The 115,343-nt window shown below is 35.5% G+C and carries 114 protein-coding genes and 1 tRNA gene (2 of these 115 only partly in view); 82 read left to right on the forward strand and 33 right to left on the reverse strand.

Going from position 1 to position 115,343, the window contains the following annotated elements; genetic code table 11:
• Positions 1 to 1,599: the 3' portion of a DNA primase gene (gene dnaG / locus ABEB18_RS04095; protein WP_348797807.1), read on the forward strand. The gene continues 378 nt to the left of window position 1, outside the view; only the last 1,599 of its 1,977 coding nucleotides appear in the window; its start codon lies beyond the left edge, outside the window; it ends in the stop codon at positions 1,597 to 1,599.
• Here the strand turns inward: dnaG and ABEB18_RS04100 are convergent.
• Entirely contained in the window at positions 1,596 to 2,225 is a 630-nt protein-coding gene (locus ABEB18_RS04100; RefSeq protein ID WP_348797808.1) for a LuxR C-terminal-related transcriptional regulator, read from the reverse strand. The genes dnaG and ABEB18_RS04100 overlap by 4 nt on opposite strands.
• Before the next feature lie 89 nt (positions 2,226 to 2,314).
• Positions 2,315 to 3,112, reverse strand: coding sequence for an NAD(+) synthase (gene nadE / locus ABEB18_RS04105; RefSeq protein WP_348797810.1), 798 nt, complete (start codon positions 3,110 to 3,112; stop codon positions 2,315 to 2,317).
• Between the two features lie 100 nt (positions 3,113 to 3,212).
• Between nadE and gldB the strand changes: the two genes are divergently transcribed.
• Both gldB and gldC read left to right on the forward strand, forming a co-directional pair.
• Entirely contained in the window at positions 3,213 to 4,175 is a 963-nt protein-coding gene (gene gldB / locus ABEB18_RS04110; protein ID WP_348797812.1) for a gliding motility lipoprotein GldB, read from the forward strand.
• On the forward strand, positions 4,175 to 4,510 hold the full coding sequence (gldC, locus tag ABEB18_RS04115) for a gliding motility protein GldC (protein ID WP_348797813.1): 336 nt from the start codon (positions 4,175 to 4,177) through the stop codon (positions 4,508 to 4,510). The genes gldB and gldC overlap by 1 nt, the downstream gene beginning before the upstream one ends.
• 71 nt (positions 4,511 to 4,581) lie before the next feature.
• Here the strand turns inward: gldC and yihA are convergent, their stop codons facing one another.
• Together yihA and ABEB18_RS04125 are read right to left on the reverse strand one after the other, a co-directional pair.
• A complete protein-coding gene (gene yihA, locus ABEB18_RS04120) occupies positions 4,582 to 5,202 on the reverse strand; it encodes a ribosome biogenesis GTP-binding protein YihA/YsxC (RefSeq protein WP_348797814.1) in 621 nt (206 codons plus the stop codon).
• A gap of 27 nt (positions 5,203 to 5,229) precedes the next feature.
• Positions 5,230 to 6,003 (reverse strand): alpha/beta fold hydrolase, encoded by a 774-nt coding sequence (locus ABEB18_RS04125; RefSeq protein ID WP_348797815.1) that lies wholly within the window; start codon positions 6,001 to 6,003, stop codon positions 5,230 to 5,232.
• 376 nt (positions 6,004 to 6,379) lie between these two features.
• On the opposite strand from ABEB18_RS04125, the gene mraZ reads away from it, so the two are divergent.
• From mraZ to ABEB18_RS04205, 16 genes are all read left to right on the forward strand, one after another.
• Positions 6,380 to 6,853, forward strand: coding sequence for a division/cell wall cluster transcriptional repressor MraZ (gene mraZ, locus ABEB18_RS04130; protein WP_348797817.1), 474 nt, complete (start codon positions 6,380 to 6,382; stop codon positions 6,851 to 6,853).
• Positions 6,828 to 7,736, forward strand: a complete 909-nt coding sequence (gene rsmH, locus ABEB18_RS04135) for a 16S rRNA (cytosine(1402)-N(4))-methyltransferase RsmH (protein WP_348797819.1) — start codon at positions 6,828 to 6,830, stop codon at positions 7,734 to 7,736. The genes mraZ and rsmH overlap by 26 nt, the downstream gene beginning before the upstream one ends.
• A gap of 7 nt (positions 7,737 to 7,743) precedes the next feature.
• On the forward strand, positions 7,744 to 8,091 hold the full coding sequence (locus tag ABEB18_RS04140; RefSeq protein ID WP_348797820.1) for an FtsL-like putative cell division protein: 348 nt from the start codon (positions 7,744 to 7,746) through the stop codon (positions 8,089 to 8,091).
• Positions 8,082 to 10,082, forward strand: coding sequence for a PASTA domain-containing penicillin-binding protein (locus ABEB18_RS04145; RefSeq protein ID WP_348797821.1), 2,001 nt, complete (start codon positions 8,082 to 8,084; stop codon positions 10,080 to 10,082). Before ABEB18_RS04140 ends, ABEB18_RS04145 begins: the two co-directional genes overlap by 10 nt.
• On the forward strand, positions 10,079 to 11,542 hold the full coding sequence (locus ABEB18_RS04150) for a UDP-N-acetylmuramoyl-L-alanyl-D-glutamate--2,6-diaminopimelate ligase (RefSeq protein WP_348797822.1): 1,464 nt from the start codon (positions 10,079 to 10,081) through the stop codon (positions 11,540 to 11,542). Before ABEB18_RS04145 ends, ABEB18_RS04150 begins: the two co-directional genes overlap by 4 nt.
• Before the next feature lie 6 nt (positions 11,543 to 11,548).
• Positions 11,549 to 12,778: a phospho-N-acetylmuramoyl-pentapeptide-transferase gene (mraY, locus tag ABEB18_RS04155; protein ID WP_348797823.1), complete on the forward strand. Its 1,230-nt coding sequence runs from the start codon at positions 11,549 to 11,551 to the stop codon at positions 12,776 to 12,778.
• Between the two features lie 4 nt (positions 12,779 to 12,782).
• Positions 12,783 to 14,114, forward strand: a complete 1,332-nt coding sequence (gene murD / locus ABEB18_RS04160; RefSeq protein ID WP_348797824.1) for a UDP-N-acetylmuramoyl-L-alanine--D-glutamate ligase — start codon at positions 12,783 to 12,785, stop codon at positions 14,112 to 14,114.
• Positions 14,115 to 14,185: 71 nt separating this feature from the next.
• Complete coding sequence (locus tag ABEB18_RS04165; RefSeq protein ID WP_348797825.1) at positions 14,186 to 15,505, forward strand: FtsW/RodA/SpoVE family cell cycle protein; 1,320 nt, start codon at positions 14,186 to 14,188, stop codon at positions 15,503 to 15,505.
• Between the two features lie 70 nt (positions 15,506 to 15,575).
• Positions 15,576 to 16,664 (forward strand): undecaprenyldiphospho-muramoylpentapeptide beta-N-acetylglucosaminyltransferase, encoded by a 1,089-nt coding sequence (murG, locus tag ABEB18_RS04170; RefSeq protein ID WP_348797826.1) that lies wholly within the window; start codon positions 15,576 to 15,578, stop codon positions 16,662 to 16,664.
• Between the two features lie 63 nt (positions 16,665 to 16,727).
• Complete coding sequence (murC, locus tag ABEB18_RS04175; protein WP_348797828.1) at positions 16,728 to 18,077, forward strand: UDP-N-acetylmuramate--L-alanine ligase; 1,350 nt, start codon at positions 16,728 to 16,730, stop codon at positions 18,075 to 18,077.
• Complete coding sequence (locus tag ABEB18_RS04180; RefSeq protein WP_348797829.1) at positions 18,064 to 18,786, forward strand: cell division protein FtsQ/DivIB; 723 nt, start codon at positions 18,064 to 18,066, stop codon at positions 18,784 to 18,786. The genes murC and ABEB18_RS04180 overlap by 14 nt, the downstream gene beginning before the upstream one ends.
• A gap of 6 nt (positions 18,787 to 18,792) precedes the next feature.
• A complete protein-coding gene (gene ftsA / locus ABEB18_RS04185; RefSeq protein ID WP_348797831.1) occupies positions 18,793 to 20,184 on the forward strand; it encodes a cell division protein FtsA in 1,392 nt (463 codons plus the stop codon).
• A 90-nt stretch (positions 20,185 to 20,274) separates the two neighbouring features.
• The gene (gene ftsZ / locus ABEB18_RS04190) at positions 20,275 to 22,215 is read left to right on the forward strand and encodes a cell division protein FtsZ (RefSeq protein ID WP_348797833.1); all 1,941 of its coding nucleotides are present in this window, start codon (positions 20,275 to 20,277) and stop codon (positions 22,213 to 22,215) included.
• A gap of 332 nt (positions 22,216 to 22,547) precedes the next feature.
• The gene (locus ABEB18_RS04195) at positions 22,548 to 22,997 is read left to right on the forward strand and encodes a GatB/YqeY domain-containing protein (protein ID WP_348797834.1); all 450 of its coding nucleotides are present in this window, start codon (positions 22,548 to 22,550) and stop codon (positions 22,995 to 22,997) included.
• Positions 22,998 to 23,066: 69 nt separating this feature from the next.
• Positions 23,067 to 23,140, forward strand: a tRNA-Arg gene (locus ABEB18_RS04200).
• A gap of 365 nt (positions 23,141 to 23,505) precedes the next feature.
• On the forward strand, positions 23,506 to 23,928 hold the full coding sequence (locus ABEB18_RS04205; protein ID WP_348797835.1) for a CBS domain-containing protein: 423 nt from the start codon (positions 23,506 to 23,508) through the stop codon (positions 23,926 to 23,928).
• A 69-nt stretch (positions 23,929 to 23,997) separates the two neighbouring features.
• On the opposite strand, the gene rpe is transcribed toward ABEB18_RS04205, so the two are convergent.
• Positions 23,998 to 24,663: a ribulose-phosphate 3-epimerase gene (rpe, locus tag ABEB18_RS04210; RefSeq protein ID WP_348797837.1), complete on the reverse strand. Its 666-nt coding sequence runs from the start codon at positions 24,661 to 24,663 to the stop codon at positions 23,998 to 24,000.
• A gap of 753 nt (positions 24,664 to 25,416) precedes the next feature.
• Positions 25,417 to 26,280 (reverse strand): sigma-70 family RNA polymerase sigma factor, encoded by an 864-nt coding sequence (locus ABEB18_RS04215; protein WP_007804760.1) that lies wholly within the window; start codon positions 26,278 to 26,280, stop codon positions 25,417 to 25,419.
• Between the two features lie 348 nt (positions 26,281 to 26,628).
• On the opposite strand from ABEB18_RS04215, the gene ABEB18_RS04220 reads away from it, so the two are divergent.
• The 17 genes from ABEB18_RS04220 to ABEB18_RS04300 all read left to right on the forward strand — a co-directional run bounded on the left by ABEB18_RS04220 (position 26,629) and on the right by ABEB18_RS04300 (position 40,683).
• Positions 26,629 to 27,894, forward strand: coding sequence for a site-specific integrase (locus ABEB18_RS04220; protein WP_348797838.1), 1,266 nt, complete (start codon positions 26,629 to 26,631; stop codon positions 27,892 to 27,894).
• Between the two features lie 654 nt (positions 27,895 to 28,548).
• A complete protein-coding gene (locus tag ABEB18_RS04225; RefSeq protein WP_348797840.1) occupies positions 28,549 to 28,926 on the forward strand; it encodes a single-stranded DNA-binding protein in 378 nt (125 codons plus the stop codon).
• A 44-nt stretch (positions 28,927 to 28,970) separates the two neighbouring features.
• The gene (locus tag ABEB18_RS04230) at positions 28,971 to 30,044 is read left to right on the forward strand and encodes a DUF932 domain-containing protein (RefSeq protein ID WP_348797841.1); all 1,074 of its coding nucleotides are present in this window, start codon (positions 28,971 to 28,973) and stop codon (positions 30,042 to 30,044) included.
• Positions 30,045 to 30,096: 52 nt separating this feature from the next.
• Entirely contained in the window at positions 30,097 to 30,573 is a 477-nt protein-coding gene (locus ABEB18_RS04235) for a DUF1281 family ferredoxin-like fold protein (RefSeq protein ID WP_348797843.1), read from the forward strand.
• A complete protein-coding gene (locus tag ABEB18_RS04240) occupies positions 30,570 to 30,770 on the forward strand; it encodes a hypothetical protein (protein ID WP_348797844.1) in 201 nt (66 codons plus the stop codon). Before ABEB18_RS04235 ends, ABEB18_RS04240 begins: the two co-directional genes overlap by 4 nt.
• 5 nt (positions 30,771 to 30,775) lie before the next feature.
• Complete coding sequence (locus tag ABEB18_RS04245; protein WP_348797846.1) at positions 30,776 to 31,381, forward strand: PRTRC system protein E; 606 nt, start codon at positions 30,776 to 30,778, stop codon at positions 31,379 to 31,381.
• A 17-nt stretch (positions 31,382 to 31,398) separates the two neighbouring features.
• Positions 31,399 to 31,617 carry a PRTRC system protein C gene (locus ABEB18_RS04250; protein ID WP_002978317.1) on the forward strand — a complete coding sequence of 73 codons (219 nt, stop codon included), beginning with the start codon at positions 31,399 to 31,401 and terminating at the stop codon, positions 31,615 to 31,617.
• A 17-nt stretch (positions 31,618 to 31,634) separates the two neighbouring features.
• Positions 31,635 to 32,801: a hypothetical protein gene (locus tag ABEB18_RS04255; protein WP_348797847.1), complete on the forward strand. Its 1,167-nt coding sequence runs from the start codon at positions 31,635 to 31,637 to the stop codon at positions 32,799 to 32,801.
• A complete protein-coding gene (locus tag ABEB18_RS04260; protein WP_348797848.1) occupies positions 32,798 to 33,517 on the forward strand; it encodes a PRTRC system protein B in 720 nt (239 codons plus the stop codon). Before ABEB18_RS04255 ends, ABEB18_RS04260 begins: the two co-directional genes overlap by 4 nt.
• The gene (locus ABEB18_RS04265) at positions 33,517 to 34,323 is read left to right on the forward strand and encodes a PRTRC system ThiF family protein (protein WP_348797850.1); all 807 of its coding nucleotides are present in this window, start codon (positions 33,517 to 33,519) and stop codon (positions 34,321 to 34,323) included. The genes ABEB18_RS04260 and ABEB18_RS04265 overlap by 1 nt, the downstream gene beginning before the upstream one ends.
• 366 nt (positions 34,324 to 34,689) lie before the next feature.
• Positions 34,690 to 35,019 (forward strand): ArsR/SmtB family transcription factor, encoded by a 330-nt coding sequence (locus ABEB18_RS04270; RefSeq protein WP_348797852.1) that lies wholly within the window; start codon positions 34,690 to 34,692, stop codon positions 35,017 to 35,019.
• Between the two features lie 87 nt (positions 35,020 to 35,106).
• A complete protein-coding gene (locus ABEB18_RS04275) occupies positions 35,107 to 35,580 on the forward strand; it encodes a DUF6428 family protein (RefSeq protein ID WP_348797854.1) in 474 nt (157 codons plus the stop codon).
• Between the two features lie 18 nt (positions 35,581 to 35,598).
• Positions 35,599 to 36,213: an arsenate reductase/protein-tyrosine-phosphatase family protein gene (locus ABEB18_RS04280; protein WP_348797856.1), complete on the forward strand. Its 615-nt coding sequence runs from the start codon at positions 35,599 to 35,601 to the stop codon at positions 36,211 to 36,213.
• A gap of 3 nt (positions 36,214 to 36,216) precedes the next feature.
• On the forward strand, positions 36,217 to 37,248 hold the full coding sequence (gene arsB / locus ABEB18_RS04285; protein WP_348797857.1) for an ACR3 family arsenite efflux transporter: 1,032 nt from the start codon (positions 36,217 to 36,219) through the stop codon (positions 37,246 to 37,248).
• Between the two features lie 66 nt (positions 37,249 to 37,314).
• Entirely contained in the window at positions 37,315 to 37,626 is a 312-nt protein-coding gene (locus ABEB18_RS04290; RefSeq protein WP_348797859.1) for a hypothetical protein, read from the forward strand.
• Positions 37,627 to 37,712: 86 nt separating this feature from the next.
• Complete coding sequence (locus tag ABEB18_RS04295; RefSeq protein ID WP_348797861.1) at positions 37,713 to 39,884, forward strand: TonB-dependent receptor; 2,172 nt, start codon at positions 37,713 to 37,715, stop codon at positions 39,882 to 39,884.
• A 4-nt stretch (positions 39,885 to 39,888) separates the two neighbouring features.
• Positions 39,889 to 40,683 carry a cation efflux transmembrane domain-containing protein gene (locus tag ABEB18_RS04300; RefSeq protein WP_348797863.1) on the forward strand — a complete coding sequence of 265 codons (795 nt, stop codon included), beginning with the start codon at positions 39,889 to 39,891 and terminating at the stop codon, positions 40,681 to 40,683.
• Positions 40,684 to 40,811: 128 nt separating this feature from the next.
• On the opposite strand, the gene ABEB18_RS04305 is transcribed toward ABEB18_RS04300, so the two are convergent.
• A complete protein-coding gene (locus tag ABEB18_RS04305) occupies positions 40,812 to 41,852 on the reverse strand; it encodes an IS110 family RNA-guided transposase (RefSeq protein ID WP_348797864.1) in 1,041 nt (346 codons plus the stop codon).
• 391 nt (positions 41,853 to 42,243) lie between these two features.
• Between ABEB18_RS04305 and ABEB18_RS04310 the strand changes: the two genes are divergently transcribed.
• The gene (locus ABEB18_RS04310; RefSeq protein ID WP_348797865.1) at positions 42,244 to 45,579 is read left to right on the forward strand and encodes a sacsin N-terminal ATP-binding-like domain-containing protein; all 3,336 of its coding nucleotides are present in this window, start codon (positions 42,244 to 42,246) and stop codon (positions 45,577 to 45,579) included.
• Between the two features lie 79 nt (positions 45,580 to 45,658).
• Here the strand turns inward: ABEB18_RS04310 and ABEB18_RS04315 are convergent, their stop codons facing one another.
• The 3 genes from ABEB18_RS04315 to ABEB18_RS04325 form a co-directional block, all read right to left on the reverse strand.
• Entirely contained in the window at positions 45,659 to 46,048 is a 390-nt protein-coding gene (locus ABEB18_RS04315; protein WP_348797867.1) for a DNA-binding response regulator, read from the reverse strand.
• 271 nt (positions 46,049 to 46,319) lie between these two features.
• The gene (locus tag ABEB18_RS04320; RefSeq protein ID WP_438861431.1) at positions 46,320 to 46,559 is read right to left on the reverse strand and encodes a helix-turn-helix domain-containing protein; all 240 of its coding nucleotides are present in this window, start codon (positions 46,557 to 46,559) and stop codon (positions 46,320 to 46,322) included.
• A gap of 40 nt (positions 46,560 to 46,599) precedes the next feature.
• On the reverse strand, positions 46,600 to 46,911 hold the full coding sequence (locus tag ABEB18_RS04325; protein ID WP_348797869.1) for a helix-turn-helix domain-containing protein: 312 nt from the start codon (positions 46,909 to 46,911) through the stop codon (positions 46,600 to 46,602).
• Positions 46,912 to 47,081: 170 nt separating this feature from the next.
• Here ABEB18_RS04325 and ABEB18_RS04330 point away from each other — a divergent pair, with 170 nt between their 5' ends.
• A complete protein-coding gene (locus tag ABEB18_RS04330) occupies positions 47,082 to 48,683 on the forward strand; it encodes a hypothetical protein (protein ID WP_348797870.1) in 1,602 nt (533 codons plus the stop codon).
• A complete protein-coding gene (locus ABEB18_RS04335; RefSeq protein ID WP_348797871.1) occupies positions 48,683 to 51,334 on the forward strand; it encodes a phospholipase D-like domain-containing protein in 2,652 nt (883 codons plus the stop codon). Before ABEB18_RS04330 ends, ABEB18_RS04335 begins: the two co-directional genes overlap by 1 nt.
• Positions 51,335 to 51,377: 43 nt before the next feature.
• Here ABEB18_RS04335 and ABEB18_RS04340 read toward each other — a convergent pair whose 3' ends face one another.
• The 14 genes from ABEB18_RS04340 to ABEB18_RS04405 form a co-directional block, all read right to left on the reverse strand.
• Positions 51,378 to 52,178, reverse strand: coding sequence for a TIGR02391 family protein (locus ABEB18_RS04340; RefSeq protein WP_348797873.1), 801 nt, complete (start codon positions 52,176 to 52,178; stop codon positions 51,378 to 51,380).
• A gap of 27 nt (positions 52,179 to 52,205) precedes the next feature.
• Positions 52,206 to 52,478 carry a molybdenum ABC transporter permease gene (locus ABEB18_RS04345; protein ID WP_348797874.1) on the reverse strand — a complete coding sequence of 91 codons (273 nt, stop codon included), beginning with the start codon at positions 52,476 to 52,478 and terminating at the stop codon, positions 52,206 to 52,208.
• Between the two features lie 106 nt (positions 52,479 to 52,584).
• Entirely contained in the window at positions 52,585 to 53,034 is a 450-nt protein-coding gene (locus ABEB18_RS04350; protein WP_348797876.1) for a DUF3872 domain-containing protein, read from the reverse strand.
• A gap of 12 nt (positions 53,035 to 53,046) precedes the next feature.
• Positions 53,047 to 53,607 (reverse strand): conjugal transfer protein TraO, encoded by a 561-nt coding sequence (locus tag ABEB18_RS04355; RefSeq protein ID WP_348797877.1) that lies wholly within the window; start codon positions 53,605 to 53,607, stop codon positions 53,047 to 53,049.
• 20 nt (positions 53,608 to 53,627) lie between these two features.
• Positions 53,628 to 54,527, reverse strand: coding sequence for a conjugative transposon protein TraN (gene traN / locus ABEB18_RS04360; RefSeq protein WP_348797878.1), 900 nt, complete (start codon positions 54,525 to 54,527; stop codon positions 53,628 to 53,630).
• A 24-nt stretch (positions 54,528 to 54,551) separates the two neighbouring features.
• Positions 54,552 to 55,892, reverse strand: a complete 1,341-nt coding sequence (traM, locus tag ABEB18_RS04365; RefSeq protein WP_348797879.1) for a conjugative transposon protein TraM — start codon at positions 55,890 to 55,892, stop codon at positions 54,552 to 54,554.
• Positions 55,879 to 56,166, reverse strand: coding sequence for a nitrogen regulatory IIA protein (locus ABEB18_RS04370; RefSeq protein ID WP_348797880.1), 288 nt, complete (start codon positions 56,164 to 56,166; stop codon positions 55,879 to 55,881). The genes traM and ABEB18_RS04370 overlap by 14 nt, the downstream gene beginning before the upstream one ends.
• Positions 56,167 to 56,185: 19 nt before the next feature.
• A complete protein-coding gene (locus ABEB18_RS04375) occupies positions 56,186 to 56,614 on the reverse strand; it encodes a hypothetical protein (RefSeq protein ID WP_348797881.1) in 429 nt (142 codons plus the stop codon).
• 11 nt (positions 56,615 to 56,625) lie between these two features.
• The gene (traK, locus tag ABEB18_RS04380; RefSeq protein WP_076553440.1) at positions 56,626 to 57,249 is read right to left on the reverse strand and encodes a conjugative transposon protein TraK; all 624 of its coding nucleotides are present in this window, start codon (positions 57,247 to 57,249) and stop codon (positions 56,626 to 56,628) included.
• A 20-nt stretch (positions 57,250 to 57,269) separates the two neighbouring features.
• A complete protein-coding gene (gene traJ, locus ABEB18_RS04385) occupies positions 57,270 to 58,265 on the reverse strand; it encodes a conjugative transposon protein TraJ (protein ID WP_050378374.1) in 996 nt (331 codons plus the stop codon).
• Positions 58,266 to 58,267: 2 nt separating this feature from the next.
• Complete coding sequence (locus ABEB18_RS04390; RefSeq protein ID WP_050378373.1) at positions 58,268 to 58,900, reverse strand: DUF4141 domain-containing protein; 633 nt, start codon at positions 58,898 to 58,900, stop codon at positions 58,268 to 58,270.
• 27 nt (positions 58,901 to 58,927) lie between these two features.
• Positions 58,928 to 61,432 carry a TraG family conjugative transposon ATPase gene (locus ABEB18_RS04395; protein WP_348797882.1) on the reverse strand — a complete coding sequence of 835 codons (2,505 nt, stop codon included), beginning with the start codon at positions 61,430 to 61,432 and terminating at the stop codon, positions 58,928 to 58,930.
• Positions 61,429 to 61,761, reverse strand: coding sequence for a DUF4133 domain-containing protein (locus ABEB18_RS04400; protein WP_348797883.1), 333 nt, complete (start codon positions 61,759 to 61,761; stop codon positions 61,429 to 61,431). The genes ABEB18_RS04395 and ABEB18_RS04400 overlap by 4 nt, the downstream gene beginning before the upstream one ends.
• Before the next feature lie 11 nt (positions 61,762 to 61,772).
• Entirely contained in the window at positions 61,773 to 62,078 is a 306-nt protein-coding gene (locus tag ABEB18_RS04405; protein WP_026706465.1) for a DUF4134 domain-containing protein, read from the reverse strand.
• Between the two features lie 216 nt (positions 62,079 to 62,294).
• On the opposite strand from ABEB18_RS04405, the gene ABEB18_RS04410 reads away from it, so the two are divergent.
• Positions 62,295 to 63,098, forward strand: coding sequence for a phospholipase D-like domain-containing protein (locus ABEB18_RS04410; RefSeq protein ID WP_348797884.1), 804 nt, complete (start codon positions 62,295 to 62,297; stop codon positions 63,096 to 63,098).
• Positions 63,099 to 63,198: 100 nt separating this feature from the next.
• Here the strand turns inward: ABEB18_RS04410 and ABEB18_RS04415 are convergent, their stop codons facing one another.
• The 8 genes from ABEB18_RS04415 to ABEB18_RS04450 form a co-directional block, all read right to left on the reverse strand.
• A complete protein-coding gene (locus ABEB18_RS04415; protein ID WP_348797885.1) occupies positions 63,199 to 64,233 on the reverse strand; it encodes a hypothetical protein in 1,035 nt (344 codons plus the stop codon).
• Positions 64,226 to 65,914: a restriction system-associated AAA family ATPase gene (locus tag ABEB18_RS04420; protein ID WP_348797886.1), complete on the reverse strand. Its 1,689-nt coding sequence runs from the start codon at positions 65,912 to 65,914 to the stop codon at positions 64,226 to 64,228. Before ABEB18_RS04420 ends, ABEB18_RS04415 begins: the two co-directional genes overlap by 8 nt.
• Positions 65,895 to 67,334, reverse strand: a complete 1,440-nt coding sequence (locus tag ABEB18_RS04425; RefSeq protein ID WP_348797888.1) for a restriction endonuclease subunit S — start codon at positions 67,332 to 67,334, stop codon at positions 65,895 to 65,897. Before ABEB18_RS04425 ends, ABEB18_RS04420 begins: the two co-directional genes overlap by 20 nt.
• Positions 67,324 to 68,958 carry a class I SAM-dependent DNA methyltransferase gene (locus ABEB18_RS04430; RefSeq protein ID WP_348797889.1) on the reverse strand — a complete coding sequence of 545 codons (1,635 nt, stop codon included), beginning with the start codon at positions 68,956 to 68,958 and terminating at the stop codon, positions 67,324 to 67,326. Before ABEB18_RS04430 ends, ABEB18_RS04425 begins: the two co-directional genes overlap by 11 nt.
• A 6-nt stretch (positions 68,959 to 68,964) precedes the next feature.
• On the reverse strand, positions 68,965 to 69,162 hold the full coding sequence (locus ABEB18_RS04435) for a helix-turn-helix transcriptional regulator (protein ID WP_348797890.1): 198 nt from the start codon (positions 69,160 to 69,162) through the stop codon (positions 68,965 to 68,967).
• Positions 69,163 to 69,302: 140 nt separating this feature from the next.
• A complete protein-coding gene (locus tag ABEB18_RS04440) occupies positions 69,303 to 69,938 on the reverse strand; it encodes a conjugal transfer protein TraD (protein ID WP_348797891.1) in 636 nt (211 codons plus the stop codon).
• A gap of 11 nt (positions 69,939 to 69,949) precedes the next feature.
• Positions 69,950 to 70,387: a DUF3408 domain-containing protein gene (locus ABEB18_RS04445; RefSeq protein ID WP_348797892.1), complete on the reverse strand. Its 438-nt coding sequence runs from the start codon at positions 70,385 to 70,387 to the stop codon at positions 69,950 to 69,952.
• Positions 70,388 to 70,391: 4 nt separating this feature from the next.
• Positions 70,392 to 71,159: a ParA family protein gene (locus ABEB18_RS04450; protein ID WP_348797893.1), complete on the reverse strand. Its 768-nt coding sequence runs from the start codon at positions 71,157 to 71,159 to the stop codon at positions 70,392 to 70,394.
• A 731-nt stretch (positions 71,160 to 71,890) separates the two neighbouring features.
• Here ABEB18_RS04450 and mobA point away from each other — a divergent pair.
• The 42 genes from mobA to ABEB18_RS04660 all read left to right on the forward strand — a co-directional run bounded on the left by mobA (position 71,891) and on the right by ABEB18_RS04660 (position 111,092).
• The gene (gene mobA, locus ABEB18_RS04455; protein ID WP_348797894.1) at positions 71,891 to 72,334 is read left to right on the forward strand and encodes a conjugal transfer protein MobA; all 444 of its coding nucleotides are present in this window, start codon (positions 71,891 to 71,893) and stop codon (positions 72,332 to 72,334) included.
• Positions 72,331 to 73,617 (forward strand): conjugal transfer protein MobB, encoded by a 1,287-nt coding sequence (gene mobB, locus ABEB18_RS04460; RefSeq protein WP_348797895.1) that lies wholly within the window; start codon positions 72,331 to 72,333, stop codon positions 73,615 to 73,617. Before mobA ends, mobB begins: the two co-directional genes overlap by 4 nt.
• A gap of 102 nt (positions 73,618 to 73,719) precedes the next feature.
• Positions 73,720 to 75,717, forward strand: coding sequence for a conjugal transfer protein MobC (gene mobC, locus ABEB18_RS04465; protein ID WP_348797896.1), 1,998 nt, complete (start codon positions 73,720 to 73,722; stop codon positions 75,715 to 75,717).
• Positions 75,718 to 75,853: 136 nt separating this feature from the next.
• Complete coding sequence (locus tag ABEB18_RS04470; protein WP_348797897.1) at positions 75,854 to 76,483, forward strand: Crp/Fnr family transcriptional regulator; 630 nt, start codon at positions 75,854 to 75,856, stop codon at positions 76,481 to 76,483.
• 60 nt (positions 76,484 to 76,543) lie between these two features.
• A complete protein-coding gene (locus ABEB18_RS04475; protein ID WP_348797898.1) occupies positions 76,544 to 77,341 on the forward strand; it encodes a sulfite exporter TauE/SafE family protein in 798 nt (265 codons plus the stop codon).
• A 12-nt stretch (positions 77,342 to 77,353) separates the two neighbouring features.
• Positions 77,354 to 78,628 carry an NAD(P)/FAD-dependent oxidoreductase gene (locus ABEB18_RS04480; protein ID WP_348797899.1) on the forward strand — a complete coding sequence of 425 codons (1,275 nt, stop codon included), beginning with the start codon at positions 77,354 to 77,356 and terminating at the stop codon, positions 78,626 to 78,628.
• Between the two features lie 148 nt (positions 78,629 to 78,776).
• Entirely contained in the window at positions 78,777 to 79,361 is a 585-nt protein-coding gene (locus tag ABEB18_RS04485; protein WP_348797900.1) for a TetR/AcrR family transcriptional regulator, read from the forward strand.
• Positions 79,358 to 80,668 carry a TolC family protein gene (locus tag ABEB18_RS04490; protein WP_348797901.1) on the forward strand — a complete coding sequence of 437 codons (1,311 nt, stop codon included), beginning with the start codon at positions 79,358 to 79,360 and terminating at the stop codon, positions 80,666 to 80,668. The genes ABEB18_RS04485 and ABEB18_RS04490 overlap by 4 nt, the downstream gene beginning before the upstream one ends.
• Positions 80,668 to 81,753 (forward strand): efflux RND transporter periplasmic adaptor subunit, encoded by a 1,086-nt coding sequence (locus ABEB18_RS04495; RefSeq protein ID WP_348797903.1) that lies wholly within the window; start codon positions 80,668 to 80,670, stop codon positions 81,751 to 81,753. Before ABEB18_RS04490 ends, ABEB18_RS04495 begins: the two co-directional genes overlap by 1 nt.
• Positions 81,754 to 82,995, forward strand: coding sequence for an ABC transporter permease (locus tag ABEB18_RS04500; RefSeq protein WP_348797904.1), 1,242 nt, complete (start codon positions 81,754 to 81,756; stop codon positions 82,993 to 82,995).
• Positions 82,992 to 83,672 carry an ABC transporter ATP-binding protein gene (locus tag ABEB18_RS04505; protein WP_348797905.1) on the forward strand — a complete coding sequence of 227 codons (681 nt, stop codon included), beginning with the start codon at positions 82,992 to 82,994 and terminating at the stop codon, positions 83,670 to 83,672. Before ABEB18_RS04500 ends, ABEB18_RS04505 begins: the two co-directional genes overlap by 4 nt.
• A 120-nt stretch (positions 83,673 to 83,792) precedes the next feature.
• Complete coding sequence (locus ABEB18_RS04510; protein WP_348797906.1) at positions 83,793 to 85,961, forward strand: cbb3-type cytochrome c oxidase subunit I; 2,169 nt, start codon at positions 83,793 to 83,795, stop codon at positions 85,959 to 85,961.
• Between the two features lie 6 nt (positions 85,962 to 85,967).
• Positions 85,968 to 86,981, forward strand: a complete 1,014-nt coding sequence (locus ABEB18_RS04515; protein ID WP_348797907.1) for a cytochrome c — start codon at positions 85,968 to 85,970, stop codon at positions 86,979 to 86,981.
• 5 nt (positions 86,982 to 86,986) lie between these two features.
• On the forward strand, positions 86,987 to 87,247 hold the full coding sequence (locus ABEB18_RS04520; protein ID WP_348797908.1) for a hypothetical protein: 261 nt from the start codon (positions 86,987 to 86,989) through the stop codon (positions 87,245 to 87,247).
• A gap of 1 nt (position 87,248) precedes the next feature.
• Positions 87,249 to 87,647: a cytochrome C gene (locus ABEB18_RS04525; RefSeq protein WP_348797909.1), complete on the forward strand. Its 399-nt coding sequence runs from the start codon at positions 87,249 to 87,251 to the stop codon at positions 87,645 to 87,647.
• 135 nt (positions 87,648 to 87,782) lie between these two features.
• The gene (locus tag ABEB18_RS04530; RefSeq protein ID WP_348797910.1) at positions 87,783 to 88,538 is read left to right on the forward strand and encodes a helix-turn-helix domain-containing protein; all 756 of its coding nucleotides are present in this window, start codon (positions 87,783 to 87,785) and stop codon (positions 88,536 to 88,538) included.
• A 77-nt stretch (positions 88,539 to 88,615) separates the two neighbouring features.
• The gene (locus ABEB18_RS04535; RefSeq protein ID WP_348797911.1) at positions 88,616 to 89,002 is read left to right on the forward strand and encodes a DUF983 domain-containing protein; all 387 of its coding nucleotides are present in this window, start codon (positions 88,616 to 88,618) and stop codon (positions 89,000 to 89,002) included.
• Between the two features lie 16 nt (positions 89,003 to 89,018).
• Positions 89,019 to 90,371 (forward strand): cytochrome ubiquinol oxidase subunit I, encoded by a 1,353-nt coding sequence (locus ABEB18_RS04540; protein ID WP_348797912.1) that lies wholly within the window; start codon positions 89,019 to 89,021, stop codon positions 90,369 to 90,371.
• 19 nt (positions 90,372 to 90,390) lie between these two features.
• Positions 90,391 to 91,428 (forward strand): cytochrome d ubiquinol oxidase subunit II, encoded by a 1,038-nt coding sequence (gene cydB / locus ABEB18_RS04545; RefSeq protein ID WP_348797913.1) that lies wholly within the window; start codon positions 90,391 to 90,393, stop codon positions 91,426 to 91,428.
• Between the two features lie 489 nt (positions 91,429 to 91,917).
• Entirely contained in the window at positions 91,918 to 92,568 is a 651-nt protein-coding gene (locus tag ABEB18_RS04550) for a peroxiredoxin (RefSeq protein ID WP_348797914.1), read from the forward strand.
• Positions 92,569 to 92,601: 33 nt separating this feature from the next.
• Positions 92,602 to 94,020 (forward strand): MBL fold metallo-hydrolase, encoded by a 1,419-nt coding sequence (locus ABEB18_RS04555; RefSeq protein WP_348797915.1) that lies wholly within the window; start codon positions 92,602 to 92,604, stop codon positions 94,018 to 94,020.
• A gap of 11 nt (positions 94,021 to 94,031) precedes the next feature.
• Complete coding sequence (locus ABEB18_RS04560) at positions 94,032 to 94,346, forward strand: rhodanese-like domain-containing protein (protein ID WP_348797916.1); 315 nt, start codon at positions 94,032 to 94,034, stop codon at positions 94,344 to 94,346.
• On the forward strand, positions 94,339 to 94,968 hold the full coding sequence (locus ABEB18_RS04565) for a methyltransferase (RefSeq protein ID WP_348797917.1): 630 nt from the start codon (positions 94,339 to 94,341) through the stop codon (positions 94,966 to 94,968). Before ABEB18_RS04560 ends, ABEB18_RS04565 begins: the two co-directional genes overlap by 8 nt.
• A 4-nt stretch (positions 94,969 to 94,972) precedes the next feature.
• On the forward strand, positions 94,973 to 95,182 hold the full coding sequence (locus tag ABEB18_RS04570; RefSeq protein ID WP_348797918.1) for a YgaP family membrane protein: 210 nt from the start codon (positions 94,973 to 94,975) through the stop codon (positions 95,180 to 95,182).
• Entirely contained in the window at positions 95,179 to 95,436 is a 258-nt protein-coding gene (locus tag ABEB18_RS04575; RefSeq protein WP_348797919.1) for a heavy-metal-associated domain-containing protein, read from the forward strand. Before ABEB18_RS04570 ends, ABEB18_RS04575 begins: the two co-directional genes overlap by 4 nt.
• Before the next feature lie 2 nt (positions 95,437 to 95,438).
• Positions 95,439 to 95,672 (forward strand): hypothetical protein, encoded by a 234-nt coding sequence (locus ABEB18_RS04580; protein ID WP_348797920.1) that lies wholly within the window; start codon positions 95,439 to 95,441, stop codon positions 95,670 to 95,672.
• Between the two features lie 7 nt (positions 95,673 to 95,679).
• Positions 95,680 to 96,246 (forward strand): Tll0287-like domain-containing protein, encoded by a 567-nt coding sequence (locus tag ABEB18_RS04585; RefSeq protein WP_348797921.1) that lies wholly within the window; start codon positions 95,680 to 95,682, stop codon positions 96,244 to 96,246.
• Positions 96,247 to 96,424: 178 nt separating this feature from the next.
• The gene (gene trxA / locus ABEB18_RS04590; RefSeq protein WP_348797922.1) at positions 96,425 to 96,709 is read left to right on the forward strand and encodes a thioredoxin; all 285 of its coding nucleotides are present in this window, start codon (positions 96,425 to 96,427) and stop codon (positions 96,707 to 96,709) included.
• Positions 96,710 to 96,723: 14 nt separating this feature from the next.
• Positions 96,724 to 97,287: a YeeE/YedE family protein gene (locus tag ABEB18_RS04595; RefSeq protein WP_348797924.1), complete on the forward strand. Its 564-nt coding sequence runs from the start codon at positions 96,724 to 96,726 to the stop codon at positions 97,285 to 97,287.
• A gap of 12 nt (positions 97,288 to 97,299) precedes the next feature.
• Entirely contained in the window at positions 97,300 to 97,797 is a 498-nt protein-coding gene (locus ABEB18_RS04600; protein ID WP_073411660.1) for a DUF6691 family protein, read from the forward strand.
• A 27-nt stretch (positions 97,798 to 97,824) separates the two neighbouring features.
• Positions 97,825 to 98,538 carry a DUF2490 domain-containing protein gene (locus ABEB18_RS04605; protein ID WP_348797925.1) on the forward strand — a complete coding sequence of 238 codons (714 nt, stop codon included), beginning with the start codon at positions 97,825 to 97,827 and terminating at the stop codon, positions 98,536 to 98,538.
• A 95-nt stretch (positions 98,539 to 98,633) separates the two neighbouring features.
• A complete protein-coding gene (locus ABEB18_RS04610; RefSeq protein WP_348797926.1) occupies positions 98,634 to 100,109 on the forward strand; it encodes a rhodanese-like domain-containing protein in 1,476 nt (491 codons plus the stop codon).
• 108 nt (positions 100,110 to 100,217) lie between these two features.
• A complete protein-coding gene (locus ABEB18_RS04615) occupies positions 100,218 to 100,637 on the forward strand; it encodes a hypothetical protein (protein WP_348797927.1) in 420 nt (139 codons plus the stop codon).
• Positions 100,638 to 100,749: 112 nt separating this feature from the next.
• The gene (locus ABEB18_RS04620) at positions 100,750 to 102,132 is read left to right on the forward strand and encodes a TolC family protein (protein ID WP_348797928.1); all 1,383 of its coding nucleotides are present in this window, start codon (positions 100,750 to 100,752) and stop codon (positions 102,130 to 102,132) included.
• Between the two features lie 10 nt (positions 102,133 to 102,142).
• On the forward strand, positions 102,143 to 105,319 hold the full coding sequence (locus ABEB18_RS04625; RefSeq protein WP_348797929.1) for an efflux RND transporter permease subunit: 3,177 nt from the start codon (positions 102,143 to 102,145) through the stop codon (positions 105,317 to 105,319).
• 22 nt (positions 105,320 to 105,341) lie between these two features.
• Positions 105,342 to 106,451: an efflux RND transporter periplasmic adaptor subunit gene (locus ABEB18_RS04630; protein WP_348797931.1), complete on the forward strand. Its 1,110-nt coding sequence runs from the start codon at positions 105,342 to 105,344 to the stop codon at positions 106,449 to 106,451.
• 4 nt (positions 106,452 to 106,455) lie between these two features.
• Positions 106,456 to 107,019, forward strand: a complete 564-nt coding sequence (locus ABEB18_RS04635; protein ID WP_348797932.1) for a TlpA family protein disulfide reductase — start codon at positions 106,456 to 106,458, stop codon at positions 107,017 to 107,019.
• 56 nt (positions 107,020 to 107,075) lie between these two features.
• Positions 107,076 to 107,633 (forward strand): TlpA family protein disulfide reductase, encoded by a 558-nt coding sequence (locus tag ABEB18_RS04640; RefSeq protein ID WP_348797933.1) that lies wholly within the window; start codon positions 107,076 to 107,078, stop codon positions 107,631 to 107,633.
• An 18-nt stretch (positions 107,634 to 107,651) separates the two neighbouring features.
• A complete protein-coding gene (locus tag ABEB18_RS04645) occupies positions 107,652 to 108,275 on the forward strand; it encodes a TlpA family protein disulfide reductase (RefSeq protein ID WP_348797934.1) in 624 nt (207 codons plus the stop codon).
• A gap of 12 nt (positions 108,276 to 108,287) precedes the next feature.
• Positions 108,288 to 108,743 (forward strand): DsrE family protein, encoded by a 456-nt coding sequence (locus ABEB18_RS04650; RefSeq protein ID WP_348797935.1) that lies wholly within the window; start codon positions 108,288 to 108,290, stop codon positions 108,741 to 108,743.
• A gap of 34 nt (positions 108,744 to 108,777) precedes the next feature.
• Positions 108,778 to 110,166: a bifunctional metallophosphatase/5'-nucleotidase gene (locus ABEB18_RS04655; protein ID WP_348797936.1), complete on the forward strand. Its 1,389-nt coding sequence runs from the start codon at positions 108,778 to 108,780 to the stop codon at positions 110,164 to 110,166.
• A gap of 89 nt (positions 110,167 to 110,255) precedes the next feature.
• A complete protein-coding gene (locus ABEB18_RS04660; protein ID WP_112652837.1) occupies positions 110,256 to 111,092 on the forward strand; it encodes an RteC domain-containing protein in 837 nt (278 codons plus the stop codon).
• On the opposite strand, the gene ABEB18_RS04665 is transcribed toward ABEB18_RS04660, so the two are convergent.
• Positions 111,089 to 115,343, reverse strand: the 3' portion of a protein-coding gene (locus tag ABEB18_RS04665; protein WP_348797937.1) for a helicase-like domain-containing protein. It continues 1,157 nt past the right edge of the window; only the last 4,255 of its 5,412 coding nucleotides appear in the window; its start codon lies off the right edge, out of view; it ends in the stop codon at positions 111,089 to 111,091. The genes ABEB18_RS04660 and ABEB18_RS04665 overlap by 4 nt on opposite strands.

The raw sequence follows: 115,343 nt of genomic DNA on the forward strand, positions 1-115,343 counted from the left end.
GTTTTATTAAATTCGGAAGAAGGAAAAGCCATAGGACTTTCTTATTTTAAGGAGAGAGGTTTTACCAACGAAACTATTAAGAAATTTTCTTTAGGTTATTCCCCAGAAATCTGGGATGCTTTTACCAAAGAAGCTTTAGGAAAAGGATATAAAATGGAGTTTCTCGAAAGCACCGGGTTAACAATTGCTAGGGAAGACCGCCCTTTTGATAGATTTAAAGGAAGGGTAATGTTTCCTATTCAAAGTATGTCGGGTAGAGTGCTTGGTTTTGGAGGACGAATTTTGACCAATGATAAAAAAGCGGCCAAATACTTAAATTCACCTGAGAGCGATATTTACCATAAAAGTAAAGTACTTTATGGTATTTTTCAAGCGAAACAATCCATCGCTAAACTCAATAACTGTTTCTTGGTTGAAGGATATACAGATGTGATTCAATTTAACCAAGCAGGTGTCGAAAATGTCGTGGCTTCTTCAGGTACGGCTCTTACTCCAGATCAAATTCGATTGATTAATCGTTTGACAAGAAATATCACAGTGCTCTTTGATGGTGATGCTGCTGGACTTCGCGCTTCAGTTCGAGGTATTGATTTGATTCTTGAAGAGGGAATGAATGTAAAAGTATGCACATTTCCTGATGGAGAAGATCCAGATAGTTTTGCTAGAAAAAATTCCTATGATGATTTGATAGCTTATTTAGAGCATAATGCTAAAGATTTCATTCAGTTCAAAGCTTCACTTTTGATGGATGAAGCTAAAAATGATCCTGTAAAAAAAGCGGATTTGATTCGAGATATGGTTGGTAGTATTTCTAAAATTCCAGACCGAATTCAGCGTGAAATTTACATACAAGAATGTTCAAGAATTATGGATATTTCTGAACAAGTTTTGACTAGTACTTTGGCACAATTGGTCAAAAAAGATATTGAAGAAGTCGGGAAAAAAGTAAAGCAAGAACAAAAGGCATTTGAAATTGTAAAAAATGAGAATCCAGAACAAGCGGCAAAAGTTGATGTTTTGTATCGTTTGGAACGCAAAATTATCGAGATGCTTTTATTGTATGGTAATAAGAGTGAGGAGTTCGAGGATGTTTATTTGAGAACTAATGAAGCAGGTGAAATTGAAAATGTTACCGAGCGCAAAGAATATAAAGTGTATCAAAGGATTTATTTGAGTTTGCAAGAAGATGAGGTAGAACTCGCAAATCCATTATTTCGAGGTATCTTTAATGATTTGATTCAGTATTTTCTTCAAAATGAAAATGTAGAAATCGAAAAATATTTGATGCGTTTAGATCCCGAGTTTGCTCAGGAAGTTACCGATATTTTGATGGAAGATGAAAGATTGATACTTCATAACTGGGTAGGTCAAAATATTTTTCCTAAAACTAAGAATGAAACTATCGGTCAATATGTTTCAGAAACTATTTTAACCATGCGTTGGTATCTGGTTGATAAGATTATTGATGAAATAAAAAACTCTGTATCAAATGAACCAGGTTCAGATAATACAGAGTCTATGTCATTGGCGATGGATTACTATAAGCTAATTAATTCTTTTTCAAAAAAATTAGGAAGAGTAATGTCGCGATACAGTTAAACGATTTCTAAAGTTTTAGCTTTATTTACTAAATCTACTAAATTGGTTACGTTTAATTTAGTAAGTAATCGTAATTTGTACGTGCTGATTGTTTTTTCATTAAGTGATAATATTTCAGCAATTTCATGGTTTTTCTTACCATCCCTCAAATAACGTAATACTTCAACTTCGCGATTCGAAAGTTTTCGGTATAAACGTTCACTTTTACTTTGTTTTGCAATCAAAGCAATGTTTTTCATGACTGCTTCATTCATGATTATTTTTCCTTGGTTTACTTTGACAATCGATTGCCCTAAGGTTTCCAATTTTTCGGTTTTGTGAACGAAACCAGAAACTCCTGCTTTAATTGCATTTGGAGCATAGATTTGTTCAGAAAGCCCACTGTAAAAAATAATTTTTGTTTTAGGAAAATTTTTCAAAACCGATTTGATTTCGAAAATACTTGAAAGACCTTCAAGTTCCAAATCTAAGACAAGGACATCAATTTCTTTTGAAAGTAAGATGTCTTTTACCATCGCAAAATTACCAACGTTCGCAACGATTGATATTTCAGAATGGTCTTTGAAGTACGATTTTATTCCAAAATGTACTACAGGATAGTTATCAGCTAAACAAACTTTAATCATGGTATTTAGTTTTAGGATTGTTTTTGAATAAACAAATTTAAAAAAAATATATGGTTATAAGTATAATTTTTCGGACAAATTTTTCTTTTTTAACAATTTATTGTACAAACAGGTATAGGATTCATCTTATGTTGATTGTTTTTGTTAAGTTTTTTATAAATTTCGTAAACTTCCTTTTGACGGACAGTAAATGTTTTTGCATCTATTTCTGATTCAGTTAGTTCCATTGCCCATTCTAATTCGTCATAACTAGCACCTAATTGGTCTTCGTCTGAACGATCATCTCCAAATAATCCATCGGTAGGTGCTGCAGTTAATATAGAATTGGGAACATTTAAATAGGTTGCCAGTTGATAGACTTCGGATTTCATTAAATCCGCTATCGGACTCAAATCTACCCCTCCGTCTCCATATTTGGTGTAAAAACCAACACCAAAATCTTCTACCTTATTGCCTGTTCCAGCTACTAATAATCCATGAATTCCAGCAAAATAATACAAAGTAGTCATACGTAAACGTGAACGTGTGTTGGCTAAGGATAAATTTACAGTAGCTTCGTTATTTGTAGTGGGAACTTCTTTTTTGAAAGTGTCAAAAACAGAAGTTAAATCAGCAACTACATTAGTGACGTTTGGGAATCTTTTCTTCAATTGTTCAATATGTTCTTTTCCTCTAGATACCTGACTCGGAGCTTGGTGTATAGGCATTTCTACACATAAAACGTTTAGTCCTGTTTGGGCACAAAGTGTTGAGGTTACTGCGGAATCCACACCTCCCGATATGCCGATAACAAATCCGTTAACTTTAGCGTTTTGGGCATAGCTTTTTAGCCATTCGACAATTTGAGTATTTACTTTTTCGATTTGTAAAGTTCTTTTTTTAGCCATAATAATTTAAGTTTTAAAAAGCAGGGATGTATATTTGCAAAAAAATAAGTAGAATTTTTTTTTAGGTTCCTTTGGAACAAATTTAATTAAATAATTGCAAATGAAATTATATCTCCTGCCTTTAGTTTTTTGTTTTCTTTTTTGGTCTTGTGATCAAAAAAGCAAAGTTGAAAAGGCTATAGAAGAAATTCCAGTAGAGGAAATAAAAGTAGAACGTTTTGATAAACAGTTTTTTGAAACAGCACCAGATGAGTTGTATAAATTAAAAAAGCAGTATCCTTATTTTTTCTCTCCAAATATAAATGATACTGTTTGGTTGAATAAAATGAAAGAGCCAATTTGGAGAGAGGTATATTCTGAGGTGCAAAAAAAATATTCTAACTCTGATGGTATTCAAAAAGAAGTTGAAGATTTGGTGCAGCACATCAAGTATTATTTTCCAAAGGCCAAAACGCCAAAAGTGATTACTTTGATTTCGGATATGGATTATTCAAATAAGGCTATATATGCTGATTCTTTAGTGATTATTTCTTTAGAATTGTACTTAGGAAAGGATCATAAATTTTACCAGTTTCCAAAATATATCAGACAAAATTTTGAAGAAAAACAAATGATGCCAGATGTGGTTACGAGTTTAGCACAACGAAAAATTGCTCCTCCAATGGAAAAGGACTTGATTTCGCAAATGATTTATTTTGGGAAAGAACTTTATTTGAAAGATATTTTGTTGCCTAATTATACTGATGCCGAAAAGATAGGTTATACACCAGAACAACTGTTATGGTGTCAGGAAAATGAATCTTATATTTGGAGGTATTACATAGAGCGTGAAATGCTTTTTAGTGACGAACAAAAGTTGGTGTCGCGCTTTATAGATCCTGCCCCTTTTTCTAAGTTCTTTTTAGAAATTGATAATGATTCTCCAGGTCGAGTAGGACAGTGGATAGGTTGGCAAATAGTACGTTCGTACATGGAAAATAATTCTAATGTAAAAATGGAGCAGTTGTTAAAAACCGATGCAAAAGTAATTTTTGAACAATCAAAATATAAACCAAAGAAATAATGTCAAAAGAGAATACCTCAGAAATAAAATTTTTAGTCGAATTAGACGAAAATAGAGTGCCAGAAAAACTTTTTTGGACCGCAAGAGACGGTGGAGTTGAACTTTCGGAATCGAAAGCTTTCATGCTAAATATTTGGGATCATAAAGCTAAAGAAAGTATGCGAATCGATTTATGGACCAAAGATATGCCTGTTGATGAAATGAAAATTTTCTTTCATCAAACATTAGTGTCTATGGCCGAAACTTTTAAGAGAGCTACAAATGATGAAAAGATGTCAGATACTATGTTGGATTTCTGCGATTATTTTGCAGAAAAATTAGATTTGAAGCAGTAAGAAATGTTTAAATGGTTTAAAGTTTAAAGTTGTTTAAGAGCAACCTTCAAACTTTAAACCATTTTAATTTTTTAAAACTCCGAATTATTCTTAAACACTTCTTGGTTGACTTCGTTTATATAATTCAATAATTCTTCCTTTCCAATCTCTTCAGTAGAAGAGGTAACAAAATAATGCGGCATCTCTGACCAATTATTGGCGAACATTTGTTTTTTGTATGCTGCAAGGTGTGAATCGATTTTTACTTTACTGATTTTGTCAGCTTTTGTAAAAATAATGCAGAAAGGAATTTCGCTTTCTCCCATATATGACATAAATTCAATGTCAATTTTTTGAGCTTCATGACGAATGTCAATTAGTACAAAGGCACAAACCAATTGTTCTCTTTTTTCAAAATATTCCGTTATGAATTGCTGAAAAATAGATTTGGTTTTCTTGGATACTTTGGCATAACCGTAACCTGGTAAATCAACAAGAAACCAATTGTTGTTGATTAGGAAGTGATTGATAAGTTGTGTTTTTCCAGGTCTTGCAGATGTCTTGGCTAGTTTTTTGTGGTTGGTCAACATGTTGATTAATGAAGACTTTCCAACGTTGGATCTTCCAATGAAAGCGTATTCCGGCAAAAAATCCTTAGGGCATTTGCTGACATCTGAGTTGCTTATAATGAATTCTGCAGTGTTAATTTTCATTTTCTTGAGTGTGAAATTCCCAATCGATTAGTGTTCTGCTAGATGTGTGTGTGTAAGCCAGTTTTCAAGATGATTGTTAAATTCATCAGGAACCTCCATCATTGCTGCATGACCACATTTGTCTATCCAATATAAAGTAGAATTGGGTAATAATTTGTGAAATTCTTCGGCTACATCTGGAGGGGTTACTTTGTCGTTTTTCCCCCAAATAATACAAGTTTGAACATGCATTTTTGGAAGATCTTTTGCCATGTTGTGTCGAATTGCACTTTTAGCAATTGTTAGGGTCTTTATTAATTTTAAACGATCGTTAACAGTTGCATATACTTCGTCTATAAGTTCTGGGGTAGCAATTTTTGGGTCATAAAATACGTCTTCAGCTTTTTTCTTGATGTATTCGTAATCTCCTCTTTTTGGATAACTGTCTCCCATTGCGCTTTCATATAATCCTGAACTTCCAGTAATGACCAATCCTGATACTTTTTCAGGGAATAATTTGGTATGGTATAATGCAATATGTCCTCCAAGTGAGTTTCCTAATAAGATAACTCGATCTAATTTTTTAAAGTTAATGAAGTTTTTTACATAGATGGCAAAACTTTTTACGTTCGTTTTTAGTATGTTTTGTGTGTAAATTGGTAAATCGGGAATGATAATTCGGTATCCTTTATTTGAAAAGTAACTCGCAACCGCATCAAAATTACTTAGTCCTCCCATTAAACCATGTAAGATGACAATCGGAATTCCTTCACCTGCTTCGTAATAACCGTATTTGCCTTCTTTTTTGTAATATTTTTCCATGTTTGTGTTATGGTTTTCAATTTTCCACAAATATAAGGTTAAAAAAATTAAAAAGAATTTTAGGGGCATTTTTTTAACCTTTTATTCGAGAACGTACCAAGGATAGTTATAAGGAATGTTTTTCTTGATTTTTTAACTATAAATAAATGGTTTGTTTAGGGTTTTAAGAATGTGATTCAAAATCTAAAAAAGAGTAGCTTTTTAACAAAACAAAAGCTTTCTTACAAAATATCTGAAGAATAGCTAATGTTCTGATAGTCTATAAACTAAGCGTTTTTGGGCTTGAGTGGCTAAACTTATTAACAAAGTGGTATATTGTGGTAAAATGTGGTAAAATTTTATTTAATTTTGCTTTATACAATAAATATAGTCTAGCTTGGATGCAATTATAGGAACATATGAGTGCAAAGTTGATGCTAAAGGGCGAGTGCTAATACCCGCTCCTTTAAAAAAGCAATTGGCTCCCTCGCTTCAAAACGGTTTTGTTTTGAAGCGTTCCGTATTTCAGTCTTGTCTTGAATTGTATCCGATGGAAGAGTGGGATTTGATGATGAAAAAAATCAACAAACTTAACCGTTTTGTCAAAAAAAACAATGACTTTATCCGTCGTTTTACAGCAGGTGTAAAGGTGGTAGAGATAGATGCTTTGGGCAGGTTATTGGTTCCTAAGGATTTAGTTGTTTTTGCTAGTATTGATAAAGATGTAGTTTTTTCTTCTGCGGTTAATATTGTCGAAATCTGGGATAAGGATCTGTATGAAAAATCTATCAATGGAGATGATGTTGATTTTGCAGATTTGGCTGAGGAAGTAATGGGAAATATAAATGACGACGACGATGGAATATCATAATCCAGTATTGCTACGCGAATCTGTGGATGGTTTGAATATAAATCCTGGTGGGGTTTATGTAGATGTTACTTTTGGTGGCGGAGGTCACTCTAAAGAGATTTTGAGAAGATTGGGGACAAACGGTAAGTTGTTTGCATTTGATCAAGATGAAGATGCGTTAGCAAATGCTTTGCCAGATGAAAGATTTACTTTGATAAATGAAAATTTCAGATTCATTAAAAGGTTCATGCGTTTTCATGGTGTAAAATCGGTTGACGGTATCTTGGGAGATTTGGGAGTTTCATCACACCAGTTTGATGTAGCCGAAAGAGGTTTTTCTACTCGATTTGATGCTGAGTTGGATATGAGAATGAGTCAAAAAAACGACTTGAATGCTTACCGAGTTGTCAATGAATATGATGATGCTAATTTGAGAAGAGTTTTTTTAGATTATGGAGAGTTGAAAAATGCTCCAGCACTATCTCGAACTATAATCGAAGCTAGAACCAAGAATCCCATCAAAACAACTGAAGAACTAAAAGAAGTTTTGATGAAATATTTGCCAGAAAGAGTTCGAAATAAGGTTTTGGCACAAATATATCAAGCTATTCGTATCGAAGTAAATCAAGAAATGGACGTTTTGAAAGAATTTTTAGAACAATCACTTGAAATTCTGAAACCCGGAGGAAGACTTAGTATTATTTCATATCATTCATTAGAAGATCGTTTGGTGAAAAGATTTATGAAAAACGGAATGTTTGAAGGAGAGCCAGAACGTGATTTTTATGGAAATTTTTCGGTTCCATTTAATTCAGTCGGAAAATTGATTGTCCCCAATGATGATGAAATAAAAATAAACAATAGAGCTAGAAGTGCTAAACTGAGAATAGCAGAGAAAAAATAAAGATATAATGAAGGGTGGAATTTATAACATATTAAAAGCACAATTTCTTATTGACGATAATGCGGTTAAAAATTGGCGTTTTATCGTTTTTGTGATTTTACTTGCTATAATAATGATTGCAAATACACAGCGATACGAACAAAAGGTTTTTAAAATTGTCGAATTGACAAATAGAGTAAAAGAATTAAGATCAGAATTTGTAGATAGACGTTCAGAGTTGATGAAACTTAAAATGGAATCTACAGTTTCAAAAAAAATGGAAGAAAGACAAATTTTTCCATCAACAGTTCCACCAGTGAAAATTGAGGTTAAAGAAGATAAAGAGAAGAGTTTCATTGAAAGAATATGGCAGTAGAAGATAAATATATATCCTATAGAACCTATTTGGTTGCCTTTTTCATCTTTTTGATGGCAATTGCGATTGCGATAAAATTAACAAATATTCAATGGGTTGATGGGGATTATTATAGAGAATTAGCAAAAGAGCGAACTGTCAAAAATTTTGTTATACCTGCCAATAAAGGTAATATTTATTCTGCTGATGGAAGTCTTTTGGCAACTTCTATTCCTAACTATACCATCCGTTTCGATGCTATTGCACCAAAATCCGAAGCCTTTGAAGAGAATGTAAAAATGCTATCAGACTCATTAGGTTTGATGTTGAATAAATCAAGTTATATTATTCAAAATGAATTGCGAAAAGCTAGAAAACACAAAAACAGGTATTTTTTGGTTGCAAAAAATTTAAGTTATACTCAATACATGAAAATTAAAGGGTTTCCATTGTTTAATTTGGGAGCTTACAAAGGAGGTATTATAGTCGAACAAAAAACAGTTCGCGAACATCCAATCGGAGAAATAGCAGAACGAACCATTGGTTATGAAAGAAAATTGACAGGATATTATGATGGTAAAGGGATCGAATGGGCATATCGCGAATATTTAAATGGTAAGGATGGGAAAATATTAAAGCAAAAAATCGCTAAAGGACAATGGAAACCCATTCGTGATGTAAACGAAGTAGAGCCGAGAGATGGATACGATGTGATTTCTACGATTGATGTGTATATTCAAGATATAGCGCACCATGCATTGCTAAAACAATTAGAAGAGTATGAAGCGGATCATGGTTGTGTTGTGGTTATGGAAACTACTACTGGTCAGATCAAAGCGATTTCAAATTTAGGAAGAGCCAATGATGGGACTTACTACGAGACTACTAATTATGCTTATGCCGAATCTCATGAGCCTGGATCTACTTTTAAATTAGTCGATTTGATGGCAATTTTAGAGGATAAAGTTGCAGATACAAGTACGGTTTATGATAGTCACGGAGGAATAGTAATGTATTCAGGCAGAAAAGTTAGAGATTCACATGAAGGCGGATATGGTAAAATATCATTAGCGAGAGGTTTTGAGCTTTCGTCAAATACCGTTATGGTACAAGCTGTTTATGACAATTATAAAAGTAATCCAACAAAATTTGTAAATCATATTAATTCCTTTGGATTAAGTAAAAAATTAGGTTTGGCTTTTAGAGGAGAAGGAAAACCCTATATACCGCAACCAAGTGACAAAGCATGGTCAAACATTTCATTGCCTTGGATGGCTTTTGGGTATGGAGTTTCGGTTACACCATTGCAGACACTTGCTTTTTACAATGCTGTTGCTAACAACGGGGTAATGGTAAAGCCAATGTTGGTGACTGAGATCAAAGCATGGGACAAAACCATCAAAAAATTCGACACAGAGGTGATGAATCCAAAGATTTGTTCACCCGAAACTCTAAGTAAAGTACAAGCCGTTTTGGCAAACGTTGTTAAGAAAGGAACGGGATCCAAATTATATTCTAAAGATTTTCCAATGGCTGGCAAAACCGGTACTGCTCAGGTAAATTATGGGGTAAATGGAGGTTCCGATAAGCATTATGCGTCTTCATTTGTGGGGTATTTTCCAGCGAATAACCCTAAGTATTCTTGCATAGTTGTTGTTCATAAACCAAATACGGCCAATAACAATTATTACGGTGCCGATGTTGCTGGACCTGTATTTAAAAGAATAGCCCAAAAAATATTTACTGACACACCTTCTACTAATGTCATAAAAAAATTAGATCGCCCTAATCCGGTACAAGAAAGTAACTATAATAGTTATTATGCAAAAGTGGAGAAAAAACAAAATTCTGTTCCGAATGTAAAAGGAATGGCTGGAATGGATGCAGTTGCATTATTAGAAAATTTAGGATTTAAAGTAAAAGCCATCGGTGTTGGGAAAGTAAAAAAACAGTCTATTCAAGCGGGTCAGGCAATTGTAAAAAATTCATCAATTCTATTAGAATTATCATGAAAGTATTAAGAGAGATATTATATAAAGTGGCTATAGAATCGGTTACGGGTTCTACAGAAATAGCAGTAAATCAATTGCATTTTGATTCTAGAAAAATTGAAACAAATGACGTTTTTATTGCAATTCGGGGTACAATATCAGATGGACATGATTTTATTGCAAAAGCTATCGAATTGGGTGCTGCTGCTGTTATTTGTGATACACTTCCCGAGGTTTTAGCGAATGGAGTTACCTATATACAAGTAAAAGATACGAATACAGCTTTGGCCTATATGGCTGCAAATTTTTACGGAAATCCTTCTCATAACTTGAAGTTAGTTGGTATTACTGGAACAAATGGTAAAACAACTATTGCTTCATTATTGTATCAGTTATTTAAAAATGCAGGTTTCAAGGTTGGACTGTTGTCAACTGTAAAAGTTATGGTTGATGATATTGAACACAAAGCAACTCATACCACTCCAGATTCTATTACAATTAATCATTTTTTAAGCGAAATGATTACTTCGGGGGTAGAATATTGTTTTATGGAAGTGAGTTCGCATGGAATTCATCAAAAACGTACAGAAGCTTTACATTTTACAGGTGGAATATTTACAAATCTTTCTCACGATCATTTAGATTATCATCCAACATTTGCTGAGTATAGAGATGTTAAGAAATCTTTTTTCGACCATTTGCCTAAAACAGCTTTTGCATTGACTAATTCTGATGATAAGAATGGTTTAGTAATGCTTCAAAATACAACTGCTCGTAAATTGACTTATGCTTTAAAAACGTATGCTGATTATAAAGCTGTAATACTCGAAAATCAATTGTCAGGTTTGTTGTTAAAAATAAACGACAACGAAGTTTGGGTTAAGTTGATAGGAACATTTAATGCCTATAATCTTTTAGCGATTTATGGAGCTGCGGTTGAATTAGGTTTAGAAAGTTTTGAAGCACTACGATTGATGTCAGAGTTGGAGAGTGTTTCTGGACGATTTCAATACATCATTTCAAATACTAACATAACCGCTATTGTTGATTATGCCCATACACCAGATGCTCTCGATAATGTTTTGAATACGATAAATGATGTGCGTACCAATAGCGAACAATTGATTACAGTTGTGGGTTGTGGCGGGAATAGAGATACAGCAAAGCGTCCAGTAATGGCCAACATTGCAACTGAACTTAGTGATAAAGTGATTTTTACCTCTGATAACCCTAGAAACGAAGATCCAGAGACTATAATTCAGGAAATGGAAAAAGGAGTTCAAGCTCAAAATTTTAAGAAATACTTATCCATTACTGATAGATTTCAGGCCATTAAAACGGCTTGTCAATTGGCACAGCCAAACGATATTATATTGATAGCTGGTAAAGGGCATGAAACTTACCAAGAAGTCAAAGGGGTGCGTCATGATTTTGACGATATGAAAAATGTAAAAGAAATTTTAGAACAACTTTTAAAATAAAAATATATGCTATACTATTTGTTTCAATATTTAGACAAAGTAATGGATGTTCCAGGAACGGGAGTGTTTCAATACATCACTTTTAGATCATCCTTAGCATTGTTGTTGTCGTTGTTGTTATCAACTATTTACGGTAAAAGAATAATTGGTTTTTTAAGTAGGCAACAGGTTGGTGAAACAGTACGTGAGCTAGGTTTAGCGGGGCAAAATGAAAAAGCAGGGACTCCTACTATGGGTGGAATCATAATTATATTCGCCACTTTGGTTCCTGTAATCCTTTTTGCAAAGCTGCATAATATTTATGTTATTTTGTTAGTTGTTACAACGCTCTGGATGGGAGTTATTGGTTTTATCGATGATTACATAAAAATATTCAAAAAGGATAAACAAGGACTGAAAGGAATTTTTAAAGTAGTTGGTCAGGTAGGCTTAGGGCTAATAGTGGGTTCAGTACTTTATTTTAGTCCAGTGGTAACCGTGAGAACCGATACAGGTAAAACGGATGTGTTTAAAAATACTTCTGAAACAGTTGTACAACAAGTTCCATTGGAAGAAAAATCTACTGCAACTACAATTCCGTTTTTTAAAAATAATGAGTTTGATTACGCCGAAATCCTTGCTTGGACTGGTGATGGATACCAAAAATATGCTTGGTTAGTATTTATTCCGATCGTAATTTTTATTATAACCGCTGTTTCAAATGGAGCCAATTTAACCGATGGGATTGATGGTTTGGCAGCTGGTACTTCTGCTGTTTCTGTTTTTGCCCTAGCTGTCTTTACGTTTGTTTCTGGGAATATTTTCTTTTCCAATTATTTAAATATAATGTACATACCCAACTCAGGCGAAATGACGGTGTTTATCGCTTCTTTCTTGGGTGCTTTAATCGGATTTCTTTGGTATAACTCTTACCCCGCTTCTGTGTTTATGGGGGATACAGGTAGTTTAACTATTGGTGGAATCATTGCGGTATTAGCTATTGCTGTTCGTAAAGAAATGCTGATTCCGTTGTTGTGCGGAATATTCCTTGTCGAAAATTTTTCTGTAGTGTTGCAGGTTAGTTATTTTAAATATACCAAAAAACGTTTTGGCGAAGGGCGAAGGATTTTTCTAATGTCTCCACTTCATCATCATTATCAGAAGAAAGGATATCATGAGAGTAAGATTGTTACTAGGTTTTGGATTGTTTCTATCATGCTGGCAATTTTGTCTATTGTAACACTGAAATTGAGATAAGAAAATGAGATTAGTGATATTAGGAGGAGGAGAAAGTGGTGTAGGAACTGCTATCCTTGGTAAGAAAAAAGGTTATGATGTTTTTGTTTCAGATTACGGAAAGATAAAAGATAGTTATAAAGAAGTTCTTATTATAAACAAAATTCCTTGGGAAGAAGAAAAGCATACTGAGGAGTTGGTTATGAATGCTGATCTTGTCATGAAGAGTCCAGGCATTCCTGATAAATCGAATATCGTAAAAAAATTGAAAAATAACGGGATTCCTGTTATCTCAGAAATTGAATTTGCTTCAAATTTTACAGATGCAGTTTTTATCGGTATAACAGGGAGTAATGGTAAAACGACTACTACCATGTTAACCTATCATGTTTTGAAAAGCGCTGGACTTAATGTTGGTTTGGCAGGAAACGTAGGAAAGAGTTTTGCCTGGCAAGTTGCCGATAATAACTACGATTACTACGTGTTAGAATTGAGTAGTTTTCAGTTGGATGGAATTATAAGTTTTAAACCACATATTGCAATCATCACGAATATAAGCCCTGATCATTTGGATCGTTACGATTATAAATTTCAGAATTATATAGATTCTAAGTTTAGAATCACAATGAATCAAACAGAGGATGATTATCTAATTTATGATTCAGGAGATGAAGTGATTTCGGAGTGGTTGAGTGAGAATAAAGTTAAAGCAAAATTAATCCCTTTTTCATTGACAAATGAGTTTCAAGAAGGGGCCTATATAAAAGACAAAGCGATGGAAGTTAAAATAAATCAAGAAGAATTTACTATGGATACTGAGTTTATCTCTTTAGAAGGAAAACATAATCTAAAAAATGCAATGGCAGCTAGTTCAGTAGCAAATATTTTAAAAATAAGAAAGAGTACTATTCGAGAGAGTATGTCCAATTTTCAAGGCGTAGAGCATCGTTTGGAAAAAGTTCTTAAAATTCAAAATGTTCAATACGTAAATGATTCAAAAGCGACCAATGTAAACTCTGTTTTCTTTGCTTTAGAGAGTATGAATACACCAACAGTTTGGATTGTAGGTGGTGTTGACAAAGGGAACGATTACCACGAATTGATGTCGCTTGTTCGTGAAAAAGTTAAAGCCATTATTTGTTTGGGAGTTGATAACAAAAAGATTATTGATGTATTTGGTAATGTAGTTGATATTATGGTTGAAGTTACCAGTATGACCGAAGCAGTGAAAATGGCACAAAGATTATCTGAAAAAGGTGATACGGTTTTATTGTCTCCAGCATGCGCTAGTTTTGATTTGTTCGAAAATTACGAAGATAGAGGGAGACAATTCAAACAAGCTGTCAAAAATTTATAAATGCAATGGTAAGGGGTTTTAGTTTTTAGTCTTAAACTAAAACACAAATAATAAACTATAATAAGCTTAAAATGAAACAACTAATTAATAACTTAAAAGGAGATAAAGGCATTTGGTCATTCGTGATCTTATTAGCCCTGTTTTCTTTTATGCCTGTTTTTAGTGCTAGTAGTAATTTGGCTTATTTAGGTCATGGTACCGGAAATACATTAGGATATTTGATTAAGCATTTGATACATGTATTCTTTGGCTTATGTATTATTTATTGGGTGCATAATATTCCGTACCATTATTTTAGAGCTATTTCCAAAGCGGGACTTCCAGTTGTTTGGCTTTTATTGGCATATACAGTAATAAAAGGAACTGTAATTGCTGGAGCCAATGCCAGTAGATGGATTCAAATTCCTTTTGTTGGACTGTCTTTTCAAACATCAACTTTGGCTTCTATTATTTTGTTCATATTTGTGGCTCGTTATTTATCAAAAACCCGCGAAGAGCCTATAACATTTAAATCCTCTTTTTGGGAACTTTGGATCCCGGTTGCAATAACGTTGATGTTTATTCTGCCAGGAAATTTTTCGACTACAGCTTTGATCTTTTCGATGGTAGTAATGCTTGTTTTTATAGGAAGGTATCCCATAAAGTACATTATGTATATCATTGGTTTGGCAGTGGTGTTTTTAACCTTCTTTGTGTTGATAGGGAAGGCTTTTCCTGAGTCTAAGTTCTTTAGTAGGGTAGGAACTTGGACTAGCAGAATTGAAAATTTTACGACGGATAAAGCAGATGAAGACGATTATCAAATTGAAAAAGCCAAAATTGCTATAGCATCAGGTCAACTGTATGGCTTAGGGCCAGGGAAAAGTGTTCAGAAAAATTTCTTGCCTCAATCTTCTTCCGATTTTATTTATGCAATTATTGTCGAAGAATACGGATTAGTTGGAGGGTTAGGAGTTTTGTTTTTGTATTTATTATTGTTGTTTAGATTCGTTGTTGCTTCTCATAAAGCCAATACCCTTTTTGGGAAATTGGTGGTTATCGGGTTAGGGTTTCCTATGATTTTTCAGGCAATGATAAATATGGCTGTAGCAGTAGAATTATTGCCAGTAACAGGGCAAACTTTGCCTTTAATCAGTAGTGGAGGTAGTTCTATTTGGATGACTTGTTTTGGTCTTGGAATAATTTTAAGTGTTACCAAAAAAGATGACGAAATAGCGCAAGAGAAATTAGAAAAGGAAAAAAGAGAAGAAGTGCTTCAAAAACTTATTGATCGCGAAATGGAGGCTGATCTTCAAGAAGAGGTTGGTGTGAGTGGGAATGATAATTTTGATTCGAATGATTATTCTATCACGGATAATTCTAAGAATCCCATGAATGCAGTATTGAAATAGTTTTTTATAATAAATAAAAATATGGTTCATAACAAAGTTGAACTATAATAGGTAATTAAGATTTTTAAATATGGCAAAGCATAAATTTATTTTAAGTGGAGGTGGTACAGGTGGTCATATTTACCCAGCAATTGCAATTGCAAATGAGTTAAAAAAACGTTTTCCTGATGCTGAGATTTTGTTTGTTGGTGCCAAAGATAAAATGGAAATGCAAAAAGTACCCCAAGCAGGATACAATATAAAAGGTCTCTGGATTGCTGGTTTGCAAAGAAAATTGACTTTTCAGAATGCAATGTTTCCTATCAAACTTATAGATAGTTTGTGGAAATCTAGAAATATTATTAAAGCCTTCAAACCTGATGTGGTGATTGGTACTGGAGGTTTTGCCAGTGGGCCATTATTAAATATGGCTAATAATATGAACGTTCCAACCGTTATTCAGGAACAAAATTCTTTTCCAGGAATTACCAATAAATTATTAAGTAAGAAAGCCAATAGTATTTGTGTTGCCTACGATAATTTGGAAAGTTTTTTTCCTAAAGAAAAAATAGTTCTAACAGGCAATCCAGTTCGTCAGGATTTGTTGGATATTGATTCTAAAAGAGAAGAAGCAATTGAGTACTTTAAGTTAGACGCGACCAAAAAAACTTTATTGGTTTTAGGAGGAAGTTTAGGAGCAAGAAGAATCAATCAGTTAATAGAGAAAGAATTGGATAAATTTCTTTCACTAAATGTTCAGGTTATCTGGCAATGTGGAAAATTTTATCTAGATGATTATAAAAAATACAATAAAAGTAACGTTCAAGTTGTTGCATTTATAGAGCGTATGGATTTGGTTTATGCTGCCGCCGATGTGGTAATTTCCAGAGCAGGTGCTTCTTCGGTTTCGGAGTTATGCATCGTTGGTAAACCCGTTATTTTCATTCCTTCGCCTAATGTTGCCGAAGATCATCAAACCAAAAACGCTCAAGCGATAATGAATAAAAAAGGAGCAATTTTAATTAAAGAGTCTGAACTGGATGATGATTTTAGTTTGGTTTTTGAGTCTTTGATAAAAGATCAAGGAAAACAAACGCAATTAAGTCAAAATATTAAATCATTGGCTAGGCCTAATGCAACGGTTCAAATTGTTGACGAAATTGTTAAGCTGATTAAATAAAATTAATATAGTGGTATTGTCAATTTTTCAGATTGAAATTACCATTGAAATTGAAATTGAAAAATGAATTTAAATCAAATTGAAAACGTCTATTTTATAGGAATTGGAGGTATCGGAATGAGTGCTTTGGCTCGCTATTTTAAAGCCATCGGCAAGCAAGTTTCTGGTTATGATAAAACGCCTTCAATGCTTACATCTGAATTGATTGATAGCGGAATTGATATTCATTTTGACGATGATATTAATGCAATTCCTAGAGAGTATAATTCCGAAAATACGTTGGTAATTATAACGCCAGCAATACCAGCTAAACATTCGGAGTGGAATTATTTTATGCATCAAGGCTATTCTATAAAAAAAAGAGCCGAAGTATTGGGGATAATTACTAAAGATACTTTTTGTTTTGCGGTTGCAGGAACCCACGGAAAAACAACGACTTCTAGTATTTTGGGACATATTTTGTATGAAAGTGGTGCCGATGTAACAGCTTTTATTGGTGGAATTGTAGAGAATTACGACTCTAATTTAATAGGAAACGGTAAAACCGTTACAGTAGTCGAAGCTGATGAGTTTGATCGTTCATTCTTGCACTTGCATCCAGATATTGCTTGTGTGACTTCTATGGATGCCGATCATTTGGATATTTATGGGACAAGCGATGCGATCGAAGCGTCTTTTACTGAATTTGCAGATAAAATTGAGGATAAAAGCAAACTTTTCATCACCAATTTATTGCCTTTACAAGGAGTGGTTTGTGCTGTGAATGAAGAGGCTAATTTTGAAGCTTTTAATGTTAGAATAGAAAATAGTTCTTATGTTTTTGATGTAAAAACGCCAAATGAAGTTATCAGAGATTTGCGTTTCGGATTGCCAGGAAAACATAATTTAATGAATGCTTTGATGGCTTTGGCAATGGCAGTCACATACGGAACTCCTACTGCCGCTATTGCTAAGGCTTTGGAAACTTTTAAGGGTATTCGAAGACGTTTTTCATACCAAATAAAAGAAGAAAACCTTGTCTATATCGATGACTATGCGCATCATCCTACTGAAATTGATGCAGTTCACCAAGCTGTGCGTGAACTCTATCCAGGAAAAAAAGTATTAGCCATTTTTCAGCCACACTTGTTTAGTAGAACGAGAGATTTTGCCGATAATTTTGCCAAAAGTTTGTCTGCCTTTGATGGAGTTTTTTTGATGGAAATTTATCCTGCTCGTGAGTTACCTATAGAAGGAATTACTTCGCAATGGCTCATGGATAAAATGACCAATACGAATAAAAAAATAGTAAGTAAAGAAGATTTGATTGCTGAAATTGTTGCAAATGATGCTGCGGTAATTGTGACAATTGGAGCAGGTGATCTGGGAGAGATGGTTCCTTCGATAAAAAAAGCATTATATGAAAGTCTTTAATTTAAATAACATAAGATTATTACTAATGTTTTTCTTGGTAATTTTCCTTTTTTCTTTCACGTCAAAGCGGAATGAAAATAGAAAATTGATTAAAACAGAAGTTGTTTTTGTAGGAGACAATCCTCTTTTTATTAAGAGTGAAACGGTTAATAAATTGTTGATAGAAAATAATTCAAACCCTTCAACCATTAGAAAAGATGGGCTAGATTTGAATAAATTGGAGCAAGTATTAAATGCTCAAGAAATGATCGAGAAGGCAGATGTGTTTGTAAGTATCGATGGAGTTCTTAAAGCGGTTGTAAAACAAAAGACACCTATTGCAAGGGTCTTTAATGAAGAGGGGTCTTTCTATATTGACAGTGAGGGAAATACTATGCCGTTATCGGCAAATTTTACAGCTCGAGTTCCTCTTGTTTCTGGGGAGATAAACAAGAAAAATAATAAAGATTTATTTAAATTATTTAAGATAATTTACGATGATGCATTTTTACAAAAAAACATCATTGGGATACAAATTATGCCTAATGGTAGCTTGTTGATGCAGAATAGAAATTATAATTATCAAATTGATTTTGGAGGTTTGATAAACATGGAACGAAAATTTAAAAACTATGAAGCTTTTTTTCAAAAAGTGAGTTTGGATAGTTCTTTGCATAAATATAAAAAAATTGATCTCAGATTTACGGAACAAGTAGTTTGCACAAAATAATAGAAAATGGAAAAAGAGAATATTGCAGTAGGTCTAGATATTGGGACGACGAAAATAGTTGCCATGATAGGCAAAAAGAATGAATACGGGAAACTTGAAATTTTAGGTGTAGGAAAATCTAAAAGCTTAGGAGTTGCAAGAGGTGTTGTCAATAACATCACTCAGACAATTCAATCCATTCAGCAAGCAATACTTGAAGCAGAAAATAATTCAGGTTATAAAATAAAAGATGTTGTTGTCGGAATTGCAGGCCAACATATCCGTAGTATTCAACATAGCGACTATATCAGTAGAAGTAATCCTGAGGAAGTAATTGGCGATAGTGACATTGATTTGTTAATTAGTCAAGTTCACAAATTAGCTATGTTACCCGGAGAGGAAATCATACATGTTTTGCCACAAGAATTTAAAATCGATGGACAATTCGATATAAAAGAACCAATTGGAATGTACGGAGGAAGACTCGAAAGTAGCTTTCACGTAGTAGTTGGGCAAGCATCTTCTATTCGTAATGTTGGTAGATGTATTCAAAGTTCTGGAATCGAATTATCAGGTCTAACATTAGAACCCTTAGCCTCTTCTGATGCGGTATTAAGTCAAGAAGAAAAAGAAGCAGGAGTTGCACTTATTGATATTGGAGGAGGAACGACAGATTTGGCAATTTTCAAAGATGGAATCATACGTCACACAGCAGTTATCCCTTTTGGTGGAAATGTAATAACAGATGATATCAAAGAAGGTTGTTCAATCATTGAAAAACAAGCAGAATTATTAAAGATAAAATTTGGATCGGCTTGGCCAGGTGAAAATAAAGATAATGAGATTGTTTCTATACCAGGATTAAGAGGAAGAGAGCCAAAAGAAATTTCTTTAAAAAATCTTTCAAAGATAATTAATGCAAGGGTTGTTGAAATTATTGAGCAAGTTTTTACCGAAGTGAGAGCTTATGGACATGAAGATCCTCGTAAAAAGTTAATTGCTGGAATTGTACTTACAGGTGGAGGAGCTCAATTAAAACACATCAAACAATTAGTTGAATATATAACTGGGATGGATACTCGTATAGGATACCCTAACGAACACCTAGCTGGAAATTCAGATGAAGAAATTTCAAGCCCATTATATGCTACTGCAGTTGGTTTGGTGATGAACAGTATTGAGAATAAAACGCAAAGTGCTGTCAAAATGCAAGCTGTTTCGGCTCCTGAAAAAGTTACATACTATAGAGAACCAGTAGTAGAAACTAAAATTGAAGCCAAAGAAGAAACTGATGTACAATCAGAAAAAGAACCTCAAGTAGAGCCTGCAAAAGTAGAATCTACCGAAAACAAAATAAGAAGATCTTTTTTTGATAAATATGTTGACAAAATCAAGGAGTTTCTAGATAACGCAGAATAAAATAATAATAAATAAAAATAACTATCGGAATTCCTTTTTGCCCCAAGCATAGAGTAGTTAGATAAAGTTAATAAATTAAAACCCCATAGGATGTCAAGCAACACAGAATTTGGAAGTATTTCATTTGATTTACCAAAGAATCAATCAAATGTAATTAAAGTAATTGGTGTAGGTGGAGGCGGTAGTAACGCCATAAACCATATGTTTAAACAAGGTATCAAAGGCGTTGATTTCATCGTTTGTAATACCGATTCTCAAGCACTCGAGAATAGCGCTGTTCCTAATAAAATACAATTAGGAGCTAATTTAACAGAAGGTCTAGGTGCTGGTGCAAATCCAGATGTAGGACATCAATCGGCAATAGAGAGCGTTGCAGAGATTGAGAAAATGTTAGATGTAAATACAAAAATGGTATTTATTACTGCTGGAATGGGCGGAGGAACAGGAACAGGAGCAGCACCAGTAATAGCACAATTGGCAAAAGAGAGAGAAATCTTAACTGTCGGAATCGTAACATTACCTTTTTTGTTTGAAGGGAAAGTGCGACAAGAACAAGCTTTAATTGGTATCGAAAAATTACGCAAACAAGTAGATTCGTTAATCGTTATCAATAATAATAAATTAAGAGAAGTATATGGGAATCTTGGTTTTAAAGCTGGGTTTTCAAAGGCAGATGAAGTTTTATCTACAGCTTCAAGAGGAATTGCAGAGGTAATTACGCATCATTATACTCAAAATATCGATTTGCGTGATGCTAAAACAGTATTGTATAATAGTGGTACTGCTATAATGGGATCTTCTGTTTCTTCAGGTGAAAATAGAGCAAAAGAAGGGATTATTGCTGCTTTAGATTCTCCTTTATTAAATGATAATAAAATTACCGGAGCCAAAAACGTATTGTTGCTTATCGTTTCTGGAACAAATGAGATTACAATTGACGAAATTGCCGAAATTAACGAGCATATTCAATTTGAAGCAGGATCCAATGCTAATATCATCATGGGGGTTGGTGAAGATGAAGCACTTGGTGATGCTATTGCAGTAACTATTATTGCTACTGGTTTCAACATGGAACAGCAAAATGAAATTGTAAACGTTGAACCTAAAAAAATTATTCATACTCTTGGCGATGAGCAAAAAGGAGTTTTTGATTTAACAGCTAATACCGTTGCTAGTTTCAATTTAAATACTGAAACACCAGCTCCAAATACTGAAGAAAGAATAGTGTTTGATTTAGTAGAAGACGAAGTGGTTCCTGAACCTATTGTTGCTTCAATTAATGAAAACGAGTTAATTGAAATGAATGAATTCATTAAGAATTTAGATGTGACTTTTGAAATCGTTTCTCCAATGAAAGAGATAGATTTCATGGTTACAAATCAAGTTAACGAAGTTGTTAGAGAAGTAAAAACTGAGCCAATTCGCACAGAAGTACAACAAGAACAAACGACCTTTTCTTTTGATTTGCCTTTGAGTAAACCAGAACCAGTTGCTTCTCAAGAAGAAACCAAAGACTTTATTTTTGAATTGACTAATGAAACCAAAGACATCAAAGTTGTTCAACCAGTTCAATTAGTTTCGGTAACAGAATTGACTGATAAAGGTGTCGTAAGGTATTCTTTGGAGGAATATATGGATGTAGAGAAAGATTTAATCGAATCTAAGCCTGCAGCCAAAGTAGTTGAAGAAGTTCCTGCTGAACTTAATATTACAATGAAGCAAGTAACAACTCCAATTACCGATCAACCTGAGCTTGGAAACAACTCTCCAGTTGATATGACCATAGAAGAGACATTGCGATTTAGAGCAGAGGAAAGAAGAAGAAAATTAAAAGATTTTAATTATAAATTTCACGATAACGTTTCAAGAGTTGATGAGTTAGAAAGAGAACCAGCTTACAAAAGATTTGGTATCGATCTAAATAATACTCAAACAAATAACTCAACTTCAAGAATATCAGTTGGAACCGACAGTAATAATGATCTGCAATTGCGTTCTAATAATTCATATCTGCATGACAATGTAGATTAATAATGCCATTTTTTATTTAAATAGCCCGAAAATCACATTTGGTTTTCGGGCTATTTTATGATTCCAATGCCTATTCAAGTTGTTGTTATTGCCATTAAAATTTTCTAAATTTGTCGCGCCTCATCCAGCTGTACATTCCAAGCTTTTTGTCGTAACTCCTTTTTTCTAAGAACCAGAAAGAGCTCCCTTTTGTCGCTTTTCTAGTTCAAGAAAAAAAAGAGTTTCTCCTAAAAAGGCTTTCCATTTCCATCTGGGGCGGTTGTTGAAAGCGTATGCATTAAGATTTAACCATCAAAAATCTAGAATCGAAAAATTTAAAATCAAAAATTAATATGAGTTTATCAGTACAAATCATGGACGAAATCAAAACAGCCATGAAAGCCAAAGATACAGTTGCATTAGAAGCTTTAAGAGCTGTAAAATCAGAGTTGTTATTAGCACAAACAGCATCAGGTTCAAAAGAAGAAATTTCGGCAGATGAAGAGATCAAATTGATTCAAAGATTAGTGAAAACTCGCAAGGAAAGCGCTAGAATATTTACAGAGCAAAATCGTTTAGACTTAGCCGAACCTGAATTGGCTCAAGTAGCAGTATTAGAAAAATTCTTGCCTGCACAATTAAGTGAAGAAGAAATCGAGGCTGTAGTGGCTAAGATCATTGCCGAAACAGGTGCGTCTGGAATTGCATCTATGGGAAAAGTTATGGGATTGGCTTCTGCCCAATTAGGAGGTGCAGCCGAAGGGAAAACAATTTCAGCTATTGTAAAGAAATTGTTAGTGTAAAGAAATAAGCAATTGTTGATTAACTGTTTTTGAAATTCTAAATGGTTAATCAACGATTTGAAATAAACAGACCGCGTAGTTCAACTGGATAGAATATCAGATTTCGGCTCTGAGGGTTGGGGGTTCGAACCCCTCCGCGGTCACATGACGGGACAAGGAAGATTTTTTCTTCTTTGTTCCGTTATTATTTATGGCCCATTGTTGGTTAAGCAGATAATTAGGACAGCCTTATTTATTCATGTGGTTCGAAACTGTTTTTTTATCGAATCAATAATAATTCTAAAGGGGTAAGATCGCTTCATTAGAGCATTCGTTGCGTTTTATTAAGTTTTTAAATGCAACACAAAAAAAGATTTATACTTTACAGTTTTACATTGAATTAACTACGTTTGTTGTTGAATATTGAAAGCAATAATTTATTGAAAAAGGTTTACTTGGCAACTGATAAACATCATGTTTTTAGTTAGTTTTCGTTTTTATATTTGATATAACCTAAAAACTTAAAGTTATGAGACAGAATGTTCCCGTGTCAAGTATTATGACTAAAAATATTGTGAAGATAACGATTAAAGATGACTTAACTAAGGCGGAGTCTCTTTTTAAGCATCATAAAATAAGGCACATACCTGTAGTGAGTGGTGCAACAATAATCGGAATGTTAAGTTACACAGATTTGTTGCGTATTTCTTTTGCAGATGCTGTTGACGATGATGATGAAGTAATTGATACTACAGTTTATAATATGTTTACTGTCGAGCAGGTTATGGCTAAAAAATTGACAACTATCACGCCAGAAACTACCATTAAAGAAGCTGCTAAAATTTTGGCATCAAAAGACTTTCATGCTCTGCCAGTTTGTGATGATCATTTGTTGGTTGGGATTATAACCACAACCGATTTGATAAAGTATTTAATTAATCAGTATAAGTGAGTTAATTAAATTTAGGTGTTTGTTATAAAAGTCCCAATACTTAAACAAGTATTGGGACTTTGTTTTTTGTTATACTGTAGTAGTTAGCTTTTTTAAGTCAGCAACAGTTTGAATAGGATCTTGTGCGTTAAATACAAAACTTCCGGCTACTAATACATCAGCTCCTGCTTCTACCAATTGCAAAGCATTTTTATTGGTTACCCCTCCATCAATTTCGATAAGCGTATTGGCACCTTTTCGAGTAATCAAATCTTTTAGTTTTTTTACTTTTAAATAGGTATTTTCGATAAAAGATTGCCCTCCGAAGCCTGGATTTACGCTCATGATACAAACCATATCAATATCGTTAATAATATCTTCTAATAAATCTACATTAGTATGTGGATTCAGAGCAACTCCAGCTTTCATGCCTTGGGCTTTAATGGCTTGAAGTGTACGGTGCAAATGCGTGCAAGCTTCGTAGTGTACGGTTAAAATATCAGCACCTAAATCTTTAAAAGTTTTAATGTATTGATCAGGATTTACAATCATCAAATGTACATCTACAGTTTTTTTTGTGTGTTTTGTGATGGCTTCTAAAACAGGCATTCCAAAAGAGATGTTTGGGACAAAGACACCATCCATAATGTCAATGTGAAACCAGTCTGCTTGGCTATTGTTGATCATTTCGATATCGCGTTGCAAATTAGCGAAATCAGCAGCTAAAACAGATGGAGCAATAATTGTATTTTTCATTGTTGTGTTGAGTTAGTTGTTTTTATAATACCCGTTGCAGTACAATAGATATTTGATATTTTTTGCAAATGTAGTTATAAATAATAGAATTTCGAGGTCTTGGGAGCTGAGCTCGTACAGACTGGGTTTTTATTTTAAAAAAAATATTACTGTCTGGTAAAAAAAACTGTTTAAAGTATTTTTTGGCAAAGTTTCTATTTAAACAGATTTTGTAAAATTATACTCTGATAAAGGTACCAAGGCGCAATTTTTTAGGATTTTCTTTTCGACTCTGTAATTTTGCGAGAAACATCCAAAATCAAGCTCTATTACAGGAAAACTTTGTGAGATCAACGAATTCAATACTTAGCTAAGTTTTAAAAAAGTTTTACCGGACAGCAATAAAAAAAATAAAACTTCAAAAACCAGAGAGTGGAGCCATAAGTGTTTGAAACATACAATTTAATTACCTCCAGCTTTAGCTGGAGATAGTAAAGTTCAAAAAGTAATTGGCGTTAGCCTAAAAAATCATCAATTCTATTTGGCTAAAGCCTTTTATTGTGTCAAAACTAAATCCTTCAGCTTAAGCTGAAGGCAAATCCATAATAATAAACTCAGGTTTGAACACTTATGGAGCGGAGCTCGAACAGTCCAGATTTTTATTTGAAAAAAATAAAACTCCGGTAATCAGCCGGAGTTTCAATCATCAATCAAAAAACGAACAGTTAATCAGACTGTTGTTTGCTGTAAAATCCCATTTGTAGGAATTTGGGTTTACCCAAGATATGTTTTTAAAATTTTACTTCTAGAAGTGTGTTTTAATCTGCGGATAGCTTTTTCTTTAATTTGTCGTACACGTTCACGAGTTAAGTCAAAAGTTTCCCCAATTTCTTCAAGAGTCATTGGATGTTGATCTCCTAATCCAAAATACAAACGAACTACATCTGCCTCTCTTGGAGTTAACGTTTCAAGAGAACGCTCAATTTCTGTACGTAGCGATTCGTGAATTAATTCTCTGTCAGGGTTTGGTGATTCACCAGAACGTAAAACATCGTAAAGGTTTGAGTCTTCACCTTCAACAAGAGGCGCATCCATAGATAAATGACGTCCAGAGTTTTTCATAGACTCTTTAACATCATTTACGGTCATGTCTAATTCTTTAGCGATTTCTTCTGCAGAGGGTGGGCGCTCATTAGATTGTTCTAACAAAGCGTACATTTTATTGATTTTATTGATAGAACCAATTTTGTTTAATGGCAAACGAACGATACGAGATTGTTCGGCAAGCGCTTGAAGAATCGATTGACGAATCCACCACACTGCGTATGAAATGAATTTGAATCCACGTGTTTCATCAAAACGTTGCGCTGCTTTAATTAAACCAAGGTTTCCTTCGTTGATTAAATCAGGAAGTGTTAGTCCTTGATTTTGATATTGTTTGGCTACTGAAACGACGAAACGTAAATTGGCTTTTGTTAGTTTTTCAAGTGCTCTTTGATCACCTGCTTTAATTCTTTGAGCTAATTCTACTTCTTCGTCAGCAGTAATAAGGTCAACTTTTCCAATTTCTTGTAAATATTTGTCTAATGAAGCGGTTTCACGATTGGTAACCTGCTTGGTGATTTTAAGTTGTCTCATGTTTTTGTCTCCTCAATTTTTTAAGTGTACAAGTAATTATACGTAGGGTTTAATTAAAAAGTTACAGCAAGGAGAAAATTTTTTTTATAAAAAAGATTAGTAGAAAGCAAAAATAAGCAAAACGGTTAAAACCGTTTATATACAATGCTTTATAAAACAGTAGTCTTAGTTTGGAACTCGGTGTCTGATAGGTTTTGGTCTTAAAAATACAAAGATAGGTTACTAATTCGTTACCGATTAGCAAAGGTAATTAAAGGTGTAACAGATTATATTTCAGTGTTTTGCCCTATTTTTCATATTCCCTTGTAACTCAATACAATTTAATTTTAAACATTAAACATTTGAGTTATGGAGCAGACAAAAAAATCTACGTTCAAATTACTTTTCTACCTGAAAAAGAACGAGCCGAAAAAGAACGGTAATGCCCCGATTATGGCACGTATTACTATTGATGGAACACCTAAGACTTTAGGAACAAAGTTAGAGATCAATCCAAAGAATTGGGATTTAAAGTATGGAAGAGTTGAAGGTAAGAGTGCAAAAGCACTAGGTATTAACCAAAAATTGGATAATATAAGGGCACGTATCGATACCCTTTATGAAGATATGCTGAAACACGAGGGTTTTGTAACGGCACAAAAGCTGAAACTTGCATTTCTCGGTGTTGGTATTATGGAAGATTCCTTGCTGAAAGTCTTTAAGAAGAACAATGACGATTTTGGGAAAATGGTAGTACAAGGAGAACGCTCCGAAAGTACCTACTACAAATACAAAATTGTCTATAACCACGTTACTGAATTTATCAAAAGCAGGTATCATCGTGATGACATGGCGTTCAGGGAATTGACGTGTGATTTTATCAGAGAGTTTGATTTCTTCCTTAGAATAGACAAAAAGTGCACGCACAATACTGTTTGGGTATATACTATGCCACTCTATCGTGTTGCGGAAATAGCTGTCAAAAGCGGTCTTATCAGGAAAAATCCTTTTGAAGATTATGAAATAGCGATGAAGGAAAATGACCGTAGCTATTTACTCAAGGAAAACGTTGAATCCCTGTTATTACACAATCCTTCAAAACAAAATTATGAACTTGTAAAGGATCTTTTTGTATTCAGCTGTTTTACAGGACTATCTTATATAGATATTAAACAACTTAAAAGTACTAACATACAATCCTTTTTTGATGGTCACGATTGGATTATAAGCCGAAGACAAAAATCTGATGTTGCTTCTAATGTTAGGCTTATGGAAATACCCAAACGTATTATTGAAAAATATAAAGGTACAACCCGAAATGATTTTATTTTTCCTGTTCCTACAAACAAAATTTGTAACAGCCATATAGATAAACTAATTCAAGAATTAGAGATTGTTACAGAACAAAAAGTAACTTTTCACACAGCAAGGCACACATTTGGAACAATGTTTTTAACAGAGGGTGTACCACTTGAAAGCCTCAGCAAAATGATGGGACATAAAAATATTTCTACCACTCAAATCTATGCCAAGATTACCAGTCAGAAAATCAGCAAGGATATGGATCTGGTATCGTATAAATTTGCAGGCATGGAAGCCGCATTTTCTGAAATGGAGAAAGAGATTATCATTTAGAATTTTTTACTTACAGAGCGAAGCAGGATTATGTCCTGCTTTTTTTATGTCCATACTTAATCCTTAAAGCACATTTATTTCTCCAGCGCCCATCCCATGCAATAAAAGAGCTTTGGCAGGATGAGTTAATAAACCATACTGAAAAACTCCTAAGCTATCCTCAATAAATATTTTTCAGTACCGTTTACGTGGCTTCCAAAGCCACAATACTTTAAGATACTAAACTCCAAATTTTTAATTCAGCTAAATGTAATTGCAGGTTTTGTAATCACAAGGCCATTTACTCAATGCCTTTTTCACGTGCTTCCACATGATTTTTATTCAAGAACTGATATGCTTTTTTGTTCCATTTCAAGAGCAAAGGTATTTCCGTGTTCTTAACGCAGGAACAAGGTCGTGCCTTCCTGGTTTGCAAAAAAATCTCCACCCATTCGGGTCGTATTTTTTTGACAAAACCTTGTTCCTGCTAAACACTAACCTTTTTATGCTCGTGAAACGAAACAAAGCATACTCCGGCTCTTTAGACGAATAAAAAAAATGTCAGAAATGAAAAAATACGGCATTGGAAATGGCAAAAGAGTGAAACGAAACTTCAGCACCTCCTCTCATTGCCGAATAAATCTAAAAAAAATCAATAACTAAAAATTAAAGGATATGAACATCACAGGAAGACTGACAAGGGATGCGGAAGTACGCACAACGTCACAGGACAAACAAGTAGTAAATTTTTCAGTAGCGACCAACGACAGCTACCGTAACAAGCAAGGCGAACGCATAGAGCAAACCACCTATTTCGACTGCTCCTATTGGATAACCCCGAATGTAGCCAAGCTACTCACAAAAGGCACTTTGGTAGAACTATCGGGACGAGTAAGTACAAGAGCGTGGACAGGTAATGATGGCGAGTCAAGAGCTGGACTAAATTTCCATACCTCACAAATCAAATTGCACGGAGGTAGCAAAAAAACGGAAACGGCACAAGTTACCACAAACACAAACAACAATAAAGCAGAGGACGACCTCCCATTTTAACAACGAGTATTCAATCATTTTTTTTACATCAAATTTTAAGCATTATGGCACATAATATCAATTTCAACGAGAGAACAGGACGTTATTCATTTTTTTGTGTACAACAAAAAGCGTGGCACGGTTTGGGGCAAATCGTAGAACAGTACCCGACAAGCGAGGAAGCTATCAAACACGCAGGGTTAGATTACGAAGTCGTAAAATCCCCAATATTTACAAAAGGTTCGGGCATTATCGAAACCACCAACAGCATAGAGATAGGCAGTAGCGAATTACAAGTACCTAACTATTTCGCCAACATCCGCACCGATAACAATGCCGTATTGGGCGTGGTTGGCAAGGATTACCACATTGTACAAAACCGTGAAGCCTTTAATTTCTTTGATGCTATTGTAGGCGGTGGTGAGGGCATTCTCTATGAAACCTCAGGAGCGTTAGGCAATGGAGAACGTATTTTTATCACCGCCAAATTACCCGACTATATCCGAGTTGGGAATGGCGATGACGTTACGGAAAAATACATTTTCCTAACCACTTCGCACGATGGTAGCGGAAGTATCACAGCCGCATTTACACCTATCAGAATTGTTTGCCAAAACACCTTAAATGCTTCGTTACGCAGTATGACAAATGTTGTCCGCATCAAACACACTTCGGGAGCAAAACAACGTGTTGAGAATGCCCATAAGATTATGGGACTTGCCAATACATTTAGCAACCAATTAGAGGGCATTTTTAATGAGTGGGCAAAAGTAAAGGTAACAGACCAAGAGGTTAAAAAGCTAATCCAATTGGCACTTTGCCCGAATAAGGAAACCTTTGATTTGCTGAAAAAAGGTGCTATGGATGAAATTTCCACCGTATTCAAAAATACCGTTGAGGACGCATTTGCATACGCAATGATAAGCGATACACAGCAAATGGACACGACAAAAGGCACTTTGTTCGGAGCATACAACGCTGTTACAGGCTACTATCAGAACGTGAGAAATTACAAGAATGACGAAGCCAAATTACAAAGCATTGTATTGGGTGGTACTGCCCAACTCAAATCACAGAAAGCATTTGACTTGTGTAACGAATTTGCTTTAGACGGTGCGGAAATCCTAAATCTTAATTAACTAACTACAGGCTACCGCTTTAATCGGTGGTAGCCTACTAAAAACAAAAGTTATGGCAAATTGGTGCAGTAATACGGTTGTATTCGAGGGGAAACCCGAAGCAATCACAGCAATACAAGAACTTTTCCAATCAATGAAGGAAAAGGAAGAAAAAACCGAAGAAGGGCAACTACCCGAATTTATGGAAGATACCAACGGTGGGTATTTCTTCAATATCTATTGGAACGAGGGCGATGAAGGGCAATTTCAATATGAAACAAAATGGTCGCCCAATATTGAAATTATTCAAAAGATAGCAGAATACTACCAAGTGGATTTTGTACAGGACTATGAAGAAATGGGAAACCTTGTTTACGGGAGAGCAACTTATCGGGATGGAATACTCAGCGATATATTTTTGGGCGGTGATGATTTTGAAACCTACGAGCAGGACGAAGAAACAGACCTCTATCACTTTGAGGGCGAAGAATACGAAAGCGATTACGAGATATTGGAAACTCTTTTGGAACGTAAAATTACAACACTATGAAAATAATTGATTTAAACGGTTTCCAAATCGAAGTAACAGACCTTGACGAAGCTATCCGAATAACAGCAGATTACAAAGAATACCACCATGAAGACAAACGTTTTTCGGAGTTCGACAAAAGGCAAAAAGCCTATTGGAGGGATATGTATGAGAAACTGACAGCAATCAAAGAACAAGTAACAACAATTAAAATTTGAGAACGATGAATACAAATTTTTTCAATCAGATACAGCAGTTGGACTTTACAGGAGTATTGCAACTGAACATTTCAAAAGGGATAGAAAGCAACCTAATTGTAACAGTATTGCTTAACAACGAACAATGCGGAGATAGTGCAAAAAATCTAATTCCCCCATTGACATTCAACGCCACACCCCAAGAGTTTGACGAGGGATTTTTTGAGCAGATAACCACACCTATACAAAAGGTATCGGGCTTAATGGTGGATATGGAAAAATTTCAAAAGCAACTTGATCAAGCCAAAGCACAATCGGCAATCGAGAAAGCAAAAGCCGAAAAAGACAAAAAGGAACAGGAAGCCAAAGACAAGAAGTTTAAAGATGCTATGGCAAAGGCGGACGAGTTGGAGAAAGAGGGTAAGTTCCGTGAAGCGTGGATAAAAGTACCCGATATAACAGAGTTTCCCGAAAAAGCGGACGAGATACGCAAACGCAAAACATCATTATCCGACAAATTTGCCACACCGAGCCTTTTCGGAGCAATGGAAGAAGCAACACCCGAACCGCCAGAGGAAGCAGTTACTGGCGATTATCCTATGGATGAAGCGGGCGAAGAAGAACAGTATTAATAATTAAAACGAGCAATATGTTATTAGCAACCCAATTAGAGCGAGTGTTTATACTCAAAGATAAAGGACAGGACATCAGACTGACCGACCCCGAACCACGTTGGAGCGTGGAAGCAGTAATGAATTTTTACGCCAATATGTACCCGATTTTGACAACAGCAAAAGCATCTGCACCGCAAATTAAAGATGATGCAGTAGAATACAAATTTGAGAGCGTAATGGGTACGAAAGGTTAAACCAAAATTATAAAACGATGAATTATGCAACGCAACATCATATCGGGAACTATCAGCATACCCGAACAGAAACGACAACGGCAATTGCATCGACAGTTGGGCGAGTTCACCAATTGGCTACAAAGACCAAAAGATGCAAACCAAGTGCAGAAAGACAAGCAGAAATCCGTACCAATAGCAATGCTACCAATGGTATTCTAAAGTGTACGTTTCTGCCAAAACTGAAAATAGCCCAATCCGTACAGGCTTGTCAGAAAACGGAGAGGGATTTTTACAAGTCCCTTTCCAAACTTGCCAAGCATTACAGCATTGAACCAATGCAGACCAGGGATTTTGAGTTTCCATACAATATAACATTGGCTATGTGGGATATGGAAACCAAAGTAAAACGTACCAATATCAATTGGGATAGTTTCAAATTGGTACAGGACAGTAAGAAAACCTACTTCACAAGTGAGGAACGATACAATACAGGTACAACCTTGTATTACATTCCTATTGTACCGCTTTTTAAAATGCTCAAAGACCCGAAGCGTAAAAAGACTGCACAGCTTTTAATATCAGTATGTAGTTATCTGTACCATATTGCCGATGTGCCGTATTACAGACAAGAAGACAGCTATCTGTATTGGCAATATGAAATGCACAAAGATTGGGTAGAACAGGATGAGGAAACGGACGAAACCGAAGCTTATAAAAGGGAGTTGAGAAATGCCGAATACATTGGTGATAAAATAGAACAAAAGCTATTTAACCGTATCAATCTAAAGGTATTTGAACAGCGTTTGAACCGATTTAAAAGAGTTGATATGTTCGACAGGGAATGCCATAAGGTGTCTTGCAATGCGTTTGCCCTTTTTACTGAATATCCGAAAGCAAGCGTTTTCCGAAACGCACCAATATCCGAAGAAGACCCTCATAATGATGATTACGAAAACGAAGCAATCGGAATGGAAAAGTACATTTCATTTATTGCAGATACCAAAGGTTGGTTATACGGAAGCCTTTCCGATACCATCAACAATGAATTTAACGAGTACGGAGCAATGGAAGAACCAACCATTTCCAAGCGATTTGACGTAAGTAAAATACCAACAACAAATCTTGATTTTGAGAACCGCTTGTTTGCCTTATTGGATGACCTCTGCACAATATTAGACGACTATAAAACAACAGAAAAATGAACATCGTAAACGACATCACCGAGAATTTTGGCACATTGTACCATCCGAAATCTGCTTTGGTTTTTTACGAAACCATAGGCACAAATACCGATGTGTATGTGGAGCATTTTGATATGGATAACAACGGAACGCCTATCAATGCCCACCCATTGACAGTAAAAGAAGCCAATGTATTGGCAAAGGCACTAAAGACCGATGAAGAAAATAGCAAAGCCTTTCTAAAGCCAAAGGGAATTTTGCCGACCAACATTCTGCATATTAATCCGAGCGAAAAAGGTACGGTACTATGGTATACCAAAGCACAACAAAAGCAATTGTACTTTGTAGATAGTTTAGGCATATCCAATGGAAAAGCACAAGTACCACCAATGCTTTGGTTAGCGAGCAAAAGCAATCTTACGGTATTTGCTTTGGCAAACGACAGAAGACCCACCGAAAAAACGCCATTGCATTATGCGCCTTTCTTCAATATCTACGAAAAGGGCAATGTATGTATGGGTACTGTGAGTATTGATATTAAAAATTCGACTTCGGTTGAGGAATTTATACGGGCGTGGGAACATTATTTTTTCAATTCTTATTTCAGTCATTCATTATGTGAAAACTTAACGAAAAAAAATATTGTAAACCTTTGGAAAGACCTTATCAATACGGATAAACCCTTTCCTAAAGAGGTATTGAAAAAGAATAATAAAACCCTTAAAAATCTATTGTGATGAATACGACAAAAACAGCAGTTCATTTTACGGACAACTATTTACTCAATCCTACCAATCCGATTTCGGTAAACCTTATCGGGGCAGGTGGTACAGGCTCAAAAGTATTGACCGCCTTAATGGAAATAAACGAAAGTTTGATAGCATTAGGACACGCAGGGTTGCAAGTCCGCCTTTGGGATGATGATGTTATCACGAGTGCTAATTTGGGCAGACAGCGTTTTGCAGAAAGTGAAACAGGATTATACAAATCCGTTGCTTTAATCAATCGTTGCAACCGTTGGGCAGGTACAAATTGGAAAGCCAAAACTGTAAAATTTGAAAAGGATAAGTTCGGCAGATTGCCCGAAGAAGCAAGGGCAATCATTACTATTACGTGCGTTGATAACGTACAGGCGAGGTTTGGCGTTGCTGAAATTCTTAAGGAAATAAGCTACCGCAGACACTATCAAGATGTGCCAAAATATTGGTTGGATTTTGGCAATAGCCAAGATACAGGACAAGTAATACTATCTACTATCGGGGAAATAAAGCAACCCAATTCTGAAAAGTATGAAACGGTGACAAGCCTACCATTTGTTACCGATGAATTTGGCGAATTACTGAAAAAATCCGAACAAGAGGACAACACGCCAAGTTGCTCACTTGCAGAAGCATTGGAACACCAAGATTTGTTTATCAATTCATCGTTGACCCAAATGGGATGTTCTTTATTATGGAACTTGTTCCGCAGAGGAATGACCGAATACAAAGGATTTTTTCACAATCTTAAAGATTTCCGTACCCACCCGATAAAAGTCGCCTGACACGAAAAATTGGGCGGGCAAAAATGCAATTCCTCGCTTCGGTCGGAAACGCATTTTTGCATTTAAAATTGGTGCAACCACTTTGTCAAAATGCACCTTTCCACAATTCCCTTCCTTACCATTTTACCAAACAGATTGCGAGTTTTTTTGTGTGGGATATTCGCTATCCCATTTGCTGTATTTCGTATTGACTTCTTTTCTTTCCACACAGCGACCAAAGAAAAGATTCTGTGTTATGATCCAAGTTTTTTTTATATTTTTTTGTTGATTTTTAAAGGTTTAATAGTGAGCTTTCAAAAATAATAAATAAAAATCTTTTGTATTTAATTCTAATATCGTAATATTGCGATGTAAATAAATATAGAAATGGGAGTTACAAAAACAGAAATATATAAAGACGAGCAAAATAAACTTGCCTCGCTTCTTAAAGTTTTAGGGCATCCTGCCAGAATAGCAATCCTGCAGTATATTATCAACCAAAGAGCATGTATTTGTAATGATTTGGTTGAGGAATTAGGATTAGCGCAGGCAACTATTTCACAACATTTAAAAGAATTAAAAACCATAGGGATTATTCAAGGTTCAATTGAAGGAAAATCAGTTTGTTATTGTATTGACGAAAAGGTATGGAAACAATTTCAAGAGGAATTTAATGGCTTTTTCAATCAGGATGTAAACGTAAAGCAGTGTTGTTAAAATATTTTTTACATTATAATATCGTTATATTGCTATATAACGTTTCTGTATTTAATTATCTATTTTATCATTTTAAAAGTTAGTATTATGAAGTTATCTGAAATCAAAGAAATTTTACCAGCATTAGAAAATGTTGAATTTCAATTAGAAAATGGAACATTTGTTCCTGAACACTTTCACGTTACTGAAGTGGGGCAAATAATCAAAAATTTTATTGACTGTGGTGGAGTAATCCGCAAGGAAAAAGTAGTCAATTTTCAACTCTGGAATGCCGATGATTATGAGCATAGACTGAAACCTGGAAAGCTATTAAGTATAATTAAACTTTCAGAGGATAAATTAGGAATTGAAGATGCGGAGATTGAAGTGGAATATCAAAGCGATACTATTGGTAAATACGATTTGGATTTCAATGGTAATACATTTGTACTGAAAAACAAAGCGACTGCTTGCTTGGCTCAGGATGATTGCGGAATTCCTATTGAAAAGCAAAACAAAAGTCTTTCCGAAATAACAGCAAATAAATCAAATTCATGCACTCCAAATTCAGGATGCTGCTAAACCCTAAATCGAATATCCATGTATCCAACATTATCAGAGACAATACAGCAGTTAGAATGGGAGAAAATCAATAACGATGAGCGTAAAAGTACCTTACAGCCGTTGATCGATTTTATTCAATTGAAAATAAATAGCAAGCAGCAAATAAATATAAATTTCATTTGTACCCATAATTCGCGCAGGAGCCATTTATCACAGGTTTGGGCACAAGTAGCAGCCTCTTATTTCGGTATTGAGAATGTAGTTTGCTATTCTGGAGGTACCGAAGAAACCGCATTATTTCCAAAAGTAGCAGAAACATTATCCGATCAGGGGTTTAATATTTTCAAAATAAATGATGGCACTAATCCTGTTTATGCTATAAAATATAATGATAATTCCCAACCGATAATTGGATTTTCTAAAAAGTATGACAATACTTTTAATCCAGTATCTGCTTTTGCGGCTATAATGACTTGCTCGCAAGCTGACGGTGGATGTCCGTTTATCGCTGGTGCTGAAAAAAGGATTCCCATCACATTTGAAGATCCTAAAATTTCAGATAACACTTCCGAACAGACAAAGATATATTCAGAAAGAAGCTTACAGATAGCATTGGAAATGTTTTACGTCTTTTCTAAAATTACTAAGTAGCCAATGCAACCAAAACTAAAATTTCTTGACGGTTACCTTACCTTATGGATATTCCTTGCTATGGCATTTGGTATAGGTTTGGGATATTTCTTTCCGGGAATATCAAAAATTACAAATGCTTTATCAGTAGGAACTACAAACCTTCCTTTGGCAATAGGTCTGATACTAATGATGTACCCACCATTGGCAAAAGTGGATTATTCATTACTGCCCCAAGCGTTTAAGGACAAAAAAGTAATCGGTATATCCTTATTGCTCAATTGGGTTATCGGTACAGTATTGATGTTCGGGTTAGCCATTTTGTTTTTACGGAACGAACCCGATTATATGACAGGTTTGATACTGATAGGTTTGGCAAGATGTATCGCAATGGTAATTGTTTGGAGTGATTTAGCAAAAGCAAACAGAGAATATACAGCTATGCTAGTTGCTTTAAACAGTATTTTTCAGGTACTTTCTTATAGCCTTTTAGTTTGGTTATTCATCAACGTATTACCAGCAAAATTAGGATTAGCCAACTTCAATGTAAGCGTATCAATGAAAGATGTAACCGAAAGCGTATTGATATACTTAGGTATTCCTTTCTTAGCAGGTTTTATAAGCCGTTACGCATTGGTAAAATCAAAAGGCATAGAATGGTATAATAGAAAATTTGTACCCCGAATATCGCCGATTACATTGTATGCATTACTATTTACCATAGTATTGATGTTCAGCTTGAAAGGCGATAAAATAGTAGAGTTGCCAATGGATGTCATTAAGGTCGCTATACCGTTAGTCATCTATTTTATACTAATGTTTTTCGTAAGCTTCTTTATCAATAAATCTTTGAATGTTCCCTACGACAAAAATGCAGCAATTGCATTCACCGCCACAGGAAACAATTTTGAATTGGCAATAGCTGTAGCAATAGCGGTTTTCGGTATTCATTCGCCACAGGCATTTGTGGGCGTTATCGGCCCACTTGTAGAAGTGCCTGTATTGATACTATTAGTACGTGCAAGTTTGTGGTTGAAGAGAAAATACTACAGATAAGAAATACTTTTTAACAGATGAAATAAGAATAGAGATTTGGAAACTAATTTTTAATAACTTCGCATAATGAAATTTATATCTTTAATATTAGCCGTTTATGTATTGCTGTTATCAGCAATACCGACTTTTATTGAGGATAAATGTATGCAGGAGCATACAACCGGACAAGGACAGAACGGAAAGGACAACCAAGATTGTAATAAAAGTTGTTGTTCACCTTTTTTTAGTTGCAATACCTGTACAGGATTTGTTTTAACTACTTTTCATTTCTCTATTACACACTCAGTAAAAGAACCACAAAAAAAATTAGGAACAATGCCAACTCCGCTTATTTCTGACTTTCCCTACTCCGTTTGGCATCCCCCGCAACTCGCCTAATGTGTAGTGCTTTCAGCACAAATTAATTAACAACGATGTCCTTGCATCGTCATAGCTTATTTATTCACATTAAGTATCATTTTATAATGAAAAAAATACTCATTGTGTCATTTTTTATGGCACTAAATCTTTGTGTGTACGCACAAAACACATTAAACGCCGTTGTCAAAAACAGCGAAACAAAAGAAACTTTAGTTGGTGTAACAGCATCTGTAAAAGGTACTTCAATTGGAGCAACATCTAATGAAAACGGACAAATCAAATTATCTAATATTCCCGATGGATTACAGGAAATACATTTTAGCTACTTAGGCTTCGAAGAGTTTGTTGAGATAATAAAATTCCCGTTAAAAGACAGCAGTATAATTGAAATTCTACTCAAAGAAAATTCTGAGGAATTAGAGGGTGTTGTAATTACATCTACCAGAAGTACGAGAAGTATACAAAATATTCCTACCCGTATTGAATTTATCGGAAGTGAAGAACTAGGAGAAAAAGGAAATATGAAACCTGGGGATATACGGATGCTTTTGGCAGAAAGTACCGGTATTCACGTACAAACAACTTCGCCAACAAGTGCCAATGCAAGTATACGTATTCAAGGACTTGACGGACGATATACCCAAATTTTAAAAGACGGTTTTCCTATTTATTCGGGAGCTTCAAGCGGTTTGGGATTGTTACAAATACCGCCACTTGATTTAAAACAAGTGGAAGTTATCAAAGGTTCAACTTCTACACTTTATGGAGGTGGAGCAATTGCGGGATTAGTCAACTTGATTTCCAAAACACCAACCAACGAAAGAGATTTACGCTTACATATCAACGGAACATCAGCCAGAGGTTTAGATATTAATGGTTTTTATGGGCAAAAGTTCAATAAAATAGGAACAACTATTTTCGCTTCCCACAACAGAAACGGAGCTTATGACCCTGCAAAAAACGGTTTTTCTGCCATTCCAAAATTTGAACGTTTCGTATTAAATCCTAAGCTATTTGTGTATTTCAATGATAAAACAAAGATGAATTTCGGCATTAATACCACCATTGAAAACCGTTTGGGAGGAGATATGCTTTACATCAATGGCAAAGGCGATAATACACACCAATATTTTGAAGAAAACAAAACACAACGATATTCCACGCAATTTGTTTTTGACCACTTAATTAATGAAAACAGTTATTTTCAAATTAAAAACAGTGTTAGTTATTTTAACAGAAATACAGCTATTCCTGCCTATACGTTTGAGGGAACACAAACAGCTACTTTTAGCGAAGCCAATTATACTAATAGTACAGAAAAATCGGAATGGGTAGCAGGTGTTAATATTTGGACCGATAATTTTAAAGAAAAGCAGATTACCGCTTTTCCGTTGAGAAATTACAACCAAACCACATTTGGGGCTTTCGTACAAAATTCCTTAAAGGCTACCGATTGGCTTCAATTGGAGACAGGATTAAGAGCGGATTACGTGGTAGATTACGGAGCCGTTTTTTTGCCAAGAGTATCTGCATTGTTTAAAATTGCGAATGGATTAACATCAAGAGTTGGAGGAGGATTTGGATACAAAACACCCACTATTTTTACCGAAGAAAGCGAACGTTTACAGTACCAAAACGTAATGCCAATAAATGATAAAACCAATAAGTTGGAAAGAAGTTATGGCGGAAATGCAGACATCAATTACCGTACTAATATTGGCGATGATTGGTCATTCAGCATCAACCAATTATTTTTCTATACCTATTTAGATAATCCTTTACTACTTGAAAATCCATCGGCTAATCTTTATCAATTTGTAAATTCTACAGGTTACATTCATACAAAAGGAACAGAAACCAATATCAAAATCGGTTACGATGATGTGAAGTTATTTTTGGGTTACACTTATACAGATGCCCAATTACACCAAAACGGAACAACTACCGAAAGTCCATTAACTCCTAAACACCGTATTAACTCTGTTCTGATGTATGAAATAGAAGATAAATGGAAAGTCGGTTTGGAAGCCTACTATTTCAGCCCTCAAAAGATGAACAATGGAACAACAGGAAAAGACTATTGGACTTGTGGCTTTATGGCTGAAAAAATTTGGGAAAGATTTTCGCTATATGTCAATTTTGAAAACTTCCTTGATACCCGCCAAACACGTTTTGAAAGTATTTATACAGGAACAATAAGTAATCCTGTATTTAAAGACATCTATGCCCCATTAGACGGATTTGTAATAAATGGTGGAATAAAATTTAGACTTTAAGAAGATGAATAAAACCATATTCAATATAACTAAAATGGATTGCCCAAGTGAGGAGCAATTAATCCGTATGAAATTGCAAGATTTCGGTACTATAAATTCATTGGAATTTAATATTCCCAATAGAAAATTGAATGTTTATCATTGTGGAAACCCAGAGCCGATTTTTTCGGCTTTGGAAACACTAAACCTGAATACAACATTGATTTCAACCGAAGAAAGCAATGCAGTTTTTGAAGCAGATGCAAGCAATAATCAGCGAAAACTACTTTGGACTGTATTGATCATCAATTTCGTTTTCTTTGGATTGGAAATGTTGTTTGGTATTTTTTCCAATTCAATGGGTTTGGTAGCAGACAGCTTAGATATGCTTGCGGACAGTATTGTTTACGCATTGGCTTTGTTTGCAGTTGGGAGTACAATTGCAAGAAAAAACAACATCGCCAAATTTGCAGGTTACTTTCAAATTCTGTTAGCTGTTATCGGTTTTGTTGAAGTTGTCAGACGCTTTATCGGAATAGAAGCGACACCCGATTTCAAAACAATGATTGTTGTTTCTGTTTTGGCATTGATAGCCAACGTACTTTGTCTTTACCTGTTGCAAAAAAACAAAAGCAAAGAAGCACATATGCAGGCTTCGATGATTTTCACGTCAAACGATGTTATAATCAATTCGGGAGTTATCGTTGCAGGAATTTTGGTCAATTGGTTAAACTCAAGTTATCCTGATCTTATTATCGGTATGATTGTATTCGTTATTGTGGCAAGAGGTGCATACCGCATTCTAAAATTGGCAAAATAACACTGAAGGTTACGAGAATTGTTTTTGAAAAAGCATAATGCTACTGATGAATTTACTAATGTGAATTCATCTTGTTTGCATCGCTATTTTTGGGGTAGCTAGATTGAATAGCTACCCTATTTTTTTAATTAAATGGTTATTGTCTCTAAAAGAATACTTTGATTGTGATAATTTGGGTTATAAGTCGTATTTGATTTCCATAGGATATACGTTAACTCCAGAAGCTTTCTTTGAATGGCGACAATTGCTTTCATTTTAATACCATGCCTTGAAACTATTCTTAAGAAAATATCTCTGAACCTTTCATCAGTCCTGATTGCAGCCAATGCTGGAAAGTGCATTACTTTCCTTAAATTCCGATTACCCCGTTTGGATATTCGGGGTTTGGACTTTACTGAGGTTCCTGAAGTCTTTTCCCTTACATCTAATCCAGCATAACTGACCAACTGTCTTTTGTTCTTTATTAACTCGAATCCGTTGGTTTCTGCAATAATGGTGACAGCTGTTAGATTTCCAATTCCAGGAATAGATGATACTATTTTCATCTTTTCTACTAGAGTTGGATCTCCTTTGATAAGTACAACAATTTCTTCTCTTATCTCCTTTTCCTGCAAGTCAATAAGAGCTATTCTTTTTTTAGTTCGTTTCACTGAGTTTTCACTTGATGTTGCAGAAGTACGTTCTGCATGTAGTTGATTTTTTAGCATTGTGCGCTCATGTACCAGTTGCTCTCGTTCCCGGCAAAGTTGCCTTAAATCATTGAATATTTTTAAAGGAGGTTGCCAAACTTCCAATTGCCTTTCCAAACCAAATCTCGAAATGGCTTGAGAAGCGCTCTTGTCAGTTATGGTTTTGATGTCAAGTGTTCTCGCATAATTACTGATCTTGTTGGGTAAAACGATACTGACTTGTTTTTTAATACTACATAGGTAATATGCTAAGGATTCGTGATATACCCCTGTAGCTTCCATTACGTAGCGTACTTCTGTTGTAATTGATGTCTGCTTATTTACCCACGATACAAGACTTGAAAAGCCTTTTTTAGTATTGGGAAATACTTTGTAGGCATAGACTTCTATGTTTATCTGTTCATCCATTCTACCAAGCGATACAACTAATTCATTTTGTGCAACATCAATTCCTACTGTCTGCTTTAATAATGCCTTCATCTTATCTGGTTTAGGTAAGTGATAACCTTTAGTCATCTTTTCTCCTGACTGGATATACTGGTTATAAGACTCATAATAATGAGTAAATTCCTTACATTCTGTTCAGATTCTAAAAGGTTAAAGAAGAGGAGGCAGTCTCTTTTCTTGAATATACCATAAGGCTATTTAAAGCAAAATCTGCTCTCGCCCTTCCTCACTTAGATTAATAATACAAACATAGGAGAAGCAAAAGAACGTCTCTTGTTAGTTATGGCTTTAATATCTGTTAAAGCAAGGTTTTATTTTATTAAATTTGATAACAGTCAACGATCTTAAATCCATCGAAAAGAGCCATTGATGATTGGTAAAAAACAGTTGAATTATAATAATCCAAGTTAAGAATAGACTATAAATGATTGAAAAAGAATTTGTACAACAAAGGCGTAAAGAAATTGCAGAGATTAGACATGCGGATAGTGTATATAGAGATATCCAGGCAAGGGAAGAAGAAAGAGAAGAATATGAAAAGCGCTGGTTCTGGGAACTACTCCAAAATGCAAAAGATTCTATTGAAGGAAATCAAAGTATCAGGGTTAAGATAGAGATAACTGATAAACAGATTTCTTTTTCGCATACTGGAAATCCATTCGAACTTGACGATATTCTGAGTCTAATTATACAAGGGTCATCGAAGAGTAATAAAGAAGGTAAAACTGGTAGATTTGGAACAGGTTTTATGACTACTTATCTTCTCTCAAAAAGGGTACGCATCACTGGAAAACTTATGGAAAATCAGGGTTGTTTTAGTTTTCTATTAAATCGTGATGCTACAGATAACGATCATTTTTATAGATTACAATTAGAATCAAATAAAGAGTTCGACGATTCAATCCGGGAAGAAAGCTATCTCGACACAGGCGAATTCCAGACATTATTCACTTATGAGCTAGATTCCAATGGAAAGGAAACTGCAAAAATAGGCCTCCTTTGCCTTGATGAGCTTATCCCTATTACACAGCTCTTTAATGAACAGATAGAATCTGTTACGGTAATTGAGAGCGGAACTATCAAAACTTTCTCAAAAGTTCTACTCGATACACACGAGGAAGTAGGCATTGTAGAATGGCAGATCAGTACTGTTGTGGATAGTGTTGAATGTGTCAGCTTAAAGGCGTACATTCAAAAAGATGACAAATTTGAAGCCTGCATAATTACAGAATTACAGAAAAATAAAGAGTTCATATTTCCACTAACATCCAATTACCCTCGATTATATTACACTTTCCCACTTATTGGAACTGAAGAAATAGGGATACCGCTCATTATCAATTCAACTAATTTTGACCCTCGTGTTGAAAGAGATGGTATTTACTTGAAAAAAATATCCGAAGACGGAAGTGAGTCTTCCAATAAAGAAATCATAAACAAAGCATTAACCAAAAGTATGCTATCCTTTGCCAATCTCTTCAAAAGCAAAAACATAAAAGGTTTATATGAGTTATTCAGCTTTGATCTCTCCAAAGACCTTAAGTGGATAGATCACGAATGGTTCACTGCTGTCAAGAACAAAGCTATCGAGCTTCTAGCGTCTGAAGAGTTTATACGTTATAATGATGTAGATGAAAAATACAGCAGACTGAAGGATCTGACAATATCCTTCTCCGATAAAAAAGAACATATTACAGAGTTATGGAACCTTCTTTCAGAAATCAAAGACCTTCGAATTCCATTACACGTGGAGCTTTTTGATTGGATTAGAGTAGCTGAAAAAATTGCAATCATCAAGCAGAATGTAGAGAATACTTATGATCTCGATTTTGTCTGGGGCATGAATGAACTCATTGAGACAATTGAAGAAAAAGAGTCTCTTTCTGAACTTGATGATTCGTTGAATATAAAAGGTCACATTTGGTTGAACCGATTTTATCCTTTGGTAGTTAAAATAAAGGGACAGTTTCCACTGGGTAACAATATATCACTCAACCAAAAAGATATTTTTAGAAAAGCCGAAGGTATGAGTTGGGATATATCTAAAGATGACGAACTTGTTGCTATTTCTGATTTAATTGAACTGAACTTTGGGAGACATTTATTTTCGAGACAGATCACTGAATTCAGCATCAGTAGTGTAGAGCGATTTTCGATCCAGAATGCGATATCTGAGCTGAAATCAGAATTAAATGATTTGACGGAAACAGATTTAGCACATGTAAAAAACCAAGAAGCAAGTGCGAGATTCCTGAAATGGCTTATTGTAAAAGAAAATAAAGATATTATTAAAGACCTTAAAGTACTGACAGGAGCAAATAAAAAGAATGAGGAAAGTTTTGGATATGACCATTTTCCAAAGACAGACCATCTTTTGTTGACTCCCAAAGCTTACTTTGAAGCCGAATTTCCACTGTATGCCAATCTCATCAGAGATAAAGATTGTCTTAATGAGATATACAATACTTTTTTAGAAACTGACGATTATGTTTATCTAAGTAACAATGGGTTTGTACATTTGACTCCAATAGTCATAAAAACTGAGAATGCCACGGTTAAGTTGTTAGAGCATCTTCTTATCCATGAAAATGACCTAAATTTACTGAGGGATGCGGACGGACAGCTTAAATACAAATTTGAAGTTTCCTTTTTAGATTTCGCCTATCTAACTGCATCTGATGGACATATATATAGCCGTAACACAACACAGAAGTCAAGTCTAGAACGACTTAAATTTATGCTGACAGAAGCAGTAGACAAGGACAGACTGTTTGATGAGGATAAACAGGAAATCATACTAGAAGGATTAGAGAATCCTATCTATTTGAGACAAAGTCTTTGGGTATACCGTGCCCGAAATCTAAACTGGATCAATGTAAAGACACAAAGTGAAGGAAGCGAAGCAAAATTTGTCAGTGAAACCCCTTCTTCAAAAAATCTCTCCGAACTTCTAAAGAATGATGAGGGATTGATAAAGACTATACGTGGCGCCAGACAACAGAGCTTTCTGAATAAATTGGGTGTCGGTGTATCTGATCTAATACGCAACACGCTTCCTTCAGATGAACTCCGATTAAGCTGGGATAAGGCCATAACCAATATGATTACAAGTGATGCAGATCCGGAATTGGTGCAGGAGATTTTTAGTGATCCAGGAATAAAGAAAGAATATGAAAGAAGACTGAATGAGAGAAAACTCATCGGCAGAAACCAATCTATAGGCAATTTAATCGAAATACTTTTTAAAGAGTACATAGATATTCTACGGGCAAAAGGAGCTTCCCTAAATATAGAGCGAAGACCTTTTGGTAGTGATTATATACTTACTGAGGAATCATCTGATCTTGTCAATGCAAATAGAGAGCGTGAAGGTTTCAAAATCAATAACTGGTTGATAGAACTTAAAGCTACCGGAAAAGAACATGCAGCCATGACACCTTTACAAGCACAAAAAGCAACAGAAGAAAAAGATAACTACGCGTTGGTCGTAGTTCCTCTTAACGGGACTGACCCCGATATTGAATACCTAAGACAACACGCCAAAGTAATAAGTAATATAGGTCACAGGATAAACAAAATATATCCCGACTATAACGAAGTTGAAATAAAAAAAGGTGATCTCCATAGTGGAAAAGACGGTATTTCGGTCAACATTGAAGATCAGAATATACGGTTTAATGTCAATTCTGAAATATGGATATCAGAACATACCACTATCGAAGCTTTTGTTAAACTTATTTTTAAGGGAACAACAAATTAAATACAATTTTTACAGAACCTGTAGAATTTGGATATATACACCCCCTCAGGAATTTGCTGCTCTTAAACTAAACTATTTTTCAGCCATTGACAGCCTTGTCAATGGCTTTTTTAAAATCATCCGCATCGCTACCTACGAGTAAACAACTTGAAAAACCAATATCCAGAAGTATCTTGCCAACCGTCCCATTGTCAATATCAGTATGAGCAATTAGCTTTACATTAGAATATTCGATTCTAAATTTTTGAAGTTTTGCTAATATCTGTTTGTCATAGAAATCAAGGTCAATAATACAAACTTTGGGGAGCGTTTTTAATGTTGATAATTGAAATAGTCCGTCTTCAATGCTTTCCGAACGAAACAGTACTTTAATTCCTGAAGCAATGAGATCGTCGCAAGTCAAATCTAAAATTGGGCTTTTATCATTGATAAATGAGAGGATAATTTTTTGTTCTGTACCAGTTTCCATAATATTATCATATTAGAGTTAATGGAGTTCCTGCACAAAAAGAAAGCGCAGGCAACTACACTTACCGCACATTGAGGTACTGGTATACCCGACAACGAATAAGCGAGCGCCCACGCCTATGGCATGAGCGTTCTTCCTTATTGTCCCGTTGTCTAAAAATTACCAGTTTTCAATGTGGGACTTAAAGTAAAAACACTTTAAGATTTCTATATTTTACATAGCAAATATACTAAACTCGTTGCTATTGGATGTATTAATGCTACAAAAAAGCTCAGCCTGAATTTGTTTTGTGATTGATATAATTCTGCTCAAGTATAGTCATCAAATCTGTTTCCTTATAAATAATTTTACCACCAATTTGAATATACGGAAGGATATTATCATCCCGGTATTGCTGTAAAGTGCGTTTGCTAATGTGTAATAGCTTGCATACATCGTCGCCCGATAAGTAAATTTCTCCATTCATTACAGGACGATAGTTTTTTAATATGCTTTCGATACGGTTTCTCAACTTCAATATCATTTCTTGATGGGAGATGATTTCTCCATTGTCATTCGTTAATAAATCCATCTTCGATAGTATTGTACGGCAGTCCGGCTTCGAGCAAAGCCTGTACGTCCGAGAGTTTATAATAATTTTTGCGGTTCAGTTTGGAATAAGGTAACAGTCCTTTGTCCTTGTAGGTCTGCAAAGTCCGTTTGGTAATGTTCATCATCAAACACACTTCCTGGTTATCGAGCCACTTTTCTTCTTTGAAAATCGGTGTGTATTTTTTCGTTGCGTTTTCGGTCATTTCCAAAAGTTTCTTCAACTCATTTTTAATTCCGTCCAATGCGGATTTTTGTATTGCGATAACTTCCATAGCTTGCTTTTTTTTTTCCGTTGAAGTCTAAATTAAAGAGGCTTAATGCAGTGTTGGAGAGTGTTGTAGAGTTTGGCTTCGAGAGGCAGTATTTGTCACCACGATATAAATCTCACGATAGTTTATTTTGTAAATTTGAAAATTATAGGTTACTGATAAATTAATTTTAAATGGCAGTATTACAAAAAGGCAATTCAAATTATCCGTTTTGGGGAGCATCAATAAATCTGATTACTGGACTTGACCCGTTAGGACTTCAAACAACTTCAGAAGCGACTTACGCTACTATGTTGCCTGGCATTTCCAATTTGACTAATCGTCTCCGTTATTATGGGTTTTATTGTTGGCTGTTAGACTTCTATTTCAAGACCGAGAAGAAAGGCAACTCAAAAGAACAATATCGTTTTATCCGCAGAGCTGAATTGATGATTGCCATAATTATGCAAAGCGAGCGTAAAGGAGTTCAACAGATAACAGGAAGTAACTTTGCTTCAAACCTAATAAATACAGCTGAGGAAACTTATTTTGACTTAGCCGAAGGAGCAGACAAGGACAATACCGATAAAAATGTTTATTGGAAATATCCGTCCGGTGCATTCGGACAATATTATTACGGAGCAATGCAGGCACTTTCCTTAATTATTACAGCAATAAATGATGATGGAGATGTTATTTACAACATTAGTAAACCACACCCAAGACAAAAAGTTTCTGGGAAACAATTAGCCGAGGCTTTTGAAGTATCATTGTCACCACAAATAAAAGAGTTATTTTATAGTAATATCAAAAAAGGAAAACTCTACCAAGCTGATATTTCAGAACTGATAAAGTATTTTGCGATTGACACGATACAAACACAAAATGCCGAATGGCAACTGTATGTAGAAATGCTTTTGGACAAAGACGAACCAAGTCAAGAAATGGAAGAACGTTTTACTTTTCACAGAAGGGAAACAATTTTATCGCTCTTAAATACAGCTGTTAAAAATGAAAATAATTACGACTGGTATAGATTTCTATTGGAAATTTACCAAAAGAAATTGGGAACAAATAGTTATCCTGCAACGGAAACTAATATTGGCTGGTACTGCTATCAATTAAATGAGTATTGGCAGTACAGTTGCGGTACAATATTTTGGGCTGTATTACAACATCTTTACGATTTTCAACACGACCAATATCTACCATTGTTTGTGAAGAATTTTTCAAGCAGTATTACAAATGAAATATGCAAAGAGCTAAATCAAGCCATAGAACCAACAAGTTCACTTGCAGAAATTTTGCTATTAATCACTGACACAGAAGACGAGGAAAACATCAAAAAGGAAATTGATGCAACAAACGACCCTGTAATGGTAGCAAAATATGGCTTTATGCTTTTGCTTCAAATATTCAAAAATAATAGGGAGCAACTTCATCCATTGAAAGAATTTATGAGCAGAAAAAAGATAGAAAGGGATGGGAATATGGTTAATGGCATCTTGACAGTTCACACAGCAGAAAATGATACACTTCAAGATTTTGTTGAACAATTTATTTTACGCAAAATTATTTACAGGCACTCAATGGTTGCACTCAGAAAAATGGGCAACGGCTCACAGGCTACCCACAAATTTTTTATTGAGGAACAATACATTCGTTTCATAGATACATTTCCACCAAGAAACACATCGCCAAGAATGAACGCCTTGCAAAACATAATGTTTGATTTACAGGTAATCAACGACCAAAGGGTTTTATCGCCATTACATAAGAAACTTTTGATTGATTGATGATACTAGAAAGAGAAAACATACTAACATTGATAGGAAGCAGAAGATATCATTCTGCAATTCTTACTACCTTCAGCTTTGACTTTTATTTTTTTGAAATGAAAGCAATGAAATGGTTGCGTTCTTGTGGCGTGAGAAACATCAACGTTTTTATTGACGGACATTATTATTCAGAGTTAATGCAACAAGCCACAGGAGAAGAAATGCAACTTTCTGCCGGTTATTCACTTTATCCTGTTTTCCAAAAGTCAGTATTCCATCCAAAAATTTGGATGTTGTTTGGTGAAAAAGAAGGGTTGCTTATTGTTGGTTCTGGAAACCTTACAAATTCTGGAAATGGTAACAATGATGAGATTTGGGGAGCATTTCATTTTGATATTCGTTCAACCGAAAATTCATCAATCTTTTCGTCAGCTTGGGATTATCTATCAACTCTTTCATCGTCAGTTAAGGGACAGATGAATGAAAAAACTACAAAATGGATACTTGAACATTCTAAATGGCTGAATGAATTGCCAAAGACAAAACCATTTCAATTTTTCGAAACGTCGCAAAAAGAGAAGATTGCTTTCCTGTTTAATACTGAAACAACTTCTATTTGGAACGAACTTTTAAGACATCTTAGCAATGAGAAAGTAGTAGAAATAACTACCATTTCTCCCTATTATGACAAGAATGGGAAAGTATTGCAAGAACTCAATTCTCTTTTTCCTTCAGCCATAGTAAAAGTTATATTGGATGAAAGTGGGTTAATACCTTCTACAATGCAAGTGAGCAAAGAATTTACATTTTACGATTGGTGTGATGCCGGCGTAAGCAAAGTGCAATATGCAAAATCTGGAAACTCAAAATCAAAACTTCACGGGAAGATTATTCATTTCAAGACAAAAAATGGAAAAGAGTTTTGCCTGTTCGGCAGTGCCAATATTACACCTGCAGGGTTGGGATTATTGGGCAAAAATTCAAATGCAGAAGTTTCACTTCTTATTCAGTCAGAAAAAGGTGGATTGTTAAATCAATTAGGCATAAAACTGAAAACAAGCAATAGTAAAAGCCTTGATGAATTTGCAACGACTACAAGTAAATCAATTTATGAAACTATAATCGAGAATAATCAATACAAACTGCAACTGCTATCGGCAGAGTTGATTTATGATGAATTTATACTTCATTCCAATGGTACTTATACCGATGAATTCAGGATTGTCTTCTTCGATAAGCAAAACCGATTTTTGTATTCCAAAACATTCTCAAATTATGGGAAAGAACTAAAAACAAAACTTAATTTGGAATTAGGCACTTTCCAATATGTGCAATTGACAAATATTAATGACGAGATTATCTCTAATAAACTTTTGATTTCAGATTATTTCCTCTTGGCGAAAACGCATCCTAATCCAAAGACAGAGGAAATTGAAAAAATTTATAACGAAATCCAAAATGGAGAGCTGAGTAAAGTTCTCGACCTGTTGCATTATGCAATCTTTGATGAAACAGAAAATGAAACAGGAGCTAGCTTTTTAGATAGTAGGAGAAACACGTTTACAAAGCTGAATGATTACAAAGAACCTGAAAAACTTTACGATCTCTCTTCCTATAAACCAATCGAAAATTCTGGATTTGAAAAAAACCTTCTGCTCTCTTCTCTTTCCCTACGTGTTTTAGATGTTTTGAAGTTCATCAATTTAAATGGAATTTCAACAAATAAGCAAGGTGATATAAGTATTGATGAGCAAGAAGACGATTTAGGTAACATAAATGGAAATGAGGAAGGAGAAGTGGCAACCGTTCGTAACCTCTCTTTTGCCATGCTTAAATCTGAAAAAAGAAAGTTGATGAACTACTTTGATAATCTTTACAATTACCAACAAGAAATTCTCTATGGGAATAATCGACCAAAAACATATAGGCCTACACTTACAGATTTGACTAAATATCTAATCGCTCTTGAGTTGATAACTGAATATGGGGGAAAATCTGCAAAGTATGACGAACAAGACACACAGCATTTTTTTAGTTATTTGCCCTTTGTAGATAACTATGATAATAACAATGTAAAAGGTTGTTGTTTAAACTTAATTGGCGACTTTTTGATGCTGGCAAGAAGCGGATTTAAAGCGTATGAATTTGACTATACCAAAAAGAAAATTGAGGAACTAAAAAAAGAGGCGCTCATAAGCACAATTGTTTGCTTGGTAAACAATCGCTGGAAAGATGATGAATTGCATTACTTTTTTACGATGGTTTTAAATGCACTTCATTATTTAGGTTTCAAAAATGCAGATGATTTCAATGCCAACTTCGAAGAGTTGAAAACCAAAATTAACAGTAGAATTTCTGAGTTGAAAAACAGGACAAAGGGATTTGAAAAAAACTTAGAGATATTTTACGGAAAACTTTGTCCATCGTTTATAAAGGTAATTAAACAGATTGAAGATAAGACCTTTGATACCTCCGCAGTTCAGGGTCAAATTATTTATAAATCGCCTTGGGGCTATAACTACGTTCAGTCTGTAACAAAAACGAACGATTTCAGTTTAATCAGACCAGGCTTTATGTGGGATGATAATAAGGAAGATTACATAAAGCATAGCCCAGACGAAATTTATTTACCGCTAAAGCTTACATCTTTTATATGTACTGATTTGTAGATTTATCAGAAATCGAACTACCTTTGGACTATCTGCCTTTTAATTACTTAAGTCCCGTCCTATAAGTGTTATCGAGTTTATTATGGATTATTGTTGCTACAACTAAAACTTCTGTCATTTGTGAAAGTTGGGTATCTTCCAATATTTTTGGATTGTGTGCTTTTGGATTTCTGTACATAGAAAAAAATCCTTTACAGAAGTTTCCAAAGCCCTTATGTTCACTTTCCTCGCTTTGATTTTTCAGAGTGTTAAAAGCAAGCATAGGTCTTTTGTCTTTTCCCAACGCAAAACAATCATCAACTAAATCTGCTCCGTCTGAAGTATAGCCGCTTTTTTGCCTAAGCCTTTCTGCGACACTTTTGGTAATTTCAAGTATAGCATGAAAATAATTTTCCTTTAACCATTCAGCTTCACAATAAGGCAAAATTTCTGAATTAATTCCAATGCCGTGTACTTTTTCTTTGATTTTAAGTGACCTGCTTTTAGCTTCTGAAATGGTTTTAGCCCTATCAACTTGTCGGGCTTGACCAGTTTTATCAATTTCTATCCCCTCATAAAGGAATTTCTCATTGATAGTCGTTCTATCTTTTTCAAATTCATCTTCTGAATTATATCTTTTTGGATTTAATAACCTGACAACAAATGCCAATACATTATTTCCGCACCTGTCTTGTACTTGTCTTTCTTTTAGCGCATAAAACAGTCTATCTGTTTTGTTTGTACCGTATTGAGATTGAGAAATACCAGCACCAGATAAATGTTCTGTAATTTTGGTATGGGTCAGCATATTTGAAATTATATCAGATATATTTCGCAGGGTTATGTCATCAAAGGATTTTGTCATTCAATAATTGTTCTATTTTAAAATTAGTTATCTTGGTTTTTGTATTTCCACATTTTGTTTCTCTTTATCTTTTTTTTCACGAGAATAAACCCAAAGCGATAACAGCCCAAAAATAATCAGTGCATAAGCTACCCACTTACCAAATTTTTCAAGCAGTTTAATGATAACCGAACTTTCATAAGATGAAAATCCTTCTGCTCCCATAGAACCACGCCTGTAAAACTTTCGCCGATTAATCCAGTAGCGAAGTCCCAAGCCTGTAACCAGAAATATGATACCTATTATCAATGATGCGATCATAACAAAAACACTTTAAATTCACCTTTTAAATTTACAAAAATTTAGCTTCGATCACTCCAAAAAAAGAAATCCTGCTTTTGCGGCAGGACTTCTTTTTGATACTATACTAATCATTACTATTAAACTGAAAGCTGATTTGTTTTTCATTTCCGAAGCTGTCCGAAATCCAAACCTCAAAGGATTGTGATACAGCAGATGTTGACGTATAGTACAATCTAAACTGCTCTGTCGGTAAAGGGTATAAATCGTTCGGCAGGTATGATGGTTCATCGTAGTATTGCAACGTTCCCTGTCCGTCAAACTGAAAGTAACGGAGAAAATACTGCGTGTTGCTGTAATTGCCTGTGCGCTGTATGGTAATGCGTATTTCTACCGTCTGCCCATTGGCTACATCTTTTGGAACTGGCATCACGTTTACCTCGAAAGTAAAATCGTTCTGTATTTCGAGTTCATCATCTTTGCTACAAGATACCAAAGAAACCGAAGCTGTGAGGATTGCCAGCATTACATATATCGGCAGTAATCCTATTCTGAATTTATTGAATATTGCTATCATTGTTTTTACGTTTTAAAAATTAAACCTTAGTCCCACACCTGCCGACGGTCGGAACTGTTGTAAATCTGTACCCCAAAGCACTTTTGTACGTCCTTGCAGGACAAGTACAAAACGGTCGGACAGATACGTTTCAAAAGTGAGGCGACCGCCTGCTCCATAGATAAAATTATCCTCGCTCAAAATCTTTGCTCCGTCATACAACATCGTTTCGCCCCGGTTGATGGTTTCGTAACCGACTACGCCTGTTATTCCGAAGTTCAGCGTAATGTTCTTACGGGCATCGCCCAGCAGGAAGAAGCTGTAACCGCCTTCGGCAGTATAAGTTTCCTGCGGTATGCGCAGGGCTTTATAATCGTGGTATTGGTGTGTGTATTCCAACACCCAAAGCTGGTAATTTCCATTTTTTCCGTTCACGGTCATTCCGATGTTGAGGTAATAATCATTGCCGATTTTATCATCGGATAATACGCCTGCACTTATTTCCAATCCTTTCTGTTTTGGAAGCATTCTTTGTGCCTGTGTAGCAGTGATGGCCATAAAGATGAGCATCACGGTATAGATATACTTTTTCATAAAATTGCTTTAAAGGGTTATTAAAATTTCAGATGCATATCATTAACCAAACGAGCCTTGATTAAATCGGAATTTTCTATCTGGAGTGTCTGATGCCTGCCCCCGTTTTTTTCGAAAATCTCAATCAGCAGTACTTTGTCATCGGCAATCGTAAATTGATCTAAAAGAAATACGTTTTGTTCGGTCGATTTACCGCCAATCTCCTCCAATGGCTTGTAAGTGCGTAACGGTATCAGCGGGCGTTCCTGCACTACGGTACGTTTGGCTACCTTTTTATCCACTACTTTGAAATTGATAAAATCAATCTGAAACGGCACATTGGTACGGTTTCTCAATTCCGTATGGAAATAGTATTTCCCGTTGTGTATGTAAATGCCTTTGAGGATAAACTGAATACCGAAACTCTTAGCCCCGATATGCTTTACAATGCGTTTGTCATTTTTGTAAATGGTTTCCAATAGCAAGCCTGCCAGTGAGGGCGAATTGTTGCCCAATTCCTCAAAAAGCACATCGTTTCCGTTAGCTTTATCAACTGCCTTTTGCATCGTAAGCAGGTCATAACTCAATGCTTCGGGATAGGAACTGTAATACACATTGAAACTGTAAAAACGCCCGTCATTGGTAATGACTGAAAAATTGGTTTCAGGTTCAAAATCCCTTACTGTTGCTTTTACACGCAACACGTTTTCCGCATCTTCTGCTTTCCCTGCAATCAGGTATTCACTGCCCAAATCTACGTAACGAATAGCAGTGGGGAAAATCAGGTGCGAAGTTTTATCGTAGGTAACTTCCATTTTATACGGTTCTATTTTACCCAATGCAAGCGGAGTTTTTGCATTTGCACTGTCTTGTGCATAAGATTGTACGGCAAAGCCGAGTATCAAGGTAATTGCCCAAAAGGTTTTTAAATGATTTTTCATTGTTTTATTTATTTGAGTTCAACATTATTGTTTGGATACAAGGAAGACTTGATGCCCTGCCTTTAGTGTAACTTTTGGCGTTCGTACTTTTTTGGCGAAATAACCCGAAATACCCTGTACTACACCACGGCTAAGGTCTGCGGCAACCTGTTGTCCGGCATTCTGTGTGAGCATTACGCTCGTTCCACCTGTCTGGCTCATATTGCCAGCCATTTCGGTAAGGGCATTCATTTCGGGCGAGTACGGAACGTACAAGCCTTGCTGCCCGTCTAAATCGTAAATGGTAATATCTACCGGGATGATATTGCCCTCCAATTCTATAGAGGTAATTTTTAGTTGTAGCCTGCCATTCTGAAATTTGGCATTTGCCGTTACAATCGTTCCTTTTGGAATGGTACGCCCGGGCGTTTGGGCAGGCTCTAACAATCGTAAACGCACACCCGTTTCGCCAACTACTGTTTGAGCATCGTGTACGCAGGCTTTTATACTGTTTTTAGGCTGTATCACCTGCTCAATAGAACCGGCGGTATAAAAACCTCGGTTCTTTGTTTCGCTCCAATCGGCTAAAAAAGCACTGTCCGTAGGCTCACGGTACAGGGCTGATACGGCATTCTTCCTTGCAAGCGTAAACGATACAAAATGCTCTTTTTGGTTAGTACTCGTAGCACCAACAGCACCCGGAACAGCACCGACAGTAGGTGTTGCATTTTCGGTATTCGTATTTTTCGGCAGATACTTTGCTGCCATTTCATAGGATTTCTCCATTAGTTTGAGTTGATCATCTACGGTGGCAACAGGTGGCACATCTTTTTCAGCCAGCTTTTCTTTCATTTCGTCCAATTGCCTGCGGAGTTCCATTGTTTCCGAGTTATTATCCTGATAAAAAGAACTCAATGCACTTTGGGTATTTCGATAGCTGTTTAACCCATGATTGCTGTTTCTTCCTGAATTTCTGCCATAGCTGTTGCTTTGGTCTTCTTCAGGAAGCTGTTCATCAACTGGCTCTTCTTTGTCTTCGGTATTCCAATAATCAGAAAGCGTAGTTAAAGCATTACGCTTTTCCTGGTCTTTGCTTTCCAGCATTTCCTGCTCATACGCCTTGCCTTTGTCGGCAGGCATTCCGGCTCCAGTAGCTTCTGGTACAGCATCGTTCAGCCCGACGTTTTCAATCGCATTTTTATCTTCGGACGGTTTAAATATGAGGTACATACAACCCACGAAGACAATCGCCATTAAACCAAAGATCAGGGGCTTTTTGAGCTTCTCCTTATTATTCTGTGGGCCGTCTTGCAGCGCATCAGCGGTTGCTACCGGGTTACCTTCCGTTACCCGAACAACCGATTTTTTGTTCTCATTTTCTTTCATAAATCTTATTTTTTAAAATTGTTGATAATGTGTCCTGTAATCTTGCAGGGCTTTCACTTTTTTTGAGGACAGGGTTTTCGATATGTTCAATGACCATATCGTTACCGGATTTTGAGGTGTCGTACATTACTTTGCCAATGACCGCCACGGTAAGCAGTAGGTAACCCACGAAGAAGTACAGCGTATATTGGTGCTGTTTCCGCAGGGGCAATGCCCGCCAGCGTTCGTCCAGCTTGTCAAAATATCTATCCATATTTGCTCTTAATTTTTTCATAGCCTTACTATTTCTATTGTTATAGCTTGAAACGTTTAGAGCTTTTTCCTGCCTGTTGCTTCGGTTCATCATTGACCAAAGCGACTGCCTCTGCCGCTTTAGGTGCGGATATTACAGACAGGTTTGCCAATTCCGATTTTTTCAGCAGTTGCCCGAATTGGTCTTTCTTTGCAACCTCCATTCTATCGATAGAAAATTTGCCGTCCAGGTATTTTACCCACATACTGCATTCGACACGGTGCTTGTCATCACCCGACCATTGCAGGTAGCCCGTCAGCAACAAATGCTGTCTAGGCAAACTATCTGCATCTTTTTGGCAGTTTTCGAGGTATTCCCCAATGCTGTCTTTCAACTTTCCGGCATACGCACCCTGCGTATGGAAATAGCCGTTATATCCTTTATCGGTAAGGATTTTTGCAAACGTGTTTAAATCTGATAATGCTTCCATAAAATTGTTTTTTAGCGTTCGATGACTTCTATATCCCTGTTTTCGACCACCGCAAACTTTTCAATGTTGAAGCCCTGCGGATTGTTGTCGGAACGGACGGAGTTTACGAGATAGCAGGAAGTTATCAGGTTACGCCTGGTTACATTGCTCGAACGGATAATGAACTGTTTGGCATAGGTGCGCACCGCATAAGGATGGGTGTCGAAATTGCAGACCACGCTATCGACCTCGATACGTTGCTGAACATTCCCTGAAATAATTCTGTTGTAGTAACCCTTTTCAGATAAGTCTTTGTAATAGTCAAAAGCACTTTTATCCGCAAGGTTAAATGCCCTGCTCATATTGCTTTCGATAGCATTTTTATCTGGAGCGAGTGTAAAGAACAGCTCGTGAAAACGTCTGACGTGTTCCCTTGCTTCCACAGGTCGGTTGATGCCCGCATCTTGCGATAAGGCAAGCATCAAAGATTTGCCGTTATCCAGTACATAGATTTTTTGGCGTTGTTCTTCTGCAAAGCGGTAGGACTGCCATACGGCATATCCTACCACGCCAATGCAGAGAACCGCAAACACAATGGCATATAATCTTATCTGCCTAAAGCTGTTTTCGATATTTCTTAGCGTTTTAAATTCCATTTTTTAGAATGATTAATTGTTTATTTATTCATCAGTTTACCGCCGATGTTTCCAACTGTGGAACCTGCACCTGCTCCGGCGATGTTTCCTGTTTTCATTGCAGCTTGGTTTACGTTGCGGGTAAAGTTTCCTGCGCCTCCGGCTTGGATTACCCAACCTGTTACTGTCGGAATTGTGAAGTACCCGATAATGCCGATAATCATAAATATGATGTAAACCGTATTGCTGGTATCAGGGATGTAGGTGGGATCAGCAAGCATTGCTATATCTCTTTCCAGTATGAGGGATTGTATTCTTGCCAGCATCGAGCTGAACAAATCCGAAACAGGAAGCCAGAGATATACGCTCACATACCTCGTGATCCACTGTGTGAGCGTGGACTGAAATCCGTCCCAGACGGAAATAGCAAAAGCTATTGGTCCGAGTATGGAAAGGACTATCAGGAAAAATGTTCGTATGGTATCAATAACCAAAGCCGCCGCCTGAAAGAGTATTTCCAGTAAATTGCGAAACCAATCCTTTATGGCTTTCTCTATCTTGTAGGCTTGCCTGTCCATATACATTCCCGCCATTGTACCAACGTCCGATGGCGACCAGCCTAATTCATCCAGCTTTTTATCAAACTCTTCGTCTGATACCATATAAGCAGTTTCGGGATTTCTGACCATTGCTTCGTATTCCAATTGGTCTTTCTGCTGTTGCAGTTTGTTGAGATCAAGCACTTGGTCTTCGAGTATGGCGTGGGTTCCTGTAACCACCGGGCTTAATACTGCATTAATGGTTCCCAACACGATGGTTGGGAAGAACATTATACAAAGCCCCAAAGCGAACGGACGCAACAACGGGAACACATCAATAGGTTCTGCTCGGCTTAAAGCCTGCCAAACCTTTAATGCCACATAGAACAACGCTCCCAATCCCGCCAATCCCTTAGCTACCGCTGCCATATCGCCTGCAAGCGGCATCATATCGTCATAAAGCGAACGCAGGAGTTCGTGAAGATTATCCCATTCCATTTTTACCAGTATTTTTGGTTAGCAGTTCCATAGAGTTCAAGAACCCTTTTGGCATCGTTTTTCTTTTTCGCTCTCAGGTAGCTTACAGAAATGTTCTTATTGGTGTAGTAGCGTACAAGACTGTGGTAATCTTTTACCTCTTTGTACACACGATCAATAATATCCATACGCTCTTTGTCGTTTAGCGAAAGGCTTGAAGAGGTTATAATCTGTTTCAATTCTTTTAGCAGTTCGGTACTTTCGTTAAGCAGTGCCGAATAACCATTGCCTATAGCAACCAATTCCTGCGGTGTAAAATTTGGGTCGTTCATCATCTTGCCAAAATTCTGAACGTAAATTTCGGATACATCGCCAACTAAGAGTACGGTTTGCTGCACCTTTCGGGCATCTTTCACAAGGTTGTTGATCGCTTTCAGTTTATCGTAATATTCCTTGCCTTGGTCGTACACTTTCTTCACTTCGTTAAAGTTCTTTACGACATTGCTCACAGTGGAAGAAGTCTGTATGATTTCGTTCGCACTGTTGATAATCCCTGAAGCCAGGTTTGCAGGGTCAGTTACTACAAATTGGGCTTTCGCTGACGGTGCTACGGCGAGCATAAGTGCCGTACACACCAGATACAATACTTTTTTCATTGTTTCTGAATTTTAAAATGTTAATGACTATTGATTTACTTTGTCACGCCTTTGCATTGCGATATGCTTAATGGCGAGTTCTACGTTACCGTCGAGTTCAGCAGCAAGCTGCATCACTTCCATTTTTTCGGTTTCTTCGGTTGTGTAAGCGAGGTATTCCTCCAAACTAACTTCGGTGGCATAGACTGCCGAGTGCGTACCACCTAAGCCAATCCAAACCTCTTTGTATAGGCGGCTTGCATCATTGTTCATATTGATAGAAAGTACCTGACCTTTTTCCTTATCCGTAAGCCCCAACATTGCCTGTATGTCATCGAATTTGTTCATATACTTACGCTGGTCTAAGAGGATTTTACAGTCGCTATTATTGATGATACTTTCTTTCACAATGGGCGACTGGATGATGTCATCGACCTCTTGCGTAACGACAATCGCTTCTCCGAAGAATTTGCGGACGGTCTTAAAGAGATACTTGATGTATTCTGCCATTCCTTCTTTTGCAATCGCTTTCCACGCTTCTTCAATCAGGATGAGTTTGCGGATACCTTTGAGCCTCCGCATTTTGTTGATGAAGACTTCCATAATGATAATTGTGACTATGGGAAAGAGGATTTTGTGGTCTTTAATTGCATCAATTTCAAACACGATAAAGCGTTTGGAAAGCAGGTCTAACTGCTTATCGGAATTGAGCAAATAATCATATTCACCGCCCTTGTAGTAGGGTTCGAGTACGTTAAGGAAATTGGCAATGTCAAAGTCTTTTTCTCTTACCTGTTTTTCTTCCAGCACCTTACGATAGTCGCCTTTTACATACTCATAGAAGCCGTTGAATGATGGGTAAACATCGTCCGATTTTATTCTTTCGATATATCCACTTACGGCATTGGAAAGGGCAACCTCTTCTGAACGGGTCGGTGGTTCATCATCACGTTTCCAGAGTGTCAGTATCAAAGTCTTGACACTTTCTCTCTTTTCAATATCGAATACACCATCATCGGTATAGAAAGGGTTAAAAGCAATGGGATTGTCTTCTGTATAAGTGAAATATACCCCGTCTTCGCCTTTGGTCTTTCCCTTGATGAGTTCGCATAAGCCCTGATAAGAATTACCAGTGTCAACAAGCAAAACGTGAGCGCCTTGCTCGTAATACTGCCTTACCATATGGTTTGTGAAGAAAGATTTACCCGAACCTGACGGACCAAGTATAAACTTGTTACGGTTGGTAATAATTCCACGTTTCATCGGCAAGTCCGAAATATCCAAATGGATAGGCTTTCCGGTCAGGCGGTCAGCCATTTTGATACCGAACGGAGAGGGCGAATTGTGGTAGTTGGTTTCTTCTGTGAAGAAGCATAATGCGGGCTCAATGAACGTATAAAAACTTTCCTCACTCGGAAAATCACCGGCATTGCCTGGCATTCCTGCCCAATACAGAGTAGCCACATCCGTAGTGTTGTGTCTGGGTTTACATTCCATCAATGCTAAAGCACTACCACAATCATTTTTTAGCTGTTTCAGTTCTGCCGGATCATCCGACCACGCCATAATGTTGAAGTGCGCACGAACAGAAGATAGCCCAAAACTGTGGGCTTCGTTCAGGTACTTTTCTATCCACTCTTTGTTAATCTGATTGGCACGGCTATACCTTGCCAAAGAGTGCATATTCCTTGCGGACTTCTCAAACTTTTGTAGATTGGCTTCGCTGTTGTCTATAAACAAATATTGATTGTAGATATGGTTGCAGCTTAACAACAAACCCACAGGTGCGGCAAATGACAGTTGGCAATCACTTCGGTCGGTAGATAGCTTTTCAAAACGGGTATCTGCCGATACCGTTCCAGGTAGATCGTCCGTGTCCGAAAGCGTGTGCAGGCTTAACCTTTTGTTCCCGATACGAACTTCTTCTGTTCCAAGTGCGATGTCCTGCATCGGTGTTCCGGTTTCCCTCGAAAGCGTAAGGTATTGTTCCAACAATCCCTGCTTTTCTTCCGTGCCAATGATGTCATCTTCAGTCAAACGTCGCAGGCTTACAAAACCGCTATCGTTCACAATACGCTCAAATTGTGCCACGGTTTCCATAAAACGATGGATAGCTTCCTTATCTCTTATTTCTTTCGGGATAAGCGAACCTTTGCAAAGCGAACTAAAGTTGCTTTGCATACGCATGCGCTCTTTGGTTGTCTTGGTTAAAAAAAGGTAGCAGTAATGGTTTAGGAACGGGCGCTCGTTGAAATGGCGTTGATAGGATTTTGCCAAAAAACTCTGGTTATCCTCTGCCAAATCAGGAGCATAGCTTTCTTTGATGTACCAATCCTGTTTGTGAACCACCGTAAAATCTGGCAAGGTCTTGATAGCCTTATGCCAGGCGGAATGAATAGCTTCATATTCCGCCGAAGCTACCGTGAACAGTTCTGGCAAACGCACTTCAAAGCAGGCGGTAATGTCCGCATCTTTAGATAAGATGCAGTTGTTCTCTACTGCCAACAATGGAAATTTGTTTTCCAGCGTTGTTGTCTTTGCAACGTTTCTCATAGGGCATTCGATTTAGGAGTGAATTTTAAATAGCGGTGTACAGGCTTGCGGCAGATGATGTAGCGGGGATGCCTTTTATTGGCTGCAATTTTCATCAGCCCGTGTTCGCCGTGCTTCCTGTTGAGTGAAAAGGTTTGCCACACAATCAGCGAAGCACCACCTGCTCCGAGCAGCAGGCAGATGTAAGAGTTTACGCCTGCCATATACAGTATCATCACGAAGATGAGCGTACCGAGTAGTCCGCCTGCGAAGATGAACAGGTATTGTGCTTTCAGACCCTTAAATTCCACCGTCCTGCCAATGCCTTTGTTTATGTTGTAACTGTTCATAAAGCAAAGGATTAAAGGAAGAATGAACGCAGGATGGTAGCTGCCACGATTAAGAAGATACACGCACCGAACCAAGAAGCTGCCGTTTTGCTCGTGTCGGGGTCGCCCGAACTGAATTTGTTGTACACCTTAACACCTCCGATTAGCCCGACGACTGCACCTATGGCGTAGATTAATTGGGTTGCGGGGTCGAAATAAGACGTTACCATTTGGGTAGCCTCGTTGATACCTGCTGTACCGTTTCCCTGTGCGAAAGCACCAATTCCTGACAGCATAGCCACGGCTGCCAGCAAAACTTTTTTTCTTTGTTTTTCCATAATTGAAACACATTATTTTGTTACTATTTCCCGCTCCTTGCGGACTTTCAAGACAAAGGTGTTTCAGAAATCAGGGCGTTATAACAAAGTGGCAGTCAGAGGTATTGTTTGGCTTTCAATGTCGTCTTTCGACATCCTAAGAAAATTTTAATTATGTATGAGGATTGATAAGGGCAAAAAAAGTAATTTAGTATCAAACAATTTGATTATTGACTAATGAAACTATCTGATCTTACTATAGAGAGTATAAAAGAATTTATTTCAGGCGATAACCAACTAACTCCAGGACTTTCTGGTCCGAAAATACTGAAGCTGTTCAACCTTGTTGGCTTTAAGGATGTTTATAAATTTGAGGATGGAGGAATGCCTAACGCAGTTAGTAGAAACACTTATGTATTGGAAAAACTACATGAAATAAATGGTACTGGTGAACTTGTTCGATTATTAGAATTTGTTTTTGATCCAAGGCACTTTGCGCAGGATGTGACAAAAGATATGAAGTTGGCTATAGAAACCATCAACCCTTTATTGCAACAGGATGGGTTTAGATTTGAAGAGTTAGAAGGGAAGTATAAAATTATTGGTTCAGAATTACCCGAAAGTATTGAGATTGAAGTACATTTTGAAGATATTCAATCGCAAATTATTGAGCAGATACGCTGTGCAAAATTCACTATTTGGGTAGCAGTTGCTTGGTTTACGGATAAGGTTCTTATGCGAGAATTGTTCAATAAAAAGCAGGAAGGTCTTAATATACGTATTCTTGTACTTGATGACGAAATCAATTCAAAATATGGATTTGATTATGAAAAATATTTTGAAACAAAAAGGATTGCTAAGAAAGGACAGTTTGAAAACATCATGCATCATAAGTTCTGTGTCATCGACCTAAAAACTGTCATTCACGGTTCTTATAACTGGACAAATAAAGCAAACTGGAATAGAGAAACAATAAGTATCGAGAACAGTAGACAGCTAGCAGAGAAATATGCAACGGAATTTATAAAACTTATTAAGTGAACTTAGATACATTCATTTTCAAAAGACAAAATCTAGCCACAATAAAGTATGCTTGAAATACGGATCTGTGCAGCTAGTTTATAAAATTGAAACCTTGTCTTTATACGAAATTCATTTTATAATTAGCTGCTTCTTGATAGGCTTTTGTCAAAGTTGATTTTTCCATAGCTGCAATTACAGGGGATTTAATGACCTCAGTATCTTTGTCTTTGTCATATAAAGAAAAGTACATACTTTTTTTCAATTCGATATCAACTCTTTTATAAGTTGGATCCTCTAAAAATTCCCAATAATGTCTATACCAATTATCAGCTTTCCCCTTAGCTCTTTTAGTATACCTATCAGTTATTGCAAATATACTGTTCCATGATTCAATTTCTTCAGCTCTATCATCAGTAGTTGAATAAGAAAAAGAAAACTCATAATCTTTTTCATTGTCTAACTTTGCATCAATTGTAATTCCTTTATGGGATTCATCATAATAAAAAAATATTTTCATCCCAGCATTATCTAAAACATCTTTATCTTCTTTGTAATCAGAATTACAATCCACACAAATAGGAGCTAAATTCTTGAAGTTAATAGAGGAGAAAGGATAAATTGTATATGGCAATAGATGGTCGTAGTCTTCTTTTTTTTCCTCCTTTGAATTTTGAGGAATCAGACCACATACTGGGCATTTGAAAATTTCATTTTCATCAGATTTAAAAAGTCTAAAATGTTCTTGCATATCTCCATAGCTTCTTTTACAATGATCGCCATATAAAATTTGTTTGTATAAATCTGAATACATTTTTTTTATGTCTACAGCATCTGTAATTTCTTTATCAATTTCATCAAGTTTCAAAGGTGTAACTTCTCTATTGCATATGGCTTCAATGTCGTTACTTTCTCTTACTTTTCTGCAAAAATCAGATCTTTTTTCTTGATCCCATTGCTTAATTACTTCAAAAATATTTTTGAGAGGAACTCCCAATATTTTTGGATGATGACTAACAATGTCATTATAAAAATTCACATCAAATAAAGTTGTAGAATATTCTCCTGTTTCAAATTCAATTCGATTGAAAAAAGTAATTATGTTTTCATTTAAAAAATGATGAGGTGTTTCTATATATTTATATGATTTAAGCATCTAAATCTTTATTTTTAAATTCTTCTTCTTTAAGCAATAAATCTCTAAATAGAAATACTTTTTCAGGTGAATCTCCTAAAAGTCTTGAGTCTTCTTTAGCTTTTTGAATATCTTTGATTGTTTTAAATTCTCTTCCTTTAATTTTATTAAGTTCCGATAGTGAATAATCGGGTATACTTTCTTCCTTCCTGAATATTTCCTCTAAAACGATATTAACTGAAGTTCCAAAAGTATTGAATTTCATATCTTTTGCATTTATTGGTTTTTCGTCCTTTTTGAATACTACAACCTTGTCAGGAAAGCAATCAGATATTATGAATGGAGAATGAGATGTAATTAATATATCTCTTATTAAATTATTACTTTCTCCACGCTCCAAACTATCTTTTAAAATACTAATAAATTTTGAACGCCAATCAGGATTAAAGTGTGTTTCAGGTTCATCTAATAAAATTAAAGCTGTTTTGTCTTTAAGCATCAAACAAATCCCCATGCTATGTAAAAATTGATGTTCCCCATCGGATAAGTTTTTAATTAATACTGGCTTTTCTTCTCCTTTTTTCTTTATCAAAAAATTATTAAAATAAAAAACCAAGTCTTTACCTTCTGGCTTAGGCATTTTTTCAGAAACATACATGCTATTCGTTGTATATATTTCTTTTTTTATGTTTTTATTTATTGAATGAAGATTAAGTTCAAGTAATGTTTGTAAATTTTGAAATAAATCATAAGCCGATGTAAAGCAATTTTGAAAAGCCTTTTTGGTATTTTTATTTACATAATAATCCAAAATCAATTCATCGTTAGAAGTTAGGAAAGAAGATGTAGCACATTTTTTCAATTTATCGATTATTGAATTTTTACTTTTATCTTTCAACTGTGATAATAATTGTTTTGATTTTGTATTTGAGCTTTCTTCATTTTTAATACTAAAATCTTTAATTACTAATCGAAAACTATGAAGCTTATCAATTTTCAGTAATTCTTTTATAGGATAAAGTAGGTCTAGTTTTTTGTCATCAAATTCTTTTTGCATTAAAAAATTTGACAACAATACAGCCTGACTCATGCTGTAGTCAATATAGACAAGACTTGTTAATGATTTTTTATCATATTTTTCATCACTAATTAGTGATTGCCTATAATTATCAAAATGAATTAATCTTGTTTTTAAAAATGGCAAACTCAATATTTCGTTTTCACCGGAAGAGTATCCAATAACAATTTGTGGAAGATACTGCTTTGCAACAGCATTAGATTTGTTTATTCCTTCTCTTATTGGTATTGTACTAACTCTAATTAATTCATTACTAAGGGTTGTACGATAAAACTCTATAGGCTTGTTTTCAGGTTTAATGATTTTTATGGGAATCATTAGCTCCTCATTATTTTTATAAAGTAAGTATTCCAATTCGAAGGAAAACGGGATTTGACTTTTTTCAAACGAATTTTTAAAATCATCAGGAAGATATTTCGAAAACGAACACTCTAGATAAAAGAAAATTAAAGATAATGCTTCAAGTACGTTTGACTTTCCGCTTCCGTTAAGACCAGCAAAACAATATGGATGAAACTGGTTAAGTTTATCATAGTTAAGCGAGTTTTGCTCCCTAAAAATTAATTCAAAATTTTTAGGTAAACTTCTGAATTTAGAGTTAAGTTTAAATCTTACTAGTTTCATTACTATCTAGTTTATGTTCTCTATTAGTCTTAATTTCAATTTTATTTTGAGAATAAATTTGTACAACTCCTTTGTTAAACGTTGAACTTTCTTTTTCTATTTGATTTTTTATTTCAGTTCTTTCGAGGATTTTAAACAATAGTTCTTTTGAAGAATTATATTGTGTTAAAGATTCAAAATCGGATGCTTTAATATCTTGAATTATTTTTTCAATTTCTAATTCATCATTTATTAATTTATCAATTTCATCTTCTTCAATTTTATTTAGATTAAATGAGTTATATAAAAGTGATTGAAACATTTCTTCAAAAAGAAGTTGCGATTTTAAAAATTTTTGAACTTGTTTTTCAACAAGTTTCAGTTGGTCACTATATTTGTTTTGTAGATTAATTTCAGGAACTGGGATATTAATTTTCTTTAGAACACTTAAGTTTAAGGATTTAACAGCTCCACCTTTAGAAATATCTTTAAAAAGTGCTTCAAAATGGCTTGTTTCAAATAAAGATTTTATGTAGTAAGGATTGATTATTTTTCTATCAAAAGAAATTTTGATTAATCTAGGATTAATAACACCGTCTTCAAAAAGATCGGGTACAATTGCAACCTTACCTAGAGTACCTACCAAACTTATCAATACATCACCAGCCTCAATTTTACAACTATTTAGTTTTTTAAATCTTTCTTTATCAATGTAATAATTTCCAAAACTAAAATCATTGTTGATTACTTGTTCCTGACCATAAACTTTGTATCCCTCACTTACATAATATTCTTTCTTTAATTCAGAACCAAACGGTCCTGCTTTAATTGCATTCTTTTTGTTTTGTGCTAATTGAGTTAGTACTTTAAAATTCGTTTTTTTATTACTTACAATAAGAGAACCAAACATTTCTAAAAAAGTAGATTTTATATATTCGTTAAGAAGTTTAATAGATTTTGTCCTTTTTAAAATCAATGATTCTAAGTTGTTAAGTCTATTAATTATTATTGTTTGTTCCGCTATATTTGGCAGAATAAATTCATAAGTATCTAATTGCCCTTTTGTTAAATGCTTTAATCCAACACCACGCATTTTATATGTCAACTCTTCAATAGCTAATTGAATAACATACCTAAAATAGTCTTTAGAAATTTTATCTGAAATAAACTCAACTTTAAAAATATGCTGGTTGAGATAAGCATTATCATTTTTCCATTCATAAACACCTAACGAAGCTGACCATGAAATTAAAATATCTCCTTTTTTGACAATAAATTTTTTATCAACATCTTTAGTTGTCTTATTATAAATTGCTAGAGGATTATTTAAATTTTGTATACGTATGATATTCATACCTAAGCTCCCTCTGTCAGTAGGTTTAAATGGATAACCATTTATTAGTTTAACAACATCTTTTATTTTTACTTTTTTATTCTCCACTTTCTTTTAATTCAGATAGTCCTTTAAAAATTTCCTCTTCTAAAACAAATAACTCTTCAAGAATGTATTTGGGCAATCTATATTCTTCTGCTTCATATTCAAAATCTTTATATCGATTAAAGTTTAATTCATATTTACTTTTTTGAATTTCTGCAAATGGAATTGTAAAATGCTGTAATTTTCTATTTTTCTGTTCTTCTTTAAATCTATTAGTCCATTTTTTTATAGTTTCTGGAATTGGATTCTCTTTTAGTTTTTTTCTATTAGTATCTAAAGTGTATCCATCTGACTTCATTTCATAAAACCAAACATCAATTTCTTGAGGAGTTTCGCTTTTATATTTTTTCTTTTCAAAAACTAAAATAGAAGTTTTTACACCTGTGTAGGGCTGAAAAACACCGCTTGGCAAAGAAATAACTCCCTGGAGTTCACAGTCATGCATTAAAATTTTGCGAGTTGCAACATGTGCGAAAGAAGTGTTAAATAATAATCCTTCAGGAACTACTACACAGGCTCTACCACCTTCTTCAAGCATGTAGATCATTCGTTCCAGGAAGAGTAATTCTGACTGTACGGTCTTCTGCCTTTCATTTTTCTTAAGTTTTTTGTTTTCTTTAATTGGGTATATCCTATCTAAATTTTCAGATACTGTTTCACTATTAATTTTTCCTGTAAATGGAGGATTTGCTAGAATATATTTATATTGACCTAATAGGTTTTGGTTCTCAACGGTGATCTTATCTTTTGAGTCAAAGTTTTCAGACAATCTTTTGGCTTCTAATTTTTCATAATCTAAAGAAAGAGTATCAACATGCTCTATATTAGGTTTAGTTATACCATGCATCATTAGGTTCATCATACCTATCCGAACCATTGTTTGATCAACATCAAATCCATAAAAAGTATTCTCTTTTAAAATTAATTCCTTTCCAATGTTTTCGTTATCTTGAAACTTTTTACCATCTAAACCTTTTAATAATCCATTCTCGTCTTTTACCGTTTTCTTAGAATATTTGGTTATAATATATTGATATGCACCAATCAAAAATCCCCCTGAACCACACGCTAAATCACAAATTTTGCCATCAATATCAGGGTTTAGAATCTCAGTCATCATTTGAATAATATGACGCGGAGTCCTAAATTGTCCGTTCTTTCCAGCTTCACTAGTATGTTTTAAAAGATACTCATAAACATCTCCTTGAATATCATGAAAATACTGATTATTATCTTTTTCTTGTCTTTCAATTTCTTGATATATAACATCTATTATATCAATACAGTCTTTTAACAAAGATGGAGTATTTATTATAAAAACTGAATCCTTCATCGCCTTAGCAAATGGTTCATCTTTTTGGGCTAAATCATTTTTTATATATTCGAAAACAATATCTTTTATATGCTTTACAAGCTTTTCATCTGCAAAAGAGTGATATGTACTCCACTTTAGATCCTTCTTTAAATTAGGTGCAAATTTTTCCAATTTCTTCATAAAAAGTAAATAGGATATTTGTTCAATCGCAGTAATAGGATTTGCAAGCCCTCCTGCCCAGAGTCTGTCCCAAAGTAATTGAACCTTATTTTTTATTTCTTGTGATAACATATTCTCGTTTCCTAATTTCAATTAATATTATTTTGTTGAATTCAATAGATCCTTAATGTCTATTTTAAAAAGTTTAGCTATTTGAGCCAAAGTTTCCACAGATGGTTGTATTTCGTTAGTACACCAACGTGAGACTGTACTTTCGCTTTTGTTCAACTCTTTAGCTAACCATTTATTTGTTTTGGAATGTTCCGCTAATATAATTTTTAGTCTGTTGATTTTCATTTGACATCAATTAATACGCATAATATGCGAATTTACTATTATTAATAACGCGAACAAAGTATCTAAGTCCAATTTCGAGAATATTATATCGCTATTATTTTATAGGGATACAGGAATATGATGCAAAAAAGGGAGCTTGCTCATGCAAACTCCCCAATGTCAAAATCACTCAAATCACTTTTCCGCAAATTAGAAGAACTGTTGTCCATTTCAGCCGAAAGTGTGCTGTCCAAAAGCTCGGCAATTTTTCGGGAAGCACCCTCTATGGAATTTTCCAGTAAGCTGAATAATTCAGTTCCTTGTAATTTCTGAACTATGGCTACCGCAGTTTCCTTTTGGGATTGTTCCAAATTTTCTTTTTGGAGCAATGCCCCTACGGAGCTTAGTTCATCGTAGGTAACCCCTTGGGCAAAACCGTTATCGCCACCGGATATTCCGTACCTGTTCCAATCTTCTTCCTCTTCCTCCAAATCAGGCATATTTCTGAAAACTTCGTCCAGCTCTTCCTGCGGAATTTGAATACCTACGTTTTCATTTTCGTCGTATTCTATGTCTAAATTATCATGATTTATTTCATCTTCTTCAATTTGGCTTTCATTGGTAGTCTTTGGCACTAAATGGCTTCTTACTGGCTTAGGCTGTCCCATAATATTGGGAAGATTTGGATTAATTTTTCCTTGTGTCGGTTTTTGTTCCGACCTTTTTTTAATGACAATCTTGTCTTGCAAAAGCAGGGCAATGACTATCAGCAGGCATATCACAATTACTATTTCCATAATCAAATGCTTTAAAAAATAGGTTTAAACTTTTCGTTGAAATCATCGGTAATCGCTTTCTCAAACATTTCAAAATGATGTTCCAGTATATTATCAAGATAGGCATACAGCGGTATCTCATCTTTACCAATGACCTGTACAATACGGGATAAGCGTTGGTGGTATTCCTGCCGGATATAAATGCTTTTATCTCCACGTTTCGTCATCGAATGGGTTTTCAAAAAATGGTCGCCATAACTTCCGTCAAGATTTTTCTTTGTACGGTTTCGTTCTTTTTGTACAGGTTTTAGCGATGATAATTCTTCCTGTTTTACGTTTTCCTTTTCTGGTTCTTCGATAGGTTCTGGAGGAAGTTCTATGCCATCTTTTTTAATGCCGTCAACCATTAGGTTCATCATCAACTCTTCGTTGATTTCCGGTGTGACTTTTCTTTTATTATCTTTTTCCATACAGCTATAATTGAATGATTTTTAAAAATTCGCTGATGAACAAATCTAACTGACAAGCTTTCATCAAACGTTCATCAGGTGGCATTACGGTAGAACGAAATACGGTTTTGCTGTCCGCTTCGCTTTCTTTGCGAAAACGAGTACTGTTCTTCACTTGGCTTTGCATCAGACTTAATCCCAGTTGCTCGATAAGTTGGTTGTACACGCCATACAAAGGCGTACTTTCTCTGCCATCTACTTGGTTCCAAAAGAGATTAATGGTTTGTATGGAAGTTTCCCCTCTTTTCATAATCACATCCTGTAAAAGCTGCGTGAAGATGAGCGTACTTTCCATTACCACACGGTCTGCTGTGATTGGCGTAAAAATGTGGTGCATTCCTGCCAACGCTTTCAGAATACCGGGCGTGTTAACGGTTCCAGGTAGATCAAAGAATACCACATCAAGCGGGGTGAAAGAAGCGTTTACAAATTCGTGAGCCGCTTCCAATACGCTGTCCGCTTTGTACTGCATAATTGAATAGGCTTTTTTGTTGATAGTAGTAAATTGTTTGTAAGCCAGCTTTTTCAATGCTTCATTTTCCATAACCATTGCCAGATCCCTTGTCTTCATTTTCATCAGACTATGCTGCGGAAAATCCGCATCAAATACTGCTACATTATAGCCTAATCGATAATGCATCGCACTGGCAATGAGTGCTGTAAATGTGCTTTTACCTACACCGCCTTTTTGAGATGAAAAGGCAATAAACAGAGGTTTCTTTTTTGTGTCCATATTTTTAAAAATTTAAAGTTTCTACTTATTTGCAGTCCTGCGGACAATCAGTCAGACATTCCTGTTTTCGTTCAGGCTTCCTTGCAGGATAACCAACCGGCTTTCTTGACTGAACTCGTGATTTCCTGCTTGCCTGCGATATAGCAGGACGGTACTCATTCCTGAATGCTTTCAGGCAGGATAACCGTCATTCTTGCGTTCCTATAATCCTGCATTCAGGAAAGCAATCTTGATTGATTACAAGCCGTCACGCTATCATTTTTTCATCCTTGCAATCCTGACAGCAGGATTGCAGGATTGTTTGCATTCTTGAATGCTGTCAATCTTTCAGCTTTGATTGAGTTCCTGCCATCATTCAAACACAAAGAACCAATCAATTGCATTCGATTGTATGCCTGTGGCAGTGTTTGTCGTTCAAAGGCAGTGTTTTGCACTGCTATACAATACAATGCTTTCGTAAACAGGGCTTTACTTTGTACAATGATTTTTATTAACGGATTTATGCAAAAGACTTTTGACAAATCGGAGGGTAACGGGAACGGTATCGGACCGTTTTTCCCTGTTACATTTAATCCGTCCCGCAGGGCGGATTTTTGTGTTCAACGGAACACGGCAAGTTGTGTTTTGAGGCACTCGAAACCGAGTTAGTGCCTCAAAACAACTTGCCCTGCCGGGGGCTTAAAAAACCACTCCGAAGTCGAGGTTTTGTGTGAATTTAAAATGGATTAGTGATGAATGAGAATAATAAGAGAAAAAAAAATAATGGCGGACGGAAGGCAAAAACCGACCCAAGTATCCACCGCCACGTCTTTCGTCTTACTGATGAAGAAAATGCCAAACTTTTATCGCTTTTTGAAGCATCGGGAATGCCCAATAAAGCAAAGTTTATCATTTCCCTGCTGTTCAGTAAGGAAATGAAATCGGTTAAAATTGACAAGGGAACGGTTGATTTTTATATGCGATTGACCTCGTTTCACAGTCAATTTCGCTCCGTAGGAGTAAATTATAACCAGATTGTAAAGCTATTGTACAAGAATTTTTCCGAGAAAAAAGCCGCAGCGTTCCTTTACAAACTGGAAAAACAGACGGCTGAAATGGCGATACTATGCCAAAAAATCATTCAGATAACCGAAGAATTTGAAGCAAAACATCTTAAAAAACAGTCTAAGAAATGATAGCGAAAATCGGCAGAAGCGGAAATTTATACGGAGCATTGGCATACAATCATCTCAAAGTGGAGAATGAAAACGGACAGATTTTGTTTGCAAACAAGATGATTGAAACTGCCAACGGTCATTATTCCGTTGCACAATTAGCCCAATCTTTTGCCCCTTACCTGATAGCCAACCGCAATACCGAGAAACATACGTTGCATATTTCGCTCAATCCCGACCCGAAAGATAAGGTAAGCGATGATCGGTACAGGGAAATGGCAGAAGAATATATGCGGAAAATGGGCTACGGCGACCAGCCTTTTGTGGTATTCAAACATACTGATATTGACCGTAGCCATATTCATATCGTATCGGTTTGCGTGGATGAAGAAGGCAAAAAGATTTCGGACAAATTCGAAAAAATGAGGTCTATGAATATTTGCCGTGAACTAGAAAGAAAACACGGATTGATACCCGCAACTGATAAAGAACACAAGCAAAGCGAAAAGATTTTCCGTCCTGTAAATTACAAAGCTGGAGATGTAAAAAGCCAAATCGCTTCAGTAGTTCGACATCTACCGAATTATTATAAATTTCAGACTTTGGGCGAATATAATGCCTTGCTTTCTCTATTTAATGTTACCATTGAAAAAGTGGAGGGCGAATTACAGGGGCAACTAAGGCAGGGTTTATTGTACATTCCGTTAATTGAAAAAGAGGAAAGAGCCGGACATCCCTTCAAAGCTTCACTTTTCGGAAAAAACGCTGGAATTCCTGCTCTGGAATTGCATTTTGAGAAAAGCAAAGAAGTTTTAAAAGACCACCCGACAAAGCCCACCATCAAAGCTGCCGTTACTATTGCCCTGCAAACCACAAGTGATGAGCAGGCTTTTAAAAAACATTTAGGCGAACAGGGCATTAACGTTGTGGTTCGTAGAAATGACACAGGACGTATTTATGGTATCACATTTATAGACCACAATTCTAAAAGTGTTTGGAACGGTTCACGTTTAAGCAAGGAACTTTCTGCTAATATCTTTAATGATTATTGGAACAATAACATCAAACCAGAAATTAAAGAGCCAGTTGAACTACAATCGAAAATATCAAAACCAAATGATGTAAATCTTCCTGCGGAAGAACCTCATCATTTCTTCGATTTTTTAAATGCTGAAAAACACGAAGACGGTTTGATTGAAGCATTAGGCGGTTTATTGCCCGAAGCACAGGGAGAAGATTACGAGGAACAGGACTTTGCTAACAAAATGAAGAAGAAAAGGAAACGTCAAGGAGGTCAGCGATAACAATCAGACAAATACTGCCACACAAAGCCACTGGCTACCAAATTTTTATAGCAACTATATAGAGCCTTTAAATTCACGCCCAAACATTAAAAAATTAAAATAATGCAGGGAGAAGACGATTTAAGAGGTTTAGCCAAAATAATGGCTTTTATGAGGGCAGTAAGTATTCTATTGGTACTGATGCACCTTTATTGGTTTTGCTACGGTTTCTTTATGGAACGTGGCTGGACGTTGGAAATTATCAACAAAATATTAGGCAACTTTGATAGAACAGCAGGTTTGTTTTCACATACTTTATATACTAAAATCTTTGCTTTGGTGTTGCTTGCTTTAAGTTGCTTAGGAACGAAAGGCGTAAAGAATGAGAAGATAACCTGGTCTAAAATCTATGTGGCTTTAGGCGTTGGTTTTGTGCTGTTCTTTCTGAACTTCCCGTTATTAAAGTTACCTCTAATTACTGCTACATTTCTTTATATTCTTACCACAGGTTTAGGTTATGTTGCTTTAATGGTAGCCGGAGTTTGGATGAGCCGATTGCTTCGTACTAATCTTATGGATGATGTATTTAATAATGAAAATGAGAGTTTTCAGCAGGAAACCAAGCTGATGGAAAACGAATATTCTGTCAATCTTCCCACAAAGTTTTATTATAAAAACAAGTGGAATGACGGTTGGATTAACATCGTCAATCCTTTCAGAGCAACGATTGTTTTAGGAACGCCAGGTTCTGGTAAATCCTATGCCATCGTCAACAATTACATCAAACAGCAGATTGAGAAAGGCTTTTCAATGTACATCTACGATTTCAAATTTGACGATCTCTCTACCATTGCCTATAACCATTTGCTGAAGTACAGGGATAAGTACAAGATACAGCCGAAATTTTATGTGATAAATTTCGATGACCCACGCAAAAGCCACCGCTGTAATCCACTCAATCCCGACTTTATGACGGACATTTCAGATGCTTACGAAGCCGCTTATACCATAATGCTTAATCTCAACAGATCGTGGATACAGAAGCAAGGGGATTTTTTTGTAGAAAGTCCAATCATTTTATTGGCAGCCATTATTTGGTATCTGAAAATCTATGAGGACGGAAAGTATTGCACTTTTCCACACGCCATTGAATTATTAAACAAAAAGTATTCAGATGTATTTACCATTCTGACATCATACACCGATTTGGAAAATTACTTGTCGCCGTTTATGGATGCATGGCAGGGTGGCGCACAAGATCAGTTACAAGGTCAAATCGCATCGGCAAAAATTCCATTATCAAGAATGATTAGCCCGCAACTATACTGGGTAATGACAGGGGACGATTTTACACTCGACATCAATAACCCGAAAGAGCCAAAGATTTTATGCGTAGGCAACAATCCCGATAGACAAAATATTTATTCCGCAGCATTGGGTTTGTACAATTCAAGAATTGTGAAGCTCATCAACAAGAAAGGGCAATTGAAAAGTTCGGTAATCATCGATGAACTGCCGACAATTTATTTTAGAGGATTGGATAATTTGATTGCAACAGCTCGTAGCAATAAGGTAGCAGTTTGTTTAGGTTTTCAAGATTTTTCACAACTCATACGTGATTACGGAGATAAAGAAGCAAAAGTTATTCAAAATACGGTAGGTAATATTTTCAGTGGACAGGTAGTTGGAGAAACTGCAAAAAGCCTTTCGGAACGTTTTGGAAAAGTATTGCAGAAACGCCAAAGTATGACTATTAACCGTAATGATAAATCCACCTCTATCTCCACACAGTTAGACAGCCTTATTCCGGCTTCCAAAATTTCAACGCTTACACAGGGTATGTTTGTAGGTTCTGTATCGGATAATTTCGATGAACGTATCGAACAAAAAATATTTCATGCTGAAATTGTGGTGGACAATGAAAAAGTTACTGCAGAAACTAAAGTATATCAGAAGATACCAGAAATCCTGTCCTTTGTCAATGAACACGGAGAAGATAAAATGAAGCAGGAGATTGAAAGCAATTACCGTCAGATAAAATTGGATATTCTGCATATTGTTGAAAGCGAATTGGAACGTATCAAAAACGACCCGAACTTACAGCATTTGCTACAGGCCTGATGAGACTGTCATCTTTAGTAACTTTTGTTACAAAGCATTGGAAGCAAATAGTGTAAATTTGTAGGTTACATGTTGTATTACAAATAATTCAACACAAGCAACAACAAATTATTATTAATTAGTAATCCTTAAAAAAATGCAGACGGAACCATTAGAACAAATAACAGAATTTAAGACCTCTCCTGAGTTGATAGGCAAACTCTATGAATATTGCATACGAAAAGAATACAAGGCAGGAAGTGTTGTGCTAAATGAAAACGCACACATCCGCGCTATTCCGATAGTTACCAAAGGAACGTTGAGAGTTATTAGAATGGAAGACGACGGCAGAGAAATTTTACTGTATTATATTAATGCAGGCGAAAGTTGCATAATGTCTTTTTTGGGGGGACTTCACAATGAAACGAGTAAAGTTAAGGCAGAAGTGGAAGAAGATGCCGAAATATTATTCTTACCAATGGATAAAGTTTCTTTATTTATTAAAGAATATCCTCAATGGTTAGATTATATTTTCCGATTGTATCACAAGCGTTTTGAGGAATTATTGGAAATTGTGAATGCTATTGCATTTAAAAGAGTTGATGAGCGGTTATTGAATTTACTGGAAAAGAAATCTGAATTAACACAATCAAAAACCATTCAGATTACCCACGAACAATTAGCTAATGAGTTGGGAACAGCTAGAGTTGTAGTTTCAAGGCTATTGAAACAGCTAGAAGAAAATAGTATCGTTCAGCTTGGTAGAAATAAAATATCCCTTATGTAACAAAAGTAGCTGTACAGATTTTTGAATTGATGCAAATTTGTAATACAAATTCAAAAATTTATGGACATAGCAGGTTATATAGCGTCAATTTTTATAGGTATCTCTTTAGGACTAATTGGTGGAGGAGGAAGTATTCTTACTGTTCCAGTACTTGTTTATTTATTTAGTCTTGATGCGGTACTGTCAACTGCATATTCTTTATTTATAGTTGGTTCAACAAGCGTTGTTGGTTCAATTTCATATTTCAAAAAAGGATTGGTAAATATCAAAACAGCTATTATTTTTGGTATTCCGTCAATTGTAGCAGTTTTTCTAACAAGGGCTTATATCGTTCCTGCAATTCCTGAAGAAGTTTTGAGTATTGCAGCTTTTACCGTTACCAAAAATATTCTTTTGATGTTGCTTTTTGCTGTATTGATGATTTTCGCATCATACAGTATGATAAAAAAATGTAAAGGAGAAGATTGCTTGCCTACCGATACACCCACCGCAAGTACATTATTAATAGTTATTCAAGGAATATTTGTGGGCTTTGTTACTGGATTAATCGGCGCTGGTGGAGGCTTTTTAATCATTCCTGCCCTAGTCAATTTATTACGTTTAGAATTTAAAAAAGCAATCGGTACCTCGCTGGTTATCATAGCTCTTAATTCACTTTTTGGTTTTGCCATTTCCGTTACACATTATACGATAGACTGGATATTTCTTTTCAAAATTTTGGCTCTCGCCATTACAGGAGTGCTTATAGGAAGCTATATATCTAAAAAAATAGATGGTAAAAAACTAAAGCCCGCTTTCGGTTGGTTTGTACTGCTTATGGGTATTTACATTATCATAAAAGAAACTTTATTAAACTAAAATCATAATAATATGGAAAAGCATTATCAAATACTTATCGTTGGCGGTGGAAATGCCGGATTATCTGTTGCATCACAATTACTTCGCAAAAGAAAGGGATTAAATATTGGTATTATCGAACCCTCAGAAAATCATTATTATCAACCTGCATGGACATTAGTTGGTGCAGGAATTTTTGATATAAAAAAGACTATCCGTAATGAAAAGGATTTTATTCCAAAAAATGCGACATGGATAAAAGAAGCAGTTGCTGAATTTAACCCTACTTCAAACAAAGTAATTTGCAGTTCTGGAAAAGAAATTTCATACGATTATTTAATTGTTTGTCCAGGTATCCAATTAGATTGGAATAAAATAAAAGGATTAAAGGACACTTTAGGTAAAAACAATGTAAGCAGTAATTATAATTTTAATTCAGCACCATATACTTGGGAAATGATTAAAAATTTTAAAGGTGGTATAGCCGTTTTTACTAACCCATCCACTCCTATTAAATGTGGAGGTGCCCCACACAAAATAATGTATCTGGCTGTAGATTATTGGCGTAAGAAAGGTATTTTAGATAAATGTGACATACATTATATTTCTGGAGCAACAGTTATATTTGGTGTGCCTGAATATAAAGCAACACTAGAACAAGTATTAAAAAAAGGTAATATAAAAGTACATTATAGTGCTAATACAATTGGAATTGATGCAAATAATAAAACGATCGAGTTTGAAACCAAAAGCACTCCAAGTTCAATAAAGCAGTCATTATCAGAAACGACAGCTGCTTGTTATAGTATTAACGAAGCATCACAAACTGATTTAGCAAATAAAGTTACTCTTTCATTTGATCTATGCCATGCAGTACCTCCCCAGTCTGCGCCAGATTTTATTAAAAAAAGCCCTTTAGCAGATGCTTCAAATCCTTATGGTTATGTAGAGGTAAATAAAAACACAATGCAGCATTCAAGATTTACCAATGTTTTTGCTTTAGGAGACTGTACCAATGCACCCTGTAGTAAAACCGGAGCAGCAATACGAAAACAAGCACCAGTTGTAGTTACGAACTTATTAGAAGTAATGGATAAACAAACTGTAACCGCTCAATATGATGGCTACAGTGCTTGCCCGATACCTACGCAATACGGAAAATTAATGCTGGCAGAGTTTGATTATAACAACAAACCAAAAATGACATTCCCATTTGATCAAGCAAAACCACGTTGGACAATGTGGTTGCTAAAAACAAAAGTATTGCCTTGGCTATATTGGAACAAAATCCTAAAAGGAACTGCTTAATAATTAATACCATATTTTTTTAGTTTATTAATCCCTTTCAAGTGAAATTGAGAGGGATTTTTTTATTTTCAGTTATGTGATCATTGTCACTTTCAATAATAAATTTAATTGTATATTTGTAAAGTGAATGTTCACTAACTTATATTTTATGTTAAATAAAACCTCCAAAAGGCAACAAGAAATTATAGAATCCGCAGGAAAACTCTTGATGGAAAAGGGCATAAAAGGGTTGACTACAAAGAATTTAGCTCATGAAATGAACTTTTCTGAAAGTGCTATTTATAGGCATTTTGAAAGCAAAGAGCAAATAGTAATAACAATGCTTACTTTTTTAGCAAACAATATGGATGAAAGATTATCCCAAAATACTATTTCTAATGAAAATAGTGAAACTAAATTTATCAAATTATTTCAAAATCAATTTACTTTTTTTAATGCAAATCCACATTTTTTAGTAGCCGTTTTTTCTGATGGTTTATGGGAAGAAAGTAACAAAATTAATGAGGCAATTTTGAATTTGATGAGCATTAAGATAAAACATTTAAAACCAATTATTATTGAAGGTCAGAAAACGGAGTTTTTCAAAAATACAATTTCCGCAGATGATCTAACACATATTGTCATGGGAGCTTTTAGATTACAAATGTATAAATGGCGTATTGCAAATTTTAAATTTGATATTGAAAATGAGGGAAATAAAATAATACAATCACTACTAACAATTATAAAATGAAATATAAAATTATACTATTTTACTTATTATTGTTTTCTTTTCAAGCAAATGCACAGGAAACAATTGCATTTAAATCTATTGATGAGGTTTTGGCTTATGCAGAAAAAAATGCTTCGATTTTCAAAATTTCAAAAGAGCAAATTACATTAACAAAATACCAAACATTAATTGCTAAAATCAATATTTTTAATCCTAGAGGAAATGCAACTGCAACTGCAACTGATAATTTGCAACTACCATCAAATTATTTACCTGCCGAAGTTTTTGGAGGTGTTCCTGGTACTTTCAAAGAAACTCAATTTGGTCAACAATATATAAGTGCTATCAATATTACACCTCAAATAGATCTGATAAACATTCAATCTTGGCAAAAAATAAAAGCGTCAAAAATTAATGAAAATTTGAGTGAGACAACACAATTATTGATTAAGAAAAACTTATTTGAAAATATTGCTACGATCTATTATTCTATAGTTTCTATACAAAATCAAATCAAAGTTTTAGATACTAATTATGCTAATAATAAAAAAATTGAAGACGTTGTTACCAATAAAAACCAACAAGGTTTGGCTCGTCAACAAGATGTAAACCAAGCAACAGTAAATTTATTGCAAATAGAGGATAAGAAATCCCAATTAGTAACTGCACTTTTACAACAAAAAAATGCTTTGAAAGTTTTGTGCGATGCTTCTTTGGAAACCAATTTTGAAATAACAAACTCTGAAAGTAAAATTCAAAATATAACAACTATTGAAGTCTCAAATAAATTGTTGAGCCAACAAAGTAACTTACAAAAAGAGTTAAGTCAACAAGAACTAAAAAGTTATAAATCATCTTTTTATCCAACGCTTTCTGCTGTCGGAAATTGGGCATATCAAGACAATAGCAATATTGGTTTTTTAAACGTCAATTCAAATGCGTTTCAATCTTCTTACATTGGATTGCGTTTAAATTATTTGTTTCCTGAAGCATCAAAATATTTACAAAAAAGAACTTTAAAAACCAATTTTAATATTGCACAAGAAACCGCAAAACACAATCAAATACTAGAAAAAAGTACTAACGACCAACTAAAATTAGAATACAAAAAAATAATAGATAGTAACAACATTAGTGAAAAAATATTGATTTTAAAAACAGATACTTACAATAAAAATTTGGAGATATACCAACAGGATTTAGTATCAATTGATAACTTATTAATTTCATTTAATGATAAACTTAATGCCGAATTAAATAAAATTATAAGCCAAGTGAATGCTGACTATTTAAGAACTAAAATCAACATTAATAATACTATAAAATAATGAAAAGAATATTTTTTTTATCAATTTCAGTTTTACTCTTTTCTTGTGGCAAAAAAACGGAAGAAACTAAAGTGGAACGCAAAAATATTACCGAAATGGTTTTTGCATCAGGAATACTAAAAGCCGATGATGAATACAACCTTATGGCTCAAACCGAAGGCTATATTACCAAAATTAATTTCAATGAAGGTGACGAAGTTGTTATTGGCAAAGCATTAGCAATTATTGATAATCAGCAAAGTGATATAAACACCAAAAGTGGTTCTAAATTATTAAAAATTGCTAAAGAAAACAGTAGTTCTAATGCGCCATTATTGCAACAAAGTAAAGCCAATTTGAATGCTGCAAAACTAAAACTTCAACAAGACGAATTACAGGTATCTCGATACAAAAAATTAGTCGAAAATAATAGTATTGCAAAAGTTGAATATGAAAATATTCTGTTAGCCGTTTCAAACTCAAAAGCAACTGTTTTATCATTAGAACAGCAATATCAAAACCTTTTAATTCAAGCAAATCAACAAGTAATCATTCAAAATCAACAGCTTGAAAATAGTCAAACCATTCAAGATTTCAACGAAGTAAAAGCATTGGTAAATGGTAAAATTTACAAACAAAAAAAGCAAGTTGGCGATTATGTTCGTAAAGGAGATATTATTGCAGTTTTGGCGAATAATCAAAAAGTTTATGCCAACCTCAATATTGACGAAAGTAATATGGGGAAAATAAAACTCAACCAACAGATCGTTATAAAACTAAATGTTAATGCAACTAAAACGTACAAAGCAGTAGTTTCAGAAATCTTACCCACTTTTGATGAGCAATCGCAATCCTTTATAGCTAAAGCTTTTTTTACAGAACCAATCGATTTTGACATCTCGGGAACGCAACTTGAAGCTAATATTTTTGTGAATGAAAAGAAAAACGCTTTAGTAATTCCAAGAAGTTATTTAGGTTATGGAAACAAAGTTTTTATTACCGAAAAAAAACAAATAGATGTCAAAACAGGCATTATTTCTTCTGATTATGTCGAAATTTTGAAAGGTTTGAAAGAAGGCGAAACTGTTTTAAAAGAATTAGACTAGATGAAAAATTACAAGCACAACATCAATTCTGAAATTGCATATACCCATTTGTTTTCAAAGAAAAAACAAACATTGGTAGCTGCATTGGGCGTAACGGTTGGTATTGCAATTTTTATATTTATGAACTCACTAATGTACGGTTTTGAAGTTTATTCAGTTGAAAGTTTATTCAAAACTACACCACATTTAAGAATTTATAAAGAAGAAAAAATAAGTCAACCTTTAGTATCAAATTCAGCAGATAATTTAGTGTTGCTTGCAAATCCAAAAATCAAAAAGGAAAGCAAGAAGCTAATCAATCCCAATTTAATTATTGAAGCACTAAAAAAACAACCCGAAGTTATTGGTGTGACTCCAAATGTTTCGGCAAATGTTTTTTATAATAATGGCGAAGCGCAAGTAATTGGGAGAACATCGGGCGTAAATATCGAAGAACAAAATACAATGTTTCATCTTGAAGATTATATTGTAGAAGGTAAATATTCTGACTTAAAATCCAATCAAAATGGAATTATTCTTGGTGTTGGTATTGCCGAAAAACTCAATTTACGCTTAAACGATAATATTTCGGTTGCCACTGCTTATGGAGTTTCAAAAGTGATGAAAATCGTAGCACTATTAAAAACTGGCGTTACCAATACAGACAAAACATTATCATATACTAATATTTCGGCAGCACAACAACTCAATAAACAAAGTGCAAGTTATATTACGGATATTTTTGTGAACATTAAAGATTTCGAAACGGCAAAAAAAGTTTTACCAGAGTTCAAACAATTAAGTGGTTACGAAGTTGAAGATTGGGAAACCGCCAACGCATCAGCTGCGGCTGCAAACAAAATTAGAAAAATGATGGCAATGGCAATTTCATTTTCTATAATGCTTGTTGCTGCATTCGGCATTTACAATATTCTAAATATGACCATTATGGAAAAATTAAATGACATTGCAATTCTTAAAGCTATTGGTTTTTCGGGTAAGGATGTTATCAAAATTTTTGTAAAAGAAGCAATAATTATCGGAATAATCGGAATTGTATTTGGATTAATTCTAGCAATGATTTTAGTGAAATTAATGGGGAATATGTGGGTTGGTGGCGATATTGGTTTTTTTCCAATTCGGTTTTTTCCAAAATTTTTCGGATTAGGAATTGGTTTCGGATTACTAGTAACCACTTTGGCTGGTTATATTCCAGCACGAAAAGCAGCAAAATTAGACCCAATAACAATTTTTAGAAAATGATACAAAAAGAACTTTTATTGCAAGCAAAAAAGGTAAGTAAATACTTTTACGAACCTGAAAAATTTAAGGTTCTAAATGATATTTCATTTGATATTCATAAAGGCGAATTTGTAACTATGGTCGGAAAATCGGGTTCAGGAAAATCTACTTTATTATATCTACTTTCAACAATGGATACGGATTATGAAGGAAATATTTTTTTTGATGGAGAAAATTTATCTAAAAAAACTAAAGAAGAATTAGCGGCAATCCGCAACGAGAAAATAGGTTTTGTTTTTCAGTTTCATTATTTATTACCTGAATTTTCAAGTTTAAAAAATGTGATGATACCAGCATTAAAATTAGGTAAATATTCTAAACAAGAAATTGAAGAAAGAGCTTATACTATTCTAACAAAACTTGACTTAAAAGACCAAGCACTCAAGCCAGCTTCTAAACTTTCTGGCGGTCAACAACAACGTGTTGCCATTGCAAGAGCTTTAATCAATGATCCTAAAATTATTATGGGTGACGAGCCTACAGGTAATTTAGATAGCAAAAACACTGCTATTGTTTTCGATTTATTTAAACATCTTACAACTGAATTTAATCAAACTGTTTTGGCTGTAACCCACGATAACGATTTTGCGAAAGCAAGCGACAGAATTATCGAAATGGCTGATGGAGTAATTTTATAAAGCTCTCTCTATTAGGGATTATTTATTTAAAGTAAAAAGTACCGTTAAAACTACTTTTTTCACCACTGATAAACTGCTTTTTTAATACAAATTTGTACAATCATTTTAAATAGGTCAATTATGAAGATCCAAATAAGCAGTTTTCTTTCAAAGTCTAAAATAAAATTAATCCTTATTGTTTTAGTTGTATTTTTTAAACCATTAGCCACTATGGCACAAACAGATAATGGTGTAAGTTTTTTTCCAAATAAATCAATTGACTTTATTGGTTTTTTGACCACATTAGTATTAGTAATTGTTGGCTTAGTTATTATTTTAATTCTAAAACTAATTATCAATGCAAACAATTATTTAGCTGATAACAATCAAACGGGAAAAGATAAATTTAAAAAATATTTAAATAATTTAAATTCTTCACAAATTGAAATATTAAAAAAGCAACGAAATCATAAGAATAAAGTAGCTTCTATTTTAATTTTGGTTTTTATCTCATTAATGCCTCAATTTACATTTGCCCAAAATGTACCCGCAAAAAGAGAAGATATTTTTTCAGAGCCTGGAGTTATTATTACATTGGTTTTAATTTTTATTCCATTATTTCTAGCTTTATTTTATTTATCTGTCAAAGTTTATAATGGATTTAATAACTATTTTAATGCTCAAAAAATAAAGCATGCTGAAGAATTGGCTGCCTATATTTCAGAAAAAGAAAACATTCCTGATGATCTAGAGTTAGACGAAATAAAGAAAAAAAATGAATACAGAATAGCTTCAAATGAATTATCGGGTGATAGTAAACCAAATGATTTTAATGGGTTATTAAATAATATTAGAACAGAAACTAATTATCCTTTTTTTGCACCCAAAAGACCACCTATTAAGCGTCCTAAAATAGATCCTGAACTTACAAAATTAATTTTGTGGTTTTTAGGCACTGCAGTTTTTTGGCTTTTTGTGGGAAGTACTGTTGGTGAATATGTTGGAATTAAATTTATTGTTCCTGATGCGGATACATATAGTTGGTTAAGTATAGGACGACTTCGTGCAGTACATACCAATCTAGTATTTTGGGCTTGGGCAACTATCGGAATTATGGGATTAGGATATTACATTGTTCCCATGGTTAGTAACGCTCCTTTAAACAGTATTAAAAATGGTTGGAAAGCTCTAATAGCTGTAAATGGTGCGATGCTTGTTGGTGCAATTACTATAATGGCGGGAATTAATAATGGTGGTGGTGAATACCGTGAAATCATTTGGCCAATAATGGCAGTTTGGGGGTACGGTTTATTACTTACCGTAATCAATTTCATAAAAACAATTGCTAAAAGAACAACGCACGAAATATACATATCGAATTGGTTTATTGTAGCTTCCTACATTTTCATTCTCATTGTAGCTGTTATAGCTTATATTCCCATGGGACAGGACGGCATTGGAGAAACAATTGTTCAAGGGTATTATATGCACCAGGCTGTTGGAATGTGGTTTATGTTTTCAATGTTGGGTGTTTTGTATTATTTACTTCCACAGCAACTTAACAAGCCCATTTATTCATACAGTTTAGGGGTTTTAGCTTTTTGGTCGCAAATTCTTTTTTATACCGTAATCGGAACACACCATTTTGTTTTTAGTGCTTTGCCGTGGTGGTTACAAACGGTGGCTATTGTAGGTAGTGTTGGAATGTTAATTCCTGTAACATCGGGAACCATAAATTATTTGATGACATTAAAGGGTTCCTGGAGCAAAATCAGTAATAGTTATTCACTTCCATTCTTTTTTGTAGGGATAATTTATTATTTCACAGGTTCATTTCAAGGAACAGCCGAAGCTTTTAGATCTACCAATTTAATTTGGCATTTTACTGATTTCACTATTGCACATTCACACATAACAATGTATGGCATCATTACCTTTCTATTATTTGGAAGTATTTATGCCATAGTACCAAGGTTAACAGGAAAAGAACCACCACAACTAGGTGTTGGTGCACATTTTTGGTTGGCATTAATAGGGTTACAGTTTTATACAATACCATTGATGATTGGTGGCACATTAAAAGGGCTAATGTGGGCTGAGGGAAAACCATTTATTGATAGTGTCGTGATGATGGGCCCCTATTGGCTTTGGCGTGCAATTGGAGGAACATTAATGTGGCTTTCACATATTGTGTTGGCTTACAATATGTATAAAATGATGAAACCAACTGTTGAAATAGATATAAAAGAAAAAGCTTTTGAAATAATCAGTCAAAATTTGAAAGATAATTCAATTGAACCTAAAATATAAATAGCAATGAGTATATTTCACGATCATAAAAAACTCTTTACAACAGCAACCATTTTATTTGGTACACTAACACTTTTTGTAGCTGTTTTTCCATCATTGTACAACCAAGAAAATAATGCAGCATTGTATGGAAGTATTCCGTTAACTGAAGAACAAGAAGCAGGAAGACAAATTTATATTAGTAATGGCTGCGTGGGTTGCCACTCACAACAAGTTCGAAATGTAGATATGGATAAGCCTTGGGGAGAGCGACCAGGAATAGCTGCCGATTATGCACTAAGTACACGAAAAAGTATTTGGCAAAATGCAGGAACATTAATGGGAACTGAAAGAACTGGCCCTGATTTAACCAATATTGGAGTAAGGCAACCCAGTCAAGATTGGCATTTAGTTCATTTATACAATCCAAGAACAGTAATGCCACAATCAATTATGGCACCGTATCCTTGGTTGTTTGAAATTAAAGACAAGGTAGAAAAAGGCGACGTAAAAGTAAATGTACCCGAACAATATATGAATGGTCAAAAAGGTATTGTTGTCGCTACAAAAGACGCATTAAATTTGGTTGCATATTTACAATCATTAAAACAAGTCAAGCTACCAGATGGAACACCAGATCCAGCTTTCCTCTACAAAAAGGAAAAAATGGATGTAAATGCTACTGCAGGCGACACAAAACCGGAAGTAAACGGAAGTAATTTATATGCCGCCAATTGTATGGCATGCCATCAACAAAATGGAGAAGGATTGCCTGGTGCTTTTCCTCCACTCAAAGGAAGTAAAATTGTATTAGATGATAATCCTGAAATTATGGTAGGAATTATTATGAATGGTTATGATGCAAGAGAAGATTATGGCGTGATGCCGGCAGTAGGAACTAATGCAGGACTATCTGCTGAGGAAGTTGCTGCAATAATGAACCACGAAAAATCAAGTTGGGGAAACAATGCTAAAAAAGTAACCGCAGAACAAGTTCAGAAATTAATGGATCTTGCAAAATTAAGTGAACCTAAACAATAAGTAAAATGAAGAAGTTTTTTTATTCAATAATTATCACAATGCTCTCAATTGCTACTTATGCTTGTCCAATGTGTGAAAAACAGCAACCCAAAATTTTAAGAGGTATTGCACACGGTGCAGGTCCAGAAAGCAATTTAGATTATGTTATTGTATGGACAATGGTTGCTATAGTTTTAGTAACATTATTTTTTTCTTTAAAATTTATAATCAAACCAAAAGAAAAGGAAGAAAATCATATAAAAAGAAACCATTTAATTTTTGAATAATATGGAAAGTAAAAGTAAAGTGATTATTTTTATTGATGATCAAGTGCAGCCGATAGCTGAATTTGATGCGCCTGTAAATTTTGAGTTAGATACCCGCAAACTTAAAGATGGTTTACATCAGTTAAAAATAATAAGCAAAGATCCAACAGGAAAAGAAGGTATAAAAACTGTACCTTTTACTGTCAGAAATGGACCAGCAATAACAATTGATGGAATAGATGACAATGATGTGGTTGACGGGGTTTTGCCATTAATGATTAACGCTTATGGTAAAGGAAATCAAAAACAATTTTTAATTGATGGTAGTGAAACACCTAAAAGTGTTCCCTCTTGGTTATTTGCGGCTATAATTGCATTTGTAGCTTGGGCAATTTATTTTACAATAACTTCTTTAGGATAAGTAATTATGTGCGAAATCAAAAATATCAAATGTAGTGAAGTAACACAAAATGAACTAAAGTTTGCAGTTTACCATACATCAGATTTTTTGCCCTTTATGCAAAAATTAAACATTCCTCATAGGCACAATTATTTTATGATTCTACTTAACGAAAAGAATTATGGTACTCAACTAATCGACTTTGGGGAATTTGATATAGAGCCATTTTCAATTACTTGCATGTATTATGGTCAAATACATCAGTGGTTAAATTATGATAAAATTGAAGGCTATATATTAGTATTTGAAAATGATTTTTTTGCACTCCGATATCAGAACTACCAGCTAAGTGAATTTTCATTTCTAACCTATCGGCACAAACAGCCCTACTTAAAAGTTTCTGAAGAAAAATTTGAAAACCTCAAGTCAATTGCACTTTGGATGTTAAAAGAATTTAAAGAAAGTAAAACCGATTATGAAAAAAGTTTACGCTCTTTACTAAATTTAATGCTTTTAGACCTCAACAGATTATTTGAACCGATACCTAAAAATACAGAATTTAGTCAATCATTACAGCTAATTCATCATTTTGAAGAATTAATAGACAAATATTATAAAGAAAAACATTTTGTAAAAGATTATGCCGCAATAATGTATGTTCGCCCAAATTACCTAAATGCGGTTTGCAATGAAGTGACAAATATTTCTGCCGGAGATTTAATTAGAAATAGAATTCTTCTTGAAGCCAAACGATTGCTTATACACGAGAAAAAAACAGTTTCCGAAATTGCCTATGAATTAGGTTTTGAAGATAACTCTTATTTTGGTCGTTTCTTCAAAAAGTATGAAAACATAACTCCAGATGGATTCAAACGTAAATTTATTAATACAAGTAAATTTTTTCAAATATAATAAAGCAGTAACAACTAAAGTAACTTATATCACAAATCAAAATTTACATTTAATCTAAATTTGTTAAAAATAAAACTATGTTTCTATTCCTAAAGCATTTGCTTTCCTTTAAGTGTCCAAGATGTCATGAAGGACATCTGTTTGTAAATAAATGGTACAACCTTAGCAATGGTAATAAAATGGTACAAAATTGTTCTGTATGCAACCAAAGAACAGAACTTGAACCAGGATTTTATCAAGGTACTGGTTATGTAAGTTATGCTTTAACGGTTGGATTTTCGATTATTACTTTTATAATCTGGATATCAATAACAGGTTATGGTTTCAAAAACAAAGAGGTTTTTTGGTGGTTACCAATAAACATTTTTGCTCTGATTTTAATGCAACCATGGCTAATGAGGTTATCTAGAGTTTTATGGCTTACAATGTTTTTTCATGGTGACGATAAATTTCACAATAAATAATTAAAAACTCAACGCTATGGATGTAGAAATTCTAGCTCGAATTCAGTTTGCTTTTACCATTGCTTTCCATTACATCTATCCACCATTAAGTATTGGCATTGGATTGATAATGGTTATTATGGAAAGCTTATATCTTAGAACTGGTAAAAAAGAATACGAAATTTTAACACGTTTTTGGATTAAAATATTTGCACTGACTTTTGGTATCGGAGTAGCAACTGGTATCATCATGGAATTTGAATTTGGCACCAATTGGGCTGTGTATTCACGATATGTAGGCGACATTTTTGGAAGTGCTTTAGCTGCTGAAGGTTTATTTGCTTTTGGTTTAGAAAGTGCTTTTCTGGGCGTATTGCTTTTTGGTTGGCATCGAGTAAAACCTTGGGTACACTTAGTTTCAACAATTGGCGTGTTTCTCGGATCAATGTTTTCAGCAGTTTGGATAGTAGTGGCTAATTCTTGGCAACAAACTCCAGCGGGTTATCATATCGTCGGAGAAGGATTAAATGCCCGTGCCGAAGTAACCGATTTTTGGGCAATGGTTTTCAATCCATCAAGTATAGATAGATTGGTGCATACTTGGCAGGGCGCTTTTTTAGCAGGAGCATTTTTGGTTTTAAGCGTTCACGCGTATTATTTAAGAAAAGGACGTTATGTAGAAATATCTAAAAAGGCATTCAAAATTGCGTTAGTTGTTGCAGCTGTTTTCTCATTATCCCAATTGGTTTCTGGTCATAGTTCAGCCGACGGGGTTTCTGTGAATCAACCTGCGAAATTAGCTGCTATGGAAGGTCATTTTGACAAATCTGCTCCTGCTGATTTATATCTTTTGGGTTGGGTAGATAAAGAAAAACAAGAAGTAACAGGTTTGAAAATTCCTGGTGGATTATCTTTTTTAGTGCATCAAGATTTTAAAGCTCCGATAACGGGTTTAAATAGTTTTTCCGAAGAAGATAGACCAAGCCAAATTAATGCAGTTTTTCAATTTTATCACACAATGATTGCTATTGGAATGATGCTAATTGGTCTAACGCTTTATGCAAGTTTTTTATGGTGGAGAGGCAAGTTATTTGAAACCAAATGGATATTATGGATATTTTCATTTTCGGTAATACTACCTCAAATTGCTAATCAAGTTGGTTGGTATGCTGCCGAAATGGGAAGACAACCTTGGGTTGTTTATGGTCATTTACGTACCAGCGATGCTTTTTCGCAAGAGGTTTCAGCTAATCAAATTGTATTTTCATTAATTATGTTCACCGTTATTTACGCACTATTATTTGTGCTATTTATTTATATGGTCAATAAAAAAATAAAACACGGACCTTACGAAGAAAGTAAAACAGTGGTAAATTTTCAATCCTTCTAAAAAATTAAAATTAATAGTTATGGAATATTTTTTAGGAATAGACTATCCAACCTTGTGGTATTTAGTTATTGGTCTTTTATTTTCTGGCTATGCCATACTTGAAGGATTTGATTTTGGTGCTGGAGCATGGCATTTGTTTTTTCAAAAAGATTTAAGCCGTAGGGTAGCAATTAATGCCATCGCTCCTGTATGGGATGCCAATCAAGTTTGGTTGGTCATTGGTGGTGGTGCATTATTTGCTGGTTTTCCAATAATGTATGCTACTATGTTGTCGTCAATGTACGTACCATTTATGCTTTTTTTAATGTTTAATATTCTCAGGGCAGCTGCAATCAAATTCAGAAGTGCAGAAGATATGCTATGGTGGCGAAAAACTTGGGATATTATATATAGTGTTTCCAGTATTATGATTGCTTTTTTATTAGGTATAGTCCTTGGTAATATTTTACAAGGTCTTCCGCTAGGAGAGAACCATAGCTATAAAGGTGGTATGTTCTTTTCCTTTTTAAATCCATATGCAATAATGGTAGGTCTCACAACGCTATCATTATTTATGACTCAGGGAGCCATTTATCTTTTGCTAAAAACTGAAGGAAGATTGCATGCAAGATTAACATTTTTATTGCGACGCGGAATGATCTTTTTTATAATTACTTTCGGAATTATGACACTTTATACATTGATTTTTATTCCTGTAGTTACAACCAATTTTAGAGATAATCCTATATATTTTATTGTACCCTTATTATCGTTTTTAGCGGTTGCGAATATACCTCGGTTAGCTTCTAAAAAAAAATATATGCAAGCATTGATTTTTTCATCCTTAACAATGGCCTTATTGCTTGCCCTTGTCGCAATTCAATTATATCCAACTTTGTTAATTTCAACAATAGATTCAAAATATAATGTAACAATCTATAATGCGGCATCTTCTCAAAAATCATTAGGCATTATGTTAACAATTGTGGTTATTGGAACACCTTTGCTAGCGGGCTACTTTTTCTTTTTGTACAAGACATTTAACGGTAAAGTAAAGTTAGATGATACTAGTTATTAGTTTCTAAAATAATTTATGCTGGAAATAAGTATTATGTATAATAAGCTATTATAACTTACTATTTTAAAACCCATTGGGTATAATTATTGAATTTTTAGAAATACTAAAAATTGAAACGCATAAAATCATAAAAAAAAGAGTTATATAGACCAATTCTTGGATTCACATAGCTATGATTTTCTAAAATCAAGCTAAGCGTCAAGAAGAAACTAATAAAAAACTATGTTTCTATGCGTTTAAAAAATATAAATGGAATTACACCCAACAGTTATTTTAAATAATAAATCAGTTTACAACTTCTTTTTAACTAGTTGTTAACCTATTATTTATGGTATAAATTGATTTGTGTTTGTCTAAATCTTAGTACATATCGTGATAGCTCAAATCAAAAAATAATAATTTTTTCCTTGTGTAACTAAAGTAACTGTACAAGAAAAATATAATACTGAAATTTACATAATTAAATTAATAATCTATAAATAATCTATCATGGAAGACAAAATATTTTTAATGCCAAGAATTGGGGATATGGCTCCAGACTTTGAAGCAGTAACGACAACTGGGAATTTAAAATTTTCTGAATATAACAAAGGAAGTTGGATGGTGTTTTTTTCACATCCTGCTGATTTTACACCTGTATGTACAACAGAAATGAGTGGTTTTGCACTTGAAAAAGATTTCTTTGCCGAACACAATACCAAATTAATTGGTTTAAGTATTGACAGTATTCATTCTCATATTGCTTGGGTAAATGCAGTTCATGAAAAAACAGGAATTTTATTTGATTTTCCAATTATTGCGGATATTTCGATGGAAGTCTCAAAACTTTATGGAATGTTACAACCAGGCGAAAGTGAAACCGCAGCTGTTCGTGCCGTTTTTATAATGGATCCCGAAGGGAAAGTACGTTTGATAATGTATTATCCACTAAACGTGGGAAGAAATATGGACGAAATTAAACGCTCATTGCTTGCTCTACAAACTTCGGATGAACATAAAGTAGCAATGCCACTTAATTGGCAGCCTGGAGATAAAGTAATTGTGGGTGCTCCAAAAACAATAGAAGCTTTGGCGGCAAGAAAAGCCGATAAGGAATTAGAGCAGATAGATTGGTATTTGGCTAAAAAAACAATTGGGTAATTTCATTTAAAATTAATTAAAAACTAAAAGAATATGTTTTTTCAACACGTTTACGATAAAAGTTTAGCACAAGGCAGTTATGTTATTGGCTGTCAAAAAACTGGGGAAGCCATAGTAATTGATGCACAACGTGATATTGATATATACATCGACATCGCAAAACAAAACAACCTCCGTATTACACACATAGCTGAAACTCACATTCATGCAGACTTTCTTTGTGGTTCAAGAGAACTTGCAGCAGTAACAAACGCAACAATGTACCTTTCAGACGAAGGAGGCGAAGATTGGCAGTACCAGTTCCCGCACAAAGGGCTCAAAGAAGGCGATGTTATCAAAGTTGGAAACCTCACATTAGAAGTGATGCATACACCAGGCCATACTCCAGAAAGCATCAGCTTTCTATTGACTGACCATCCGGCTACAGACAAGCCAGTTATGGTATTAACAGGCGATTTTGTTTTTGTAGGTGATATAGGCCGTCCTGATTTACTCGAAAAAGCTGCTGGACTTGCTGGTACAAAAGAAGATGGAGCCAAACAAATGTTCCAATCCTTGAAAAAGTTTGCGGCACTTCCAGAATATGTGCAGGTATGGTCGGGACATGGTGCAGGTTCTGCTTGTGGCAAGGCTTTAGGAGCCGTAGCAAGTTCTACAGTTGGTTATGAGAAAATTAGAAACTGGGCGCTTCAATACAGCGAAAATGAAAAAGGGTTTATCGACTATCTTTTAGCCGACCAGCCCGAACCACCGAAATACTTTGCGATGATGAAGCACTTAAACAAAGTTGATCGTCCGTTGCTTATAGATGTTCCGAAACATCCAGAGCTAACCAAAGAGCAGTTTATTTCTGCCTATGAAAAAGGCATTAAGGTAATAGATACCCGCAATAAAGTGGAATTTGCCAAAGGTTTTATTCCTAATACGCTAAACATTCAGGGTAATAATTCTTTCGCTACTTGGTGCGGTTGGTTATTGAATTATCAAGAGCAGTTTATTTTGGTAGCCGAAGACAGTCAGATGGAAGATTTGACCCGTAAATTGATGCGTATCGGCTTGGACAACATATTCGGATATATTTCAGATGTAAATGCTACAGGAATTGAGCTCCATACTTCAAATGTCATTTCTTTGGAAGAATTTAAAACCCAGATAGGAAAGGATAATATACAGATAGTAGATGTTCGTGGTGCATCGGAATATGAAGCAGGACACGTTGAAGGTGCAGAAAACGTTTTTGTTGGAACATTACAGGACAACTTGGGTAAAATCAGCAAAGACAAACAGGTGGTTATACATTGTCAGGCAGGCGACCGATCAGCCATTGCCTATTCGATCCTTGCCAAAAACGGCTTTAAAAACGTGAAAAACTTTTCTGGAGGAATGAAAGAGTGGATAGCAGAAAATGGTAAAACAATTGGATGTAATGGAACATCTTGTACAAAAGCTTAAAATTTAAAACTATGGGACTATTTTCAGCAATATTTGGCAAAACAGATAACAGTCAATTATCAGAAGCTATAAAAAACGGTGCGTTTTTAGTAGATGTTCGCACACCTGACGAGTTTTCGGCAGGCAGTGTAAAAGGAGCGGTAAATATTCCATTGGATAAAGTATCAATGGAATTACCAAAATTCAAGGGCAAGAAAAATATCGTTGTTTTTTGCAGAAGTGGAAACAGAAGCGGACAGGCAAAAAGTATTTTGGAGCATAACGGTTTTCAGAATGTTATAAACGGTGGTACATGGGAAAATGTAAATCAGTTGGTAAATGAGTAAAAAAGAAAATGATATTGTCTGTTGTGTAACGCAATGCAAAAACCCACTTGATCAAAACTATTGGAACGAGAGATGGCAAAAAAATGAAACAGGCTGGGATATGGGACAGGCTTCGCCTGCCATTACAGAGTATATGGCGCAATACCAGAATAAAAATGCAGCTATTCTAATTCCGGGTTGTGGCAATGCCTATGAAGCAGAATTTTTGATAGCTAATGGGTTTATAAACATTACCCTAATTGATATTGCACCAAAAGCAGTTGAAGCGTTAAAAAAAAAGTTTGCTGACAAAACACAAATAAACGTTTTGTGCGAAGATTTTTTCAATCATCAAGGCAGTTACGATTTGATCATTGAGCAAACATTTTTTTGTGCCATTCCACCTACTAGTAGAAATGAATATTCAAAAAAAACTGCTTCATTACTCAACGAAAATGGTAGAATAATAGGTGTGCTATTCGATAAACAGTTTAACCAGCCTTTTCCACCTTTTGGAGGTTGTCCTTGCGAATACAAACCTATTTTTGAACCGCATTATTTCATCAAAATAATGGATGAATGCTACAATAGCATTCCTTCAAGAGCCAACTCGGAAGTATTTATTAACCTCACAAAAAAATAGAGAAATGAAAAAGAACATGGGAACAACCGATAAAGTCATCAGGATACTAGTTGCTGTAGTTGTAGGTGTTTTGTACTTTACAAATGTCATTTCAGGAACATTGGCAATCATATTAGGCATATTAGCAGTAGTATTTGTGCTTACATCATTCATTAGTTTTTGCCCCTTGTATTTACCATTTGGCATTAGCACTTTTAGAAAGAAAACAAGATGACACACAATATAGCAGTAGAAAACATTAAATGTGGTGGCTGTATGAACAGTATAAAAACCGCTTTAATGAAAATAAATGGTGTTGAAAATGTAAGTATTGACAAAGACACCGAAACCGTAACTATTGATGCTACGGTTGAAAAAATAATTCTTATAAATGCTCTTTCAAAAATGGGTTATCCCGAAAAAGGGAATAATGATCTATTAAAAAAAGCAAAATCGTATGTGAGCTGTGCTATTGGAAAAATAAATTGATTATGAAAAACTATCTAAGAGATTGGAATTTTATGCGTGTTTTGCGATTGGCATTAGGCATTTTCATGATAGCACAGGGTATTCAGACAAAAGAATGGTGGTTTGTTGTAATGGGTGGATTGTTTTCATTAATGCCTTTACTTAACATAGGGTGTTGCGGTATTTCGGGTTGCAATACTTCTATATCAAAAAGCAATAAGAGAATTGAAGATACAACCTATGAGGAGATAAAATAAAAAAATTATGTTGAGGGGTTTCTCATTTTTATTGACAGCAATGGTTCTTTTGTCTTGTAACAACAAACAGAAAACTCTATCCGAAGAGGAAAAGGAGGCCTTGATGCTTTTGGGCGACAGCATTTCTGTGAAGATGCAAAATGTGTTGCTTCAAAACTTAGCTGGAGTTATACAAAAAGGAGGAACAGACTATGCGGTTGAATTTTGTAACGTTAAAGCTATGCCACTCACGGATAGTATAGCAGATAATCTTAAAGTCTATATTCAACGGTTAAGCGATAAAAACCGTAATCCCAATAATGCCATTCAAACCCAAACGGACAGTATAGCTTGGGAGAAAGTAAAATCCGAAAAAACAGGTTTTATTAGGGAAGATAAAAACGGAGAGGTTTATTTTTACAAGCCTATTTTTATAGCAATGCCTACTTGCCTAAAATGCCACGGAGGAAATACCGACATAATCGAAAGCACCAAAAAAATTATTGTCAAAAAATATCCAAGTGACAAAGCTATAGGTTACAGCATAGGAGATATTAGAGGAATGTGGAAAATTAAGCTAAAAGAAAGACAGTAGCATGAAAAGCTTCTTAAAGAAAAACACACTAATAATTGTGGGAGTTTCTATATTGTAAATTTATAGGATGTAGCACAGGCAGTTGTGCCATAACTTCTAGTCCGAAAAACATTACTCTATATGGTGCCGCGATGGGTGGCTTGCTATTATCGATATTAAAAAAAGACAAAAAAACAACATGACATTTCAGGAAATAATAAATCAGGATAAACCTATTTTGGTAGATTTTTTTGCTGAATGGTGCGGTCCTTGTAAAACAATGTCGCCAATTTTTGAAGAACTAAAACAACATGTAGGCGATAATGCAGGCATCATTAAAATTGATGTTGACAAGAACCCGCTGGCAGCAACAATATATAAAGTACGCAGTGTACCCACGCTTATATTATTTAAAAATGGTAAACAGCTTTGGCGTCAGTCGGGCATAGTACCTCTAAACGAATTGGAAAGATTAATTAACTAAAATATATAAAATAAATGTTAGAATTTTTGAAACAACCCTGGCCTTGGTACATAGCCGGTCCGTTAGTGGGGCTTACAGTACCAGCATTATTAATTTTAGGAAATAAAAATTTTGGCATTAGTGCAAACTTACGCCATGCTTGTGCAGCTTGTCTGCCAGCTAATATTTCTTTTTTCAAATATGATTGGAAAAAAGAAATTTGGAATATATTTTTTGTAGTTGGAATACTAATTGGAGGTGTAATCGCTTTTAGTTTTTTAGCCAATCCAAACCCTATAGTCATTAATGAAAATTTGAGAACTGAACTGGCAAGCTATGGTATGACAAACATCAATGGAATGTTGCCACAAGAAATTTTCTCTTGGGAAAATCTCTTTACAATTAAAGGATTTCTAATGATGGTTGTTGGAGGTTTTATGATAGGCTTCGGTTCTCGTTATGCAGGCGGTTGTACAAGTGGACATGCAATTTCCGGATTATCAAATCTGCAATTACCATCGCTTATTGCTACTTGCTGCTTTTTTATTGGCGGATTAATTATGGCAAACATTATACTTCCAATAATTCTCTCTCTTTAAATACTAATAGAAATGAAAAATATAGATAAAAACAAAGATTTCGAAACCCGTTCATTAGACACGGTATGCATAAACGAAAGCCATTTAGAACATAAATGGTACCACAATATCAAATACTTAATAGTAGGTTTATTATTCGGGATAGTATTTATAAAAGCCGAAATAATCAGTTGGTACCGCATACAAGAAATGTTTCGTTTTCAATCTTTTCATATGTACGGTGTTATTGGTAGTGCTGTTATAGTTGGTGCAATTTCGGTTTTTATGATTAAAAAACTTAATATAAAAACCATTTATGGCGAAAAAATAGAATTTCACGATAAGAAGTTTAATAAGGGTCAGATCATTGGTGGACTGATTTTTGGTCTAGGCTGGGCTATTACTGGTGCTTGTCCTGGGCCTATTTTCGCACAAATTGGAACTGGAGTAACTGTCATGATTGTAACTTTATTCTTTGCGATTGTTGGTACATGGGTGTACGGTTATTTTAGAGATAAATTACCTCATTAATTAACGTTTATGTATTGGTTTAAAAGATTGCTGGTAACAGCGATATGGATATCTATTGCCCAAACTTTACAGGCACAAGATCATTACAACGCTTGGTTTCGAGGTATCTTGAGCATTCCAGTGGGCGAAAAATTTAAAATAGATAACGAGCTTCAGCACAGGAGACAAAACGGTTTTGAAAACGAGAATATGTTTGATAAAAACTTAATGTTTGCTTACAGGAATTGGGTACATTATCAACATAGTGAAGATGTAAAATTTTCTCTATCTCCCTTTGCCTATTTTAAGAACTACAGGATTATCCAACAACATCCAGACGAAACTATTATACCAAGCAGTGAAATTCGTTTTTCGATAGCAGTTGAATTGCAACATGAGATCCTTAAAAAGTTTTATATAGTAGATAGGTCAGCTGTCGAATATCGAATATTTGACAACAATCAAGCAGACATAATAAGGCTTCGAAACCGTTTTGGCTTTCGTTACGACTTTACTAGAAAATTAAAGGTGGGCATTTTTGATGAATTGCTTTTTAATCTTTCTGGTACAACATACCATCATTTCTTTGATCACGATCGTTTAGGGCTGAATGTCGAATACAAACTTGTACCAAATGTAAAATTTGACATTGGTTACATACACATTACCAGATTACCTTTGTCTGGTACAACAAAACTTCATGAAAACAATCTCTATCTTAACTTTACCTATCAACTCAAAAAAACTAAAAAAGAAGAATAACCGAACATCAATTCCACTAATGTAACAAAAGTTACAGTACAAGGAAAACAGATAGTCTAACTTTGTGAGTTAGGAATTTCTAAATAATGTTGATTATGCTAATCAAAGCAAAGTTTACGACTATTATGGTTGTATTTATAATCTTGTTCTTTCAAGTAAATAAATTACAAGCCCAAAGCTATTTTTTTGAGCGGGTATATGATGAAACACTTGCACAGGCAAGTTTTGTTATAGGTGATCTGAATACCAAAGAAGCTATTATTATTGATCCTAAACGCGATATAGATACCTATTTGGAAATTGCCAAAACAAACAAACTCAAAATAACCAAAGTAGCCGAAACACACATCCACGCAGATTTTTTAAGCGGCTCCCGTGAATTGGCTGCTGTCACAGGTGCAGAGCTGTTACTATCTGACGAGGGAGGAACAGATTGGCAATATCAATTTCCACATACGGGATTGAAGGAAGGCAGTTTAATCTCCATTGGGCAGGTTGAATTTAGTGTAATGCACACACCCGGACATACACCTGAAAGCATCACTTTTTTGGTAAGAGATACTAAAGTTCCTGTAACACCACAAAGAGCCATTACGGGAGATTTTATTTTCGTGGGCGATGTTGGTCGTCCTGACCTACTGGAAAAAGCAGCTGGGCAAGTAGGCTCACAGGAGCTTGGCGCAAAACAGCTTTATGCTTCTTTACAAAAGTTTTTAAAATTGCCTGATGATTTGGAGATATGGGCTGGACACGGGTCTGGATCATTCTGCGGTAAGAGCCTAAGCCCAATTCCTCATTCTACACTAAAGGAAGAAAAACAGAACAGCAAAGCATTCCAATTTAAAAATGATGAAAAGGGATTTGTACACTACATCTTGAACGAGCAGCCAACACCACCAAAATATTTTGCTATGATGAAGCACTTGAATAAAGTAGATAGACCGTTGCTGATACAGGTTCCTATTCATCCAATACTTAACCCGACCTCTTTTCAAAAAGCAATAGATAACAAATTATTGGTTATTGATACCCGCAATAAAAACGAGATCGCCAAAGCTCACATTCCGGGAAGCCTGCATATAGAAAACGGAAAATCATTTTCCACTTGGGTAGGTTCTTTGATAGATTATCAACATCAAATTATATTGATAACTGATGAAAACCACATGGAGGATTTGGCACGTAAGATGATGCGTATCGGTATGGACAACATTTTCGGGTTTGTGACCAGATTAGATAATATAAACGTGGCACTGGAAAAATCCGATCTCGTTAACATTGGGGAACTGAAAAAGCACTTGAACAAGAAAGATGTTCAAATCATAGATGTGCGAACCGAAAGCGAATACGACAACGGACATATCAAAGATGTAGAAAATATTGTTCTTACTTCATTAGAAAAAAATATTCAAAAAATCAGTAAAGATAAGCCTGTCATTGTTCATTGCCAAAGCGGAGTGCGAGCTGCAATGGCATATTCTATATTGAAAAGAAACGGAATTAAAAACCTAAGTATTTATTTAGGTGGTATTAACGAGTGGACAGAACAAAATAATGAATTAACCAAGTAATATAAACTATCTAAAGCGTCAAATTAAAATAGTAATGGATGTTAAAAAATATTAAAACACAGACTTCCGTTAGGATTGTTAGTTTAATTAAAGTACTTTAGCATATTGATGAATAATAAAATATCACATAGTCTTAAAAGTTTTCAGCGATACCTTTTTGTATTCGCTGCATTTCTTGTGATGTTTCTTTCATCTTGCTCAGTTAAGGCCAGTATTAAAACACTTGCTGGTTTCCCTCCAAAAACGGAACAAGGTATACCTAAAGGCAACCATAATTTATCTGTAAATACATTTGAAAAATGTTCACAGATTGATGTTGTCGATAGCCAAATTGATCATAAATCATCGTATAGTTCTCAAGATTTATTACCAGTAATTCTTCTTGCAGTTACTACCCTTTTCTTTTTTGGTCTCCGTCAACAAAGCAAAGAAACTAAACACCCACTTTATAGTAGTAGTGGAAAAATTCGTAATTCTATCTCTATCTTTTTAGAATACCGAAAACTTCTTATTCATTTCTCCCTTTAATTTCTTTTCCTAATTTGAACACAATGTCTCATTTAGGATACATTTCTATTTTTTCCCTTTTTAAAAAATAAACTGAAGTCGTCATGACGACTTTTAAAAATCGTACATCAATATGATCAAACATATTATGGCGGCCACTTTGTTGTGGCTAGCCGTCGTTGCTGCTTTTCCGCTATATGCACAGCAACAAAAAGAACAAACTTTAGGCAGTTTATGGCCTAAAGTAGAAGAAAATTATCCGGGTATTAGTGCTAAAAAATCGGACATTGATGCCGCAAAGTTCAACCAACGGGCAGTAAAAGGCAATATGCTACCGCAGATAAACGCACAGGCACAAAATACTTATGGAACTTATGAAGGTAGTGCAGGTGGTTTCTTTCCGCAGTCTGGCTTTTTTAACGTAAATGGCCCAGTACCATTAGATGGTAGTTCTACCGCAGCCAATACCTTTGGCTCCGCTATTGTCAACTGGGAAATGTTCTCTTTCGGAAAGCTTCGTAAGCAGAACGAGGCTGCGGGTGCTTTATATAACAAATCGGTCAGTGATAAAGATGCTTATCTACTCAACCTGAAAAAGACATTATCCGAAAGGTACATCATTCTTCTTTACAATAATGCTAAGTTGCAATGGACGCGAAAGAATGCCGAACGTCTTGACGACATCCGCAAAATAACTTCGGGCTTGTCCGCATCAGGCCTAAGACCTGCGGCAGACAGCTTGCTTGCTTTATCATCGTATGTGCAGGCAATGGGCGAGCATGATAAATGGTATGGCTTTAAAAATGCTTCTTATATTAAACTATTGGAGTTGTATGGCAATGATACAATAGATTTAACAGCATCAATTAACCGTTTCGGTAATCCCATAGAAAGTGGTTTAAATAAGTTAATTACCATCAATCCTTCCCACCCCATATTAGATGCGCTAGACAAGCAATCGGAGTATTATACTTTAAGCGGTGAGGCACAAAAAAGAGCTTCTCTTCCTTCTATTAATCTGTTAGGGGGTTATGCTTATCGGGGAACAAGTATAAGCCCTAACGGGAATGTATCAGGTGCATGGAAAGACGGGTTCAGCAATACCACCAATAATTTTTTGGCAGGTATTGGCATTACATGGAATTTGACTAGCCTACATACTAATCGCATGAAAGGTGAACAACTGTTCAAAGAAGCCGAAAGTACGAAGCTAATTCAATCACAGTACCAGCAAGCGATGCAAGCCGATTTATCTGCTTCTCAGGCAAAAATCGTCCAGCAATACGAGCAGCTTCAGAAAACGAAATTGGCTGTACAGCAGTCGCAAGACGCATACAATATGTACCTCGCAAGATACAAAAGCGGTTTAATCACTTTAAGCGAACTTTTACAGATACGCATTTTGCTAGAACAGGCAGAGAATGCCCATATCGAGGCTTCCCGTGAATATTGGGGATTGCTAGCTTATGAAGCGGAGCTAACTACAGATTTCGACTTTTTATTCAACAACCTTTAAATAATCGTATATGAACATTATAAGATTTGCGTTAAGAAAACCAATTGCGATTATGGTTGTCGTACTAGCAATTGCTTTCTTTTCCTATAATACCGTAAAAAAAATAAACGTAGATATATTTCCTGAAGTGGAATTGCCTGCGATGTACGTCGCTATGCCTTACGGTGGACTGTCACCCGCTTATATGGACGGGTTTATGGCTAATGAGTTCCAAAAGGTGCTTCTTTTTGTGAGTGGTGTAAAAAACATTGATTTCAAAAGCGTACAGGGATTAACCCTGATGAAGCTGACCTTTTATCCCGGAACAGATATGGCACAAGCTGCTGGAGAAGTATCAACATCGGTGTCAAGGGCAATGGGTTTCCTACCACCCGGAGCGGTTCCGCCTATGGTGGTAAGATTTGATGGTAGTTCACTTCCAGTTGGTAACCTTGTTTTTGAAAGCGACCAGCGTTCCGTGAACGAAATACAGACATTGGCATTGACCAAAATTAGACCAATGTTCGTACAAATCCCAGGCATTACTTCTCCCGCTCCTTTTGGCGGAAATGTACGTTCCATTGTGATCAATATCGACCCTGACGCAATGCAAGCCAATGGATTAAGTCCCGAAGATATTACCGTTGCTATTACCAAAAATAGTCTTCCATCTCCTGCTGGAAATATTCGCATAGGAGAAGAAAACTTGATGGCTCCTATAAACTCTATCGCTAAAGGACCTGCGGAGCTATTGAAAACCCCTGTAAAAACAAGCGACAACCGTACTGTATATGTTGGAGATGTAGCCCGTGTGGAGGACGGAGCAGATCAAACAGTAGGCTATGCTTTGATAAACGGAAAACGTTCGGTTTACCTGCCTATAATAAAAAAAGCAGATGCTTCCACACTAGATGCCGTAGAGAACCTAAAAGCTGCCATTCCGATGCTTAAAGACCAATTACCTGAAGATGTAAAGGTCAGTTATGAATTTGACCAATCAAATTATATCGAACGGTCCCTTTCCAACCTTATACACGAAGGTATTTTAGGAGCTGTTTTCACGGGATTGGTGATACTATTGTTCTTGGGAGATACACGTGGGGCTATCATTGTGGTATTGACCATCCCGATTGCCATTCTAACAGCAGTTACAGTTTTATATCTCTTCGGGCAAACCATCAATATTATGACATTAAGTGGACTTGCTCTATCTATAGGTATTCTCGTTGATGAAGCCACCGTAACGATAGAGAATATACATCAACATATGGAAATGGGTAAACCCAAGCAACGGGCAATTATAGATGCTTTGATCGAAATTTCTATACCCAAATTATTAATATTACTATGTATTCTTGCGGTATTGACACCTGCATTCATTATGACAGGCATTCCTAGAGATATGTTTATGCCTCTTTCGATGGCGGTTGCCTTTGCAATGATTGCTTCCTTTTTGGCTTCGCAGACATTTGTACCGATACTGGCAAACTGGATGATGAAAAACAAACACAACACAGCAGCCGATACTCCGAGAAAGCGAGCTTTTTTTGAAAAATTCCGGGTAAACTATTCTTACAGGATGCGTAAATGGTCAACCAAAGCTATCCCACTTTTTGTTGTGTATGTGCTAATAGCGAGCGCAATAGCAGGCGTGTTATTAACAGTTGTTGGTACGGATGTAATGCCGGTTTCCAATAATGGAGATTTTCAGATACGCATACAGGCTCCACAGGGAAGCAGAATAGAAAAAACAGAACAGATTGTTAAAGATATTACAGGAGATATTAAAGCAGAACTGCCTGATAACGGTTTAAACATTACCTCTGCATTTGTAGGTATGCACCCCGCAGGATCTCCGATAAATCCGATTTTCCTTTTTAGTAATTCTTCACATGAAGCTATACTACAAATATCTGTCAATAAGAAATTTTACGATGGATCTATGGAAGATTTTAAAGAGAAAGTCCGCAATAAGATTATCAAGAACCACCCCGAAGTATCTTTCAATTTTGAACCGATGGAACTGACCGAAAAGATTATGGGGCAAGGAGCAATGACACCTATTGAAGTTAAAGTTGGAGCCAATCAGATAAAAGGTGCTTTTGCCCATGCATCAAAAATTGAGGCAAACCTTAAAAAAGTTCCCTATCTGCGAGATGTGCGTATTGCCGAACCTATTGCCTATCCAACCATGGAAATCGACGTAAACCGTGATCTTGCTGGACAATTTGGACTGACGATGCAGGATATTACACGTAGCCTCGTTACGGCTACATCATCTACCCGCTTTACGGATAAGAACCTGTGGATTGATCCCAAATCAGGACTGGTTTTTCAAACACAAGTACAAATTCCTGAGGGCATTATGTCGGAAGAAAGACTTCGGTCACTTCCATTGAAAGCTGGAAGTCTTCGCCCGGTACTTGAAGATGTAGCAACCATACGAAGGGCTACTTCTCCTGCTCAAGTAAACAGAAAGGGACCTAACCGTTACGTTACCATTGTGGCTAATCTTTATGGGAAAGATTTAGGTACAGCTTCAAGAGCAGTTAAACAAGCTATCAAAAACGCTGGAGAGCCTCCTCGTGGAACTATTGTTTGGACAGAAGGTACACTACAGCTTTTAGATGATACTTTGGGTAGTCTTTTGGCAGGTTTAGGTGTGGCAATTATAGCTATATTCCTGATGTTGTCAGCTTTTTATCAATCGTTCAAAGTACCGCTTATTATCCTATCGGTATTACCTGCCGTTATCGCCGGTAGTCTTATCATTCTATTCCTCACAGGTAGTACGCTTAACCTGCAATCCTATATGGGTATTATTATGTCGCTTGGTGTATCGGTTTCTAATGCAGTATTATTGGTTAATCAAGCCGAACATTATCGAAAAAAACTGGCACTTAAGCCTGCTAATGCAGCAAGGCTTGCTGCTTCGTCAAGGTTAAGACCAGTTCTGATGACAGCAGCGGCAATGCTTGCCGGAATGTTACCAATGGCCATGGGGTTAGGCGACGGAGCCGAACAAGTTGCACCCTTGGGAAGGGCTGTTATTGGAGGGCTAATTGCTTCCACTGTAACCATCTTGTTACTAGTTCCGCATTTCTTTTCTTCCTTAATGTCGAGGACTTCAATAATCAGTCCATCGTTAGACCCTGATGATGCAGACAGTAGGTATTATGCAGAACAGTCCGACAAACAAACGATATAATAAACTTTAAAAACAAAAAACAATGTATCACAGCATTTCAATAAATAAAAAATCAACAACCATACTGGCACTTACTACATCAATGGTATTCTTGCTTTCCGCTTGTTCACAAAAAGAGCAGAAAAAAGAACAAACGCAAAAGGATCAGGCAAAATCTGTAAACTATAAAGCGGCTCCTATACAGGTAATCAATCCCGAGTACGAAATATCCGTTCCGGCAGAACTCAAACCCTTCGAACAGGTAGCGGTGTATGCAAAAGTTACCGGGTTTGTAAAAAAAATGTATGTTGACCGAGGCGACCGAGTTCGCAAAGGTCAGCTTTTAGCAGTACTCGAAGCTCCTGAAATGCAACAACAGTACCTCTCTGACAAATCTACTGAACAAAAGGTTTATAGTGATTACCTTTATGCAAAACAGGCTTATGACAGATTGGTAACTGCTTCTAAAACAACGGGGGCAGTTGCAGATATTGAGCTAGACAGAGCTAAAAGTGCAATGAAAAGTGCCAAGTCTGCTTTTGATGCTTCTAAGGCGGGTACGGCACATTCTTCACAGTTGCAACAGTACCTTCGCCTTACAGCACCATTTGATGGTGTAATAACACAAAGGAATGTTTCTGTTGGGGCATTAGCCGGAACAGCAGGTATTACACCTTTGTTTATGATGGCTCAGAGTAATAAACTCCGTCTTACCTTATCTCTGCCAGAAAAACACGCATCATCTGTTTATGACGGGATGTCTGCTTCTTTTACCGTAAGCTCGCAGCCAGGTAAGACGTTTGATGCCAAACTTTCTCGGACATCTGGATTGCTCGACCAGCATGATCGCTCGCTAACATTGGAGTTTGACGTAGATAATACATCGGGCGAATTGCAAGGAGGTGATTATGCACAGGTGAAGCTGAAATTAAAACGTAAAAAACCATCTAGCTGGGTACAAAGCAAGAGTGTACTAAACACCCAATCTGGAACGTATGTACTAACATTGAATAACAACGAAGTAAAACGAATTGCTGTAAAGGAAGGTATCCGTTTAGATACACTTACAGAGGTTTTTGGTAATCTTTCTCCAGAAGACAAAATCATTATCAAACCATCGGAAGAAATCAAAGAAGGTAAAATTAAACAATAAGATTATGAAAATGAATTTTAAAAAAATAGCCATTATTCCGTTAATAGCAATTACGGGATGGGCATACGCATCAATAAATAGAAATAGTATAAATGCAAGTGTGAGCGCAAATCAACAAATAAATAGCGAACAGAAATTAGTAACCAATTCTCAAGAAACGCCAGATTTAAAGTTTAAGGACGAAAACGGTAAAGCCATTTCGTTAAAATCCTTAAAAGGAAAGGTCGTTTTCATTAATCTTTGGGCTACTTGGTGTCCGCCTTGCATTCACGAAATGCCATCGATTAATGAACTGCGTAAGATTTTTAAAGACAATAAAGATGTCGTATTTCTAATGGTCGATGTGGACGGAAAAATAGAAAAATCAAAAGAGTGGATGAAAAGCAAAAAATTTGATTTACCAGTTTATGTTCCCGATGGCGAAATACCCCGTGAGTTATTTTCAGGCTCTATCCCTACTACTATTATCGTAGATAAGCAAAACAATATCATCGCAAGGTATTTTGGCGGAGCTGACTATTCTTCGAAGGAAGTAGTGGATATGATTAAAAAGTTATTGAATAAATAAAAAATTAGATAAATGAAAAACATAAATAATTTATTATGAAAATGCAATTTAAAAATTTGGTAGTCCATTCTAGTATTTTCATCGTAACAGCTATATCGCTGGCTGCTTGCGGGAATACGGATAAGAACAAAGAAAACAAAGTAGAGAGCGAGCATTCTACGACGAAAAAAGTTGGGACAACGGAAGCACCAGTCTCGACAACTACGAACCTTTCCTTTACAGATAAAGATGGGGAAACCGTATACTTAAGCTCATTAAAAGGTAAAGTAGTATTCATCAACTTTTGGGCTACGTGGTGTCCGCCCTGCATTCAGGAAATGCCTACCATTAACGAACTAAAAGGAAAGTATAAAGACAATGATGACATCGTATTCCTGATGGTAGATGTCGACAACAATATGGAAAAATCTACCGCATTTATGGAGAAGAATAAGTATGATTTGCCTGTATATGTTACAGCCAGCAATATACCTTCTAACTATTTAGGGAGCTCAATTCCAACTACGGTCATACTAGACAAAAGCGGAGATATGATTGCCCGTATCGAAGGTGGTAGGGATTATACAAGTCCCGAAATCATCAAAGTTGTGAATGAACTTGTCGAGAGTAACTAACTGAAAAAAGAAAGAACTATGCCTAATAATAACGCAATTTCTGGAAAGAAACAACCATCAAAAAAGCTGCAATACATTAAGAAAAATGCCTTTACCATATTTATGGTCGTTACCGTCGGGATATTACTTGTAAGCCCCGATGCAAAATCATTTGTGCTGCGGCAATTAATGGCAACAGGAATTTTTAACGCGAGTATAGATAAAAAGGATGTGGATAAAGCGAGTTTGACAAATACTGATTTTACTTTTACCGACGCAAAAGGGAGCATACAAAATACCTCATCATTAAGAGGAAAAGTAGTTTTTATCAATTTTTGGGCATCGTGGTGTCCGCCGTGTAGGGCTGAATTTCCTTCTATTGAAACGCTCTATAACCAATTTAAGGATAACCCTGATATTTTCTTTCTAACCCTCAACGAGGACAATGACCCGGCTGCGGGAAGGACATATCTGGAAAAAGAAAATTTTTCAGTTCCAATGTATCAGTCCAGCGGTAATGTTCCAACAGAAGTGTTTTCCGGTTCATTACCAACAACCGTTGTACTGGATAAGAATGGAAAAGTCAGGCTTCATCATACCGGATTTGCCAATTACGCATCAGACAAATTTGTGAAGCAGATAGCAGAATTAATAAACGAATAATAAAAATATAAAATGAAAAAACTACAAGCTTTACTAATAGCCGTATTGTGTTTTACTTCCATTAGCATTTTTGCGCAACACAAAATAAATACCGCTTTTGAACCTGCGAAAGCATACAAAAAGCATTACAATACTCTTTATATCTTGAACGAAGCAGAAGATAAAAAAATAAAGAGCATCCTTCGCAACATCAATAATGTACTAAGTGATCCACGGTTGGAAGGTAAATTACAGATAGAAGTCCTTGCATTTTCTGACGGTGTGGAAATGTATAAAAAGGCTAACAGCTATCAAGAATTATTGATTGCCCTCAAAGACAAGGGCGTTGTATTTGTCCAGTGTTCCAAAACAATGGACGAACGAAAAATTGACAAGAAAGAATTGTTTGATTTTGTGAACTATGTTCCGACCGGTAACGGAGAAATTATATTAAGACAATACGAGGGCTGGGCAATTGTTCATCCTTAATCAAAAATGTTTCAAAAACTTTAAATTATATATTATGGAATTATCAATAGGATTTATAAATGACGTACACGGTTATCTTGAGCCACACCCAGAACTATTTTACAATAAGGATGGAGAATTTATAAAAACTGCTGGAGGATATGCAAGGATTGCTTCTATTTTCGAGCAGATACGAGATGAAAACGAGCATACGATATTTTTTGACGGAGGGGATACCTTTCATGGAACCTTACCCGTAGTAGCTTCAAAAGGCGAAGTACTAATCCCAATTTTAAACCAACTTGGTTTTAGCGCAATGGTGGGGCATTGGGATTTTGCCTACAAGCCAGAACATCTTTTAGCATTAGGTGAACTACTAAATTATCCTGTATTGGGTGTCAATGTTTATAAGGATGACGGTACCCTACTGCTGAAACCGTATTCATTTATTGAGATAGGGAATCAAAAAATTGCTGTAATCGGTATCTGTGCCAATATAATCGATAAGACAATGCCCGCTGCATTCAAACAAGGAATTTATGTGACCGACGGAATTGATGAAATAAACGGCTATGTAAAAGAAGTAAAGGGATTGGGAGCAAATTTAGTCATATTACTTTCACACAATGGCTACCCGCAGGATATTGAATTACTTAAAAACACAACAGGAATTGATATATGTTTAAGTGCGCACACCCACAACAGAATATATGAACCAGTAAAAGTAAAAGATACCATAATAATACAGTGTGGTTGCCACGGCTCTTTTGTGGGACATCTCAAACTTTCAATCGTAGATAATAAAATTACAAATTATCAATACAAGCTTATAGAAGTGAACGAAGATGTTGCGAGCCATAAACCAATAGAAAATATTGTAAATGGCATAATGGCTTCATACAGAAACTTGCAAGAAGATGTTGTTGGCAGAACGGATACTATACTACATCGATATGATGCTTTCTCATCATCAATGGATAATCTTTTATTGAAAGCAATTAGCAAGGCAGCAAGTGTAAACATAGCATTTTCTAACGGATGGCGTTACGGTGCGCCTATTGATAAAGGAAATATTACGATGTGGGATTTGTATAATATGGTTCCTATGAATCCAGTTATTTCCACTGTAAATATTACAGGACAGGAGATCATTGATATGTTGGAAGAAAACTTTGAACGTACTTTTTCAGCTAATCCGATGAAACAAATGGGCGGTTACTCTAAACGCTATGTGGGATTACAGATCAAATCCCACATTGAAAATCCGTATGGCTATCGCATAGAGGAGATTTACTACGAGAATGATCACTTAATAAAAGAAAAAACATATAAGGTTGCCTATATCACCGAACAAGGTGTGTCAGACAAATACGGAACCAACAGGGCACATTTAAAAATAACTGCGATACAAGCTCTTGTTGATTATTTAAAAACAAGCTCTTAAAACCATAAACCTTTTTGCAATGAAAACCACATAGCACAAATTATATCGGGTTTTTACCCCATGACGATTTTAACCTTAAACTAAAATCTATGGAAAAATACTATAACGAATGCGTACAGAAACTGGAAGAAAAAATCAAAGAACTTACATTGGAAGTAGATGACCCAATCTTATTGCCACAAGAAGTTATTGGTCTTATAATAGATTGTTTATCAAAGTTAAAAGAGTTTGTTTTAAAACAAGGTTTCAAAGATAAAAAAGAAGAAATTTACTTCTTCAAAAAGTTAAAACCTGTTATTCTTTCCAAATTAATTTATTACAATGCTATTTATAAGATAGAAACCAAGAAGCCTTATGGAAAAGGGAAAACAATAAAGAAGTATATTGACAATGAATTAGCAAAACTGAAAAGATTTTTTGATAACAATCTCGAATTTTATAAGTACTATAGAACCAATAGTACCTATCTCGATGAGAGGTATTTTGTAAGAGGTGGTTATGATGTAAGGTTAAGTTTAGACACCTATTATTTTGAAACCGACCATAATTTTACAACTTCACACGATTATAAAGTAGCTAAAATCATTGCTAATGATTTGATACAAGTATATCTCGAAGACCAACTGAATAATAAAAATCAGAAAAAAGTATTTGATTATTCTTCGTTAAATTGGACAGGAAGTAAAACTGCTTTAATCGAATTGGTTTACGCTCTATATTCACAAGGAGTATTTGATAATGGCAATGCTGATATAAAATTGATTGCTAAAACGTTAGAAGTTACATTTAATGTTGATTTGGGCGATTTTTATCATACATTTATGGAACTTAAAGCCCGAAAAATAAACCGAACCAAGTTCCTTGACAGCTTGCGTGATGCCTTGATCAATAAAATGGATGAAGAGGATGAAGTAAATACTCATTAAATTCCCCTTGATAGATGAATAGCTTTTGTTTGTTCATTCTCTTCTGAAATTTTTATAGTTTGCTTCTGCTTTTCGGTTTGTTCCGTAGGTTCTTCTTTAGGCTCAGGCGTGATGGATAACTGTATTTTTCGCTCCACAGAAGCCAACTCCGTTTTGAGTTCGCCCAACCGGATCTCCTTACTCCAATTACCGTTTACCACTTCATGAAGAACTGGCAAGTCTTTTTGTATTTCTACAATTTTCTTTTGCTCCTGCTCGATGTAGCTAGGCAATTTTTCCAGAGCATTAAGGAAATTCATAGCAGCCAATTTTTCGTCTTTAGCGATTAGGCCATTGTTGTATGTGTATTTTATGTTTCCTTCCCCCTGAACCAAGAAACGGTTTATACGAATATCCACGCCGTCTTTTTGCGACATTTCCGTTTTTACCAAAAGTTGGAACCCGTAAAGGCTTCCGATTTCTTCATAATCCCCACCTGTACGAGATTTGTCGGCAAGCTGGTTGAGCTTTGCACCGATTTGTTTGATGTCCGCATTTGGCGGTAAGCCATCCAATTGCAGAGGATTTGCGATTGTGCCGTCCGAACGTTTTTGGATACGCCCTTGTAAATTATTCCAATCAAGGTTCATACGGTCAAAGCGGGATTGGGCTTTGTCCAATTCTGCCGTATAGTCTTCCAATTTGTATTTTGCACTATACTTTGAACGGTTAAACGCTTGTTTTTCGCTTTCCAATCCGGCAATCTGTTTTTCCAGTTTGGCTTTATCCAGTAGATCTGTATTTCCTGACAGGATAGCCACATATTCCGAAAAGTTCATTCCTGATTTTTCGTCCATACTGCCTTCGTCAATCGTTCGTTTGCCGAGATTGTTATTTTTTAACTGGTCTATGAATAGTTGTTTGTTGTATAGCAGGTTAAACTTATAGCTGTCCAGTGATTTTTCTACGGCATAGATAATGACATCTACTTTATTACCTGCGAAAAACTTGGCAATTTCATTGCCTTTACGAACAGCCCTGCCGTCCCTTTGGGCAAGATCGCTTGGTCGCCACGGCGTATCCAGATGATGAACGGCAACGGCTCTCTTCTGTGCATTGACACCTGTACCCAGCATACTTGTAGAACCGAACAGCACACGGATTTTCCCTTCGTTCATTCCTTTGATAAGTTCCTTGCGTTGCTTGTCATTTTTGGCTTCCTGTATAAAACGGACTTCGTATGCAGGTAAACCGTGGTCTTCCACAAGTTTGCGTCTGATTTCTGAATAAACATTCCATTCGTTTGGTTTGTAGGTTCCCAAATCGGAAAAAACGAATTGCGTTCCTTTCTGTGCATTATATTGATTATAATACTTAGCAATTTTCGCCGCACAATGTGAAGCCTTATTGTCGGGATGGTCTTCGTAGCTACCGCTTACCATACGCATATCCAAAGACATCTTACGGGCATAGTCTGTAGCGATAAGCATCTTAGCTTTTTCTTCACTTTGTGATAAAGGTGTTCTTCCTAATAAGGTAGCATTGCCCGTTTTTGCAAACTCCATTAGCTTTTTAATAAATTCTTCCTGTTCTGGAGTGGGCGGTATATTATACAATACCTCATTCTTATTGGGGCGATCGATACCTATATCTTTTGCCGTCCGGTAATCCGTGATTTCAGAGTAGAATTGGGCAAGCTCCGGCACTTTGATAAAATAGCGGAAACGTTCTTTAGCTACAATATTGTTCGCTACCGAAAATTCATAATCGGTCGTTTTCCTTGCGTAAATAGCAGCCCAGGCATCAAAGGAATGAATGCCCTGTTTTTCCATTGCTCTTGGTCGCAGGTATTTGAATAATAAGTACAGTTCGGTTAACGAATTACTGATGGTAGTTCCCGAAAGAAAAGTTGCCCCCATATCTGCATTGGTGCGTTCCTGAATGGTACGAATGGCAAATAGCAGGTTGATGGCCTTTTGACTGCCGTCAACATTACTTAATCCTGCAACTCTGGAATGCCTTGTATTGAACATCAGGTTTTTGAATTGATGGCTTTCATCCACAAACAGATGGTCTATACCCAACATCTTAAAATCTACCACATCATCTTTACGATTTTCAATATCGTGTTGCAGGGTTTTGAGTTTGACTTCGAGATTTTCTTTTCGCTTGATTACACCGGCAAGCATTCCTCTGGTCACTTCCTTGCCTTGCGATTGCAGGGCATCAAGGTTACGCTCCACGCTGTCCAACTCAATTTCTAAGATTTCCTTCTGAATTTCGGGCGATTGCGGTATCATTCCGAATTGGTCGTGTGTCAGTATCACACAATCCCAATCGTTGTTTTTAATGTCGCCAAAAATCCGCAGGCGTTTTTGGGGCGTAAAATCTTCCTTACCCGGAAACAGGATTTTTGCGTGTGGGTAAGCAGTGCGGTAGGCTTCAGCAATTTCGTGAACATTGCTTTTCAGCCCAATAATCATAGGCTTATGCGCTAACCCCAAACGCTTCATTTCCTGTGCAGCCGTACACATTACCAACGTTTTTCCTGCACCTACTTCGTGGTCGCAGATAGCACCGTTGTTCAGCTTTATCATCCAAACAGTGTCCTTTTGGCTTGAATACAGGTCTTCAATGCCCAATGCCTTACGGTCTAATCCCGGAAAGTCCTGATGGCTGCCGTCATAGTTCGGACGTACAAAGCAGTTAAACGTGTCGTTGTACTTGTCGGTAAGTCTTGTCTTAAATTCATCATTTTGAGCATGAAGCCAGTCTGTAAAAGCAGTTCGGATTTCATCAATCTTGGTATTCGCCATTTGTATGGCTTCCATATCCCGCACCTTGATCTCCTGGTCACCAACCATCACTTTTTTGGTAATATCAGGCGTGGTATTGACAAGGGCGTGTTTGAGCAGGGCAATTCCGTCAAAAATCCGGCTTTCAGCTTTTACGGCGTATTTATTCCATATATGGACATTCTTTTGTTTACAGCTTACAGAAAAATCATCAGAACTCTCCGAGTAATGAATGTTCACCTCCGTATCAAAAAGATGTGAAGCAAACCGGCCATAAATACCAGTGGGGATCCAACGCTCGCCGAGGTTGAAATCCAATTCTTCAAACTCAATTCGTCTTGGTCGTGCTTCTTCCAAAACGGTAAGGCTTGCTTTAGCCTGTGCATCATCGGGATTACGTTCGAGGTAGATGCTGACTTCTTGGGCTTTTTCCACTACATTGCCAGCAATCCAACGTTCGGATATTTCATATTTCTTTTGTAGAGGGTTATAATAAATACGACCGTGTAAGGCTTCTTTCAGGGTATCGTTCGTCATACCGCTGATTTCGGACATATAGTCCAAATTCACACTTCCGTACTTATTGAGCGAAGCCGCTAATGCTTCTTGGGGATTGTCCGTTGCTATTACTAAGGTGGAGAAACTTACAGGGCGACTGAATATATCCGCTTTGTGTACCACGCCACCAACCACACGTTCCAAGTAGGGGATTTCCTTTCCAGAACTGTCCGTTTTGATGAGTTTGATATTATCGGCACTGTTGAGGTTTCCGTACCTTTTGACAAAGGAATCGTAAAGGCGGTTAAAGGTTTCCCTTTCTTCCTTGTATTCGCTCTGATCCTGTGCTTCTTTGGTGTAAAGCTCTTGGTAAACATCACGTACAGCAATGTAGGCTTCGGCTCTTGCTTTTTGTGAGGCTGGTAATTGCAATGGGTGGAATACGACCGCACCATTTGGCGTATTTACATTTTGCAGATGACCGACCCAACCATTATCCACAACAAGACAATCGTTACGGTGGTACGGTTGCAGTTCGCCACTATAAGGAGCAGGCTCAGGAATGGTATTGGGAACGGCTGGCTTATCAGCTTGGCCATTCCCGTTTATTTGTGAAAACAGGTCGCCGATGGCTTCCTGTTTTTTGCCATTGGTAGATGGGTTTCCGTTGGCAGTTCTATTGGTAATAGGAGGTGCATAAGGTTGCTGTATCGCACTACTGAACAGGTCAGGTTGGCGACCCATTGCACCTCTTCTTTTATTGGTGCTTTGCCTTTTAACTTGCGTCGTTCTTTTGGGCGGAGCAACAACCATTACAGGTTCATCCGCATTTTCAAATAGGTCGAAAATGCTTAATTGCTTTAATTCCTGCGGGCTTTCCCGATTGATTATAGGAACAGATAAAGATTGTATTTCCGGTTGAATGGTTACAGGTTCGATAACCGTTGGCTCAATCGGAATTTGTATTAAAGGTTCATCG

This window comes from Flavobacterium adhaerens, assembly GCF_040045115.1.
GTDB lineage: Bacteria > Bacteroidota > Bacteroidia > Flavobacteriales > Flavobacteriaceae > Flavobacterium > Flavobacterium adhaerens.

Bases quoted from the DNA above. Each gene is read 5' to 3' on its own strand.
- murD (WP_348797824.1), top strand. From the start codon at position 12,783: ATGAGATTAGTGATATTAGGAGGAGGAGAAAGTGGTGTAGGAACTGCT.
- ABEB18_RS04500 (WP_348797904.1), top strand. From the start codon at position 81,754: ATGAAAAATTACAAGCACAACATCAATTCTGAAATTGCATATACCCAT.
- ABEB18_RS04205 (WP_348797835.1), top strand. From the start codon at position 23,506: ATGAGACAGAATGTTCCCGTGTCAAGTATTATGACTAAAAATATTGTG.
- ABEB18_RS04420 (WP_348797886.1), bottom strand. From the start codon at position 65,914: ATGAAACTAGTAAGATTTAAACTTAACTCTAAATTCAGAAGTTTACCT.
- ABEB18_RS04215 (WP_007804760.1), bottom strand. From the start codon at position 26,280: ATGAGACAACTTAAAATCACCAAGCAGGTTACCAATCGTGAAACCGCT.
- ABEB18_RS04325 (WP_348797869.1), bottom strand. From the start codon at position 46,911: ATGGAAGTTATCGCAATACAAAAATCCGCATTGGACGGAATTAAAAAT.
- ABEB18_RS04340 (WP_348797873.1), bottom strand. From the start codon at position 52,178: ATGACAAAATCCTTTGATGACATAACCCTGCGAAATATATCTGATATA.
- ABEB18_RS04495 (WP_348797903.1), top strand. From the start codon at position 80,668: ATGAAAAGAATATTTTTTTTATCAATTTCAGTTTTACTCTTTTCTTGT.
- ABEB18_RS04180 (WP_348797829.1), top strand. From the start codon at position 18,064: ATGAAAGTCTTTAATTTAAATAACATAAGATTATTACTAATGTTTTTC.
- ABEB18_RS04630 (WP_348797931.1), top strand. From the start codon at position 105,342: ATGTATCACAGCATTTCAATAAATAAAAAATCAACAACCATACTGGCA.
- ABEB18_RS04260 (WP_348797848.1), top strand. From the start codon at position 32,798: ATGAACATCGTAAACGACATCACCGAGAATTTTGGCACATTGTACCAT.
- ABEB18_RS04255 (WP_348797847.1), top strand. From the start codon at position 31,635: ATGAATTATGCAACGCAACATCATATCGGGAACTATCAGCATACCCGA.
- ABEB18_RS04610 (WP_348797926.1), top strand. From the start codon at position 98,634: ATGCTAATCAAAGCAAAGTTTACGACTATTATGGTTGTATTTATAATC.
- ABEB18_RS04280 (WP_348797856.1), top strand. From the start codon at position 35,599: ATGTATCCAACATTATCAGAGACAATACAGCAGTTAGAATGGGAGAAA.
- ABEB18_RS04355 (WP_348797877.1), bottom strand. From the start codon at position 53,607: ATGAAAAAGTATATCTATACCGTGATGCTCATCTTTATGGCCATCACT.
- ABEB18_RS04555 (WP_348797915.1), top strand. From the start codon at position 92,602: ATGTTTTTTCAACACGTTTACGATAAAAGTTTAGCACAAGGCAGTTAT.
- ABEB18_RS04400 (WP_348797883.1), bottom strand. From the start codon at position 61,761: ATGAACAGTTACAACATAAACAAAGGCATTGGCAGGACGGTGGAATTT.
- ABEB18_RS04575 (WP_348797919.1), top strand. From the start codon at position 95,179: ATGACACACAATATAGCAGTAGAAAACATTAAATGTGGTGGCTGTATG.
- ABEB18_RS04530 (WP_348797910.1), top strand. From the start codon at position 87,783: ATGATTCTACTTAACGAAAAGAATTATGGTACTCAACTAATCGACTTT.
- gldB (WP_348797812.1), top strand. From the start codon at position 3,213: ATGAAATTATATCTCCTGCCTTTAGTTTTTTGTTTTCTTTTTTGGTCT.
- ABEB18_RS04250 (WP_002978317.1), top strand. From the start codon at position 31,399: ATGTTATTAGCAACCCAATTAGAGCGAGTGTTTATACTCAAAGATAAA.
- ABEB18_RS04145 (WP_348797821.1), top strand. From the start codon at position 8,082: ATGGCAGTAGAAGATAAATATATATCCTATAGAACCTATTTGGTTGCC.
- traN (WP_348797878.1), bottom strand. From the start codon at position 54,527: ATGAAAAATCATTTAAAAACCTTTTGGGCAATTACCTTGATACTCGGC.
- ABEB18_RS04540 (WP_348797912.1), top strand. From the start codon at position 89,019: ATGGATGTAGAAATTCTAGCTCGAATTCAGTTTGCTTTTACCATTGCT.
- ABEB18_RS04490 (WP_348797901.1), top strand. From the start codon at position 79,358: ATGAAATATAAAATTATACTATTTTACTTATTATTGTTTTCTTTTCAA.
- ABEB18_RS04330 (WP_348797870.1), top strand. From the start codon at position 47,082: ATGGCAGTATTACAAAAAGGCAATTCAAATTATCCGTTTTGGGGAGCA.
- ABEB18_RS04570 (WP_348797918.1), top strand. From the start codon at position 94,973: ATGAAAAAGAACATGGGAACAACCGATAAAGTCATCAGGATACTAGTT.
- ABEB18_RS04195 (WP_348797834.1), top strand. From the start codon at position 22,548: ATGAGTTTATCAGTACAAATCATGGACGAAATCAAAACAGCCATGAAA.
- mobC (WP_348797896.1), top strand. From the start codon at position 73,720: ATGCAGGGAGAAGACGATTTAAGAGGTTTAGCCAAAATAATGGCTTTT.
- ABEB18_RS04410 (WP_348797884.1), top strand. From the start codon at position 62,295: ATGAAACTATCTGATCTTACTATAGAGAGTATAAAAGAATTTATTTCA.
- ABEB18_RS04445 (WP_348797892.1), bottom strand. From the start codon at position 70,387: ATGGAAAAAGATAATAAAAGAAAAGTCACACCGGAAATCAACGAAGAG.
- ABEB18_RS04235 (WP_348797843.1), top strand. From the start codon at position 30,097: ATGGCAAATTGGTGCAGTAATACGGTTGTATTCGAGGGGAAACCCGAA.
- ABEB18_RS04310 (WP_348797865.1), top strand. From the start codon at position 42,244: ATGATTGAAAAAGAATTTGTACAACAAAGGCGTAAAGAAATTGCAGAG.
- ABEB18_RS04315 (WP_348797867.1), bottom strand. From the start codon at position 46,048: ATGGAAACTGGTACAGAACAAAAAATTATCCTCTCATTTATCAATGAT.
- ABEB18_RS04305 (WP_348797864.1), bottom strand. From the start codon at position 41,852: ATGAAGGCATTATTAAAGCAGACAGTAGGAATTGATGTTGCACAAAAT.
- ABEB18_RS04470 (WP_348797897.1), top strand. From the start codon at position 75,854: ATGCAGACGGAACCATTAGAACAAATAACAGAATTTAAGACCTCTCCT.
- ABEB18_RS04510 (WP_348797906.1), top strand. From the start codon at position 83,793: ATGAAGATCCAAATAAGCAGTTTTCTTTCAAAGTCTAAAATAAAATTA.
- ABEB18_RS04565 (WP_348797917.1), top strand. From the start codon at position 94,339: ATGAGTAAAAAAGAAAATGATATTGTCTGTTGTGTAACGCAATGCAAA.
- ABEB18_RS04560 (WP_348797916.1), top strand. From the start codon at position 94,032: ATGGGACTATTTTCAGCAATATTTGGCAAAACAGATAACAGTCAATTA.
- ABEB18_RS04335 (WP_348797871.1), top strand. From the start codon at position 48,683: ATGATACTAGAAAGAGAAAACATACTAACATTGATAGGAAGCAGAAGA.
- ABEB18_RS04615 (WP_348797927.1), top strand. From the start codon at position 100,218: ATGAATAATAAAATATCACATAGTCTTAAAAGTTTTCAGCGATACCTT.
- ABEB18_RS04600 (WP_073411660.1), top strand. From the start codon at position 97,300: ATGAAAAATATAGATAAAAACAAAGATTTCGAAACCCGTTCATTAGAC.
- ABEB18_RS04515 (WP_348797907.1), top strand. From the start codon at position 85,968: ATGAGTATATTTCACGATCATAAAAAACTCTTTACAACAGCAACCATT.
- trxA (WP_348797922.1), top strand. From the start codon at position 96,425: ATGACATTTCAGGAAATAATAAATCAGGATAAACCTATTTTGGTAGAT.
- ABEB18_RS04295 (WP_348797861.1), top strand. From the start codon at position 37,713: ATGAAAAAAATACTCATTGTGTCATTTTTTATGGCACTAAATCTTTGT.
- ABEB18_RS04150 (WP_348797822.1), top strand. From the start codon at position 10,079: ATGAAAGTATTAAGAGAGATATTATATAAAGTGGCTATAGAATCGGTT.
- ABEB18_RS04440 (WP_348797891.1), bottom strand. From the start codon at position 69,938: ATGGAAATAGTAATTGTGATATGCCTGCTGATAGTCATTGCCCTGCTT.
- arsB (WP_348797857.1), top strand. From the start codon at position 36,217: ATGCAACCAAAACTAAAATTTCTTGACGGTTACCTTACCTTATGGATA.
- ABEB18_RS04585 (WP_348797921.1), top strand. From the start codon at position 95,680: ATGTTGAGGGGTTTCTCATTTTTATTGACAGCAATGGTTCTTTTGTCT.
- rpe (WP_348797837.1), bottom strand. From the start codon at position 24,663: ATGAAAAATACAATTATTGCTCCATCTGTTTTAGCTGCTGATTTCGCT.
- ABEB18_RS04140 (WP_348797820.1), top strand. From the start codon at position 7,744: ATGAAGGGTGGAATTTATAACATATTAAAAGCACAATTTCTTATTGAC.
- ABEB18_RS04100 (WP_348797808.1), bottom strand. From the start codon at position 2,225: ATGATTAAAGTTTGTTTAGCTGATAACTATCCTGTAGTACATTTTGGA.
- ABEB18_RS04265 (WP_348797850.1), top strand. From the start codon at position 33,517: ATGAATACGACAAAAACAGCAGTTCATTTTACGGACAACTATTTACTC.
- ABEB18_RS04485 (WP_348797900.1), top strand. From the start codon at position 78,777: ATGTTAAATAAAACCTCCAAAAGGCAACAAGAAATTATAGAATCCGCA.
- ABEB18_RS04245 (WP_348797846.1), top strand. From the start codon at position 30,776: ATGAATACAAATTTTTTCAATCAGATACAGCAGTTGGACTTTACAGGA.
- ABEB18_RS04405 (WP_026706465.1), bottom strand. From the start codon at position 62,078: ATGGAAAAACAAAGAAAAAAAGTTTTGCTGGCAGCCGTGGCTATGCTG.
- ABEB18_RS04650 (WP_348797935.1), top strand. From the start codon at position 108,288: ATGAAAAAACTACAAGCTTTACTAATAGCCGTATTGTGTTTTACTTCC.
- nadE (WP_348797810.1), bottom strand. From the start codon at position 3,112: ATGGCTAAAAAAAGAACTTTACAAATCGAAAAAGTAAATACTCAAATT.
- yihA (WP_348797814.1), bottom strand. From the start codon at position 5,202: ATGAAAATTAACACTGCAGAATTCATTATAAGCAACTCAGATGTCAGC.
- ABEB18_RS04525 (WP_348797909.1), top strand. From the start codon at position 87,249: ATGGAAAGTAAAAGTAAAGTGATTATTTTTATTGATGATCAAGTGCAG.
- ABEB18_RS04220 (WP_348797838.1), top strand. From the start codon at position 26,629: ATGGAGCAGACAAAAAAATCTACGTTCAAATTACTTTTCTACCTGAAA.
- murC (WP_348797828.1), top strand. From the start codon at position 16,728: ATGAATTTAAATCAAATTGAAAACGTCTATTTTATAGGAATTGGAGGT.
- ABEB18_RS04165 (WP_348797825.1), top strand. From the start codon at position 14,186: ATGAAACAACTAATTAATAACTTAAAAGGAGATAAAGGCATTTGGTCA.
- ABEB18_RS04350 (WP_348797876.1), bottom strand. From the start codon at position 53,034: ATGATAGCAATATTCAATAAATTCAGAATAGGATTACTGCCGATATAT.
- ABEB18_RS04240 (WP_348797844.1), top strand. From the start codon at position 30,570: ATGAAAATAATTGATTTAAACGGTTTCCAAATCGAAGTAACAGACCTT.
- ABEB18_RS04645 (WP_348797934.1), top strand. From the start codon at position 107,652: ATGCCTAATAATAACGCAATTTCTGGAAAGAAACAACCATCAAAAAAG.
- ABEB18_RS04270 (WP_348797852.1), top strand. From the start codon at position 34,690: ATGGGAGTTACAAAAACAGAAATATATAAAGACGAGCAAAATAAACTT.
- ABEB18_RS04450 (WP_348797893.1), bottom strand. From the start codon at position 71,159: ATGGACACAAAAAAGAAACCTCTGTTTATTGCCTTTTCATCTCAAAAA.
- ABEB18_RS04300 (WP_348797863.1), top strand. From the start codon at position 39,889: ATGAATAAAACCATATTCAATATAACTAAAATGGATTGCCCAAGTGAG.
- ABEB18_RS04125 (WP_348797815.1), bottom strand. From the start codon at position 6,003: ATGGAAAAATATTACAAAAAAGAAGGCAAATACGGTTATTACGAAGCA.
- ABEB18_RS04660 (WP_112652837.1), top strand. From the start codon at position 110,256: ATGGAAAAATACTATAACGAATGCGTACAGAAACTGGAAGAAAAAATC.
- ABEB18_RS04580 (WP_348797920.1), top strand. From the start codon at position 95,439: ATGAAAAACTATCTAAGAGATTGGAATTTTATGCGTGTTTTGCGATTG.
- ABEB18_RS04415 (WP_348797885.1), bottom strand. From the start codon at position 64,233: ATGCTTAAATCATATAAATATATAGAAACACCTCATCATTTTTTAAAT.
- ABEB18_RS04225 (WP_348797840.1), top strand. From the start codon at position 28,549: ATGAACATCACAGGAAGACTGACAAGGGATGCGGAAGTACGCACAACG.
- ABEB18_RS04345 (WP_348797874.1), bottom strand. From the start codon at position 52,478: ATGATCGCATCATTGATAATAGGTATCATATTTCTGGTTACAGGCTTG.
- ABEB18_RS04535 (WP_348797911.1), top strand. From the start codon at position 88,616: ATGTTTCTATTCCTAAAGCATTTGCTTTCCTTTAAGTGTCCAAGATGT.
- ABEB18_RS04655 (WP_348797936.1), top strand. From the start codon at position 108,778: ATGGAATTATCAATAGGATTTATAAATGACGTACACGGTTATCTTGAG.
- murG (WP_348797826.1), top strand. From the start codon at position 15,576: ATGGCAAAGCATAAATTTATTTTAAGTGGAGGTGGTACAGGTGGTCAT.
- rsmH (WP_348797819.1), top strand. From the start codon at position 6,828: ATGACGACGACGATGGAATATCATAATCCAGTATTGCTACGCGAATCT.
- mobA (WP_348797894.1), top strand. From the start codon at position 71,891: ATGAATGAGAATAATAAGAGAAAAAAAAATAATGGCGGACGGAAGGCA.
- ABEB18_RS04480 (WP_348797899.1), top strand. From the start codon at position 77,354: ATGGAAAAGCATTATCAAATACTTATCGTTGGCGGTGGAAATGCCGGA.
- gldC (WP_348797813.1), top strand. From the start codon at position 4,175: ATGTCAAAAGAGAATACCTCAGAAATAAAATTTTTAGTCGAATTAGAC.
- mraY (WP_348797823.1), top strand. From the start codon at position 11,549: ATGCTATACTATTTGTTTCAATATTTAGACAAAGTAATGGATGTTCCA.
- ABEB18_RS04625 (WP_348797929.1), top strand. From the start codon at position 102,143: ATGAACATTATAAGATTTGCGTTAAGAAAACCAATTGCGATTATGGTT.
- ABEB18_RS04635 (WP_348797932.1), top strand. From the start codon at position 106,456: ATGAAAATGAATTTTAAAAAAATAGCCATTATTCCGTTAATAGCAATT.
- ABEB18_RS04595 (WP_348797924.1), top strand. From the start codon at position 96,724: ATGTTAGAATTTTTGAAACAACCCTGGCCTTGGTACATAGCCGGTCCG.
- ABEB18_RS04475 (WP_348797898.1), top strand. From the start codon at position 76,544: ATGGACATAGCAGGTTATATAGCGTCAATTTTTATAGGTATCTCTTTA.
- ABEB18_RS04230 (WP_348797841.1), top strand. From the start codon at position 28,971: ATGGCACATAATATCAATTTCAACGAGAGAACAGGACGTTATTCATTT.
- ABEB18_RS04275 (WP_348797854.1), top strand. From the start codon at position 35,107: ATGAAGTTATCTGAAATCAAAGAAATTTTACCAGCATTAGAAAATGTT.
- ABEB18_RS04435 (WP_348797890.1), bottom strand. From the start codon at position 69,162: ATGAAAATCAACAGACTAAAAATTATATTAGCGGAACATTCCAAAACA.
- traJ (WP_050378374.1), bottom strand. From the start codon at position 58,265: ATGGAATGGGATAATCTTCACGAACTCCTGCGTTCGCTTTATGACGAT.
- traM (WP_348797879.1), bottom strand. From the start codon at position 55,892: ATGAAAGAAAATGAGAACAAAAAATCGGTTGTTCGGGTAACGGAAGGT.
- ABEB18_RS04390 (WP_050378373.1), bottom strand. From the start codon at position 58,900: ATGAAAAAAGTATTGTATCTGGTGTGTACGGCACTTATGCTCGCCGTA.
- ABEB18_RS04505 (WP_348797905.1), top strand. From the start codon at position 82,992: ATGATACAAAAAGAACTTTTATTGCAAGCAAAAAAGGTAAGTAAATAC.
- ABEB18_RS04290 (WP_348797859.1), top strand. From the start codon at position 37,315: ATGAAATTTATATCTTTAATATTAGCCGTTTATGTATTGCTGTTATCA.
- ABEB18_RS04550 (WP_348797914.1), top strand. From the start codon at position 91,918: ATGGAAGACAAAATATTTTTAATGCCAAGAATTGGGGATATGGCTCCA.
- ABEB18_RS04620 (WP_348797928.1), top strand. From the start codon at position 100,750: ATGATCAAACATATTATGGCGGCCACTTTGTTGTGGCTAGCCGTCGTT.
- ABEB18_RS04520 (WP_348797908.1), top strand. From the start codon at position 86,987: ATGAAGAAGTTTTTTTATTCAATAATTATCACAATGCTCTCAATTGCT.
- ftsA (WP_348797831.1), top strand. From the start codon at position 18,793: ATGGAAAAAGAGAATATTGCAGTAGGTCTAGATATTGGGACGACGAAA.
- ABEB18_RS04370 (WP_348797880.1), bottom strand. From the start codon at position 56,166: ATGAAAAAATTAAGAGCAAATATGGATAGATATTTTGACAAGCTGGAC.
- ABEB18_RS04375 (WP_348797881.1), bottom strand. From the start codon at position 56,614: ATGGAAGCATTATCAGATTTAAACACGTTTGCAAAAATCCTTACCGAT.
- traK (WP_076553440.1), bottom strand. From the start codon at position 57,249: ATGGAATTTAAAACGCTAAGAAATATCGAAAACAGCTTTAGGCAGATA.
- ftsZ (WP_348797833.1), top strand. From the start codon at position 20,275: ATGTCAAGCAACACAGAATTTGGAAGTATTTCATTTGATTTACCAAAG.
- cydB (WP_348797913.1), top strand. From the start codon at position 90,391: ATGGAATATTTTTTAGGAATAGACTATCCAACCTTGTGGTATTTAGTT.
- mobB (WP_348797895.1), top strand. From the start codon at position 72,331: ATGATAGCGAAAATCGGCAGAAGCGGAAATTTATACGGAGCATTGGCA.
- ABEB18_RS04395 (WP_348797882.1), bottom strand. From the start codon at position 61,432: ATGAGAAACGTTGCAAAGACAACAACGCTGGAAAACAAATTTCCATTG.